General features: G+C 40.6%; 94 protein-coding genes (1 of these 94 cut by a window edge). 36 read left to right on the top strand and 58 right to left on the bottom strand.

The features are described from left to right. Window positions 1–430: 430 nt before the first annotated feature. From H9X96_RS17025 to H9X96_RS17005, 5 genes are all read right to left on the bottom strand, one after another. Window positions 431–1,291, bottom strand: coding sequence for a DUF6266 family protein (locus tag H9X96_RS17025; RefSeq protein WP_187667435.1), 861 nt, complete (start codon window positions 1,289–1,291; stop codon window positions 431–433). Between the two features lie 518 nt (window positions 1,292–1,809). Further along, window positions 1,810–2,535 carry a hypothetical protein gene (locus H9X96_RS17020; protein WP_187667434.1) on the bottom strand — a complete coding sequence of 242 codons (726 nt, stop codon included), beginning with the start codon at window positions 2,533–2,535 and terminating at the stop codon, window positions 1,810–1,812. A gap of 37 nt (window positions 2,536–2,572) precedes the next feature. Continuing rightward, window positions 2,573–2,950 (bottom strand): GntR family transcriptional regulator, encoded by a 378-nt coding sequence (locus H9X96_RS17015; RefSeq protein WP_187667433.1) that lies wholly within the window; start codon window positions 2,948–2,950, stop codon window positions 2,573–2,575. Window position 2,951: 1 nt separating this feature from the next. After that, window positions 2,952–3,731, bottom strand: a complete 780-nt coding sequence (locus H9X96_RS17010; protein WP_187667432.1) for a hypothetical protein — start codon at window positions 3,729–3,731, stop codon at window positions 2,952–2,954. A 10-nt stretch (window positions 3,732–3,741) separates the two neighbouring features. Continuing rightward, a complete protein-coding gene (locus H9X96_RS17005; RefSeq protein WP_187667431.1) occupies window positions 3,742–4,572 on the bottom strand; it encodes an ATP-binding cassette domain-containing protein in 831 nt (276 codons plus the stop codon). 163 nt (window positions 4,573–4,735) lie between these two features. On the opposite strand from H9X96_RS17005, the gene H9X96_RS17000 reads away from it, so the two are divergent. Further along, the gene (locus tag H9X96_RS17000; RefSeq protein ID WP_187667430.1) at window positions 4,736–5,098 is read left to right on the top strand and encodes a DUF5655 domain-containing protein; all 363 of its coding nucleotides are present in this window, start codon (window positions 4,736–4,738) and stop codon (window positions 5,096–5,098) included. Between the two features lie 4 nt (window positions 5,099–5,102). On the opposite strand, the gene H9X96_RS16995 is transcribed toward H9X96_RS17000, so the two are convergent. Beyond that, window positions 5,103–7,514, bottom strand: coding sequence for a glycoside hydrolase family 3 N-terminal domain-containing protein (locus H9X96_RS16995; RefSeq protein WP_222943923.1), 2,412 nt, complete (start codon window positions 7,512–7,514; stop codon window positions 5,103–5,105). A gap of 327 nt (window positions 7,515–7,841) precedes the next feature. Between H9X96_RS16995 and H9X96_RS16990 the strand changes: the two genes are divergently transcribed. The 9 genes from H9X96_RS16990 to H9X96_RS16950 all read left to right on the top strand — a co-directional run bounded on the left by H9X96_RS16990 (window position 7,842) and on the right by H9X96_RS16950 (window position 17,828). After that, a complete protein-coding gene (locus tag H9X96_RS16990; protein ID WP_187667429.1) occupies window positions 7,842–8,771 on the top strand; it encodes an outer membrane protein assembly factor BamD in 930 nt (309 codons plus the stop codon). Beyond that, entirely contained in the window at window positions 8,771–9,097 is a 327-nt protein-coding gene (locus tag H9X96_RS16985) for a DNA-directed RNA polymerase subunit omega (RefSeq protein ID WP_062550173.1), read from the top strand. Before H9X96_RS16990 ends, H9X96_RS16985 begins: the two co-directional genes overlap by 1 nt. A gap of 43 nt (window positions 9,098–9,140) precedes the next feature. Next, entirely contained in the window at window positions 9,141–10,337 is a 1,197-nt protein-coding gene (gene coaBC / locus H9X96_RS16980; RefSeq protein ID WP_187667428.1) for a bifunctional phosphopantothenoylcysteine decarboxylase/phosphopantothenate--cysteine ligase CoaBC, read from the top strand. After that, complete coding sequence (locus H9X96_RS16975; protein WP_187667427.1) at window positions 10,337–11,251, top strand: DUF4835 family protein; 915 nt, start codon at window positions 10,337–10,339, stop codon at window positions 11,249–11,251. Before coaBC ends, H9X96_RS16975 begins: the two co-directional genes overlap by 1 nt. 159 nt (window positions 11,252–11,410) lie before the next feature. Then, on the top strand, window positions 11,411–11,794 hold the full coding sequence (locus H9X96_RS16970) for a BlaI/MecI/CopY family transcriptional regulator (protein WP_187667426.1): 384 nt from the start codon (window positions 11,411–11,413) through the stop codon (window positions 11,792–11,794). Window positions 11,795–11,798: 4 nt separating this feature from the next. Further along, entirely contained in the window at window positions 11,799–13,628 is a 1,830-nt protein-coding gene (locus tag H9X96_RS16965; protein ID WP_187667425.1) for a M56 family metallopeptidase, read from the top strand. Between the two features lie 113 nt (window positions 13,629–13,741). Next, entirely contained in the window at window positions 13,742–15,397 is a 1,656-nt protein-coding gene (recN, locus tag H9X96_RS16960) for a DNA repair protein RecN (RefSeq protein ID WP_187667424.1), read from the top strand. Between the two features lie 59 nt (window positions 15,398–15,456). Then, window positions 15,457–16,716, top strand: a complete 1,260-nt coding sequence (locus tag H9X96_RS16955) for a carboxypeptidase-like regulatory domain-containing protein (RefSeq protein ID WP_187667423.1) — start codon at window positions 15,457–15,459, stop codon at window positions 16,714–16,716. 38 nt (window positions 16,717–16,754) lie between these two features. Then, window positions 16,755–17,828, top strand: a complete 1,074-nt coding sequence (locus tag H9X96_RS16950) for a PA0069 family radical SAM protein (protein WP_187667422.1) — start codon at window positions 16,755–16,757, stop codon at window positions 17,826–17,828. A 13-nt stretch (window positions 17,829–17,841) separates the two neighbouring features. Here H9X96_RS16950 and H9X96_RS16945 read toward each other — a convergent pair whose 3' ends face one another. Genes H9X96_RS16945 through H9X96_RS16930 form a run of 4 tightly spaced genes read right to left on the bottom strand, consistent with a single transcriptional unit; the run spans window position 17,842 to window position 22,164 of the window. Further along, the gene (locus H9X96_RS16945; RefSeq protein WP_187667421.1) at window positions 17,842–18,777 is read right to left on the bottom strand and encodes a hydroxypyruvate isomerase family protein; all 936 of its coding nucleotides are present in this window, start codon (window positions 18,775–18,777) and stop codon (window positions 17,842–17,844) included. A gap of 29 nt (window positions 18,778–18,806) precedes the next feature. After that, window positions 18,807–19,820 carry an FAD:protein FMN transferase gene (locus tag H9X96_RS16940; protein ID WP_370576752.1) on the bottom strand — a complete coding sequence of 338 codons (1,014 nt, stop codon included), beginning with the start codon at window positions 19,818–19,820 and terminating at the stop codon, window positions 18,807–18,809. Between the two features lie 13 nt (window positions 19,821–19,833). Then, a complete protein-coding gene (locus tag H9X96_RS16935; protein ID WP_187667420.1) occupies window positions 19,834–21,153 on the bottom strand; it encodes a Gfo/Idh/MocA family protein in 1,320 nt (439 codons plus the stop codon). A gap of 45 nt (window positions 21,154–21,198) precedes the next feature. Beyond that, window positions 21,199–22,164 (bottom strand): SUMF1/EgtB/PvdO family nonheme iron enzyme, encoded by a 966-nt coding sequence (locus H9X96_RS16930; protein ID WP_187667419.1) that lies wholly within the window; start codon window positions 22,162–22,164, stop codon window positions 21,199–21,201. 234 nt (window positions 22,165–22,398) lie between these two features. Between H9X96_RS16930 and H9X96_RS16925 the strand changes: the two genes are divergently transcribed. After that, window positions 22,399–23,316: a sugar phosphate isomerase/epimerase gene (locus H9X96_RS16925; RefSeq protein WP_187667418.1), complete on the top strand. Its 918-nt coding sequence runs from the start codon at window positions 22,399–22,401 to the stop codon at window positions 23,314–23,316. Window positions 23,317–23,399: 83 nt separating this feature from the next. Here H9X96_RS16925 and ettA read toward each other — a convergent pair whose 3' ends face one another. After that, the gene (gene ettA / locus H9X96_RS16920) at window positions 23,400–25,079 is read right to left on the bottom strand and encodes an energy-dependent translational throttle protein EttA (RefSeq protein ID WP_187667417.1); all 1,680 of its coding nucleotides are present in this window, start codon (window positions 25,077–25,079) and stop codon (window positions 23,400–23,402) included. A 542-nt stretch (window positions 25,080–25,621) separates the two neighbouring features. Here ettA and H9X96_RS16915 point away from each other — a divergent pair. Continuing rightward, complete coding sequence (locus H9X96_RS16915) at window positions 25,622–28,162, top strand: ATP-dependent Clp protease ATP-binding subunit (protein WP_187667416.1); 2,541 nt, start codon at window positions 25,622–25,624, stop codon at window positions 28,160–28,162. A 125-nt stretch (window positions 28,163–28,287) separates the two neighbouring features. Here H9X96_RS16915 and H9X96_RS16910 read toward each other — a convergent pair whose 3' ends face one another. The 6 genes from H9X96_RS16910 to H9X96_RS16885 form a co-directional block, all read right to left on the bottom strand. Beyond that, entirely contained in the window at window positions 28,288–29,106 is an 819-nt protein-coding gene (locus tag H9X96_RS16910; protein ID WP_187667415.1) for an alpha/beta hydrolase family protein, read from the bottom strand. Window positions 29,107–29,114: 8 nt separating this feature from the next. Then, window positions 29,115–29,981 carry an ROK family protein gene (locus H9X96_RS16905; protein ID WP_187667414.1) on the bottom strand — a complete coding sequence of 289 codons (867 nt, stop codon included), beginning with the start codon at window positions 29,979–29,981 and terminating at the stop codon, window positions 29,115–29,117. A gap of 58 nt (window positions 29,982–30,039) precedes the next feature. Beyond that, window positions 30,040–30,576 carry an OmpA family protein gene (locus H9X96_RS16900; protein ID WP_370576751.1) on the bottom strand — a complete coding sequence of 179 codons (537 nt, stop codon included), beginning with the start codon at window positions 30,574–30,576 and terminating at the stop codon, window positions 30,040–30,042. Between the two features lie 294 nt (window positions 30,577–30,870). Beyond that, entirely contained in the window at window positions 30,871–31,119 is a 249-nt protein-coding gene (locus H9X96_RS16895) for a DUF1456 family protein (protein WP_187667413.1), read from the bottom strand. 49 nt (window positions 31,120–31,168) lie between these two features. Further along, a complete protein-coding gene (locus tag H9X96_RS16890; protein ID WP_187667444.1) occupies window positions 31,169–32,476 on the bottom strand; it encodes a DEAD/DEAH box helicase in 1,308 nt (435 codons plus the stop codon). A gap of 65 nt (window positions 32,477–32,541) precedes the next feature. Continuing rightward, window positions 32,542–32,760 carry a hypothetical protein gene (locus H9X96_RS16885; protein ID WP_187667412.1) on the bottom strand — a complete coding sequence of 73 codons (219 nt, stop codon included), beginning with the start codon at window positions 32,758–32,760 and terminating at the stop codon, window positions 32,542–32,544. A gap of 323 nt (window positions 32,761–33,083) precedes the next feature. Here H9X96_RS16885 and H9X96_RS16880 point away from each other — a divergent pair, with 323 nt between their 5' ends. After that, a complete protein-coding gene (locus H9X96_RS16880) occupies window positions 33,084–33,557 on the top strand; it encodes a ribonuclease H-like YkuK family protein (RefSeq protein ID WP_062550196.1) in 474 nt (157 codons plus the stop codon). Here H9X96_RS16880 and H9X96_RS16875 read toward each other — a convergent pair whose 3' ends face one another. From H9X96_RS16875 to H9X96_RS16865, 3 genes are all read right to left on the bottom strand, one after another. After that, entirely contained in the window at window positions 33,558–34,238 is a 681-nt protein-coding gene (locus tag H9X96_RS16875; protein WP_255431147.1) for a DUF4468 domain-containing protein, read from the bottom strand. A 103-nt stretch (window positions 34,239–34,341) separates the two neighbouring features. Further along, on the bottom strand, window positions 34,342–35,361 hold the full coding sequence (locus H9X96_RS16870) for an outer membrane beta-barrel protein (RefSeq protein WP_187667411.1): 1,020 nt from the start codon (window positions 35,359–35,361) through the stop codon (window positions 34,342–34,344). 107 nt (window positions 35,362–35,468) lie between these two features. Then, on the bottom strand, window positions 35,469–36,845 hold the full coding sequence (locus H9X96_RS16865) for an ammonium transporter (protein ID WP_187667410.1): 1,377 nt from the start codon (window positions 36,843–36,845) through the stop codon (window positions 35,469–35,471). 329 nt (window positions 36,846–37,174) lie between these two features. Here H9X96_RS16865 and H9X96_RS16860 point away from each other — a divergent pair, with 329 nt between their 5' ends. Next, on the top strand, window positions 37,175–37,657 hold the full coding sequence (locus H9X96_RS16860) for an SRPBCC family protein (protein WP_187667409.1): 483 nt from the start codon (window positions 37,175–37,177) through the stop codon (window positions 37,655–37,657). Here the strand turns inward: H9X96_RS16860 and H9X96_RS16855 are convergent. Together H9X96_RS16855 and H9X96_RS16850 are read right to left on the bottom strand one after the other, a co-directional pair. Next, window positions 37,636–38,592: a TIGR01212 family radical SAM protein gene (locus H9X96_RS16855; protein WP_187667408.1), complete on the bottom strand. Its 957-nt coding sequence runs from the start codon at window positions 38,590–38,592 to the stop codon at window positions 37,636–37,638. The two genes, H9X96_RS16860 and H9X96_RS16855, sit on opposite strands and share 22 nt — an antisense overlap. Window positions 38,593–38,680: 88 nt before the next feature. Further along, complete coding sequence (locus H9X96_RS16850) at window positions 38,681–39,253, bottom strand: hypothetical protein (protein ID WP_187667407.1); 573 nt, start codon at window positions 39,251–39,253, stop codon at window positions 38,681–38,683. 296 nt (window positions 39,254–39,549) lie between these two features. Here H9X96_RS16850 and H9X96_RS16845 point away from each other — a divergent pair, with 296 nt between their 5' ends. Beyond that, the gene (locus H9X96_RS16845) at window positions 39,550–41,106 is read left to right on the top strand and encodes a YdiU family protein (protein ID WP_187667406.1); all 1,557 of its coding nucleotides are present in this window, start codon (window positions 39,550–39,552) and stop codon (window positions 41,104–41,106) included. A 67-nt stretch (window positions 41,107–41,173) separates the two neighbouring features. Here the strand turns inward: H9X96_RS16845 and H9X96_RS16840 are convergent, their stop codons facing one another. Further along, window positions 41,174–42,517, bottom strand: a complete 1,344-nt coding sequence (locus H9X96_RS16840) for a deoxyguanosinetriphosphate triphosphohydrolase (RefSeq protein WP_187667405.1) — start codon at window positions 42,515–42,517, stop codon at window positions 41,174–41,176. 104 nt (window positions 42,518–42,621) lie between these two features. Here H9X96_RS16840 and H9X96_RS16835 point away from each other — a divergent pair, with 104 nt between their 5' ends. Next, a complete protein-coding gene (locus H9X96_RS16835; protein WP_187667404.1) occupies window positions 42,622–43,140 on the top strand; it encodes an OmpA family protein in 519 nt (172 codons plus the stop codon). Window positions 43,141–43,175: 35 nt separating this feature from the next. After that, window positions 43,176–43,487, top strand: coding sequence for a hypothetical protein (locus tag H9X96_RS16830; RefSeq protein WP_187667403.1), 312 nt, complete (start codon window positions 43,176–43,178; stop codon window positions 43,485–43,487). A 136-nt stretch (window positions 43,488–43,623) separates the two neighbouring features. Here H9X96_RS16830 and H9X96_RS16825 read toward each other — a convergent pair whose 3' ends face one another. The 5 genes from H9X96_RS16825 to H9X96_RS16805 all read right to left on the bottom strand — a co-directional run bounded on the left by H9X96_RS16825 (window position 43,624) and on the right by H9X96_RS16805 (window position 52,624). After that, on the bottom strand, window positions 43,624–45,081 hold the full coding sequence (locus H9X96_RS16825) for an aminoacyl-histidine dipeptidase (protein ID WP_187667402.1): 1,458 nt from the start codon (window positions 45,079–45,081) through the stop codon (window positions 43,624–43,626). A 151-nt stretch (window positions 45,082–45,232) separates the two neighbouring features. Continuing rightward, the gene (locus H9X96_RS16820) at window positions 45,233–47,116 is read right to left on the bottom strand and encodes a RagB/SusD family nutrient uptake outer membrane protein (protein ID WP_187667401.1); all 1,884 of its coding nucleotides are present in this window, start codon (window positions 47,114–47,116) and stop codon (window positions 45,233–45,235) included. 33 nt (window positions 47,117–47,149) lie between these two features. After that, window positions 47,150–50,593 (bottom strand): TonB-dependent receptor, encoded by a 3,444-nt coding sequence (locus H9X96_RS16815; protein ID WP_255431146.1) that lies wholly within the window; start codon window positions 50,591–50,593, stop codon window positions 47,150–47,152. A gap of 170 nt (window positions 50,594–50,763) precedes the next feature. Continuing rightward, window positions 50,764–51,915: a FecR family protein gene (locus tag H9X96_RS16810; RefSeq protein WP_187667400.1), complete on the bottom strand. Its 1,152-nt coding sequence runs from the start codon at window positions 51,913–51,915 to the stop codon at window positions 50,764–50,766. Between the two features lie 142 nt (window positions 51,916–52,057). Then, entirely contained in the window at window positions 52,058–52,624 is a 567-nt protein-coding gene (locus H9X96_RS16805) for an RNA polymerase sigma-70 factor (RefSeq protein ID WP_187667399.1), read from the bottom strand. Between the two features lie 149 nt (window positions 52,625–52,773). On the opposite strand from H9X96_RS16805, the gene H9X96_RS16800 reads away from it, so the two are divergent. Together H9X96_RS16800 and H9X96_RS16795 are read left to right on the top strand one after the other, a co-directional pair. Then, complete coding sequence (locus tag H9X96_RS16800; protein ID WP_187667398.1) at window positions 52,774–53,406, top strand: hypothetical protein; 633 nt, start codon at window positions 52,774–52,776, stop codon at window positions 53,404–53,406. 368 nt (window positions 53,407–53,774) lie between these two features. Then, a complete protein-coding gene (locus H9X96_RS16795) occupies window positions 53,775–54,410 on the top strand; it encodes a hypothetical protein (RefSeq protein WP_187667397.1) in 636 nt (211 codons plus the stop codon). 65 nt (window positions 54,411–54,475) lie between these two features. Here the strand turns inward: H9X96_RS16795 and H9X96_RS16790 are convergent, their stop codons facing one another. Both H9X96_RS16790 and H9X96_RS16785 read right to left on the bottom strand, forming a co-directional pair. Beyond that, window positions 54,476–55,789 carry a gluconate:H+ symporter gene (locus H9X96_RS16790; RefSeq protein WP_187667396.1) on the bottom strand — a complete coding sequence of 438 codons (1,314 nt, stop codon included), beginning with the start codon at window positions 55,787–55,789 and terminating at the stop codon, window positions 54,476–54,478. A gap of 12 nt (window positions 55,790–55,801) precedes the next feature. Next, entirely contained in the window at window positions 55,802–58,186 is a 2,385-nt protein-coding gene (locus H9X96_RS16785; RefSeq protein ID WP_187667395.1) for a family 20 glycosylhydrolase, read from the bottom strand. A gap of 143 nt (window positions 58,187–58,329) precedes the next feature. Between H9X96_RS16785 and H9X96_RS16780 the strand changes: the two genes are divergently transcribed. Next, window positions 58,330–60,924: a family 20 glycosylhydrolase gene (locus H9X96_RS16780; protein WP_187667394.1), complete on the top strand. Its 2,595-nt coding sequence runs from the start codon at window positions 58,330–58,332 to the stop codon at window positions 60,922–60,924. Window positions 60,925–60,983: 59 nt separating this feature from the next. Beyond that, window positions 60,984–61,760 (top strand): DeoR/GlpR family DNA-binding transcription regulator, encoded by a 777-nt coding sequence (locus tag H9X96_RS16775; RefSeq protein ID WP_187667393.1) that lies wholly within the window; start codon window positions 60,984–60,986, stop codon window positions 61,758–61,760. On the opposite strand, the gene H9X96_RS16770 is transcribed toward H9X96_RS16775, so the two are convergent. The 4 genes from H9X96_RS16770 to H9X96_RS16755 form a co-directional block, all read right to left on the bottom strand. Further along, window positions 61,761–62,867: a D-TA family PLP-dependent enzyme gene (locus H9X96_RS16770; protein WP_187667392.1), complete on the bottom strand. Its 1,107-nt coding sequence runs from the start codon at window positions 62,865–62,867 to the stop codon at window positions 61,761–61,763. Window positions 62,868–62,891: 24 nt separating this feature from the next. Next, a complete protein-coding gene (locus tag H9X96_RS16765) occupies window positions 62,892–63,914 on the bottom strand; it encodes a sugar kinase (RefSeq protein ID WP_187667391.1) in 1,023 nt (340 codons plus the stop codon). A gap of 16 nt (window positions 63,915–63,930) precedes the next feature. Beyond that, window positions 63,931–64,398: a RidA family protein gene (locus H9X96_RS16760; RefSeq protein ID WP_187667390.1), complete on the bottom strand. Its 468-nt coding sequence runs from the start codon at window positions 64,396–64,398 to the stop codon at window positions 63,931–63,933. A 173-nt stretch (window positions 64,399–64,571) separates the two neighbouring features. After that, the gene (locus H9X96_RS16755) at window positions 64,572–65,393 is read right to left on the bottom strand and encodes a universal stress protein (protein WP_187667389.1); all 822 of its coding nucleotides are present in this window, start codon (window positions 65,391–65,393) and stop codon (window positions 64,572–64,574) included. 202 nt (window positions 65,394–65,595) lie between these two features. On the opposite strand from H9X96_RS16755, the gene H9X96_RS16750 reads away from it, so the two are divergent. The 3 genes from H9X96_RS16750 (at window position 65,596) to H9X96_RS16740 (ending at window position 67,794) form a co-directional block, all read left to right on the top strand. Continuing rightward, on the top strand, window positions 65,596–66,222 hold the full coding sequence (locus H9X96_RS16750) for a chloramphenicol acetyltransferase (protein ID WP_187667388.1): 627 nt from the start codon (window positions 65,596–65,598) through the stop codon (window positions 66,220–66,222). Window positions 66,223–66,227: 5 nt separating this feature from the next. Further along, entirely contained in the window at window positions 66,228–66,797 is a 570-nt protein-coding gene (locus tag H9X96_RS16745) for a Crp/Fnr family transcriptional regulator (RefSeq protein WP_187667387.1), read from the top strand. 103 nt (window positions 66,798–66,900) lie between these two features. Further along, the gene (locus tag H9X96_RS16740) at window positions 66,901–67,794 is read left to right on the top strand and encodes a DMT family transporter (protein ID WP_187667386.1); all 894 of its coding nucleotides are present in this window, start codon (window positions 66,901–66,903) and stop codon (window positions 67,792–67,794) included. Window positions 67,795–67,816: 22 nt separating this feature from the next. On the opposite strand, the gene H9X96_RS16735 is transcribed toward H9X96_RS16740, so the two are convergent. Next, a complete protein-coding gene (locus H9X96_RS16735; RefSeq protein ID WP_187667385.1) occupies window positions 67,817–68,578 on the bottom strand; it encodes a DUF1269 domain-containing protein in 762 nt (253 codons plus the stop codon). 161 nt (window positions 68,579–68,739) lie between these two features. Between H9X96_RS16735 and H9X96_RS16730 the strand changes: the two genes are divergently transcribed. Continuing rightward, window positions 68,740–68,898 carry a hypothetical protein gene (locus tag H9X96_RS16730; RefSeq protein ID WP_187667384.1) on the top strand — a complete coding sequence of 53 codons (159 nt, stop codon included), beginning with the start codon at window positions 68,740–68,742 and terminating at the stop codon, window positions 68,896–68,898. Between the two features lie 133 nt (window positions 68,899–69,031). Further along, window positions 69,032–69,229 (top strand): DUF5808 domain-containing protein, encoded by a 198-nt coding sequence (locus H9X96_RS16725; RefSeq protein WP_187667383.1) that lies wholly within the window; start codon window positions 69,032–69,034, stop codon window positions 69,227–69,229. 47 nt (window positions 69,230–69,276) lie between these two features. On the opposite strand, the gene H9X96_RS16720 is transcribed toward H9X96_RS16725, so the two are convergent. Continuing rightward, on the bottom strand, window positions 69,277–69,855 hold the full coding sequence (locus tag H9X96_RS16720; protein WP_187667382.1) for an XRE family transcriptional regulator: 579 nt from the start codon (window positions 69,853–69,855) through the stop codon (window positions 69,277–69,279). A gap of 58 nt (window positions 69,856–69,913) precedes the next feature. After that, window positions 69,914–71,377, bottom strand: a complete 1,464-nt coding sequence (locus H9X96_RS16715; protein ID WP_187667381.1) for an APC family permease — start codon at window positions 71,375–71,377, stop codon at window positions 69,914–69,916. Window positions 71,378–71,771: 394 nt separating this feature from the next. Between H9X96_RS16715 and H9X96_RS16710 the strand changes: the two genes are divergently transcribed. The 3 genes from H9X96_RS16710 to H9X96_RS16700 all read left to right on the top strand — a co-directional run bounded on the left by H9X96_RS16710 (window position 71,772) and on the right by H9X96_RS16700 (window position 76,612). Continuing rightward, a complete protein-coding gene (locus H9X96_RS16710) occupies window positions 71,772–74,072 on the top strand; it encodes a sodium-translocating pyrophosphatase (protein WP_187667380.1) in 2,301 nt (766 codons plus the stop codon). Window positions 74,073–74,206: 134 nt separating this feature from the next. Then, window positions 74,207–75,907, top strand: a complete 1,701-nt coding sequence (locus tag H9X96_RS16705) for an amino acid permease (protein WP_187667379.1) — start codon at window positions 74,207–74,209, stop codon at window positions 75,905–75,907. A gap of 138 nt (window positions 75,908–76,045) precedes the next feature. Beyond that, a complete protein-coding gene (locus H9X96_RS16700) occupies window positions 76,046–76,612 on the top strand; it encodes a MarC family protein (protein WP_062550232.1) in 567 nt (188 codons plus the stop codon). Window positions 76,613–76,709: 97 nt separating this feature from the next. Here the strand turns inward: H9X96_RS16700 and H9X96_RS16695 are convergent, their stop codons facing one another. From H9X96_RS16695 to H9X96_RS16675, 5 genes are all read right to left on the bottom strand, one after another. After that, window positions 76,710–77,891, bottom strand: coding sequence for an RsmB/NOP family class I SAM-dependent RNA methyltransferase (locus H9X96_RS16695; RefSeq protein WP_187667378.1), 1,182 nt, complete (start codon window positions 77,889–77,891; stop codon window positions 76,710–76,712). Then, on the bottom strand, window positions 77,888–79,117 hold the full coding sequence (locus H9X96_RS16690; RefSeq protein WP_187667377.1) for an ABC transporter substrate-binding protein: 1,230 nt from the start codon (window positions 79,115–79,117) through the stop codon (window positions 77,888–77,890). The genes H9X96_RS16695 and H9X96_RS16690 overlap by 4 nt, the downstream gene beginning before the upstream one ends. Further along, window positions 79,074–80,606, bottom strand: a complete 1,533-nt coding sequence (gene guaA, locus H9X96_RS16685; protein WP_187667376.1) for a glutamine-hydrolyzing GMP synthase — start codon at window positions 80,604–80,606, stop codon at window positions 79,074–79,076. Before guaA ends, H9X96_RS16690 begins: the two co-directional genes overlap by 44 nt. Window positions 80,607–80,649: 43 nt before the next feature. After that, window positions 80,650–81,114 (bottom strand): dCMP deaminase family protein, encoded by a 465-nt coding sequence (locus H9X96_RS16680; RefSeq protein ID WP_062550236.1) that lies wholly within the window; start codon window positions 81,112–81,114, stop codon window positions 80,650–80,652. A 61-nt stretch (window positions 81,115–81,175) separates the two neighbouring features. After that, entirely contained in the window at window positions 81,176–82,783 is a 1,608-nt protein-coding gene (locus tag H9X96_RS16675) for an MFS transporter (protein ID WP_187667375.1), read from the bottom strand. A gap of 198 nt (window positions 82,784–82,981) precedes the next feature. Between H9X96_RS16675 and H9X96_RS16670 the strand changes: the two genes are divergently transcribed. Beyond that, window positions 82,982–83,608 (top strand): LysE family translocator, encoded by a 627-nt coding sequence (locus H9X96_RS16670; protein ID WP_187667374.1) that lies wholly within the window; start codon window positions 82,982–82,984, stop codon window positions 83,606–83,608. 57 nt (window positions 83,609–83,665) lie between these two features. Here H9X96_RS16670 and H9X96_RS16665 read toward each other — a convergent pair whose 3' ends face one another. The 15 genes from H9X96_RS16665 to ubiE all read right to left on the bottom strand — a co-directional run bounded on the left by H9X96_RS16665 (window position 83,666) and on the right by ubiE (window position 98,254). Further along, window positions 83,666–85,567: a class II glutamine amidotransferase gene (locus H9X96_RS16665; protein ID WP_187667373.1), complete on the bottom strand. Its 1,902-nt coding sequence runs from the start codon at window positions 85,565–85,567 to the stop codon at window positions 83,666–83,668. A gap of 230 nt (window positions 85,568–85,797) precedes the next feature. After that, a complete protein-coding gene (locus H9X96_RS16660; RefSeq protein ID WP_187667372.1) occupies window positions 85,798–86,337 on the bottom strand; it encodes a GIN domain-containing protein in 540 nt (179 codons plus the stop codon). 288 nt (window positions 86,338–86,625) lie between these two features. Beyond that, window positions 86,626–87,456 carry a glutamate racemase gene (gene murI, locus H9X96_RS16655; RefSeq protein WP_187667371.1) on the bottom strand — a complete coding sequence of 277 codons (831 nt, stop codon included), beginning with the start codon at window positions 87,454–87,456 and terminating at the stop codon, window positions 86,626–86,628. 63 nt (window positions 87,457–87,519) lie between these two features. Continuing rightward, window positions 87,520–88,074, bottom strand: coding sequence for an OmpH family outer membrane protein (locus H9X96_RS16650; RefSeq protein ID WP_187667370.1), 555 nt, complete (start codon window positions 88,072–88,074; stop codon window positions 87,520–87,522). A gap of 54 nt (window positions 88,075–88,128) precedes the next feature. Next, the gene (locus H9X96_RS16645) at window positions 88,129–88,659 is read right to left on the bottom strand and encodes an OmpH family outer membrane protein (RefSeq protein ID WP_062550243.1); all 531 of its coding nucleotides are present in this window, start codon (window positions 88,657–88,659) and stop codon (window positions 88,129–88,131) included. A gap of 26 nt (window positions 88,660–88,685) precedes the next feature. Further along, complete coding sequence (bamA, locus tag H9X96_RS16640; protein ID WP_370576750.1) at window positions 88,686–91,235, bottom strand: outer membrane protein assembly factor BamA; 2,550 nt, start codon at window positions 91,233–91,235, stop codon at window positions 88,686–88,688. Between the two features lie 63 nt (window positions 91,236–91,298). Continuing rightward, on the bottom strand, window positions 91,299–92,039 hold the full coding sequence (locus H9X96_RS16635; RefSeq protein WP_187667369.1) for an isoprenyl transferase: 741 nt from the start codon (window positions 92,037–92,039) through the stop codon (window positions 91,299–91,301). A gap of 18 nt (window positions 92,040–92,057) precedes the next feature. After that, window positions 92,058–92,879 (bottom strand): DUF6089 family protein, encoded by an 822-nt coding sequence (locus H9X96_RS16630; protein ID WP_187667368.1) that lies wholly within the window; start codon window positions 92,877–92,879, stop codon window positions 92,058–92,060. Window position 92,880: 1 nt separating this feature from the next. Continuing rightward, window positions 92,881–93,762 carry an NAD kinase gene (locus tag H9X96_RS16625; RefSeq protein ID WP_187667367.1) on the bottom strand — a complete coding sequence of 294 codons (882 nt, stop codon included), beginning with the start codon at window positions 93,760–93,762 and terminating at the stop codon, window positions 92,881–92,883. Window positions 93,763–93,771: 9 nt separating this feature from the next. Next, window positions 93,772–94,434: a CBS domain-containing protein gene (locus H9X96_RS16620; RefSeq protein ID WP_187667366.1), complete on the bottom strand. Its 663-nt coding sequence runs from the start codon at window positions 94,432–94,434 to the stop codon at window positions 93,772–93,774. Window positions 94,435–94,438: 4 nt separating this feature from the next. Beyond that, entirely contained in the window at window positions 94,439–95,203 is a 765-nt protein-coding gene (locus H9X96_RS16615) for an alpha/beta fold hydrolase (protein WP_187667365.1), read from the bottom strand. Window positions 95,204–95,315: 112 nt separating this feature from the next. Further along, on the bottom strand, window positions 95,316–95,762 hold the full coding sequence (locus tag H9X96_RS16610) for a GatB/YqeY domain-containing protein (RefSeq protein WP_187667364.1): 447 nt from the start codon (window positions 95,760–95,762) through the stop codon (window positions 95,316–95,318). An 18-nt stretch (window positions 95,763–95,780) separates the two neighbouring features. Then, on the bottom strand, window positions 95,781–96,536 hold the full coding sequence (locus H9X96_RS16605; protein ID WP_187667363.1) for an SDR family NAD(P)-dependent oxidoreductase: 756 nt from the start codon (window positions 96,534–96,536) through the stop codon (window positions 95,781–95,783). A gap of 166 nt (window positions 96,537–96,702) precedes the next feature. Continuing rightward, the gene (locus H9X96_RS16600) at window positions 96,703–97,461 is read right to left on the bottom strand and encodes an outer membrane beta-barrel protein (protein WP_187667362.1); all 759 of its coding nucleotides are present in this window, start codon (window positions 97,459–97,461) and stop codon (window positions 96,703–96,705) included. A gap of 61 nt (window positions 97,462–97,522) precedes the next feature. Then, window positions 97,523–98,254 carry a bifunctional demethylmenaquinone methyltransferase/2-methoxy-6-polyprenyl-1,4-benzoquinol methylase UbiE gene (ubiE, locus tag H9X96_RS16595; protein ID WP_187667361.1) on the bottom strand — a complete coding sequence of 244 codons (732 nt, stop codon included), beginning with the start codon at window positions 98,252–98,254 and terminating at the stop codon, window positions 97,523–97,525. Window positions 98,255–98,306: 52 nt separating this feature from the next. Between ubiE and yihA the strand changes: the two genes are divergently transcribed. The 4 genes from yihA (at window position 98,307) to H9X96_RS16575 (ending at window position 103,697) form a co-directional block, all read left to right on the top strand. Next, window positions 98,307–98,933: a ribosome biogenesis GTP-binding protein YihA/YsxC gene (gene yihA, locus H9X96_RS16590; RefSeq protein WP_187667360.1), complete on the top strand. Its 627-nt coding sequence runs from the start codon at window positions 98,307–98,309 to the stop codon at window positions 98,931–98,933. Between the two features lie 15 nt (window positions 98,934–98,948). Continuing rightward, a complete protein-coding gene (locus tag H9X96_RS16585; protein WP_187667359.1) occupies window positions 98,949–99,818 on the top strand; it encodes a UbiA-like polyprenyltransferase in 870 nt (289 codons plus the stop codon). A 151-nt stretch (window positions 99,819–99,969) separates the two neighbouring features. Then, window positions 99,970–101,685: a M3 family oligoendopeptidase gene (locus H9X96_RS16580; protein WP_187667358.1), complete on the top strand. Its 1,716-nt coding sequence runs from the start codon at window positions 99,970–99,972 to the stop codon at window positions 101,683–101,685. A 56-nt stretch (window positions 101,686–101,741) separates the two neighbouring features. Continuing rightward, entirely contained in the window at window positions 101,742–103,697 is a 1,956-nt protein-coding gene (locus tag H9X96_RS16575; protein ID WP_187667357.1) for an amino acid permease, read from the top strand. A gap of 648 nt (window positions 103,698–104,345) precedes the next feature. Here H9X96_RS16575 and H9X96_RS16570 read toward each other — a convergent pair. Next, window positions 104,346–106,298 carry a KUP/HAK/KT family potassium transporter gene (locus H9X96_RS16570; RefSeq protein WP_187667356.1) on the bottom strand — a complete coding sequence of 651 codons (1,953 nt, stop codon included), beginning with the start codon at window positions 106,296–106,298 and terminating at the stop codon, window positions 104,346–104,348. A gap of 196 nt (window positions 106,299–106,494) precedes the next feature. On the opposite strand from H9X96_RS16570, the gene H9X96_RS16565 reads away from it, so the two are divergent. After that, the gene (locus H9X96_RS16565) at window positions 106,495–107,010 is read left to right on the top strand and encodes a T9SS type A sorting domain-containing protein (RefSeq protein ID WP_255431145.1); all 516 of its coding nucleotides are present in this window, start codon (window positions 106,495–106,497) and stop codon (window positions 107,008–107,010) included. An 89-nt stretch (window positions 107,011–107,099) separates the two neighbouring features. Then, on the top strand, window positions 107,100–107,682 hold the 5' portion of the coding sequence (locus tag H9X96_RS16560; RefSeq protein ID WP_187667355.1) for a fumarylacetoacetate hydrolase family protein. It continues 29 nt past the right edge of the window; the window shows 583 of its 612 coding nt (coding positions 1–583); the start codon lies at window positions 107,100–107,102; its stop codon lies beyond the right edge, outside the window.

Genomic DNA, 107,682 nt, shown 5'->3' with positions numbered 1-107,682 from the left:
CATCCTTCTACTGCAATCTTTCAAATTCTTCTCACGATATCCTTCACACTAACCCTTCCTCCGAAGCGGGATGCAAAAGTAAGAAAATTTAACGCCCCCACAAACAATATCATCCTTATAATTGTATCACATTCCTAACTACATGATTCACAGTACGAAAATCGTTTAAAAAAAACAAATACACATCCACATCTTCCTAAACTAAAGGAAAAAGCAATCCACAACCATATTCTACGACCACTGTGCTTGATAGGATACAGCTAATCTTAGCTCATCCAGGTAAATTCATTTATAACCCTTCTCCATTATCACGCGAAGACATGCAGTTCCTAGGTTCTGTTTGAGCATACATACGATATAGATACAATGCATACTATATATACTATACAATATCTAACTATACGCATGCTATATATACTATAGGCAGTTCCTAAACAGGCTTCGTTTGTCGGGATCTGGAGGTAGATTCGTACCTATTCATGAGTACCAGGTATTCCTTTTCCAAGCTATTGAAAGCTTTCTTCGCTAGCCGGTCTTCGGGCTTTAGCTTCATTTGCACATTGTATTGCTCCTTTATCTGCTCAAATCGCAGATATGCTCCCAAATCTTCTCCCGGTTTTTCTTGATGTTTCGGATGATCCCAGGTACCATTCATATTGCCCAGATATAAGGTATCCGACACTGAAGTATGATTTGCAGCACTTAAAAACAGGAATACTTCCATAGGTGACTCAAACTCCTCCTCGTTTAAAGGCAGGAAAGCAGTCCCAGTCCCTCTTTTAGAAAAATTCAACTCTATAATTTGGCTCTTCCTTTTTGGAAAATAAACTGCCAGCTGTAGACAATCGTCGTATTGCTCCCCTATTTCGAATTGGCTCAAAGCGTTCAAAGGATCCCAACTGATTTGTAAACCTCCTTCTACCTTTTTCATACGTACATTTTCAGGGTTCGTTAAGCTGCCCTTACTGAGCTGTACTTTAGTATAATCAATGCTGATGTTCGGATACTCCCCCTTCAATGCACTTTTTTTATTGCAGGAAACGGCAAGATTGTGTTGATTTCTGATCGTTCCACGCGCTTCCAGCTCAAAACCATTGTTCAGGTATTCTTTAAAGCGTCCCAGAAAACGCGTGACTACCGCCATAGACTCATGGTTAGCCTTCTGTTTTAGACTAGGTTTACCTGGTTTACCGATGCCTCTCTGAACATGTTGACCTCTCAACATATAATACACCACTCTACCGAGCTTGCCACTTGGCCAGCCATGTATGCCATTTTTTGAAATTGCCATAATTTTAAAATTTAAGTTTTTACTCCACGCAAATTGGACATAATAATCCCAGAAAACAACAAACTAAAACTATTTCTCTCCACACCTAAAACACAGGCATACAATCAGTTTAAAGGCCATTTTTCGCTAAAAAATAGCAGCAGACAGCGCGCTAAAAACCCACAGACAGTTTAGCAGGAAAAAAAGCGTAAAATCAAATATGAAGTATTACACCTTGCAGCGCAGCAGAATCGAACAAACTTGAACATAGTCAGCTAAAACAAATTATTCTGGTATTCATTTGGAACAGTAGCTATATCAAAAAGAGTGAGAAACTTTTGAAAGGGCTCATATAGGGTATGAGGCCGGTATAGGCCCTACCAACCCCGGCTCAAAACCAGCTCAATACCCTATCACATTCGACCACATCCACCACTCTTCCAACCCTCTGTTATGCTGTTAAATTCATTATCCAATAAAAAAGGTCCATGCTAACCGCATGAACCCTTAAATAGGAATCCTTAAATTTAATATTCTGTTTACTGATTTTTGATCACCTGTAATGCAGCACCATTTAAAGTCACAGTTGCATTATCCGACAAGTTATATCTCGTTTTTACAATCTTAGGATTGTTCAATGACAGCCGACTTGCTCCTGGAACTTCGAAATCTGCAAATTCAATTTCGTTAGCTGTATTCAAATCTAATACTGCAGCATCTCCTTCTGCTCCTACCACTGCTTTTAAATTTTTCAAGATCACTTTATCCATTGAAACTGCCGTTCCGGATCCCAGCTGCAACTCAAGATTAGTTGCTTTAATACCTCTCAAAGCAACTTCTCCTCCATATCTTCTTCCATCTGTTACCTCAGTTTTATCTAGAAAAAAGGCCTTCGTATCTAACTTATTTAAGCTATTCAACACCAATACAATGTCATCAGCACCAGTACTTCTGCTGGTTTTTCTGGCTTCATCTGTCAAGCCAATGGTCAAAGTAGTACCATCCTGTTTTAAAACCAGGCGGTCTTTAATTCTATTCCTAACCCAAATTCCTTCTTTCTGTCCCGGTTCTACCACAATTGCCATCAGATTGGCAGCGGTTACATTTAGCGTTTCAATATTCTTAAATTCTGTAAACTCGCTATTATGAAAGCGATTTTTATATTCTCCAGCTTGATAAGCGGCCTTTAAAGAGAAATTATAAGTCGTCAACATTCCTAATGTGACGATAATTGCGGCAACGATCAACATGTTACTTGTTTTCATGTATGTCTAATTTTATGGTTGATGGTCTCAGTTCTATTTAATGCTGTTGGTAATGTTCTGCTTTAAACTGCTCGAACCTCTCTTCAATCTCCCTCATACTGATGTCCAGCAAATAGATATTTTTGAAGAATTCTGGAAGTGCATTCCCAAGAAAACGTTCTTTACTATATTCCTTTATTTTCATTTCTGCATCAGCAGCAATAAAGAAACCGATCCCTCGTTTGTTGACAATTACCTCTTTATTCTGCAAAAACTCATAGGCTCTTAACACTGTATTTGGGTTTACCTGTAGTTCTACTGCCAAATCCCTGACAGATGGAATTTTCTGATCCAAAAGCCATTTACCTAGCACGATGTGTTCTCCGACATAAGCTGCAATCTGCAGGTATATCGCTTCATTCTCCCTAAATTCCATTTTACACCTGTTTTTCTTTCAATTTAAAATAAGTACCTATCCATAAGATCAGGACAAATGTATAAGCCATTCCCTGAATAATCGGTCTAACAGATAATTGTGCCTGGATGTTAAAATAGCTTTCTCCTTCTTTAATGCGCACTTCGCCTAAAGGTACAACCTTATCTAAATCCACTCCTAAAATTGTAGTTGCTAAAGGATGGTTGATCAGAATAAGCAGCAAACAGATGAGCGAAACCAAGCTTGCTGTTTTTATAAAGTGTAATTTTTCAAAAGATACCGCACCAAGAAAAGCCATACTATGAATCATGGAGAAAGTAACCAGGGCCATGCCATAAGGAGTATCGGGATTTTGTAAGTCCAGCAAGGCTATTTTCCCAGTCATTCCAGAATTCTGCAGGTTCAAAACCACAAGATCTACCGCATAGAAACTCAGTAAAAAAATCAATTGGTAAATTACAAAAGAGTACAGCCAGGCCACCAAATACTTCTCGAAATGCGATGCTGGTAAGGTCATCATCGCAATTGACTTCCTACTATTGCCCAGGTCCGAGAAAACCATACTCGTAAAGATCGATCCAGCGCCTATAATGAAAAAGAACAAAATGGCATACTGACTTTTAATGCCCAGGTTACCACCACTTAAATAAGAAGTGAAACCCAGTACGGTGGCCAATAAGGCCAATAGTACCGTTACAGATAAAAGATAAGTTTTAAAATATTCCTGACTATGCTTAATGAAAAGCTGTGAAAATCTCCGGAGACTAAATATATTGTTCATGAGGCGTATTTTAGTTTAAATGGTTTGTAACTGATTTATGATCACTAATGATTGCACTAAAAAGGAGTTCCATATCCACTTTACTGAAAGTTTCTTTCGCATTGATGCTCATGGTATTCAAACCTATTCTGTGTGCTTCTTCATAGATAATCGTCTCCTTGTCTACTGGCGCTATACTGCTAAAATGAATTTTTTCAGCAATTTCATCGAGACTTCTGTTCAATACAATCTCTTGTTCATGAACGATCAATAGGCTATCAATCAGGCTATCCAAATCTCTGATCTGATGGGTAGAAATGATGATACAGCGTTCCTCTGATAATGCTGCTGCGATGATCTTCCTGAATTTCGCTTTAGAAGGAATGTCTAAACCATTGGTTGGCTCATCCATAATTAGCAGCGTGGTATTTGTTGCCAGACCAAAAGCAATCATTATTTTTTTCTGTTGGCCAAAAGAAAGCTTGTTCAATACACTGGTATGCGGCACATCAAATTCGGACAGCATCCGGTAATAGTAGGCTTCATCAAATTTAGGGTAGAAATGGCCTGTACTTTGGGCAAATTGAATTGCTGTGGTTCCTGGCAGATAAATTTCTTCAGGAATGAAAAACAGTTCCTGCAGAAAACCTGGTAAACGATCTGCCGCGCGATAGCCTTTAAGTTTACAGAGTCCTTCCTGTGGGAATACCAAACCAGCAAGGTTTTTAAGCAATGTGGATTTGCCTGCTCCGTTTTTTCCAAGGAGCCCGTAGATATGGCCCATTTGAAGTTTTAGATTGAGATTTTTAAATAACAGTTTCTTTTTGCTGTATCCAAAAGTCAGGTTAGAGATTTCTATCATAGCGTCAAAGTTTAGTGTACTAGCCAACTAGTACACTGTAAATCTAGAGAATAATCTGAGTTATCCAAACTATTTAGGTGAAAATATTTTTACGGCGATTAAAAGAGCCTGTTTAGGTATATTTAACTGACTTTCAAATAAAAGGGCACAAATTATAAAACCTATGGTCTACGAAGACAGTGGGATCTCCTCATTTTTACAAAATAAATCAGCACATAGTATTGCGCTATTCGAAGGCTTGCTGCGCTCATTTCAGGAGATTGGTGATGTAAATTTACATGCTGCCAAAACGATGATTTCCATTTCTAACCGGATAAATTTTGCCTATGTCATTCAAATAGGTAAAGATTTTATAGATGTGGTGCTCCCGTTTAAGCAAGCCTATGAGGATAATTATTGCTTCCGAAAAATCAAAAAGGTACCCGAAGGTGATGATTACAATCATCACCTTCGGGTATATCTATTGGAAGATCTAAATGAAGAGGTTCGGACTTACCTAAAAATGGCTTATGAAAAAGGGAGATAAGCCCCTAAGGGAGGATATCAAATTCTTCTTTTAATTTAATGTCTTCGGAGGAATGGCCGATCATCACACGGAATTTACCGGGTTCTACCCTCCAGTTCATGTCCTTATCAAGAATAGACAGGTCATCTGGGTTGAGCATAAAGCGGACGGTTTTTTGTTCTCCCGGCAGCAGTCCTACTCTTTCAAAACCACGCAAATCGGATTCGTAAGCCGTTACACTGCTCACCATATCTTTCAGGTAGAGCTGTACGACATCATCACCTTTGCGGTTTCCAGTGTTTTTTACATCTACCGTCACTTCAATGACTGATCCTGCTTGCTGCGTGCTTTGCTTCACTTTAAGATTGCTGTATTCGAAAGTGGTATAGCTTAAGCCATAACCAAAGGGATATAAAGCCCCATTTACGCTGGTTTTACCATATCCATTGTTTCCACTGCTCGGTTGTCCGGCTTGAGATGCAGGTTTAAAAGGAAAGTTGTATTCCAGCTGTCCAATGGATTTAGGAAAAGTAATGGGTAATTTGCCACCCGGATTATAGTCGCCGAACAAAGTTTCCGCAATGACATTTCCACTTTGCGGACCAGGAAACCAAGCTTCCAATATGGCAGGCAGGTATTTATTTTCCCAGTTAATCGTTAAAGGCTGTCCATTGATCATCACCATGACTACGGGTTTACCAGTGGCATGCAGGGCCATTAACAACTGTAATTGCCGACCTGGAAGATTTAAACCAGTACGGCTCAAACTTTCCCCCACGCGCTTTTCATCTTCTCCTACTACGGCAATAATTACATCAGACAACTTCGCTTCTGCCACAGCGGCATCTATTCCGGCTTGTTCTTCCGCAGTCAATGGTGTTGGAATGATCTCACTTTCTGGCCATGTTGGATCAATAATCTCGCAGCCTTTCACATAATTCACCTTTGCTGCTGTACCTACGTATTTTTTCAGTCCATCAAGTACTGAGGTAATTGGGTTATTAGAGGGGCCATATCTACTGGTCGTATAATTCTGTTCTGCGGCTAAAGGCCCAGTCACCATTATTTTCTTTACCTTATTTAAGGTTAAAGGCAATAGATTTCCTTCATTTTTCAGCAACACCAATGATTCTCTACTCAGCTGTGCAGAAAAGGCTTCATCTTTGTCAGTATGCACCAATTTGTCTGACCCTTTGGTGTCTTGCACATAAGGCTGGTCAAAAAGCCCCAGTCTGAACTTAACACGCAATACATTTCCTACGCGCTCATCGATCGTTTTCATGGATACGCGACCTTCTTTGATCAATGCTCTTAAAGGCATGATGTACTCCTCAGGCATGGTAAAGTTGGTACGGACATCGAGTCCTGCTTCTACCGCTTGTTTTACAGCACCTTTATAATCATCTACTACATGGTGTTTGGAATAGATGTATTCTACCGCTTCGCTATCGGAAACGATGTACCCTTTAAAACCATATTTTTCTCTTAGCAATTCTGTCAGAAAATAGTGACTTCCGGTGATTGGGACCCCATCATAATCGTTATAGCTGCTCATCACGCCCATTGGTGCTGCTTCCTGTACCACTCTTCTAAAAGGATACAGGTGAATCTGGTGCAATTCACGAAGTGCCACATGGGGATCAGTACGTGCGTGCCCATCTCTGCCACCTTTAGGAATACTGTAGACAGCAAAATGCTTTAAAGTAGCAGCAACGCCATTTTCCTGAATTCCTAACACCATTTGTTTACCGAGTTCGGCGATATGGTAGGGATTTTCGCCATAGCATTCTACTACTCTACCCCATCGCTGATCTCTAGCTGGATCCAGAATCGGTGCATACACATTGGTATACCCTAGTGCTTTTGCTTCTCTTCCAACTATTGAACCGGCTTGTCGCACCATGGCTTTATTCCAGGTACTACCAATATTGATCGGTGCAGGTAAAGGGGTTGCTCGATCATGACACAATCCATGGATGGCTTCATTGGTAAAATCTACTGGAATCCCCATCCTGGTTTCTTCTATAAACCATTTCTGAAGCGTATTGATTGCATCCGCATGTCTGCTGAATGGGTATGAATATTTCGTTTCGGCCTTTTTATTATAGGCGAGACTATTTAAAGCTTCATCGATATTGGCGATCCCGTCTTTCCACACCTTTGTTTTCCATTCTGCTGTTGGCATTTCATCTTTTAACACCCTTCCATAGCCATAAAGTGTGGCCATCTGACAAGTTTTCTCTTCCACATTCATTTGAGAAAGCAGGTCGGCCACTCGCCTTTCTATATCTTGTCTGGGATCTTCGAAGATGTCTTTCTTCCCATTTTTATTAAAGTCTATCCAGTTTTTCTTGTAAATGTTTTGATGTTGGGCATAAGAGACACTCTGTAGGGACAAGAGTGCTGCGGCAACGATCAGCGTCTTTTTCATCATCATTGGTTTTGGCTATAATGGTTGTAAATGCGCCTAAATTAGCAGAATTAATCGGTTTGTTACTGGCTAAACAATCAACAATATTGGCAGGGAAGCAGGGGCTTGTCAGCTACAATTACTACATTGCTTTCTGGATCCATATAAAATATTAAGCATTAAAAATAACCAGAAATACATATATTTAGTACGCCTTATGGCCATGGCTGATGCTTTTAGGAAATCTCATTTGTTAAATTATGTTAAGGGTTTGACAGGATGAAACGCTTTACATAGCTTAGCGTCCTATTATTTTTAATTGACGTTATCGTATTATTAACTTATCTTTGCAGAATGTTTAAAATTAAACACGTATTACTATTAAGTTTCACCATTATAGCCCTGACTATTGCGGGTTGCAAAAGCCAGTTTGAAAAGATCAGATTGAGCAATGATGTAGCCAAAAAATATCAGGAGGCCATGAAGCTCTACAACAAGAAGAATTATTCGAAAGCGATTATTCTTTTTGAAGACCTTTCACAGAAATACAGGGGCAGAGCGGAAGCAGAAGACTTGAACTACTACTACGCCTTAACCCTTTACAAACTAAGAGATTACACCACTGCAAGGTATCAGTTTAAATCATTTGCGGATACTTATCCGACCAGTAAATATGCAGAAGAATGCAGATACCTGGGCGCTTACTGTTACTACCTGGAGTCACCAAAATCTTCTTTAGATCAGGCGAATACTAAAGCTGCGATTGACGCTTTACAGCTGTTCATCAACTTTTATCCAAGAAGTGAGCGTGTAGCTGATGCGACAAAATACATTGCAATTTTACGTGGAAAGTTAGAGACGAAAGCTTATGACAATGCCAGATTATATTATGATTTAGGCGGCTATGACATCAGCAATTATAAATCAGCGGTAATTGCATTGAAAAATGCACAGATCGACTTTCCTGATATTAAGTATGCAGAGGAAATGGATTTATTGATTGTAAAGTCTCAATATAACTACGCAAAAAACAGTATTGAAATCCGTCAGGAAGACCGCTATAATGAAGCCATTACTTATGCGAATGAGTTTATCGAATCGCATCCAGAGAGTAAATTAGTTGATGCTGCTAAGTCTTTAAAAGAAGACAGTGAAGCTGGCATTGAGCATGCAAAACGCGTAATTGCTGAATTCCAAAAGAATCAGGAAAAATATAAAGCCATGTTGGCGAAAGAAGCTAAGGCGGATAGTACCAATAATACAATTAAAACCCCCATCAAATAATGAACACGAATAAACCTGCTGTACCGAATACTACGGTTACTAGAAATGTTAATGATTTAGATCAGAAAACTGAGAATATCTATGAGTCTTTAGTAATTATTTCTAAAAGGGCTAATCAGATTTCTAACAACATTAAAGAAGAGTTACACGGTAAATTGGCTGAGTTTGCTTCTTCAAATGACAACCTGGAAGAGATCTTTGAAAACAGGGAACAAATCGAAATCAGTAAGCATTATGAGCGTATGCCTAAGCCTAGCTTAATTGCTATTGATGAGTTTCTTAATGACAAAATTTACTACAGAAACCCTGCTAAAGAGCAGCAATAAGATCAGGCATAGGTATTCCACTGCATTCATGCATTAAAAAACTATGCTAGAAAATAAAAACATTATTCTTGGCGTTTGCGGCAGCATTGCAGCATATAAATCAGCGATACTGGTCCGGTTACTGGTAAAGGCTGGCGCAAACGTTAAAGTTATCCTTACGGCCGATGCGGCGAATTTCATTACTCCGCTCACCCTGGCTACCCTTTCAAAAAATCCTGTATATACGCAATACTTCGATGCCGAAACTGGTGTTTGGAGTAACCATGTTGAGTTAGGCCTATGGGCTGATTTCATGGTGGTTGCCCCTGCAAGTGCGAATACTTTGGCCAAAATGGCTACAGGAATCTGCGACAACCTTTTATCTGCGGTTTATTTATCTGCGAAATGCCCCGTATTTGTTGCTCCGGCAATGGATCTGGACATGTGGAAGCATGAAAGTACACAGCAGAATATCGAAAAGCTGGTTTCTTATGGAAATCAGGTAATTCCTCCTGGTGATGGTGAACTGGCAAGCGGCTTATATGGCGCTGGTCGGATGGCTGAACCAGAAGAGATTCTTGCCTTTCTAAATGAGGCAGCAAAAAAAGGACTTCCTTTATTGGGTAAAAAGGTGCTGGTTACTGCTGGCCCTACTTATGAAGCGATTGATCCGGTTCGTTTTATTGGCAACCACTCTTCCGGAAAAATGGGTTTTGCCATTGCGGATGTGTTTGCATCTTTAGGTGCGGAGGTGACACTGATCACCGGCCCTACTGCCGAAAAAACCAAGAGTACCCTAAAAAGGATCGATGTTGTAAGTGCTGCAGATATGCTAGCTGCTTGCGAAAATGCTTTTTCTCAAACGGATATTATGGTGATGAGTGCTGCAGTAGCAGATTACACTCCGGTTACTGCCGCAGACCAGAAGATTAAAAAGAACAGTGCGGAGTTTAGCCTGGAGCTTAAAAAGACAACAGATATCCTGGCTACCCTCGGACAAGTCAAATCTGCTGATCAAATTTTGGTGGGCTTTGCATTAGAGACGGAGAACGAAGAGGCTTATGCCAAAGCGAAACTCAGCAAGAAAAACCTGGACCTGATTGTCCTCAATTCGCTGAACGACAAGGGTGCTGGATTTAAAGTGCATACCAATAAAATCACTATATTTAATAAAGCAGGTGAAAAAATCGTTTTTGAAACCAAATCGAAGACGGAAGTGGCAAAGGATATTTGCAATGAAATATTAAAACTGGTGCATTAATGAAAAAACGCTCTCTCCTATTCTTTATTGTTTTTCTTTTTAGTCAGGTTGCAGTTCATGCTCAGGAGCTGAATGTACGGGTGACCGTGACTGCTCCTACTGTTCCGAATGTGAATAAGCGGAACGTAGAGATCCTCCAAAATACTATCAGAGACTTTTTAAACAATAATAAGTGGACGAATGAGACTTATCTGCCAAATGAGCGGATAGAAACTAATTTCGTGATTACAGTAACGGCTTGGGATGGCGGTTCCGGCTATAAAGCAGAAGCGCAAATCCAATCGAGCAGACCGGTTTATGGCAGCGCTTACAACAGCACCATTCTCAACATCAGTGACAAAGATTTTGATTTCAATTACAATGAAGGGTCGGCACTTGATTACTCAGACCTGAACTTCATTTCCAACTTAAGTTCTTTACTTGGCTTCTATGCACATACCATTATTGGGCTGGATAAAGATAGTTTTGGTTACCTAGGGGGAACACCGTATTTTATAAAAGCACAAAACACCTTAAATCTGGCACAGGCATCCGGCAACAATGGATGGAAGGCCTCTGATGGTTTAAGAAACCGTTACTGGCTAAACCAGAACCTACTCGACAACAGTTTTGAAGAGCTGAGGGGTTTTATCTTTAACTACCATTTTAATGGCCTGGACAGGCTGCAGCAAGACCAGGACAAGGGGATAAAAAAGATCATTACCTATCTTTCCAGCCTCACAAAAATGGACCGTCAAAAATTAGGATCTATCTTTCCAAACGTCTATTTTTCTACTAAAGCAGAAGAACTGGTCAACGTTCTTTCTCTGGGCAATCCTCAGGAAAGAATCGCTGCTTATCAATTGCTCTCAGAAATTGATCCTGCAAACCTCAACAAATACGAAGGCTTAAAACCTGCTAAACAAGGTATGTAATGCCTCCAGTAAAGGAGGTGGCTATGCGTACAAAAAAAATACCTAACAATCTATATAACAAGAATTTAGGGTAATTTATCATTTTTTTATAAAGATTTATTTTGTTTCTACGAATAGATTCGTACATTTGATTACGAAACAATTCGTACATCAAAAGATATGAGTCAATCTACCCCCCTTAAACCCACCGAAAGCGAATTAGAGATCTTACAGATATTGTGGGAAAAAGGCCAGTGTACCGTTAGAGAAGTACATGAGATATTGGAGAAAAATAAAGAAGCAGGATACACCACTACTTTAAAGCTCATGCAGATCATGGCTGAAAAAGGTCTGGTGATCCGGAATACTTCTTCAAAAACACATATCTACCGGGCATTGGTCAATCAGGAGAAGACACAGCAGCATCTGGTGAGTAAAATGATCGACAATGTTTTTAATGGCTCGGCAGCACGTTTGGTGATGCAGGCCTTAGGAAACCATTCTGCGAGTAAAGATGAAATTGATTCAATTAAAAAATACCTGGACAACCTAAGCGACAAATAACATTATGGAAGCAATTGTAAACCACCTGATCAAAGCAACCGGCTGGAGCATTTTTCACTCCCTATGGCAAGGAGCCATCATTTATGGCCTGTTGTTCCTCATCGTCATCTCCTTTCCAAAGCTGAGCTCCGCAAGGAAACACAACCTTGCTTATACTGCGCTATGCCTGATCTTTGTTTGCTTTTGCATTACCTTTTTTTCCATATTCAAATTACCGCAGGCCAATGGGACTCAGCAGGGTGCAGAACTTCAAATCAGTGCTACTTATTATGAATACCTGAATAACATCCCGCAAAATATCAGCAGTAAGGCAGAACAGGTTTTCCCTTATCTGGTGAGCATTTATGGCGTTGGACTGCTATTTCAGCTATTTGTTCTTTTGGCTGGTTATCAAAAAATGCGGCAGTTAAAAAACTCGGTTCATTTGGCTGTTCCAGCGGCATGGGGCCCCGTATTCGAAGAAATGCGCGGGAAGTTAAACCTGAAACAGTCGATTGGATTTTACCTTTCCGAACACGTGAATGTACCCTTGGTATTGGGTTATTTTAAACCAATTGTTTTGTTTCCAATTTCTCTGGCCACACAATTGGACCTGAATCAGGTGGAAGCCATTTTAATTCATGAGCTTTCTCATATCCGCAGAAATGATTACCTCTTAAATCTTATTAAAACCGGTGTAGAAACCATTTTATTCTTTAATCCTTTCATCTGGCTTAGCGGCAGGTTTATCAATATCGAGAGAGAACATGCCTGTGATGACCTGGTGGTACAGCTTACCGGGACGCCAGTAACTTATGCCCATGCCTTACTAAAGCTGGAAATTCTAAAAGACAAGTCTGCCCCTGCCCTTTCTATGGCGGCGACAGGAAAAAATCAACATTTATATCAACGTATAAAAAGAATTACAGACATGAAAACGAATTATATGAATGCAAAACAGCAGTTCTTTGCCATCACACTGACCATTGTTACCGTAATTTCTTTAGCATGGGTGAAGCCTTCTAAAGCGGAAGCGGTAAGTACGACCACCAGTACTTCTACCCATGAAATGGAAATCGCAGGTGTGGGATTGAAATTCAAAACACAGGAAATTAAAGCTTTAAAAGCTACTCAGGAGAAAAAAAGCTGGCCATCTGACACGACCAAAAAGAAAAAAACGCAGCGTGTGGTGATTAAGCAGAACAGCGATGGCCAGCAAACTTATTATTATCCTGACAGTTCAGGGAACACCATTTATATCTCAGATAGTGCCACCAGGGCAAGTCTAGCCTTCTTATCCTCTCCAGAGTGGAAGAAACAACAGGCAGAAATTATGCTCAATGCAGAAGAAATCAAAAAGCGCTTTAGTACTGTAGCTTGGAAGAAACAGCAGCTTAATATTCAAAAAAATGCAGAGAATTTCAGAAAACAGTTTGATTCTCCTGCTTGGAAAAAACAGCAGCAAGCCCTTATTGCCAATGCAGAGGCGATGAAAAAGAAATTTGATTCACCTCAATGGAAGCAACAACAGGAAGACATGCTGAAAACATCGGAAGAACTGAGAAAGCACTTTGATTCCCCAGAATGGAAGCAGCAGCAAGAAGATATCGCTAAAAATGCGCAGGAGATGGCTAAAAAATTCGACACGCCAGAATGGAAAAAACAGCAGGAAGAAATCGGTAAGCAAGCCGAAAAAGCTGCTGCATATTATAATTCCCCTGAATTTAAGAAAAAAGTAGCCGCAGAAAGAGCCTTCCAAAGTTCTGCAGAATACAAAGAGCTCCGCAAAAAATATGAAAAAGAAGTGGAAGCTTTAAAGAAGAAAAAAGAAGCTGAATCGAACAAAACCTGGTAATTCGGCATACCTAGGCCAAACCATAGATTTAAAGGCAGAAGATTTTCTTCTGCCTTTATTATATGAAAGAAACCACTGTCATTGCTTAAGATTTCTTATTTTAGCGTCGTAATATGCTACAGAAACTTTCGATCCGTAACTACGCTTTAATAGACAGTGTTGAGTTAAAACTCGACAAAGGTTTAAACATCATCACTGGGGAAACTGGTGCTGGTAAATCCATTATGCTGGGCGCACTGTCCCTCATTTTAGGCCAGCGTGCAGAAACCAAGTATTTCTTTAATCAGGAGAAAAAATGTATCATAGAAGGTCAATTTCTGCTGACTGACGATACCTTGCACTCTTTATTTGAAGAGAACGACATTGATTTTTATGCCGAAACTATTTTAAGGAGAGAGATTTCTACCGATGGTAAATCCAGGGCTTTCATCAATGATACGCCAGTTACGCTGGGGGTGATGAAACAAGTTGGGGAGAAATTGATAGACATTCACTCGCAGCACGCGACTTTAGAAATCAATGATCCGGGTTTTCAATTGTCGGTGGTAGATACTTTAGCAGATCATCAATCGCTATTGGCACAATATCGCAAAGGGTACAAGCAATATAAAAAGCATTTACAGCATCTTGCCGCCTTACAAACCGCAGCTGATGAAGCGAAAAGCAGACAGGATTATGAGCAGTTTCTGTTCAACGAACTTGAAAATGCCAACCTGAAAGCTGATGAGCAAAGTTTGATGGAAATAGAGTTACAAACGCTCAATAATGCGGAGAGTATCAAAAGAAGTTTGGTTAATGCCTATAGCTTACTTTCTGACCAGGAAGTATCGGCGTTGCCGGTTTTAAAAGAAGTCATTGTTCAGATTCAGGCGATAGAACGTTTTAACCCTGATTATGCCCTGCTGAATGAACGCCTTCGTTCCGCATTGATTGAATTGAAAGACATTGCTGCAGAAACTCTAAATCTCGAAGAAAGTACCGTTTTTAATCCTTCGAGAATCGAAGAGATCAATAATAGGCTTGATGTGATTTATACTTTAGAACAGAAACATAAGGTCAATAGTATTGAAGAGCTGATGGGTATTCATCAGAAGCTTTCCGATAATTTGAATAATTTATTGAGCAGCGATGAAGAGATTGATCGCTTAAACCAGGAGATTGCCCAATTGAAAGAAGAATTGGAGCAAATGGCAGCGACTTTATCCGCTGATCGTGGTCAATCTATAATTGCGACTGAGAATCAGGTAGCCGCGGTATTGAAATTGGTAGGGATGCCAAATGCAAAAATCAAAATTGTAAAGACACCATTAGAGGAGTTGAATAAAGATGGGAAAGACAATGTGGTGCTGTTGTTTTCTGCAAATAGCGGTCAGCCGCCAGCTCCGGTAGGAAAAGTGGCTTCGGGTGGAGAGCTTTCGAGATTGATGTTGGCCTTGAAATCGATCATGGCTAAACATACCGCATTACCTACTTTGATTTTCGATGAAATTGATACGGGTATCTCAGGTGAAACCGCTTTACGCGTAGGTGATGTGATTGGGGATCTGGAGAAAAATATGCAGGTGATGTGTATTACCCATTTACCGCAAATCGCAGCTAAAGGCGAGGCACATTATTTTGTTTACAAGAATGAGAAAGGCGTGCGCCCTACTACAGGAATCCGCAGACTGGCACCGGAAGAGCGCATTCATGTCATCGCAGAGATGCTGAGCGGCAAAGATCCGGGTCTTCCTGCCATCGCCAATGCAAAGGAACTTCTGGGGTATTAAATTCCGGGAAATTATTTGATTTTTCTTTCTAGTTTATAACGCTTTAACTACATTAGTCTATGACGAAATGGTTACGCTTTTGTAGTTTATTCCTATTGATAGGGCTGAATAGTTACGGCCAAAACAGTTTTAACATCTCTGGAATTATCCGGGATAAAGAAGGGAAACCTATTCCCGGTGCCGGCGTTTATCTGAGTAGTTATAAAATGGCTACAGTTACGAATAATGAGGGAGAATTTGTACTCCCAGGTTTGAATGCTGGAAACTACGATGTGTTAATTGAGATGATGGGCTACCTTCCGCTCAGTAAAAATGTAGTCATCTCCAATAAGTCTGCGAAAATTGCGGTGATCTTGTTGGAAAACACGATTCAACTCCGGGAGGTCGTGATTAAAGCGGATCCGAACCGGGATCGCTACATCAAGATATTCCTGCAGCAATTTATAGGAATGACCCCAAACTCCGCACAATGCAAGTTATTAAATCCTCAGGTACTTCAAACAGATTATAATAAAGCAGAAAACGTACTGACAGTTACTGCCAATGAGTTTCTGATTATTGAAAACAAATCGTTGGGTTACCGCATTAAATACCTGCTGAATAACTTTGAGCGCGACTTTAAACGCAATATTGTTTATTATTCCGGCTTTCCTACTTATGAAGATCTACCTGGATCAAAAAATCAAAGGAAAAACTGGGCCAATAAAAGAGAGGTTGCCTATTTAGGTTCTTCTCAGCATTTTTTCCGTTCCTTATATCGGAATAGCACTGCTGCAGATGGTTTTATCCTTCATAAACTGGCCAGGGTACCTAATAAAAACCGTTATCCTGATAGCCTGATTGAAGCAAAGCTGAGACAGCTTTTCAAACCTGGAAACCCAATCAGCAGATTAGACCTTGTTTTTGCTAAACCCGGGAACTCTCCATTAAATGATTCTATTGCTTACTGGCGTAAACAGCAAGCTGTACCAAAGAAAATAGAAATACTAAACCGGGCAGAAATCCTGACGGACACCTTGGTAAAAACAATAAATAACGATTTGAAAACGATTAATTTCAGTGATGAGCTTTATGTCATCTATACCAATGAAAGGGAAACCAAGGAGTATACTGAAACTTCGAACCATGCGATCAGTCGTCCATTAGACGTCCCAAACTATCAAATATCTACTATTCTTTTACTTCAGCCACCTATTAAATTTTATATGGACGGCGGCATGTACAATGCACAATCCTCACTTTTCAGTGGTTTCTGGGCTTATGAAAAGATGGCAGATACCGTACCCAGAAATTACATCTCTACTACAGAATCCAAATAGCAATTGGTAATTACTAATTTTATTAGTAATTTTAACTAATGAAATTAGAGGAAGAAGCGGCTGAAAGCTATTTTAAGGGAAGAGGTGCGCAACTGAACCCTCACAACAGGTTTGCAAAGGATAGTTATGTCAAAGATCATCAGGAAGGAATAGACGATTGGGAGGAAACAGACCATAAGACTACTTTTATCTTTGGTCAGAGTAAGTCTATTGTGAACAAAGTGGAGAGCCCTGATGTTGGGATGGCTTATTCATTGAATCCTTATCAAGGATGTGAGCATGGCTGTACTTATTGCTATGCGCGCAATGCACATGAATATTGGGGATTTAGTGCTGGACTCGATTTCGAGCGCAAGATTGTGGTGAAGAAAGATGCGCCGATGCTGTTTAAAAAGTTTTTGGAGCGCAAAGGCTGGGATGCTGCTGTGATTTCTCTTTCTGGCAATACAGTTTGTTATCAACCGGCAGAACGACAATTTAAAATTACCAGACAGTTATTGGAAATCGCATTGGAATACCGGCAGCCGATCGGGATGATTACGAAAAACTCCCTCATTCTTCGAGATATGGATATTTTATCGGAGATGGCAAAGTTAAACCTCTGCATGGTTTATGTATCTATCAACAGCTTAAATGAGCAGTTACGACAAAAGATGGAGCCCAGAACGACTACGGCTAAGCAAAGGTTAAAAGTAGTGGAAGAGCTGAGTAAAGCGGGCATTCCTATGGGTGTTATGGTTGCCCCACTCGTTCCAGGATTGAGCGATCATGAGATTCCAACGATATTAAAAACGATTGCGAATGCTGGTGCGCGTTCGGCAGGTTATACGGTGGTTAGACTGAATGGAGCTATTGGCGGTATTTTTGAGGACTGGCTTCGTAAAAATTACCCGGATAGATTTGAAAAAGTATGGCACCTGATCCAATCTTGTCACAGCGGTAATGTGAACGATAGCAGATTTGGGGAAAGAATGCGGGGAGATGGCCATATTGCCAAGCTGATCAATGACAATTTTAAGCTTCATTGTCGACTGAATCATTTAAACGAAGTGCATTTTAAACTGGATTCCGGTTTATTTAAAGTTCCCGGAGCCCAGTTTAGTTTATTTTAACCTAGATTTTATTTTAAGCAAGGAAATTATCAACTTCACGGTAAGCCTGGATCACGCGCAGTTCTCCTTCTTTACCAGGTCTGGAGTTGCCATGTTCCATGCCCATGACTCCTTTATAACCTTTTGCATGAATGTGTTTAAATAAATTTTTGTAATTGATCTCACCGGTAGTTGGTTCTTTCCTACCTGGATTGTCTCCAATCTGGATGTAAGCAATTTCATCCCAGCAGCGATCCATATTCACGATCAGGTTACCTTCTGTTTTCTGCATGTGGTAAATGTCGTAAAGGATTTTGCAGGAAGGGCTGTTAACGGCTTTACACACGTTAAAAGTTTCGTGTGTTTGCTGCAGGAACAATTCCGGGGTGTCACTTAAGGTTTCCAGTACCATAATTAATCCATGTGGTTCAAAGATCTCTGCTCCTGCCCTCATCGCATCTACTACATTGGCCATTTGATTTCCATAAGGCAGTCTGCGTTCATAAAAACCGGGAACTACTGTCAGCCATTTGGCATTACAGCGTTTTGCTGCTTCCACAGAACGCTTACAGGTATCTATAAATTTATCTTTAAATTCCTTTTTTCCGGTAGTCAGGGAAGTTTTCCAATTGTCGCCGCCATCCACTACAAACACACCCATGGTCATTCCCAATTTGGCCAATAGCTCACCAATTTTGGTTTGGTCCTCTAAAGATCTTCCAAGGTAACCGTTATCTTCTATGGACCTGAATCCCTGATCGTGCATAAAACGAATCTGGTCCAGAAAACTCTTACCTGCATTATTGGCAAACATTCCTTCATGCGGTGCATAATCCAGGTTAAACGTTTTCCCTGCTGCTCCATTAGAAGAACCTGGTGCAGCAGTGCCTGCCACTGCGTTTACAGCTGATCCGGTCAGTAATGCACCTGTAGCTATAGCCGTGTTTCTTAAAAATTCTATTCTGTTCATGATTAGTATTTTAATAAGGTATTGAATAGTTATTTAATTAAAATCATTTTTCTGAAGCCATTGGTCAGGGTATCGGCTACACTGCCATCTTTACGATGGTAAATCAGGTAGGCTTCCATTCCTTTCTGACTGGCTACAAAAGCCAGGGCTTCTTCTACGCTCATGGCCATGACGGCATTGTCATATCCATCTGCAGTAATTGCATCTTTCGCGAAAATAGTGGCACTGATCAAATGATTGTCCAAGGGATAACCTGTTTTAGGATTGATCAGGTGGGCAATTTTTCCTTTCCCCCGCTGCAGGTATTTTCTGTAATTACCGGAAGTGGTGATTGCTCCAGTGCTGAAACTGAGTACATGTCTGATTTCCGGCTCATCGATACTAGATGCTGCTGGTCCTTCAATCCCTATTCTCATCACAGATCCATCAGGTTTTGGTCCTTCCACCCTCAGTTCCCCACCAATTTCGACGATGAAAGAGCGGATTCCCTTTTTTAAAAGGTAGTCTGCTACCACATCCACACTGTATCCCTGAGCGATGCCGTTCAGGTCTATGGTAATGGACCGCTTTTTCTTTTTCAAGTAATTTCCTTTTAGGCTCAGGTTATCCATGCCTACATTTTGCAATAGCAGCTTGATCTGGGCAGAATCCGGAAAAATAGTCACTGGTTTTGGGCCAAAGCCCCAGGCTTGCACCAATGGTGCGACAGTCACATCAAATTTTCCATTTGTTTTCTGGTAAACTTCAAATGATTTACGCATTACCTCAGCAAAATGATCATCTATGCGCATGCCCATCTTACTCCTGTTGAATTGGCTAATCTGGGAATATGGCTTATAGAGCGACATAGAAGAGTCGATCTTGATTAAAATGCTGTCAATTGAAGCTTTTGAGACGATGCTGTCAGTCGCGAAATATTTAACGGAATAATCTGTTCCCTGAGCATAGCCATGAATACTATACTGCTGCTGATCTGCTTTCTTGGTAAAAAGCGAAATCAGCAGCGGTAATAATAGTAAAGCCGATTTATGGATTCCTGCCACCAGCAGTTCCGACTTAAATTATTTTAGATTTCCCCGGAGTTGGGATTGGGTATAGCCCATTTGCATCCGGCATTAGTTTTGGATTTGCAGTCCAGCTCAATTCATCAGGCATCAAACTATTGTTCGCCTGTAAAGCTTCATCCCATTTAATGGTTTGTCCTGAATAGGTTGCATATCTACCGATGATGGCTGTGAAACAGCTTTTCGCACCACGTTCTGCATCGGCAAACTTATAGTCCCCTTTTGCGATTGCTGCAAATAACTCATCATGTTCTGTCTGGTAAGGGTTTGCATTTCCTTTTGTTGGGTGGCTAAATAATTCTTTTCCTTTCAGGTCCCAAATTACGCCATTGTTTCCTGCCGATAAATAAGTACGGCCTTTTGTTCCCTGGAATGTTTCATCCACACGGTTGGCAATACCCTCAAAATGGCGGCATTGACTATAGATTACTGCACCATCGGCATAGGTTAATTCTACCGCATGGTTGTCATAGATCTCTCCATAATCTTTGCCTGTTCTCCATGCACGGCTGCCCGTTCCCTGAACGGAAACCGGATACGCGTTTTTCACCCAGTTGGCAATATCTATATTGTGTACGTGCTGTTCTACGATATGGTCTCCGCATAACCAGTTGAAGTAATACCAGTTTCTCATTTGGTATTCCATTTCTGTTTGCTGTGGCTGACGTTTTTTTACCCAAACACCACCGCTATTCCAATATACCTGTCCACTCATTACTTCCCCTATTGCACCATCCTGAATACGTTTTAAGGTTTCTCTATAATTCGCCTGGTACCTGCGTTGCAGTCCTACGACTACATTTAATTTCTTCTTTTTTGCTAATTCTGCTGCTGCAAGGACTTTACGAACACCTGGCGCATCTACTGCTACTGGTTTTTCCATAAATACATGTTTTCCTTGTTTCACTGCTTCCTCAAAATGGGTAGGTCTGAATCCTGGAGGCGTAACTAATAATACCACGTCTGCCAGAGCGATTGCTTTCTGGTAACCATCGAAACCAACAAACCTGCGTTCTGCCGGTACATCAACTTTCTCTTTAAATTTCTCAGAGAGTACTTTATAACTATTGTCCATGCGATCCTGAAAAGCATCAGCCATGGCCACTAATTTAATATTTTGTTTTGTGCTTAATGCCTGAAAAGCGGCACCAGTTCCGCGATCACCACAGCCAATTAATGCAATTTTAATGGTATCATCGGTAGAGGAATGACCACCTGCAAAGGCGAATTGGTTGAGCATAACGCCCCCTGCCACCAAGGCGGATGTTTTTAAAAAGTCACGGCGCTTGTCGCGTAAATCTTCGTTGTTCATAATTTGGTTTGGTTTTTATTTGGTTGTTAGTATGTGAGTTCTTTTTTAAAAATCAGAGATCACCGGCTTATTGTAATAGGCTTCGATTTCAGCTTTTGAGGGTGGTGTAACAGGTCTAACCAGACGCATTCCTATAAAAGGTGCTTCAGGAAACCACCAGTTACTTTTTGGAATCTGCGGATCCAATTGTTTCCATACCGGATCTGAGGCCAGTCTGGCAGCGGAACGTAATTCTTTTGCACCATCATCATAGGATCCACCACGAATCACATGTGCATAAAGCTGATCTGGTACTGCTACCGGATTTTTACTATTTGCTCCTTTTACGCTGGCATAGAAATCCGGGCGATACTGGTCGTAAGTCCATTCTCCGACATTACCATACATATCGTACAGCCCCCATTGGTTGGGTTTCTTTTTTCCTACTTCATGGGTTTTGCCGCCGCTATTTTCTTTATACCAGGCATATTCTCCGATTTTGGAAGGTTCATTGCCGAAAGCGTAGTCGGTTGTACTTCCTGCTCTGCTGGCATATTCCCATTCTGCTTCTGTTGGCAGGCGATAAAATACTCCTGTTCTAGCGTAAAGCCATTTACAATACTGGATGGCATTGTAATTTGTCATGGCTAACGCAGGGTGGTTTTCTTTTCCCATTCCAAAAGTCATGTCCAGATAAGGTTTAGTTGGACGGGTTACGGCATCTACATTTGCCGGAACGGCAGCAGTGCTGTGGGTAGTTTCATAATCCTTATATAAGAAAGGTTCATAAATATCCCAGGTTACTTCATAAGTACTCATCCAGAAAGGGTCGATGGTTACTGTATGCTGGGGCATTTCATCAGCTTTTCCTTTTTTGCTGCCCATCAGGAATTCTCCTCCCGGGATGGCCCGCATTTCAAAGTTTAATTTTGTGCCATCAATCTGCTGTTGATAAGGTTGATGTTTCTCCTGAGCGGAGGCAGAAAAAGCAGCTACCAATAGCGGAACTGCTAATAATTTGTTCAGTTTCATTTATACGATTTTGATACAATTGATATTTTAACCTAACCTATTCCTTCCCTAAAATAGAAGCATTTACTTAGAAAAAAAAATCTGAGCCCGCTTTAATTAAGAAAATGTGTGAAATACACACTAAGTTCCGAACAATTACTGCTCAAGAGGGTGTTTATACGTCTTTTTTAGAAAGTGTTTTTTTTACAATAAGAAATTAATACCTTGTAAGATGAACCCCTAAACCAAACAAAAATGAAAACAAACGATCGTAGAAAATTTCTTAAGGATCTAGGCTTATTGTCTGCAGCTGCGGGTCTGACTTCCGTTATCCCTTTGGATACTTTCGCTTTTGAAAAGAAAGAGTTTTTCCAGATATCATTGGCAGAGTGGTCCTTTCATAGGGCGCTATTTGCAGGAAAGCTGACCAATATGGATTTCCCCTTAAAAGCTAAAAAAGAGTTCGGGATTAATATCGTGGAATATGTGAGTCCTTTCTTCAATAAAAAAGAGACAGATAAAGCCTATTTAAAGGAACTTAAAGACCGTACAGACAGTGAAGGCATTCAAAACCACCTGATCATGATTGATGGTGAAGGTAATTTGGGTGATTCAGACGATAAGGCGAGATTAACAGCAGTTGAAAACCATTATAAATGGATTGATGCCGCGAAATATCTAGGTTGTAAAACCATTCGTGTAAATGCAGCAGGTAAAGGCACAGCCGATGAGGTGAAGACTGCGGCAATTGATGGTTTAGGAAAGTTAAGTGAGTATGGAAAGAAACAGAAGATCAATGTGATTGTAGAGAATCATGGCGGTTATTCATCTGATGGAAAATGGTTATCTGCGGTCATGAAGGGCGTGAACAACTCCTACTGTGGTACCCTGCCTGACCTTGGCAATTTCAGGATCAGCGCAGATAAGGAGTACGACAAATACCTGGGCGTGCAGGAGCTGATGCCTTATGCGAAAGGGGTAAGTGCAAAAACACATGACTTCCTTCCTAATGGAGAAGAGAAAGATATCGATTATACCAGGATGTTTGAAATCATCAAAGCCGCCAAATGGTCTGGAATTGTTGGAATAGAATATGAAGGCAGTGTACTGTCGGAAGATGAAGGAGTTAGAAAAACTAAAGAGCTATTAGAAAAAGTAAGACTTAAGTTCTAAACAACAGGCCTGATTGCTCCTATTTGATCTTAAAAAAAGCGGCTGTTTCCTTTTGAGCAGCCGCTTTTGGTAAACCAGATAATTTACACTAGTTTTTTATATTTAAGACGGTGTGGTGTTACATCACCTAGTCTTTTCTTACGGTTTTCTTCGTAATCGCTATAGTTACCTTCGAAGAAGTAAACCTGAGAATCACCTTCAAAAGCAAGAATGTGTGTACAGATACGGTCTAAGAACCAACGATCGTGACTAATCACAACTGCACAACCGCCAAAATTCTCTAATGCTTCTTCCAATGCTCTCAAGGTATTTACGTCAATATCATTGGTTGGCTCATCCAGTAACAATACGTTGGCACCTTTTTTCAACGTGATGGCCAAGTGAACCCTGTTACGCTCTCCACCGGAAAGTACGCCTACTTTTTTCTGCTGATCGCCACCATTAAAGTTGAATTTAGACACATAAGCTCTACCGCTTACGGCTTTATTACCCAACTGAATGTTATCTAAACCATCAGTGATGTTTTCATATACGGTTTTATCCGGATCCAAGTCGTTGTGCATTTGATCCACATAACCTAAGGCTACGGTTTCCCCTACACGGAAAGTTCCGGTATCTGGTGTTTCCTGCTGTGTGATCAACCGGAACAATGTGGTTTTACCTGCACCATTGGGTCCGATAATTCCAACAATACCTGCTGGAGGAAGAGAGAAGCTTAAGTTTTCGAACAACAGCTTATCGCCATAGGCTTTAGTAATGTTATTCGCTTCAATCACTACGTTACCCAATCTTGGTCCCGCAGGGATAAACAGCTCCAATTTGTCTTCTCTTTCTTTAGAATCTTCAGAAGCTAATTTATCATAGTTTGATAAACGCGCTTTAGATTTGGCATGTCTGGCTTTTGGTGCCATACGTACCCATTCCAATTCACGTTCCAGTGTTTTCTGACGTTTGCTTTCTGTTTTCTCTTCCTGAGCCAGGCGTTTTGCTTTCTGCTCTAACCAAGAAGAATAATTTCCTTTCCAAGGAATACCTTCACCTCTATCCAGTTCCAGGATCCATCCTGCCACATTATCCAGGAAGTACCTATCGTGGGTTACTGCAATTACGGTTCCTTTGTAGTCTTTTAAGAATTGCTCTAACCAATCGATACTTTCCGCATCCAAGTGATTCGTAGGCTCATCCAATAGCAATACATCAGGTTCTTGAAGTAACAAACGGCACATTGCTACACGACGGCGTTCACCTCCAGACAATACCCCGATTTTAGCATCTGGATCTGGGCAGCGCAATGCATCCATTGCACGTTCCAATTTATTGTCTAATTCCCAAGCATTACAAGCATCTATTTTATCTTGTAACTCTCCTTGTTTGGTCATCAGTTTATCCATTGCATCAGCATCTTCATAAACCTCAGGTAATCCAAACTGTTCGTTGATCGATTCGTATTCTTTCAGGATGGCAGTTATTTCTGCTACTCCTTCTTCTACTACTTCTCTAACGGTTTTATTTTCATCCAGGATGGGTTCCTGCGCCAGGTAACCAACGGTATATCCGGCAGAGAAAACAACTTCTCCCTGGAATGATTTGTCCAAACCGGCGATAATTTTCAAAAGAGAGGACTTACCAGATCCGTTCAAACCGATGACACCAATTTTGGCACCGTAAAAGAAGGAAAGGTAAATGTTCTTTAGAACTTGCTTTTGGGGTGGATAAATCTTATTTACCCCCGCCATTGAAAATATTATTTTTTCGTCTGACATAGTTACTTATTATATTTCATGCCTATAAAAGGCGGTTACTTTAATGATTGAATATGGTAATGAAAAACCTCAGCTAGGTGCTGTTTAGCTGGGCTCAATGCCTGCAAAGATAAGGATGTATCGCCCATTAAAAAATTTGTTTAGCAGATATACATTCGATTCCTATCCGCGCAACGGAGATATTAATACATCTAGATATCTATACACCTCGTTTAATTGAGTAATTCACTGAGGCAAAGTACAATAGCTTAGCTTCATTTGAGGAAGACCTGAGACAAAATTAAGTTTACAAACATTTGATTCTTAAAACACGGCCATGATATAAATCCAAAATTTCGTATATTTATGCTGACATATTTGCTTGTGGATTAGGGAAAGTAACCAATTAAGTCAGTAATTGGTAAGATTCATGAAATATCGGCAGTTCCAACATCCGTTTCCTTCCCAATGGCGTAATTGTTGATAAAATAAAAGAATCGGGGGCTGCCTGATTATAAAACAAATTTTATAGTTTAGAGCATTCCCGATTTAGAAAGGTATATATGGAAGCTAAATTTTCTCCACAAGTAAAAGACGTGATATCTTTTAGCAGGGAAGAAGCCCTGAGATTAGGTCACGATTACATAGGCGCAGAACATCTTTTGTTGGGCCTTATTCGCGAAGGCGATGGTATGGCCATAAAGATATTAAAATCGCTGGGTGTAGACACTTCGAAGCTGCGTCGCTCAATAGAGGACTCGGTAAGAGGTACGTCCAGTGTGACGGTCAATCTGGGAAATATCCCATTGACTAAGCAAGCCGAAAAAGTTTTAAAGATCACGTATCTGGAGGCTAAAATCTTCAAGAGCGATCTGATTGGAACAGAACATCTGTTGTTGTCCATCTTACGTGACGATGATAATATTGCTTCTCAAATCTTATTGCAGTACAGCATCAATTACGAAATTTTCAAACAGGAAGTTGAAGTGAATAAAAATGGCTTCAGAGATGAGACTCAAAATAGCGCATCAACTGGTGGTGATGATGATTATCGTGAGGAGGAAAGCTTCAGCAGTCCTAAAAAGGTTTCTGACATTAAATCTAAGACTCCGGTATTAGATAATTTCGGAAGAGATTTAACAAAAGCAGCGGAGGAAAACCGTCTGGACCCTATCGTAGGTCGTGAAAAGGAAATTGAGCGTGTATCACAAATCTTATCGCGTCGTAAAAAGAACAATCCAATTTTAATTGGTGAGCCGGGAGTAGGTAAATCTGCGATAGCAGAAGGTCTTGCTTTACGTATTGTTCAGCGTAAAGTGTCTAGAGTATTGTTCAACAAACGCGTGGTGACTTTGGATCTTGCCTCTTTGGTGGCGGGAACTAAATACCGTGGTCAGTTTGAAGAGCGTATGAAAGCGGTGATGAATGAACTGGAAAAATCTACAGATGTGATCCTGTTTATTGACGAGATCCATACGATTGTTGGTGCCGGTGGTGCTTCAGGTTCATTAGATGCTTCTAATATGTTCAAACCTGCTTTGGCAAGGGGCGAAATTCAATGTATTGGTGCGACTACTTTAGATGAGTATCGTCAGTATATTGAGAAAGATGGTGCTTTAGACCGTCGTTTCCAAAAGGTAATGATTGAACCTGCAACACCAGATGAGACCATTGAGATCCTGAATCGTATTAAAGAAAAATATGAGGATCACCATGGGGTAACTTATACGGATGAAGCGATAAATGCTTGTGTGGCCTTGACCTCAAGGTACATCACAGACAGGTTCTTACCTGATAAAGCGATTGATGCTTTAGATGAAGCTGGATCAAGGGTACATTTAACGAACATTCACGTTCCTGAAAACATCATTGAGATTGAAAACAAGATTGAAGAAATCAAGCTTGAAAAGAATAAAGTTGTAAAAAGCCAGAAATACGAAGAGGCTGCTAAATTAAGAGATACTGAAAAGAATCTTTTAGAGGAGCTGGATCGTGCGAAAGCAGAATGGGAAGCGGATACTAAAACCAAGCGTTATACCGTAACAGAAGATAACGTCGCAGAGGTAGTTTCTATGATGACAGGTATTCCGTTACAGCGTGTTGGACAGACAGACAGTGCTAAGCTGTTGAATATGTACGATACTGTGGCTACGAAAATTATCGGTCAGGATGAAGCGATTAAAAAGTTAACCAAGGCAATTCAACGTACCAGAGCAGGATTGAAAGATCCGAAGAAACCAATTGGTTCCTTCATCTTCTTAGGCCCTACCGGTGTTGGTAAGACTGAATTGGCAAAAGAACTTGCGCGTTTCATGTTCGACAGTGATGATTCGCTGATTCAAATCGACATGAGTGAGTACATGGAGAAATTTGCGGTATCCCGTTTAGTGGGTGCGCCTCCGGGATATGTAGGTTATGAAGAAGGTGGACAGCTGACTGAAAAAGTACGTCGTAAACCTTATGCAGTGATTCTATTGGATGAGATTGAAAAGGCGCATCCGGATGTATTTAATATCTTATTACAGGTATTGGATGAGGGTCAGCTGACTGACAGTCTTGGTCGCAAAGTAGATTTTAGAAATACGATCATCATTATGACTTCAAATATTGGCGCACGTCAGTTGAAAGATTTCGGACAAGGTGTTGGTTTCTCTACTACGGCCAAAACAAACCAGGTAGATGCGCATTCAAGAGGTGTAATTGAAAACGCGTTAAAACGTGCTTTCGCTCCTGAATTCCTGAATCGTGTGGATGATGTGGTTGTTTTCAATACTTTAGGTAAAGCTGAAATCTTCAAGATCATCGATATTGAGTTGAAATCATTGTTCGGTCGTGTTCATAACTTGGGTTATGAGGTGAAATTAACCGAAAGAGCGAAAGACTTCATCGCTGATAAAGGTTTCGACATCAACTTTGGTGCAAGACCATTAAAACGTGCCATTCAGAAATATCTGGAAGATCCTATTGCGGAAGAAATCTTAAAAGGTGAAATCAATGACGGCGATACGCTTGAAATTGACTACAACAAAGAAGATGATCTGATTGTGGTAGAAAATAAAAGCCCAGGTAAGAAAAAGAAAAAAGAAGAAGGCAGTATTGAATAATACTTTGTTTAGGCAATTATAAATGATGAGCCCCCTGCTGTTAAAAGTAGGGGGCTTATTTTTTTATAGGTTTTTACATGATGATGAGCCGATTAATTTGGTGAATCGGCTCCTAGTCTGCATTGCTATGCTTTGCTAAAGAAATTACGGAAGTACATCAACTGATAAACTATGGCATTTTTCCAATAGTCGAAGTTGTGTGCACCGGGTCTGACGATATAATCGTGCGGAATGTTATGGTAAGTTAAATCTTTATGCAGTTTATTATTAACACCCAGGAAGAAATCATCCTGTCCACAGTCGATGATTAAAGCCAGTTGATTTGGAACCAGCATGTGGGTCATATTTACAATGCTATTCTGTTTCCAGCGTTCCCGGTATTCGGCATAGCTGCCCAATCTTTTGGCAATGTCCCATTTAAGGGGAAAAGGGCTTAGGTCTACACCTCCACTCATGCTTCCCGCAGCACCAAATACATCCTGATGTTTAAACGCAAGGTATAATGCACCATGACCACCCATACTCAAACCGGTAATGGCGCGAGCTTTCCGATCCTTTATGGTTTTATACTTGGCATCGATCTGTCCGGGTAACTCCAGACTCACATAAGTCTCATATCTCCATTTAGGATCTATCGGGCTATCAAAATACCAGCTTGCATAATTTCCGTCGGGACAAACCAGGATCATTTGAAACTCGTCTGCATACTTTTTAATCGCTGGTACATAATTTACCCAGGCATTATAGGTATCATCATAACCATGTAACAAGTAAACACTGGGGTAACTCTTTTGCTGATCGTAACCCTCTGGCAGAACAACTACGGCTTTAATGTTCTTTTTCATTGCAGTGCTATAGGTCTGCAGCGTATCTACCTTTGCAGCTTTCGCAGCAATCGGACTGAGCAGGGATAATAACCCTGCAATAAAAAAGTATTTTTTCATCTATTTGATTAAACTAATGCATTGGCTGCACCAACCAGTGCCGCATCCTCCCACATTTCACTTTGTCTGATTGCTACAGTTTTATCTTTGATTTTGGCTTTTAGCAGGTCGATAAAATGATCCCAAGTCTTTGCGATATTACCCCCGATTACGACCACTTGTGGTTGTTCATGTGCGATAAAATCATTCAGAAAGATACTGAGATTGTCCGAAAATTCTTCAAATATTTCATTTTTCAGCGCTTGATCAGCTACTTCCAGCAGGACTTCTACGTTTTTAACTTCTTCCCCGGTGAGTGCTTTATATTTTTTCAGAAACCAGCGTGTAGAAATATACTCTTCAGCGATGCTATCTTTAAATGGACGGAAAGCCCAGTTCATGTCACGGGTGATCCCGCTGCCATTACTGGTAGAACCCAATCCAGTACCTAAAGTGATCCCGATTGCTCTTTCCTTATCTGCCGCTGCTCCTGAGGCTAGTTCACCTCTTAAAAAAGCTTCTGCATCATTGATGAACACGATATCAGCGGCTGGAATATCCAGGCGCTGCGCCAGGATTTCTTTTACATTCACTCCGTATAGTGCATCATATTTTTCCTGGTTCTGCATCATGGAGATCCCTTTTTCATAATCAAAAGGTCCTGGCATAGCAATACCAATTTTAGTGCTTTCCCCGTTATCGCGGACAATCAATGAAGAAAGGACATTCAGCCAGGATTGAATGATCACTTCTAAAGTATCCATAGCCGCAACTCTTTCCCTTTTCAGGGTATTTTCAATTACCTTAAAAGTTGTGGCATCAACATGGGCAGCAGTAATGTGCGAACCTCCTATATCCACACCTATATAAGGCAGTTTTATTGAATTTGAATTCATTGTACTCGTTCTCTATTTTTTAAAATCTCAGCAAATTAAATAATTACTTTTAGATTATCTAATTGTTATTAAATAGTTTTAGCAGTAATTCAAAACGAGATAATTGATTTTGCTGGCTGCTCATTTTCAATTCGAAGAATTGGCGACTGCATTTCAGTCCATTGCCACATTTATTCATTAACATTGTCTCTGCGTATCCTTTAGCGGTGATTCTGGAATGGTCTATTCCACGGTCAATAAGGTATTGTGCCGCAGCATTTGCCCTTCTTTGCGATAACCATTGGTTGTATTGGTCTGCTCCCCTACTGTCGGTATGGGACCCAAGTTCAATCGAAATTCCTAGATTCTCTTTTAGGATAGCCAGCAGTTTATCGAGCTCTTTTGCTGCATCTGGTCTGATGGTCGACTTGTCAAAATCATAATAGATGTTTTTCAGCACATAGGTTTTACCGTTTTCGAATTTATCCTTATCCAGGAAGGCTTGTATGGTTAAAGTATCAGATTTAGTCAATCCTTTAGTGCTTACACTTTTTTCCAGGGTAACCACATAAGTAATGGCTTCACCAGATTTCAGCTGTGCCGGTGTTTTAGTCACAATGGTTTCTGCCGGTGAGGTTACTACTGGTGGAATGCCCCTACTTCTTTATAGGCGTTATACCCTAATTATCAGTAACAATACACAAAATTTTATCATTTTTCTCATTTGGACACAATCTCTAATTATAGATTAAACAAAAATTATCTAAATTATACAATAAGCTGTTATATACAAAAGTTTACAGATTCTTAGTTAGACCCATAATTAACCATGATAACAGAATTTTTTGGATAAAAAAAGCCGCGTAGAAAATGGTAATTTCCTACGCGGCTTAATCAAAAAAATAAATTTTTAGTTTGCTGGTTTTTCAGTCGGTTCAGTTAGTCTTGGACCTCTTTTGTAAATCACCAGGCCATTTAAAAAGTTTCTCAGAATCTGGTCACCGCATGGCTTAAAATTTGGATGGTCATCGCTCCTAAAAAAGGAACCAAGCTCGCTTTTAGTGATTTTAAAGTTCACTAATTCCATTATTTTGATGATATCATCATTTGTTAGCTCGAGTGCTACGCGTAATTTCTTAAAAATATCGTTATTGCTCATTATTTGAACTTTATGTATTAAATTTAGATCAGTAATTAAATATTACGATTTACATCGCTACTTCGATCTTCACCTTTTTGTTTTTAATTTTTTCGTTAGCTAAAGCCGAGAGTACCCTACCTACCATGTTTCGTTTTACGGCTACGTAAGAAGCCGTATCTTTCACTTCGATCAGGCCAACATCCTCTTTTTCAAGACCGCCTTTTTTCAATAATAAACCAACGATGTCAATTTTATTGACTTTATCTTTTTTACCTGCTGCAATGTATAAAGTTTGCCACTGACTGTCTTTAGGCAGTGCAAAGTTACCTTTTAGGTTTTCCGTCTCTATATCTGCTTTCAGGAAAGGGTACTTTTCATCATCAGCAATCACCAGGTAAGCGGTTCCTTTTGCATTCATACGTGCAGTACGTCCATTACGGTGCAGGAAGGCATCTTCTGTGTAGGGCAACTGGTAATGAATGATATATTCTACCTCGGGAATATCCAATCCACGTGAAGCTAAATCCGTTGTGATTAAAATTTTGATACTTCCATTTCTAAATTTCAGCAAGGCACGCTCACGCTCATCCTGCTCCATGCCACCATGGAAAATATCGTGTGCCAAATCTTTGTCGATCAGCAAATCACTGATTCTGTCTACTGTTTCCCTGTGGTTACAGAAAATCAAAGTGGTTTTATTTCCGATCTTACAGATCAATTGGAACAACGTGTCCAATTTATCCGCTGCGGTAGTCAGTACCTTTTTCAGCTTCAAATCTGGTGCTACCTTTACATCTTTCAGAAAATCTATTTCCACCGGTTTTGTTACTCCTGTAAAATCAGGAATCTGGTCCATTGCCGTAGCTGAGGTCAGAATTCTTTGTTTTAAAGAAAGTAATTTTGCGATGATATACGCCATATCTTGTTGGAAACCAAATTCCAGCGCCTTATCGAACTCGTCCAACACTAGGGTATGGATTGGAGATTCATCGAAATTCTCATGACGCAAATGATATGCTATTCTTCCTGGTGTACCAATCAGTACCGCCGGTGGTTGTTCTAAATTATTTCGTTCTGTTTTAACAGGGTGCCCCCCATAACAGCAGTTCACTTTAAACCCAGTTCCCATCTGCTTGAATACTTGCTCAATTTGTAAAGCAAGTTCACGAGAAGGTACGAGTACTAAAGCCTGCACTCCTTTTACATCTGCATTGAGGTTGTTCAATAGAGGAAACAAAAAGCCTAATGTTTTACCAGAACCTGTAGGTGCCAATAGAACCACGTCACTTCCTTTTCCGGTCGCCGCAAGTGATGCCTGCTGCATCTCATTCAAAGAAGTAATTTTTAATTTCTCCAGTATCTTTTCTACCATAATGGCACAAAGATAAGGGAATTAAGCCTTAACCCTTAGTGTTAATGCTGGGAAATATAAAATTCAGATTAAAACTTCAGGTATTTTCTTCTCAGGTGCTTCATGGAGCTGTTCATCTTCCGATCCAGGATCATCAACATTTTCCCGCGCCTATAGATCCAGGAGGTCATTTTATGATTTGCTTTCTTTAAAGGTTCATAAACCTGCTCCTCAATTTTCTCGCGATAATCATAAGGAGCCATGCTTTGCTGTAGTAAATAAAACTCATTAATCAATTCTGCTTTCATAATGCTTATATTTAGATAAATAACCTGTTCTTCTTTAAGAAACGATCCTTAGTGAAGAAATATTATAACAAAAATGAAAAGAAAGGGTTTTCATTTTTTGTCTTAAGGCAGCTGATTTTAACTTCTTGCTCTTCTCTTATAAAGCGCCCGCAGCAAGCTGTAAGACATCTTTCCACCCTTATTTTACGTAAAAATAGGACACAACCTGTTGAAAACTAAGTGCTTGTTGACAATTAAACCACATAAAATTAATGGTTATTTAATTTAATCCACTTATTTTTAAGAAACCTGAATACGGGTTGTTCAATTAACACCAATAACGTATGACCTGGAAGAAATTTAGCGGCGAAGTGATTCACACGTCGATTTTAGAAGAAGTAGAACAAGCCATCATTAGGGAGACCGAGAAAGGGTTCCACCTCAAGGTCTGTATCGGTACAGACTCACAGGTAAAAGGGCCACTCACTGATTTTGCGACTGTCATTGTCCTGTTGAGGGAAAACCATGGAGGCTTCATGTACATCCATCAGGAAAAAACGCCACAGAAGATGAGCATCAAAGAGAGAATGCTGGTAGAGGTGCAGAAATCCATTGAAACTGCCTATTCTGTTTGCGATTTACTGGACTTGTATGATGTGGATCTGGAGGTTCACGCAGACATTAACACCAATCCAATGTTTAAATCGAATAAGGCTTTAAATGAGGCGATGGGTTACATCCTGAGTATGGGTTTTATTTTCAAGGCCAAGCCTGAAGCTTTTGCTAGTTCCACCTGCGCGGATAAAATGGTGCACTAACTACCATTTTTGATTTTTTGTACTTTGTACCGGAATCGCTTTTGCGGCAGGTTGAATTATTGCTGTACCTGCCAACATTCCCTGCTTCAAATTAGCAGCAAACACCTGCGCTTCTTTTGCCGTTGCTTTAAGGTACGAAGCCCATTCTACTGCGTTTAATTTCCCGGGCTTTTGTTCTAATGGTATTCCTATTGCAGTGGTAGGAACAAAATTGCCGTAACGATCCCGCTGATAAGGAATAAAACTGAAATCAGTTAGCCAAAAACGATACTTACCTTCTTTAAAATCGAGGTATAGCTGGTAACGAACTTCTCCCGAAGGACGAGTCAATAGGAAGGCTGATTTATTGATGATCAATTTTCCTTTGCCGGTATACAGGGAATCTTTTTCTACGAGGCTGATTTTAGGGCTTGAATCACTTTTAAAATATCTTTTCGCGGCTTTAATGAGTTCCTCTTTTGTTTTCCCTTTTCGGCTCACTACTTCATAGTAGATGTACTTTCCCCTATCATCCAATGGGAGCTCTTCTTCTGTTTTCATTGGAGCGCTCAACTTTTCTTTCCTATTATTTTCCAGGCCGGAGATCTCTTTCTGTTCCGATTTTTGCTTTTCTTTGAGTTCCTGCGCAAAAACGCCAGCCATTCCGATAAAAGAGAACAATCCTATTACAGCTAATTTCATAAGCACATTTTTAAAGAAGGTAATTTAGTTAAAAAGGAAGAAGGCTGTTAAAACAGGATACAAAATCTGATTTAAACAACCTCCTATATTGAATTAACGAAGACTAAAAAGCATATACCACTGCAAGGGAAAATTGAGAGGCATTTTTAGAGGGATTGAGGTTTTTGTTCACAAACATTGGCGTAGAGCCGTCATCAAAGCGAACTTCAGGAATAAAGGTCAGTCCACCGGATTTCACATTTGCAGATAAGGTAAGCGCAGTAATGTGTTCATCGCTATCCTCCCCCGTTCCTTTCCAATTAAAGTACTCTCCCCTCAGACCTAAAGAAAATGCAGTACTAAACGCATTCTGCGCATACAATGCAGCTCCGGTGTAACCTCCTCCATCATGGGTGACCGTGTAATCAGCGGCATTCAAACCCAATTTCACTTTTTCCGTCACCTGATAAGCCGTGGTTAAATCCAGGATGGTTCCAGTTCCTACTGCTCCCGCAGATTTCCCCGACAACACATTCAGGTAAGCCGTCCAACCTTCTACCGGACTTACCGTCAATTGCCCACCTACATGCGACACGCCATTCAGGTCTTTGTATACATTCCAGTCGTTGAACAAGCCCAACATCAAACTCACTTTACTTGAAAAAGCATAACTTCCTTTAACCCCTGCATTCTGAAAGGGCCCACTGGTGAACAGGTACGAAGTCGAATAATTGTAGTTACCTGTCGGAGAGATCACTTCATAGCCAATAAATGTTCCCATATATCCGGCAGTTACCGTAAACTTATCCGTAAAAGCATAAGCGGCATATAAATTCTGAATATGAAAAGAATTATCGTCAGTTCCGTCTCCATTAATTAAAGATTGATATTGTCCTCGTGGTCCAAAAGACAATTCACCAACAAATGAAGCTTTTCCTGTAGTTTTCTTTAGCGCCAGATCTATCATCCCTAAAGAGATAGAATTTTGGTCGCTGCCAAAGCTGGTTCCGATATTAGGTTGTTTCGAAAAATCATACTTATAGTACGTATCGACAGATCCGGAAATCTGCAAAGGCGCTTCCTGAGCATAAGAAAAGGAAGCGAAGGACAGTGATGCAGTGGTAAAAATTGATTTTAGTTTCATGGTTTGGTTGGTTTGAGGTATAGAATCAATAATGAGTTAAAGCATTTGTACTGGGGGCAATATTACATAGGCAACAGTGTTTTAATGATGATTTGTATAGGGGTTAGCTAATCCGCATTGTCGATTTCTACTCCTGTAGCGGCCACAATTAAGGTACCCTGGAAATACTTTTCGTCATGCTGACTAGCATCAAGGCCTGCTTCTTCTTCCTCAGAAGTCACACGGATTGGCTGAACCACATTGATCAGCTTGAAGATTAGGAAAGACACAACGAAACTGAATACAGCGACAATGAGTACACCTTTCAGCTGGGTAAAGAAAAACGTCGGATTTCCATACAGCAAACCATCTACACCACCTGCATTTACCGTTTTTGTGGCAAATATGCCGGTCAGCAGCATTCCAACAATGCCACCTACTCCATGACAAGGGAATACGTCTAATGTATCATCTAAACTGGTTTTTGATTTCCAGACTACCGCAAGGTTAGAAACTACCGCAGCAGCTGCACCGATAAAAATACTGGACGGAATACTCACAAATCCAGCACCAGGTGTGATGGCCACTAAACCCACCACTGCACCGATACAGAAACCAAGTACAGAAGGTTTTTTACCTCTGGCTACATCGAAAAACATCCACGATAGTCCTGCTGCACCAGCGGCGATATTGGTAGTTGCAAATGCAGAGACTGCCAAACTATTTGCGCCTAATGCAGAACCCGCATTGAAGCCAAACCAGCCGAACCATAACAAACCAGTACCGATCAGCACATAAGGAATATTTGCTGGTGGCACTTCCTGGTGATCCTGGTGGCTTCTTCTTCTTTTTAAGACTAAAGCTCCTGCTAAAGCAGCCATACCAGCAGAGATATGTACTACGGTACCGCCAGCAAAATCGAGCACACCCATTTTAAACAGGATGCCTTCCGGATGCCATGTCCAATGTGCCAATGGTGAATACACGAAAAGTGCAAACAGCACAATAAATAAGATATAGGAAGTGAAACGAATACGCTCGGCAACAGCCCCTACCACCAGACCTGGAGTAATGATCGCAAACATCAATTGAAAAAGTGCAAATAAGGTTAATGGTATGGTTGGTGCCAGGCTCCATGATGGTCCGGAGTTTACGCCCTGAAAGAACAAATAGGTTAATGGATTTCCGATTAATCCGTTGATGCTTTCACCAAAAGCAAGACTAAAGCTAACAGTTACCCATAAAACGCTGATCACTCCTGCGGCAACCACACTCTTGATCATCGTAGAAAGAACGTTTTTACGATGAACCATACCTCCATAAAAGAAAGCAAGGCCTGGAGTCATCAAAAAAACCAGGGCAGTAGCCACTAAAATGAATGCAATATCTGAAGAATTGTATTTTCCCTCATCAAAGTTCGGATGCAGGGGTACAAAAAGGGCTAAAATTGCAATTATTGCTAAAACTGCAAAAGGTCCCACCTGTTTTAATAAAATTTTGGCCATAATACTCGGTTTTTAAGATTTAAATTTGATTTTTCAGCTTATTTTTTCATAAAACTAAGGAATAAATAGAATTAACAGAAATAAAAAGACAACAAAACCACTAAAACATTATATAAATTCTTAAAATACCGATAAAAAGCAAACAAAAGCCTCAAAAATTGATCACAATAAATAGAAAAATCACAAAAAGACCATATGACACCTAATTTAAATTGAAATATTTAAAAAAAACAGCATTAAAAACCGAAAAACACATAAAAACGATTTGATTTAAAGATTTTTAAGGCACAAAAACCAGAAATAGAGAAAAAACGTATCTTAGCTATACGATGAAAGCATACCATTTAAAATTTAGTCAGCAGTTACCGATTAGTCTTGCGGAGGCCTGGGATTTTTTCTCTTCTCCAATGAATTTAGCGAAGATCACTCCTCCAGAAATGGCCTTTGAGGTTACTTCCGGATCACAATTAAGAGAGAAGATGTACCCGGGAATGATCATTACTTATAAAGTATCACCGTTATTAGGTATTAAACTGAACTGGATGACGGAAATCACCCAGGTAAAAGACCAGGAATACTTTATAGATGAGCAGCGTTTTGGCCCATACCAGTTCTGGCACCACCAGCATCACTTCCGTGCGATCGATGGCGGCGTGGAAATGGCCGACATTTTAACTTACGGTATGCCCATGGGCATTTTAGGACAAATGGCCAATAGTTTATTCGTCGCTGCACAATTACAGCAAGTTTTTGAGTTTAGAAAGAAAAAGGTGATCGAACTGTTTGGCGATTATTCCACTACTGGAACATAAGCTGATCCTTGCACTACTCCTCTGCGTTCAATTTCTTTATCGATATAAGTCTGAATAGCAGATTTGTTTAATCCCCAGTTTGGTGCGATCAATAAATCCCAATCAGAAATTCCAAATAAGCGTTGAATGACCACATCCGGACGTAGCAATGGAATTGCCTTACAAAGGAAATCTGTATATTCCTCTAAACTGAAAAGCTTGAAGGGTTCTTTTTTATATTTCGCACCCATGATAGACCCTTCTACTACGTGAAGGTGGTGGAATTTAACGAATTTGATTTTAGGAAATTTATTGATTTCATGGATGTAACCCAGCATCATTTCTTCTGTTTCCCATGGAAAACCAAAGATCGTATGCACACATAGGTCGAGCTTAGAGTTGTCCAGCAATTTAACTGCTGCTACAAATTCCGCATGACTGCAGCCACGGTTGATCTGGTTCAGGGTTTCGTCATATATAGACTCCATTCCCATTTCTAAATCTACATCGAAACGATCGGCATAACTTTCTAAAAGTGCTACTTTTTCAGCATCGATACAATCTGGGCGGGTTCCTACAGAAAAACCGACTACATCTTCCGTATTGATGGAAAGTGCTTCATCATACATCATTTTTAAATAATGTACTGGCGCATAGGTATTGGTATTCGGCTGAAAATAGACAATAAACTTATCTGCTTTATAAAAGCCTTTACCTCTTTCTATCCCTTGTTCCAGTTGCTCACGGATAGTTGGCAATTTTCTAGAAAGCTCTGGTGTAAATGAATCTACGTTACAATAGGTACAACCGCCATAGCCTTTGCTGCCATCACGATTCGGACAGGTGAAACCACCATCAACGATTACTTTGAATACACGCTGCCCCTTATACTTCTCTTTCAAGTGCGTTCCGTAATTATTATATCCCTTTATTCCTAAGTCCAGTAGAGTTCCCAATTGCTTTAAATTTTCACAAAAGTACGGCTTTTATTTTTAATACCTTTTCTTAGCTAAGGAGTAATTTTTTGATGGATCAGTCGATCTTCTATTTATCAACCCTCATCGCTTCAATCTCATTCATATACTTAGAGAAAACCTGCAAGTAACTCAACTCAGCATGCGCGGGCCGGGAGATGAAAATTTTAAAATCCTCCAGGTCATTGATGGTAAAGCCCATCCTGACGAATAACTCCTGATCGGCTGGCCAATCCTGCAGGTTCACCTTCTTCTCCCCTATTTTCCGATACAATGCTAAACCATAGGAAAAATCCTTGTATTCAGCTGTTTTCCTGAAATTCTGAAAGAAGTCTACCATCGTACGATATGTAGCGGGTTTTCCAGCCCTCACTTCCTGCAGCATTAACATCCCCAGCATATTGCCTTTTAGAAAAGCACTGTCTACCGGGTTAAAATTGCCACAGCGTTTTAATATTTCAATATCCCGCTGCAAAGCCTGGTCTTTCCCGCCAGATTTATGTCGTACAAAATATGGCTCCTGATCTAATGCCTTTTCGCAATCTATGATCTCCTGGGCATGTACTGAAATACTGATAGTGGAGAGCAGCAGCAATAGCAATACATATTTATATACATCTACAAAATGATTCAATATTGTCATCAAGATTTCTTTTTTGCCAAAGGTATAAAACACAAGGAGTTTAGCCCTCTTTCTCAACAAAGAAAACAGGGCAGCCAGCACCTCTCTTTAAACTATCAGTCTTAGGGAGTATTTAAAAGGAATTGTCAAGGATAAGATATAGATACCTATATATCTATAATTATTAACATCTATATATTTAGATATATAAGTATCTGTGTCGAGGCAAAAAAATTACTTAGTTCAGATGTAAGTACTGAGCGGTAATTCCTGAATTAACCTGATATTTGCAATCAACGTAAAATTCAGAATTACCTATGCAGCACCTGAGCACCCATAAATTTGTCAATGATTTTACTGAAGCTTTTGACGGCGATCAAAGCGGCGATCCGCAGCCCCGTCAAACTCCAGGAGTATTATATAGCAGGGTTTTACCCAGTCCGGTTAAACAGCCAAAGCTATTGGCATGGACCGGAGATCTTGCTGCCGAGCTAGGTATCGAGGAGCCAGATGAGAACGACCTGAACATTCTTGGCGGCAACGCGATTAATGCCAGTATGAAACCTTATGCGGCTTGCTATGCAGGGCATCAGTTTGGAAATTGGGCAGGGCAATTGGGAGACGGCAGAGCGATCACCCTAGGTGAATGGCCATTAGCAAACGGTAAATCCTGGGAATTGCAATTAAAAGGGGCCGGTCTTACCCCCTATTCTCGCCGTGCGGATGGCAGAGCAGTATTGAGGTCATCAGTTAGAGAATACCTGATGAGCGAAGCGATGCATCATCTAGGTGTTCCAACTACCAGAGCTTTGAGTTTGGTGGCAACAGGTGATCTGGTGATGAGAGATATGTTTTATGATGGCCGTCCCGCTCCAGAGCCAGGCGCAATTGTGATGCGGGCTGCACCTAGCTTTTTACGCTTCGGGAACTTTGAAATGTTATCCGCCAGAAAAGAATATGAAAACTTACAAAAACTAGTTGACTGGACTATTGCCAAATTCTACCCAGAACTTACGGGTGCTGATCAAACCTTAAATTGGTTCAAAAAGGTAATGGAAAGTACTGCCTTTATGGTGGTAGAATGGCTTAGAGTGGGATTTGTACATGGGGTAATGAATACGGATAATATGTCTATTCTTGGCATGACCATAGATTACGGACCTTACTCTTTCCTGGATGCTTACGACTTGAATTTCAGTCCGAACACTACGGATCATCCGGGGCTCCGTTATGCTTATGGCAAACAGCATTCTATTGCTTACTGGAACCTGAGTTGTCTGGCCAATGCGATTTCTCCTTTATTTGAAGATCCAAAAGAACTGATCAGTGCGGTGGAAAGTTTCGGCCCGATTTTCTACGAGCAATTTTATTCGATGAAAGCCAACAAGATGGGGTTCGATGAGTTGTCTGATGGCGATATTGCTTTGATTGATGATTTCGAAAATCTACTGGCCAACCTGCAGCCAGATATGACTATTTTCTATCAATTGTTAGGCGATCTCCCTGAAGGCTTAACAGCGACTGCTGACATTGCTGCTCATTTTGACGCTGCTTTATACCATGACCTATCTGAGATCGAACAGGGATTATTGGTTAAAAATATCTTTGCTTATCAGGGACGTCTGGCAAAAAACAACCTATCCAGAGCAGATGCTCAATCAAAAATGCGCGCCAGCAATCCAAGGTTTATCCTACGAAACTATTTATTATATCAGGCGATCTATGAGCTTGAAAAAGGAGATGATGGACTTTTCAAAAAACTACAAGCGGCATTAAGTGATCCTTATTCAAAAGCTCATGATGAGTTTTTTGCATTAAGACCACAATGGGCAAATGAACAGCCTGGCAGTGCCACTTTATCCTGCAGTTCTTAGCTTTGAAGCTGCAAAAAGATGGATTCTCATAACCATAACAGGTATGGGAATCCATCCTAAATAGGGATTAGCTCATTGAAGGAAATGAGATTCCTTTGATCTTTCTAAACAACTCTACCGCGTAAATATCCGTCATACCAGAGATAAAATCCAATACCGATTGAATTTTAGTATAAGTGTCAGTTTCCTGAGTTAGGAACTGTTTTGGAATCAGTTCCACCAGTTTTTTATGGTACTTCGACTCATTTTGCAAATAGGCAGGAATAAACTCTTCCAATAAACCACCCATTACTTTGTAGCCAGCCACCTCTATCTGAACTACTGAGGCATAATTGTAAATCTTTTTATAGGAAATTCTTTCAATTTCTTTCATTACGGAAAGAAAGGGCTGTTCTATTGCATCCATTAAGCTCTGGTTGAAATCACCACTCAGTATGGCTTCCTGCTGTTCGTAAAACACGTTTGAGCATAAGCCGATGAGCGTGCTAATCGATTTTGCTCGCATCAGCGTAATTTTAGCATCATCATCTTCTATAGTAGCTAAACGCTCAGGCAATTTAGGATCATTGCATAAAGGGATCAGCAAGGTTTCCACTTCCGCATAGGAAAGGATTTTAAGGCGATGGGCATCTTCCAGATCGATGATGTTGTAGCAAATATCATCGGCGGCCTCCACCAGGTACACCAATGGATGTCGTTTGTACACCATCGGTTCCTCCTGCACTTTGATCAGCTCCATTTCTACCGCAATCTTTTCAAAACCACTTTGCTCCGATTGAAAGAAACCATATTTTTTGGTGTAGATATTCTCTTTGTTGTGTCCGGCAAGGGAAGCGCAAGGATATTTGGCAATTGCGGCAAGGGTTGCATAGGTAAGCGCAAATCCTCCGGTCCCTTTTCCTGCAAATTGATGGGTCAGGATCCTCAGGGCATTGGCATTTCCTTCAAAATTAATCAGGTCTTTCCATTCGGCTTTACTGACTTGATCCTGATAAGCTTTTCCATCACCATTGGTGAAATAATGAGAGATGGCCGCTTCTCCGGAATGACCGAAAGCGGGGTTCCCCAAATCATGAGCCAGACAGGCAGAGGCGATAATGTTACCAATTTCGCAGAGCAGCGGACAGGTTTCGTCCACATTTGGATCCTGAGTTTTGAACTTATTATAGAATATAGTCCCTAAAGAGCGGCCCACACTGGCTACTTCTAAACTATGCGTTAGTCTGTTGTGCACAAATACGCTTCCCGGAAGTGGGAATACCTGGGTCTTGTTTTGCAATCTGCGAAAAGGAGAAGAGAAGATGATCCGGTCATAATCTCTTTGAAATTCTGACCTGGCTTCTTTTTGATTTCCTGCAAATCTATCTTCATTTCCCCAGCGTTTTGCCGACAATAATTTTTCCCAATTCATATAATGGATTAAATTGTTAATTCCTGGTTATCTTAAACTTGATACAAAGGTAAAGGAATAATCGCCTGATTAATGGCTATATTTACGGTTAATTTCGTTTCTTAATGACACATAAAACAAACCTAATTTTAGCATTATTGCTTACCGTTACCCTTTCTTGTAAGACAAAAAAGACGATTGTAACTACCGCGGCTCCAGTAGCAGAAAGTACAGACAAAGCGCTGGATAAAATGAAAAAAGACCTTCCTGAAGATCAGATTGAACGCACAGATGAGGGCTTAAAATTCACGTTCAGCTCTGAGGTTTTATTTCCTACCAACTCTTCTTATTTAAGTGAAGCTGCAAAAAAGAGAATTTTGGCAGTTGCCAATGTCATCAAAGATGAGCAGGCAAATAACATTATGGTTGCAGGACATTCCGATAAAACGGGGACGGCTACTTATAACCAATGGTTATCAGAAAAGCGTGCCGTATCGGTAAAAAACTTCCTGGTGAGTCAGGGAATTTCGGCAAACCGGATTAAAACTGCAGGTCTTGGTGACACCAAACCTATTGGCGACAATAAAACTAAAGAAGGAAGATTGCAAAACCGAAGGGTAGAAATCGTCCTGTTAAAATCATAAGGTCCATTCAGATCATTTCTTATTTGCAGCGGGGGATGAATTACCGGTATGGTGCGCATTGTCATACTAAAGGCGGGGATGCTTACAATACAGGGCTTTTTCTGGATTATGCGGAAAAGGACCCGGGTCATCTGGGCTTTAAAAAAGCACCCGTATCGGCAGGAGGTGGTACCGGTGGATTGGATTACGACATTATTCCAGGAAATGCGGATCAATCGATTCTATATTATCGGATGAACAGTACTGAACCAGGAACAGCCATGCCGGAACTCGCAAGAACCTTAACTCATAGAGAAGGGGTACAATTGATCAGAGAGTGGATTAACAGTTTACCAAAAAGTAAATAAAAGACAAAAGCCCTGACATCCATCGGGGCTTTTGTATCAACTAAACCTAAACTTATAAATACTAACCAAATATTTATAGCGCAAAACTAAGGTTGCATTGTAAAGTTCAGGTTAAGAATATATGATCTATAAAGATTTATTTCTTTTCTGGAATTTCTTGAAGAACTTGTAATAAATAACCCCAGAACTTCTGTACAGAAGAAATTTTTACACATTCATCCGGTGAGTGTGCACCATGGATAGTTGGTCCGAAAGAAATCATATCCATACCTGGCAGATGGGCTCCTAAAATACCACATTCTAATCCCGCATGACAAGCATTTACATTTGGTTCCGCATTAAATGTAGCCTGATATAATTTGGTCATTAACCTTAAGATATCTGAGTCTGCATTTGGTTTCCATCCTGGATAATCTCCACTGCGGGAAACGTCACAGCCCATATTTTCTAATGCTGCGCCAACTGCGAAAGCTACATCATCTTTTGTGCTTTCCACACTGCTGCGCTGCAGTGACTGTGTGATAAACTCACCACCTTTAATGATCACTCTTGCCAGGTTTGAAGAAGTTTCTACCAGGTCTTTAATATCCGGGCTCATTCTGAACACCCCATTTGGCAAGGAATAAATTGCATTCACAATTTTCACGAAATCCACTTTAGCCATTCCATGTGCTGGAAGCTCAGTTTCTTCGATGCTGATGTTCATTGCCGTTTCTATGCTTTTATATTCTTCTTTTAATACAGCCGAAAAATCAGCAAAATTCGTCAGGAAAGCATCTTTTTGTGCTGCAGCAATGGCCACTACTGCTTTAGATTCACGAGGGATCGCGTTTCTTAAACTACCACCGTCTACGGTACACAATTGCGGGTCTGAAGATTTCAGCATCGCATTTAAAATTCGATTCATCAGTTTATTGGCATTTCCTCTACCTTTATGGATGTCCATACCGGAATGGCCGCCCAACAATCCTTTAACCGTAATCTGGTACGCCAGGTGATCTGTAGCGATCGGATGTTGCTTGTAAATGTAAATACTATTGGTATCTATCCCACCGGCACAGCCTATGGTCAATTCATCATCTTCTTCTGTATCCAGGTTCAACAAAATTGTTCCCGTAAAATTTGAAGGGTCTAATTCTTTAGCACCGGTCATCCCAGTTTCCTCATCGATGGTGAACATCGCTTCAATAGCCGGGTGTACAATGGTTGAGGAGGCAAGAATCGCCATAATGGTGGCTACACCAATCCCGTTATCTGCGCCCAGAGTTGTACCGTTTGCCCGTACCCAATCTCCATCCACAAACATTTCAATTCCCTGTGTAGCGAAATCAAAGTTGCGGTCGCCATTTTTCTGATGAACCATATCCAAGTGTGACTGCATGATTACCGTTTGCCTGTTCTCCATACCTGGAGTAGCCGGTTTCTTGATCACCACATTACCTGTCTTGTCCTGAACGGTCTCCAGCCCTAAGCTGTGGCCATATTGAACCATGAATTCAATCACACGTTCTTCTTTTTTTGAAGCGCGGGGCACTGCATTCAAAGCAGCAAAATTACTCCAAAGTTCCTGAGGTTCTAAATTTTTGACTTCCATTAAATCTCTTTGTTATTTGAAGCAAAGCTAGAAAAACTGGGGCGATATTTCTGCAAAGGGGCGCAATGAAAAGCAAAGGCATAAAAAAAGGCCGCACCGGCGTGTGAAACAACCGGCGCAGCCTTCAGATATTAAACAAGGTTTGTTTACATTAATAGCCTGGATTTTGTACCAGGAAGGTGTTTTTATTTACTTCATCCCTGCTGAAAGGTCTGAAATAGATCTTATCTAGCCATACACGGTTTTCCTGAGCTGTTTCGGTAGTCGGCGTATAGGTATAATCGTAGATGGTAGGATCGTAACGGTACATGTTCACCATGGTTTTACCTGGTTTAAATTTACCGGAAACCTTGATATAGGTGGTTTTTCTACCCAGGGTTGTCTTTCCAATCATCCAGCGGCGTGCATCATGGTAACGCTGCTCTTCATATACCATCTCAATTCTACGCTCATGACGATAAACTTCTTTTAGTCCTTCTTTATCGGTTGCCGTAACTGCAGGCATTCCGGCTCTGAAACGGATTTTATTCAACCAGCTGGTGGCTTCTCCCAATTGATCTAGTTCGATACTTGCTTCAATATAGTTCATCACTGCTTCTGTGTACCTAAAGAATGGCCAAGGCACAAACTGAGGATTAGACGCTTCAACAATATTAGGATCCGGATCGGTGAATTTCTGTGTATAATAACCAGTCCAGCTGCCATTCCAGCTTTCAATGGGGCCTGAACGCGTATCTAAGCCTTTGTAAGTGGTCAGTTTTCCATCTATAATTAAATCATATTCACCGGTTTGAATTTGATTGGCAGGATCTACCCCTCCAACTACCTTATCTCTTGGTTTCCAGCCTGCGCCATCATACAATATAGTCGCATAAAAGCGTGGATCGCGATTTTCGTAAGGGTTCTGTTTTTGCGCTGGATTTGACCAGCTGAACTTCGTCCCATCAGTCATTTCATAATCATCCACTAACAGCCCTATTGGCGTATTTCCTGCCCAGTTTCGATAGCCATTCGGCCCATTTGCCCTGCCAAAACGCATGTCAGAACGGTCGATAAAATACCTGCCCAGGATAAGTTCTGAAGCCGCAGCAGCATCCATTCCTGGAGCTTTACTGCCTCCGCCCATGGCCAGACTTTTATAATTCAGGCGACCTGCTGCAGCCGATACCGGAGCTGAAAGGTCTAATTTATAACCTGAGCCTAAATCCATCACTGCTTTTGCCGCATCCTTTGCCGCTTGCCATCGCTGCGTCTGATTGTTGTCGTCATAAGCCAATAATGGCAAGGCCTCTGCAAAACCTTGTGCATTGGCAATCTCTAAAGTTGATATTTTTGATTTGGCATGTAAATCACTGGCTGCATACAGTAATACTCTTGATTTTAAAGCCAGCGCAGCAATCATGCTTCCTCTTCCTTTATCCATAGTTTTACCGACAAACAATCGCTGTGCATCTTCACAATCCTTTACAATAAAATCGGTACATTCGTTATAAGTTGATCTTTTAATTCTAAAATCATCATTAAGGCCATACACCTTAGTGATCAATGGAACTCCGCCATAATACCTCAGTAGCTGATGATAAAAATAAGCACGCAAAAAATGTGCTTCTCCTAACAGTTGATCTTTTAGATTCTGGTCTGTTAAACCGTTATCTGAGCCAGACAACCTTTCAATCGTCATGTTACAGGCACGTATGCGGTTGTACATTTTGGCATAAGCCCAGGTATCGTCTACCCAACCCAATGTAGAGGGATTGATGGTACTAGCATTCACCAGGTCAATACCACGGTTTGGATGCGTAAATAAAGATTCATCAGACACTGAGCTGAGCATTTGCTCAGAAAATCCACCTACACTCAGGCCATTATAAATATCGGTTACGAAAGCCTGAGCCAGGGCTCCGTCCTGCCATACGAGTTCAGCGCGGATCTTATCTGGTGGTTCGACTGTCAGCATATCTTTCTTGCAGCCTGAAGCCAGGACTGCCATTACTGCAATTGTAAGTATATATGTATTTCTGATTATTGATTTCATCGTTCTATGTTTTTGTCTTCTGGGAAGGTTCCATTAAAAAGTAACTTTAACACCTGCGTTGATTACCCTTGCCTGAGGATAGTATTGAGAGCTGGAGTTGGTAGATTCCGGATCCCAAATTTTAATCTTATCCACTGTAAACAAGTTTAGTCCACTTACATAAAAGCGGAGTGCTTTTAAGCCGAGAGACTGGCTGTTTTTATCCGACAAAGAGTAACCTAGTTCCACATTTTTCAGGCGGACATAATTGTTGCTTCTGAACCAATAGGTATTTCTGGCCGCATTGTTCATATCGGTATAATAAGTTTTACCGCGATTAGACAAACGCGGATTTTCTGAACTCGGATTGTCTATTGTCCAGCGATTTTGATAAGACCACTCCAGGAAGTTTCCTATATCTCCAGACTCGGTTAAGCCAATAATCTGAACCCCGCCTGTGGCGCCTTGTACCAATACAGAAAGGTCGAAGTTTTTATACTGCAGGTTGAAATTCAGTCCACCGGTAAAGGTTGGTGTACTGGTTTTGTCCATTCTCACCTGGTCGTCTCCATTGATTTTTCCATCGCCATTGGTATCTACAAACTTCATATCTCCAGGCAATAGCGTTGGCGTAATGGCACTATAGTCGATTTTATTATTGTTGATTTCGTTCTGATCTCTGAATACCCCATCATAGCTGTAGGCTAGTTCTGTCTTTGTTGGCCTGCCGGTAGAACGCTGCCATTCCGGCGCGCCGGGAGTTTCATCCCAGAATACAATTTTATTCTTCGCATATCCACCGTTTACACTTACACCGTATCCCAGCTCACCTACCTGGTCATTATAGCTCAGCTTAAATTCAAAACCTCTATTGTCTACTTTCCCTAGATTTACCGGAGGTAATTTGTCAAGGATTCCTGAGCTTTCAGGTACTGAGTTGCTTTTGCTGATCAGGATCTTTGTTCTTTTATTATAGAAATAATCAAATTCAAAAGCCAATCTATTGTTCAGGAAGGAAGCATCTAAACCAACGTTCAGGTTATTGGCCACTTCCCAGGTAAAGTCTGGATTGGGTACACTCGCTTCGTATATTGTAGGGGTAAATTTATCATTGATGACATAATTAGAAAAACCCATCGTACTCAGGTATTGGTACTCTGCCAATGCATCGTTGTTATAAGCTTCTGCACCCATCTGCCCCCATGAACCTCTAATTTTCAAGTTATTCACGAAGCTGACATTTTCTTTGAAGAAACGCTCTTCAGACATGCGCCATCCTACCGATACACCAGGGAAGAATCCGAAACGCTTATCTGGAGGGAAGATATAAGAACCATCTACTCTCCAAAGGAATTCAGCCAAGTATTTCTCTTTATAGTTATAACCTACACGGCCGAAATAACTCAAACGCGCTCTTTTGAACAAGTTATTGGGTGCCTCTGTTGGGTTGCCCACCGTCTGCTCCTGATCTCCGCCAGCCAGCAATTCCTCTAGTGCCGTAGAAATAAAATACCTTCTAGAGGCATTAAATCCATCATTATTCACCTTTTCGCTGGTTACACCTGCCATTAAAGCAAAGGAATGTTCGCCTATTTTTTTGTCATAGTTCAACATGGAAGTCAGGTTCACTGCGAGTTGTCCACCCGCTGCTTCCGATAAGCTAGGATCTTTACGTTCAGAACTTACCGTCCCCACCAATACAGGAGTTACTCCATCTGCTTCGAAGGAGCGTTTATCCCATGAATATAGTGTCCATGGCTTTTGCCATCTTTTAGCACGCCCTGCAAACTTATCAATAGAGGCCATTCCAGTATATTTCAAACCTTCTACACCAGGAATTCTGATCTCTACTTTACCGGTAGATTGAAAATAATCTCTGGTATCTTTTAAATATCCTGTTTGATCCGTGGTGGTCACATAAGGGTTATAACCAAACTCAATTGCCGGTCCTGGAAGTCCATTTGGCCAGACTTCCATCTCATTTGGCCTTCCGCGCATCAGCATTCTGAAAATATCTCCAGCACCTACCGTTGAGGAATTTCTCAGCTCTTCTCTGGCGGTAATCCCCAATGAGGTGGTGATGTATTTATTCAAATTCGCCTCGAGGTTTACCCGCATGTCGTATTGTTTGTAGCCAGTCGCGGATTTTTTATAATAAGCATCTTGATCCAGGTAGCCCATAGAAATCAAATATTTGATATTTTCTGCTCCTCCGGTCAATTGCACATTGTGTCTTTGCTGAGGCGACCATTTTTTAAGAGTGGTTTTAAACCAGTCTGTATTTGGGTAGCGCAGCGGATCAGATCCATCGCGAAAAGCCTGCATTTCTTCCGGACGATAAACGCCGGTAAATAGGGCGCCATCATCTGTTCTTACATATTGTCCTGTATTTTTTATACCTTGCCATGCCGCATTCCACTGATTTACTGGGATATCAGAGAACACTTTCAGCTCGTTCAAGATCTCAGCGTACTGTACTGAATTGGCCATTTTTGGTGTGCGTGTAGGTTGCTGTAAGCCATAAGAATAGTCGTACGAGAACTGAGGTTTACCTGATTTACCTTGTTTGGTAGTCACTAAGATTACCCCGTTTGCTGCTCTGGAACCATAAATGGCGGCCGAAGCATCCTTTAAAACGGAAACACTTTCGATATCATTCGGGTTGATCCGCTCTAAACCTCCAGACCTGTTTGGTACCCCATCAATTACGATCAGGGCTTCATTATTTCCTAAGGAGTTGATTCCGCGGATTCGGATCGTAGAACCATCACGTCCAGGTTCACCGCCGGCTTGAACTGCCGTTACTCCTGGTAATCTTCCCGCCAGGGAATTCGAAAGGTTTGCCGTTGGCGATTTTGCCAGTTCTCCACCTTTCACAGCACTAATTGCACCAGAAACGACTGCTTTCTTCTGCGTACCATAACCTACCACTACAATTTCAGAGAGATCTTGTGCCTTTTCAGACATTTTCACATTGATCAATGTTTGGTTGTTTACGGCGACTTCCTGGGTTACATAGCCCATATAGGTAAACACAAGGGTTCCATTATCGGGAACTTTAATGCTGTACTTACCGTTAGCGTCGCTCATGGTTCCGATCGTACCGCCTTTAAGCTTCACACTGACCCCCGGAACACCGCCTCCTGTGGCATCTGTAACCGTACCTTTCACGACCACCTCTACCATGGCCGAACTTTCTGTGCGGATCACCACCAATTGATTTTCCAAAGTTTGAAACTTCAATCCTGTGCCCTCTAAGAAGATTTTAAGCGCATCAAGCACGAGAATTTCATGCTCTACCAGGCTAATATTTCTATTTAAAGGCAGGTCGGCTTCGCTGAATAACAGTCGGAAATTCCCTTTCTTTTGGAGGATACTCAAAGCATCCTTTAACTTCACTTTTTTCAGGTCAAGATCAACCTTGGTATATTGTGAATAAGTTGATGCCGATACTTGCAGACACAAGAGAAACGACAAAACAAAGCTCCAGTTTAACATCAATAGAATTTTTTTTCGGGAAAATCGGGCACATAGAACTTTATTGCACAGTTCTTTTTTTTTCATAGATTTGTGAATTTCAAAGTTAAAAATCTGATAATGGTAGTTTTAACTACCGCTTGAAGGTTGGGAAAGGGGGAAAATGTTGGCGCATTTACTCCCTTTTTTTGTTAGTAAATAATTACGTCATCTGCTTTTAGTTTAAAGTGAAATGGTTTGATTAATTGCATGGCGGTTAAGGCCTCTTTAATATTTTCATTTTTCAGCACACCGGTAAAGCGGTAATCACTGGGAATGGTTTGTCCGAGTTCGATCTGTACATTAAACCAGCGTTCTAAACGCGGTTTTAAATCTTCCAGCGATTCATTCTGAAACACCAGTACATTGTCTTTCCAGGAAGTTTCTTCTATATATTCAGATCCGGCAATACGAAGGGGTACGATATGCTCTACCATCAGATCAAGAGCAGCAGCCTGTTCTTGATTTCCTTGCTTATTTACATTGTTTTTTTTCTGCATACCGGTAGCAAACTTTTCAGAAGGTTTCAGGATGATCTTCTCTGCAGGCTTATCATTCATAGACAATTCTATAGAACCTCTTAATAAGGTCGCTTCTGTTCCCTTGTCTTTTTCATAAGCTTTTACATTGAACGCGGTACCTAATACTTTGACCGAGAGCTCCTGGGTATGTACGATGAAAGGTTTATTATGCTGATGAGCAACATCGAAAAATGCCTCTCCAACTAAATGTACAATTCGTTTGGAACCCTCTGCCAGATGGCTATCGTAGGACAGACTGCTTTCCGCATTTAGCCATACCAGCGTTCCGTCAGGCAGTTGAATCTTTTTACGGAGCCCTTTTCCACAGGAAACCTGCGTATCAAATTCTTTGGTGTTGTTTTTTAAGTAAAAGAAGGAAGCCATGGAGATGATGAAAATCCCACATGCCACGCCAAGAAGGCGTGTATATCTCTGAAACCAGGAATTTAGTTTAGTTGGTGTATCCCCGACAGCGGTTTGATTGCTGTGTTCGGTAGTAGGGTCGGCCTTGGCCAAGGCACTGTTCAGCGGCACTATTTTCGGCGTATTAAATGCCAGTTCTTCTCTGAATTTGAGTTCATGTACCTGGTAAAAAGCATTTAGCTCTTCTTCGCTCATGCCCTGCCCCAGCTGCTCTTGAGTCCAGATTTCAGAAACCACTTCGTCAAAGTAAAGCGCATCGGGAAAGGAAGCCAGGAGTTCATTCCACTCTTCCAATTCACGCGGCGTAGCCTCATTGGCCTTTTTACGGGCCAACAGTTCTATGATTCTGTTATTATCCATAAGGATGGTTCGTTCTGAAGTTTATATTGGTTGTAGGTATAGGACAATATTTTTCAGAAAACTCCCTAGTCGATCAGCAAAGAAAATAAAAATAAATGAAAAAGGGCTTCCTTGGCTGATTACAGCAGATTTAACTACCTAGTCATAACAGGTTGACTTCCATATGTAAAACCAGGGCCAGCTTTTTTAAGGCGGTCACCAAATGTGCATCTACAGTTTTTACTGAAATATTTAAGAGACTAGCCGTTTCTTTATAGCTGAGACCATCCTCTTTGATGAGTTTAAATACCATTTTACACTTATCTGGTAAGGATTGTGTGGCTTGTTCCAATCTTTTCTTTAGTTCTCCATTGATCAGCAGTTGTTCCGGATTTAGGGAATCGAGTGCGACTTCTATTTCAATATCATCAATAGAAACCAGCTCATGCCGGGAGTGCTTATTCAGCACATTTAAAGATAGGTTACGTGCAATGACGAGCGCATATACCTTCACATTCTCCAACTTTGGTAAGTTTTTTCTATTTTTCCAGAGGGTAATCATGACGTCACTAGCTACTTCTTCCGATAGTTCTTTAGATTTCAACAAACAATAGCTGAAACGGTATAAAACAGGAAACAAATATTTAAAAAATTGCTTGTATGCACTTTCGCTATCATACAAAGCAATGTGACTAATCAGGTTATTTAAGTCGGATGAATGCTTGGACATTGTGGTTCGGTTTGATTATTTCAAATGTAACAATTTAACAATACCATCCAAATCTTTCTATATTTACATAGAATAGAACTTTCTGAGTTTAAAACTGTTACTACTGGCGATCTATAGTGTTATTTGTACATTAACAACGCAATTACTAGATGTATAAACAAGCGATTTTATTTTATAAAACAAGCTGGCCAGGATTGATACTGGTGATCATTTTCTGTTTATGCTTATTATTTGGCTTCTTCAAAGCCGCGACTCCAAATCTTTTTTATGAAAAACAAAGCGGAACAATTGACACCGCAAAGATTGGCATGGGGTATTATCAAAATAACCATACCCTTTATTTAAAAATAAAGGAAATGCCAGCTGCTTTAAAACAAGAATATCCGATTTGGTGGTATGTACCCCACCCTAAAGCCAGCGACTTAAAATCCGGTACGCTGGTCAGTTTTTACCGAAAGAAAGGAACAGACCGATTTTATGGAATAAGTACAGCTCAAAGGACGATTCAACCCGCTTGGTTTGATATTTTAACCCGATATTTCAATACCCGAGCAACTTTGTTTCTGATGCTGGGTTCACTGATATTGGTGTCAGCATATCATTTCCAGGAGCTGATTAAAAACCGGTATTTATGGTTTCCCTATGCACTGGGCATCATCGTGCTCTTGATTTTCTGGGGCTATTTAAATGTGATCATTTTCTTGATTGTGTCTGCCATCGTATTGAAATACATCCTAAAAAAAAGAAAGGACAAATTGAGCCCTGAGCCGATGCCTTTGTAAGTTTCAGGAGCCTACTCTGCGTCCTTAGCTATAGGACTTTTCCTGATGATGCTCAGTTTTATCTTATTATTTCGGGCTTTACTCTATCGATTAGGGCTTCAGATGAATCGCTATCTGCCCTGGATATTCTGTTTGTTCTTTATCTTTTTCTGGTGCATCATGTTTCAGTGGATCTGGATATTGATCCCTATCCCGCTTTTTATGGCTTATCTGATTTTCTATTCTAACTATTATCGCTAGTCCCCAAACCATAGAAAACCAGGAGATAAAAAGTAGAAATCACAACTCAACTAATTGATTTGGAAGTATTTTCCAATTAATGTAATTTTGTATCCTACTAAGCGGGAACTAAAACAAGCAATACTTACATGAGGACGAGGAAAGAGAAAATGCCTGTATTGATACAGGTGATGTATGGTACTGTAATTGCGTTGAGCTTTTTTAGACTGGCTTTGGAAATCCCTAGGGATTTAAGGTTAGTCAATTCTGCTGCGGAATTAGTCAATTTCCTCCAAGGGCCAGCATTTTTCAGATTTTTATTTTTGGTTTTAACCCTCTTTCTGCTACTACAGGAATGGGTAATGCAAGAGCAGGTGAGACAATCGAGAACACAAAGCCCATGGCAGTATTTCCCTCAACTTCTAGCTTTATTCTGTGTTTCACAATTGTTTGTCGCCCTAGAAGGTCTGCACTTGAAGTACTGGTATGCTGCATCACTGGGTTACACCCTCTGCAATGTCGCCTACTTTTCCTTGTGCAATAGAGAAAAAAACCGAGCCATTAATGCCGTTCATTATGTTAGGTATCTATTGCAGATCTTTTTGCTGGAAATATTTTTCTTTGTTATTCCTAATGATTTCATCTGGCCATTTTATCTCATTGCTTTACTCCTGACCGCTTACTTACTGGTCTTTTTCGCATGGCTGAGTAAAGTTCTGATCCTGTACTTTCAGTTACAGGAAAAAAAGAATTTACAAGCAGTGCCTGAGCATTATCCTATGTAATTATCAGGAAAAGCGAAGTTACCGCTACTGCCAGACCATTCTATTGGATTAATCGATCAGCTTTTTTAAATGATTTGGTTTAAGATCAGTACACCAAACAAGCCAATCACCGCTACCAGCGTTTCCATCACCGACCAGGAGCGGACCGTTTCTTTAATACTGAGGTTAAAATACTCCTTAAACATCCAGAATCCGGGATCATTTACATGGGAAAACATTAAACTTCCTGCGCCAATAGAAAGTACCATTAGTTCTGGATTCACAGTCGAATTGACCATTAATGGTGCAATAATCCCTGCAGCTGTTAAGCCTGCTACTGTCGCAGAGCCCAGGCATACCCGAATAACTGCTGCGATCAGCCAACCTAAAAATAAAGGTTCAATCGACCATGCGGCTAATACATTACCAATTTCTACACTTACCCCACTATCTGAAAGGATTTGCTTTAATGCTCCAGAGCCTGCAATAATCAGTAAAATCATGGCAATGTCTTTAACTGCCTCACCATAAATTGACATCACCTGTTTCATGCTTTTACCCATTTTAATTCCTAGTGTGAAAGTAGTTACGCAAAGGGTAAGCAGCATCACAATCGAAGGTTCTGCTAAGAATCCAGCAAAGCTCGTCACTGCAGTATAATCTTTAAACAGCAAGACACCTACTGTAGTCAGGGCCATTACGATGACAGGTAATAAAGCGGAAATGAAACTGTTTCTGGCAGTAGGCAGCTGCTCTTCCGGTAAATCATCCGATTGAAACGTTTTCAAAGGAACGGCCACAATGTCCTTTAATGTCCTGGAGTATATTGGCCCGGCAATCACAATGGCAGGAATGGCCAATAGAATCCCGTAAAACATCGTCATGCCCATATTAGCATGAAACTGCAGCACCAATGCCGCCGGAGAAGGGTGAGGCGGCAAAAAGCCATGTGTGACCGATAACGCGGCCAGCATTGGCAGCCCCAGATACACGGCAGGCAACTTATACTTGTACACCACCGAAAAGATTAAAGGCACCATCAATACAAAACCGACATTATAAAACAATGGAATTCCGATAATAAACCCAGTAGTCATCAAGCCCCATTGAATGTATTTAGGCCCAAAGATCTTCATCATGACCGAAGCAATTTTTTGCGCTGCACCACTTGCGGCCACCAATTTACCCAGCATGGCACCAAATACGATCACCATCACCAATGATCCCAAAATATCTCCTACTCCTTTTTGTAAAGATTTCGTGATCCCTGATAGGGGAATTCCTAATAAGATCCCAGCTAGAATGGAAACTAATAAAAAAGCTATGAAAGCATTTATTTTGCCCCAGGTGGTCAATAAAACAAGTAAGAGTATAGCGCCTACAACAATAAATAAGGTCATGAATTGGGGGTTTTATTTGATTATAATTTCATCTGCCATCAGCCAGGCCTTTTCTCCTTCTCCATAAGATCCTTTCGGAATAGTTCCTACATTTTCTCCAACTACCCGTACATATCGTACCTGTTCAGCAGGGAAACGGATCTGAATTTTATTGATCCCATCTTTTTCAAAATTATCTTTGGTATATATTTCTTTAAAATTTGTTCCATCTGCTGACACTAAGAAACGTAATCGTGTTGGTGCCCACATCCGCTGCCAATGGTAATTTAGGATATTGATTCCAATACTGGATACCGATGTCAATTTAGCCAAGTCTACCACTGCATCCAGATCTTTCCCGCTAAAGCCTAACCACTGACCGTCATTGAACCGATGATGCCCTTCCATTCCATTTAATAAGAGGTTTGCTGGAAAAGCATATTTTCCTGCTGGCGGATTTACTAAGGTAATTTTCTTTTGCGAACCCAAGTGATATTGAAACTGCTGGTTAAACACCCTGCCTGTTGACTGTTTTCCTACAAATAGCTGCGCGTTCAGCTCCATTGAGCTGTCTAATAAAATTGGCTGCTGGTACAATTTACTGCTGGCCACAGGTTTTGAACCATCAGTGGTGTATCTGATCAATGCCTTAGGTAAAGTGGTTTTTAGCGCAAGCGTTGCGGTCTGCCCTACTTCATTCTTCGATTCTGTCGTCAGCTCCTCAAAATAAGGGAAATAATTCACCTTATTCTTTTTTAGCAATACTTCCTGATGGCGCAATTTCTTTAAAAACCAGGAGTAGTTTTTTCTTCCTCTCTCGGACCAGGCGATTTCCGACACGGCCAATGCACGCGGAAAAACCATATATTCCAGGTGTTTTTCATCACGCATATATTCTGTCCAGACCCCTGCCTGAATTCCTTTAATGTATCCTGCTTCTTCCGAGCTCAGTGCATCAGGAACAGGTTCATAAGCGTAAACTTTTGATAATGGTGTATAATTTCCTGCCGCTATGGGCTCGTTCTTATTTAAACTCTGGTAATAATCCAGATATAGCAAATTTTCTGGAGTCATAATCACCTCATACCCCGCTTTTGCCGCTGCAATACCATTCTGCTCTCCCCTCCAATTCATGATCGTGGTACTTTTAGAGATCCCACCTTCCAACACCTCATCCCAGCCTATGGCTATTTTATTTTTACCTGTCAGATAACGTTCTATACGCTTCATAAAATAACCCTGCATTTCATGTTCATCTTTAAGGCCTTCGGCTTTGATGCGCTTTTGACATTTCGGGCAATGCTCCCATTTTAATTTAGGGCATTCATCGCCACCAATGTGGATATAGGTATAAGGAAAAAGGCTGATTACTTCATCCAGCACATCCTCCATAAATGTGTAAACCTGTTCATTACCGGCACAAAAAACATCATCAAATACGCCCCAGAACTGCGCGGTCTGATAAGGTCCGCCAGTACACCCTAATTCTGGATAAGCGGTCAGCGCTGCCAATGCATGCCCAGGCATTTCGATCTCTGGCAATACGTTTACATATTTGGAACCTGCATAAGCCACCACTTCTTTAATCTGTTCCTGTGTATAATATCCGCCGTATTTCTTCCCATCAAAAATATGTGGGCTTTCTTTTTTATGGCCGATAATCGTTCCTGATCGCCATGCAGCAATAGATTGCAGCTTAGGATACTTCTTTATTTCTATGCGCCAGCCCTGATCTTCTGTCAGGTGCCAATGCAACACATTGAATTTATAAAGAGAGAGTAGATCGATAAACCTTTTCAGAAAATCAACGCTGTATAAATGCCTGCCTACATCCAGGTGCATTCCTCTATAATTAAATCGGGGATAATCCTTAATCATTCCCTGAGGCAGGGACAATATATTTTTTTCGGAACGCGACAAGAGCTGGATCAACGATTGAATGCCATAAAATACACCAGCAGGATCATGTCCAACTATGGCAATTTTATGGTCCTGAATGGTCAATTGGTAACCACTTTTTTCTTTTACTTTTACGGAATCCAGTGCAAGTATCACCTGCCGAACGGTAGTCCGCCTTTTCCCAAAACCGATGGTATCCGCTATTATATTTTCAGTCTGCGGACGTAAAAGCAGGGCGTAACCAGTATAAGAACGGATAGCTTCATTGAGCAAGGCTGCATTGGCAGCTAAAGACTCCTGGTAATAAATAGCGGTTTCTAGATGGATAAATGTTTTCAGACCCGTGCTTTTTGCATAAACTGGTTCTGGAATCACCCGAAATAAGGAATCCTGAGCATGTAATGCTTTACCTGAGAATAGTAATGCCACCGTCAAGATCAGTTTAAAGCTGAGCTTCAAATATCGACCCTTGTTGTTCCGTTTGTTTCCGAAAATCATACTTGCACATTTGGTTTGCATATTTTTTGCAATAAAATACACATTTCAAACATAAGAATTAAATAATTAAGTTTCTGCTCCTCAATTAATTTATTCACAAGAAGTTCTTTGGCTTGCAGGTTAATGATGGAAATACTATATTAGGCTAATTAATCAGTATAAAAATGAGAAGACTACTGTTACTGTTCCCTATGGTTTTATGGGCGCTCTTTGCTCCTGCTCAAGCGCAAAAAGACGCAACAGATGCAAAAAACATTGCAATTAATTGGCAAATAATAGAAAATAGCCATGCTGGTGCAGGTCAATTCCTTTCTGGATTGAACATCCAAAATAACAGTGCAATTCCTTTAACGAACAAAGACTGGAAGCTATACTTCAATTTTGCAAGAAGAATTCTTACCAAAACGGTAAGCGCTGAAGTTGATATTGTGCATGTCAATGGAGATCTGTATTACATCCGTCCGACCGATAGATTCGTCCCTATTAGTAACGGAGCTTCCGTAAATATTGAGTTTGCGTCCGGCGATTGGGCAGTAAATTTCACCGATGCCCCGGAAGGTTTTTACCTGATCTATGATCATGATCCTAAAAAGCCTATTCCTATAAAAAATGTAAAGGCTATTCCTTCTAACAGTCCGGCACAATTTGCAAGAAATAAACAGGATCGTGTGCCTGCTATCACTCCCGAACTTATCTACGAAGAGAATAAAAATATTGCTAACCTACCGGAAAAAGACCTTCAAAAGGTATTCCCGACTCCGGTAACCTATGAAAAAAAGAACGGCAGTTTTACCCTGGATCTAGGGGTAAAAATAACGGCAGATCCATCGTTTAACAATGAAAAAAACTTCCTAAAGGAAAAACTAAATGTGCTGTTGTCTGCAGGAAAGGTAGCAAATGGCAAAACCATTCTGTTAAAAATGGATAAATCAATTGCAAAAGAAGGTTATGTACTCCAGATCAACCAAAACAATCTAGTGATCAGTGCTGCTGATCCAACAGGTATATTCTATGGCATTCAATCCTTACTCAGCACTTTCCCTCCACAAAAAAGAGGCGTAAAAGCAGCCAGTATTACCATTCAGAATGCAGTGGTCCAAGATCAGCCACGTTTCCCATTCAGGGGATTGATGATCGATGTAGCGAGAAACTTCCAGACTAAGGAAGAAATCATCAAACTTTTAGACCTGATGGGGATGTATAAACTGAACGTTTTACACTTTCATTTAAATGACGATGAAGGTTGGAGACTGGAAATTCAAGGCTTGCCTGAACTGATCGAAATTGGTTCAAGAAGAGGACATCCTATGGACACTAATGCCAATCATTTGATTCCATCATTTGGTTCTGGCCCATTTTTGAACAATCCACACGGGACTGGCCATTACAGTACTGCTGATTTCATCGCGATTCTAAAACACGCCAATGCCAGACACATCCGTGTGATTCCAGAAATTGAAGCTCCAGGACACGCCAGAGCAGCTGTCCGCGCTATGGAAACCCGTTACCACAGACTAATAAAAGCTGGCAAACCGGAAGCCGCAGCGGAATATCTTTTGCAAGACCTCAACGATCGTTCTACTTACCGTTCCGTACAAAATTGGAACGACAATGTGATTGATCCGGCTCTTCCTTCCGCCTATAATTTTATGGAAAAAGTGACTGACGAGATCATGGCCATGTATAAAGCAGCAAATGCACCGCTGGAGACCATACATTTTGGTGGTGATGAAGTTCCTGATGGCGCATGGGAAGCTTCTCCAACCAGTTTGGCGTTTGTAAAAGCCCATCCAGAATTAAAAGATGTGAACGGTTTATGGGCGTATTTTTACTCCCGCCTGCACGACATGCTGCAGAAAAAGAATTTGTATTTATCCGGCTGGGAAGAAGTGGGGATGCAGCCTGTAGTTGCCAATGGAAAGAAATCTTATGTGATCAATCCGGGACTGGCCGATAAAAACATTCATTTAAATGTATGGAACAACATCATTGGATGGGGTGCGGAAGACCTTGCTTACCGTCTGGCGAATGTGGGTTATAAAGTCATATTGGGTGGTGTGAGTAATTTCTATTTCGACATGGCTTATCAAAAATCATTCGATGAACCTGGTTATTACTGGGGAGAATATGCCGATATCGACAAGGCTTTCAATTTCATTCCCTTCAATTCTTTTCTAAATTCCAATAAAGACAAATTCGGCAATACCTTAAAAGAAGGTTTTTACGATTCGAAAGAACGTTTAACTGCTAAAGGAAAGTCGAACATCGTTGGTTTACAGGGTTTATTATGGAGTGAAACGATCAAAGGATCGAAAGATTTGGAATATATGATCCTGCCAAAATTGCTGGGCTTAGCTGAAAGAGCCTGGGCTGCCGATCCGGAATGGGCAAATGAGCCGGATTCTATCAAAAGAAAACAATTGTACAACCGCGCCTGGTCGCAATTTGTAAATGTAGTTGGCAAAAAAGAACTGCCAAGAATTGATGCGGCATTTGAATCGATGAATTACAGGCTCCCTCCTGCCGGTGCCCAAGTTAAAGACGGCGAAGTATATTTGAACATTCAGTTCCCTGGTTTAACCATCAGGTATACGACAGACAACTCCGAACCCACCATAAAAAGCCCGGTTTATACCAAACCAATTCCAGCAAAAGGCTCCATCAGGTTCCGTACGTTTGATAGTAAAGGAAGGGCTGGAAAAACAAGCTCCATCCGTCCGGAGGAGAATTGGACAGCAAGCCCTAAACAGCTACCATAAGTACAAAAATTGCCTATTTTTTATAATTAAGCCGTATTATTGTAATTATATCATTAGTAATGACTAACGACCAACAACCAGCTCCATTAACAAAAGCACAGCGCAAGCAGCTCATTGTTAAAGAAATTAATATCCATACCCGCGCCACATTTGAACATTTGGCATTGATCGTCAATGTTTCTGAAGATACCATCAGAAGAGACATTAATGAGCTGGAAAAAGAAAACCTGGTGATCAAGGTAAAGGGTGGAGCAATGGCCAGTGCGTACCATCATACTTCTGAGCAAAAGGCGTATTCGCAGGACGATAAAATTACGATTGCTCAAAAGTTATTGCCATTACTAAAAAAAGACATGCTGTTGCTGCTTGGCGGCGGTACCACCATCAGGGAATTCATTAAACTTATTCCGGGAAACCTGAGAATCACCATTGTGACCGCCAGTGTTTTATCGGCAGTAGAATTACTGGACAAGCCTAATGTCAGGACGATTATGCTTGGTGGGCAGATTTCTACCTATAGCCAAATGTGCTTCAGCGGAGATGTATTCAACCAGCTCTCTCACCTTAAAACCGACCTCTGCATCCTAGGTACAAATGCACTGGATATTGAAGGTGGCTTTTCTGACTCTGACTGGGATACGGTTCAGGTGAAAAAGGCCATGCTCGCTTCTTCTGATAAGGTAGCGATCGTGTCCATTTCAGAGAAACTTAATTCTACGATGAAGATCAAAATTGCCAACTTATCAGAAGTGGATTATATTGTGACGGAGCTTCCAGCAGATGCCCGCTTACTTGATCCTTATAAACGGGCAAATCCAAACCTTAATTTCTTATAATTAGATAGAGATCTTTTTATCCCTGGCTTTGATTCTCCAGCTTTTTTCAATCTGGTGATCGTTGACTACCTGCGCCTCTTCATATAGTGCACAGGAAGGGCAAACATGATATGGGAGGCCATAAATCCGGTCTCCAACTTTATAAACTTTTGGTCCGATATGTTTCACAGTCAGGTGTTCTTCGGAATGTCCAGCTGGCGTCAGGTCTGGGTTCCATGAAAAAGCTACCCGCTTCTCTATCGGGTTTTCGGAAGAGACCGACTTATAGCCTAAATCGACACATAAAAGCCCGGGTGCCGGTAATGAAATCACACTGCAGATCAATACCGCAGCAGGTTTAAACGTCAATTCCGGCAATAATCTGGTGTAATTTTCATCCCAAAACACAAAGGTTCCCGGACTGCACTCCAACCTATCTATCCCAGCATAATAAGAGAATGTATTGGAGCCTCCGGCTACGATCTTAAGCTCCTTAACCCCCTGCTTGATCAGTTCATCCGCATCTGCAAGCACTTTCTCCATCGCTGGTTTGGCACGCGCGACACGGACTGCCGGATCGGGATCATGGATATGGCCATCGTATATATGTAAGCCCATAAACTTCAAACCACTGATTTCATTTAAATCATTTACAAAAGCAACCACATCTTCTGAAGCCGGAAAGCCCGTCCTATTCATTCCGGTATTTAGATCAAGATAGACTTTTACTTCCTGGCCCATTGCTGTAGCTGCAATCACCCTCGCCGTATCCAGGTTATCAACCAAACATGAGAACGAACATTCAGGAAAAGTAGCGATCAGCGACATCAGCCTATGAATCTTAAAGCCTACAGGCTGATACGCAATCATCACATCTGTCATTCCATTTAAAGCCGCAAGTTCTGCCTCTGCAATGGTTGCGCACTTAATTTTATGAATGCCGTAGCCGGCGAAAATCTGGAGTACTTCGCCCATTTTATGGGTCTTAATGTGCGGCCGAAACCTGGATACATCGCCAGAAAGCAAGTCAATTGCCATTTCAATATTCTGTTTGATGCGGTCTTCATACACCACAAATAAAGGGGTATCATATTGATCCAAATTAGAGATCTCCTGCCAGTTTTCCATGGTTCCGTATTTATTTACAAGGTTTTACCTATTGATTTTAGTGGAAATTCCACTTTGTATAAATGATTCAATTTCGGCCTTATTGATCAATGCCCAATCTCCATGCACGCTTTGTTTCATGACGCCGCAGGCTGTTGCCCAGTTGATCATTTTTTCAGGACTAAAACCTAAAGAGAGACCATAAAGTAGCCCCGCAGTAAAGGCATCTCCCGTTCCAATCTGATCGGTAACCAGGGGAAGCGTATGAATCGTAGAATAATAGAACTTCCCTTCATGGGCTAAACCCGAAAAATAAACATGGTTTAAGCCCTCTACCACTCTAAAGCTCATGGCAAAAGTTTGAAGCAAAGGCATTTTATCTTTAAGCAGGGAAAAGCAATGTTCAAATTTATCGGTTATCGATAGGTTTGCCTCCGCTTTAATACCAAAATAAATGGCCACGCTGTCCAGATCTGCTACTGCCACCCTGCAGTAAGCGAGTAATTCCGGCATCACTTCTTTGGCCTCCTGTCCGTAATTCCATAGTTTTCTGCGATAGTTGAAATCTGCAGAAATGGTGATCCCTTTATGATGCGCCAAGGTAATTGCCTCTTTACAAACTTCCGTAGCGCTGGAAGACAACGCTGCTGCGATCCCCGACCAATGAAACAATGTGGTATCCTCCAGCTGTTTTTCCCAGTCGATCATACCCGATTTTAGCTGAGAAAAAGAAGAACCGGAACGGTCATAAATGACTTGAGTTGGGCGGATATGATTGCCATTCTCCACATAATAAGTACCAATACGCTCCCCTCCTTTAATTATTCCACGGGTATTTACGCCATATTTTCGCAGCTCAGCGATCGCCATCTCTCCCAAATCATTATCAGGCAGCCTGCTCAGCATCCTGCTTTCTAGGCCTAACCTAGCCAATAGCACTGCAACATTTGCTTCTGCACCGGCAACATGGATATTTAAAGCGGCAGACTGGATAAATCTCAGTCCCATCTGGGTATTGAAACGCAATAAGATTTCGCCAAAACAGGTAATGCATGGAATCACATTCATGGGGGACTAAATTAGCTTAAACCAATTCAAATAAGCCTTCTACTTCTACAGGAATACGCCCTGGAAGAGAACCCATTCCTACTGCACTTCTTACCCCGATTCCATTTTCAGGGCCCCAAACTGATTCGAACAGTTCACTGCAGCCATTGATGACGTAAGGATGACTTTCGAAATCGGAGGTACAGCCCACCATTCCTAATACTTTAATCACACGTTTTATCGAATTAAGGCTTCCAAAATTGGCTACAATAGTAGAAAGCATGGTGAGGCCTACCTGACGGGCAGCCAGTTTTCCCTGATCTTTGTCCATATCATCGCCAATACGGCCAATAATCAGACTACCGTCCGTTTGAACCGGACCATGGCCAGAGAGGTACAAATATTTACCATCAATTAGGTAAGGCTTATAGATTCCCAGTGGTTTTGGGGCAGGTGGTAAGGTTAAACCTAAGTTCAGAAAACGGTCTTGTGCAGCTATATTCATGAGAAATTGATTAGGATATACTAATTTATCAAATATATCAATCCCATGCCAATTTGCGTAAATTTTGCACAAATAAGTATTGAAAATCTTAAAAAGCTATAATAAAGTCTACACACCCGTTATGATGCAAATATTTTGCATCATAACGGGTGTGTAGATTCAGTTTTTTACGATTAAACTGGAATGGAGAACAAAGGTATTTCCAGTCCCGAAGCCATCACTCTGGTTTTACTTCTATGCACCAGTGAAGCCCAGAAACCATATTTATTAGGGATCATGATCAGCAAATCCGCATCAAATGCTTTAATTTCCTTTTCAATCTCCCTGATAACCGCATTAGACTTTACATTTTTATAGTAATAGCTCACTCCGGCCAGGCCATTTCCAATGGCATCCTGCTCAGGCAATGCAGCAAATTCGGATTGCAGTTCTTCAATTGCACCATTGACATGGAATACTTCTACTTCTGCATTCAGGCTGATCGCCAGTTCCTGAATCCGTTTCAAGATTTTCTCTGGCACCCCGCGAAGCACATCACAAGCAAATAAGATTCTTTTCAGTCCTTCAAATTTAGCACCCATAGGAACTGCAATTACTGGGAATTTCAATTGTTTAATGGCTGCAGTGGTGGTATTTCCAATCAGGTCTTGTTCCAAGGTTTTAGAGCCCATCCCAAGAATCAGCAGATCAGCTTCATACTTTTTGATTAAATCACTAAGTTCATCACCTACAAAAGAGAATCTGGTTTCAAAACCAACGGTGATTCCATAGGTTTTTGCAATATCCAACGCACGTTCCTGTAAACGGTTGTTGTTATCATCAATTAATTTCTGGACACTGGATGCCGGTAAAATAGTGTTTGAGGCATGATGAGGAAGGGCATAAGAATTGAATAAAATCAGTCTTGCCTGACCATGTTTTGCGGCAGCAGCGGCATAAGCTACTGCATTCTCTGCGACATCGGAAAAATCTGTTGCGACAATGATTGTGATCATAAGAATAAATAAATAGGTTATCCGTAAATTAACTAATAGTTTCTGCGACAGGCCATACCTGGAGCATTTTAGAAATTAATTTGACAATAAACAAACCGTCCAGTTAATTTACGATGACAAACCAGATGTTTTGGCTAAAAGCCCGATATTTGAGCCGCTATAACGAATATAGTTTTGAGCATCCCAATTTACTAAAATACGAATGACACAAATATTAAATTTAAATACTTGGGCAAGAAAAGACCACTTCCATTTTTTTAATCAATTTGAAGAACCATTTTTTGGCGTAACCATAAATATAGACTGTACCATTGCCTACACAACAGCTAAAGCAAAAGGCATTTCCTTTTTCCTACATTACCTGCACAAAGCATTACAGGCGGCAAATCAGATTCCTTGTTTCCGATACCGCATTGTGGAAGACCAGGTCTGGATATTCGATCAGGTCGATGTTTCTGCAACCATAGGCAGAGCAGATGGCACTTTTGGGTTTTCTTATATGGAATATCATGAAGATTTTTCCGAGTTCAAAATCATCGCTGAAAAAGAAATTGAAACGGTAAGTAACAGTACCTCACTTTTCCCTGCTGGCTCTGGAGATTGTGTGATTCATTTCTCCGCATTGCCATGGATTGATTTTAAATCCATGTCGCATGCCAGAAGTTTTACTTTTGCAGACAGCAGTCCGAAGATTTCCATTGGAAAAATGACTGAATCTGAAGGCAAAAGAACCATACCAGTTTCCATTCATGTACACCATGCGTTAATGGACGGTTTTCATGTCGGGCAGTTTATTGAGCGCTTTCAGGAACTGCTAAACGAAGCCTAAAACCGATGGAAGAATTCTGGAAATACATCCACCACTATGCGCAAATTTCAATTGCTGCTCAGGAAGCATGGCAGCAATTGCTAAAGGAACAGAAACTAGCCAAGCAAGAACATTTACTGCTGGAAGGGACCATTCCTAAAAGAATCTATTTTGTAAAAAAAGGACTGCTTTCCTATTTTTACACCGATAAAGACGGTACTACGGTGATCAAGAAATTCTTTCCGGAACAAACTCTGGTAGCCTCTACCAGCGCCATGCTATTAAAGCAGCCAGGTAAATTTACCATCCAGGCCTTAGAAGAAACCGAAATTATCAGCTATCCTTTTGAACAGTTTTCCAGGCTAACCGAACAATTTTCAGACATCGCCAGATTTTACATTCATTACCTGGAACAGCACTGGGTCATTGAAAAAGAAATCGGAGAAATCAGTTTGAAACATGAGACTGCCGGACAACGCTATGCAGAATTCAAACAAAACCACCCGCACTTATTACAGCGTTTAAAACTGCATCATATTGCTTCCTATCTTGGGATCAGCCCTACTCAACTTAGCAGAATCAGAGCGGAATTGTAAAAACCTCAACCTATGTACAGATTTTCTCTCTAAAAAAGCACTTTCTTTGCAGCAATAATTAGCTATCCTATGAACGTATCGCGTTCATCAAAATCCTATACTGATGAAAAACAATTTAATAAAAGGAAGTATTCTGGTGGCATTGGGCTCAGCAAGCTATGGCATGTTGGCCACATTTGTCAAAATGGCCTATAAAGAAGGTTATTCTACTGCAGAAGTTACACTTTCTCAATTTGCAATAGGCGTGATCAGTTTATTGCTCATCAGTATGTTTAGCAAAAGACCAGCAGCAGACAGTGCTCCGACATCCAACTGGAAAAGCTTGTTAAAATTAATGGTTGCAGGTACAGCAATGGGCCTCACGAGTACTTTCTATTATCTATCCGTTCAATATATTCCGGTGAGCGTGGGGATTGTATTGCTGATGCAAACGGTATGGATGGGCGTAGTTCTGGAAATGATCTTACATAAAAAGCGCCCTGGAAACCGGAAAATCATTTCGGTATCGATCATTATCGCTGGAACGATATTGGCTACTAATCTACTGCAATCCTCAGTTACACTCGATTGGCGTGGTATTGGCTTTGGAATGTTAGCCGCATTATCTTATACCATTACCGTATATGCTTCCAATGGAATCGCCCTGCATTTACCGGTGGTCAGAAGAAGTTTATATCTGGTCCTCGGCGGACTGATCATTATCATGCTCATTTTCCACTCTTCCCTGAACATGAATTTCTCTTTTGATATCTTTTGGAAATGGGGGATTGTCCTTTCACTTTTTGGAACTATTCTTCCACCTTTACTTTTTACCATGGGGATGCCGCTTACCGGAGTTGGACTGGGGACTATTATCGCCGCCGTGGAAATACCTGTTTCGGTAGCCATGGCGCATTTTATCTTAAAAGAACCGGTTAATCTAACGCAGCTGGGAGGAATTCTACTCATCCTTGCTGCAGTGGTACTGATGAATATAGAAAAACCAAAGGGAGCTTAGCGCTCCCTTTTAATTTATAATACTATCTATCTTTTTTGATTTCGTCAAGTCGCGTTTTCTGCTCCTTGATTCTATTTTCCAGACGTGCCTGTTTGTCTGCATCTTCCAAATGGTCGGCCGGAGATTGGCTGATCCATTCCTCATATTGTTTTTCCTGATGTGCAGTATGCGTTTTCAATTTATCTTCCAATGCTGCACGTTTAGCCTTTAAATTCGTTAGGGTAGTTTCCCAGTCGGCTTTTTCCGTTTCAACAACTTCTTTCAGTTTATTTTCTGCGGCTTCGATATCGGAGTTTAATTTATCCAATTCTGTTTTCGCCGGTACAAAAACTTTTTCATCCAGGTTAAAGCGTTTCAATTCAATGCTCAATGGACCAAGCAAGGCATCTACTGGTGTTTCCCAATTCTCCCATACGTGAGCGATTAAAACAGATTTGCCGTCCGGGATATTTGCAGAAATCTGATCCAGATAATCGGATACGCCTTCTGCTTTTAAAGTTTCACCGGCAGAACCCGCAATCATTCCACCTGCCAGGCCAACAATAAACCCTAATGGGCCTGCCAATAACCCAATTAAACCACCAATTACGCCCCCAGTTAAGGTACCATTACCTAAAGATTCATTTTTGGCCGATCGGATGTTTACTTTTCCATCTTCATCACGTGTTAATATATAGGTTTCACCAACTGAGATATCGTTGGTCAGGTTAAGTTCCTGCAATGCTTTTAACCCTTTGAATGCCTCAACTTCAGTGTTGAATAAGGCCTGAATCATTTTTTCCATGGAAATGTTTTTTTGTTCTTAATTACGTGATATAACTACAAATCACTAGATATTTTGTTTTAATCGCCAATCTGTAATTGTGATTATTATGGAAGGGCACATTTAAACTAAAATATTCTCCAATTGTTTATCTGTTATATCTGAAACTAAAAGAAATCACCATGAAAAATTTACAAGACAACGGTAAAGGCAATTTAAAAAGTAAAACTCAGGAAAAAGAAATGGCTGATGCTGGTAGAAAAGCCAAAGGAGCAGAACCGGCGAATCAAACTTCAGCAAAAGAGGCGAAAAAGGTGCCGATTAAGAAAAGCAAAGGTTAGTTTACCCAGAAAACAGATGAAAAAACAGGAAAAAAAAGCCGCAAAAAAAACTGCAATTATTTTTTAACAGTGTTTTATAAATTGACTGAAAATCATATATTTATACAAACCAAACTTAAAAAACAAGCTCAAAATGGACTTAGACCCTGTAGACAACATTGTTAATTACAAGATGGGATTCATCTATTGGAACCCAAGAGATTCAAGACTTTTCGTGCCTAAGCGCGAAAGATCGATGGGATACACCTTAAACTTTGCGCATAAAATGAATATCCTCATTTTACTGACTATTAGTGTGATGTTCGTCTATACCCTTCTTTACCTTCCATAGTGACCAGCCAAGGAAGGTAAAGAAGCTATGTTAGGTGTCTATTGCGATTACTTTACTTCTTCAAAGAAGTATAGGATCAGCATAATTGCTTTATCTGTACCTATATTTTTTGGCGTATGTGCCAATCGACCGTCGAAAAGTAAAGAATCTCCTGCGGACAACACGATTTCCTGGTCTTCAAAATGATATTTCACATTTCCTGCCAGGATATATTTGTATTCGAAAGCTTCTGTGACCACCATTGGCCTGGAGGCACTGGGTTCCAATTCCAACAGTACAATATCTACCGTAGCATTCTTTATAGCTTTGGTCAGGATCCGCTTGTATAAAAAGCCTAGTGCCTGTTCCTTTTCAAACGACTCATACTCAGATTTTCTTTTGACTACTACCGGTGCTTTATTGGCACTATCGGAGATGTCTTTAAAAAATTGGTTTAAATCCACATCTAATGACTTAATAATATCTATCAAGACTATTAAAGAAGGAACGGTACGGTTATTTTCAATTTGAGAGATTAAACCTTTACTCACTCCTGCACGATCTGCCAGTTCCTGAACGGTAATGCCTCTTTCTTTTCTTATTTCTTTTATCCGATAACTGATCTTCAGGATTACATCCTCTTCCATAGTACATTTTATTGTCCAAAAATAATCAAATTATCACCGCAGCAATACTAGCTATCTTCTAATTTACAGGATCAACTATTATATCCTTTTGTTTTGTGAGGTAATATACAGGAATTCCAGCCAGCATGATGACTACTCCCCATCCGCAGGTACTCATTTTGGTCATCAGTAAAGACACACAAAAAACTGCAGCAAAGATGATGTATAACATCGGCAGTACCGGATAACCGAAAGCACGGTATGGGCGTTCCGCATTGGGCATCTTTCTTCTTAAAATAAAAATCCCCAGAATGGTCAGAATGTAGAAGATCATCACGATGATCATGACAAAATCCAGCAGTGCACCATATTTACCGGTCAGGCATAAAGCGGATGCCCAGAAACATTGGAACCATAAAGCCCAGGCAGGCACGCTTGCTTTGTTTAAAGTAGCCGCCTTTTTAAAGAAGAGGCCATCCTTCGCCATTGTATAATAAACCCTTGCTCCTGCCATAATCAGCCCGTTGTTACAGGCGAAAGTAGAAATCATGATCATCAATGCGATGATAATGGTTCCGGCATTTCCAAAAATATGCTGGGCGGCAACGACTGCTACACGGTCGGATTTTGCGGTGGCAATGTCATTCATAGGAATCACGGCCACATACATCAAATTGGCCAGTACATAAATCACGCTGACGATAAAAGTGCCCAGAAATAAACTGAGTCCGACGTTACGTTCTGGTTTTTTTATCTCACCGGCAATAAAGGTTACCCCATTCCAGGCATCACTGGAAAACAAAGATCCCACTAAAGAGGCTGAAATGGCTGCAAAAAGGACAGAGCCTCCAATCGTCATCCAGGAACCGGTTTCTACATTCATTGATTTTAGGCTCCAGGCATCTGCCCAGTTGGCATTCCATACTTCTGCTTTCGCTCCCAGTGTAAAACCAAAGACGATTAAGCCAAAAAGTGATAATATTTTAATGATGGTTAGAAAAGTTTGCAGCGTCTTACTGTCTTTTACCCCACGGCTATTCAGGTAAGTCAGAAAAACAATAGTCACTATAGAAACCAGCTGTGCAGCACTCAATGAAAAGTACTCTGGCACTCCAGCAGCTGTACTTCCTGTTTGCAGCTGCCAAAGAATATTAGTTTCACTAAAAGGTTCGTATAAATAGGCGGCGAATTTGGAAAAAGCAACCCCTACAGCGGCAATGGTTCCCGTTTGTATCACCGCAAAAAAGCTCCATCCATATAGAAAGGCAATCAGTTTATTATAGGCTTCTTTCAGGTAAACATACTGTCCGCCTGCTTTAGGGAACATCGCACTCAGCTCTCCGTAACTTACTGCAGCGATTACAGTGACCAATCCGGTAAGCAGCCAGATCACAATCAGCCAGCCTGCCGAGCCTACTTGTCTGGCAATATCCGCACTGACAATAAAAATACCAGAACCGATCATTGATCCTACGACCAGCATGGTCCCATCTAATAATCCAAGTTCTCTTTTGAAAGAGCCATCTTGACTTTCTTTTTCCATTTAGTTTGTTTTTTATGAGGGATTCTCTTCTACTGAATAGCTGGTTAGGCGCTTCAAAAAATTCCTCTTTTTTGGTTGTTGGTTTTCAAAATGCAAGCGCATCGTCATGGAAGTAATTGTGGTTCAATTTGATGCTTTCATTTTGTTTGGTTAGTTTGTGCTAATATATTTAAAAAAATCAAAACCACTGACCTGGAAAGGTCATTCCAAATATTAAATTATTTTTTCTAAAAAAAACCTGAGCAATCATTTCATTAAAAATTTGCTTTTTACAAGAACACTGTTAATTTTACGTAGCACTTATCTGAGCTGTGAACGCGCTACTCCATACTACCCTTAGGAGTCAATCTATACCCAGTAAATTAAAAATCAACCAAATAAACTTAAACTAAGTATGGAGTTCTTACAAAAAAATCTAATTTATTTTATCCCTTTACTGGGTTTAATTGGCATTATCGTCATGGCGATAAAAAGCGCCTGGGTCAACAAGCAAGATGCTGGTGATGCGAAAATGCAGGAACTTGCGGGTTATATCGCCGATGGCGCCATGGCCTTTTTGAAGGCAGAATGGAGAGTACTCAGCATCTTCGTTGTATTTACAGCGGCATTGCTTGCTTATTCGGGAAACATACATGAAGTAAATGGAGTAACCTTACATTCCAGCTGGATCATTGCCATTGCCTTTGTCATTGGAGCGGTATTTTCTGCTACTGCGGGGTATATCGGTATGAGAGCCGCTACTAAAGCCAATGTACGCACCACACAGGCTGCCAGAACTAGTTTATCGCAAGCCTTAAAAGTGTCTTTTACAGGTGGAACAGTAATGGGCTTAGGTGTTGCAGGATTGGCGATCCTCGGCTTAGGTGGATTATTTATCGTGTTCCTAAAGGTCTTTAACGTAATCGATGCCAACAGTACGGAGATGAAAACAGCGATAGAAGTACTCACAGGCTTCTCATTAGGTGCAGAGTCTATTGCTTTATTTGCCCGTGTTGGTGGTGGTATTTATACCAAAGCTGCCGATGTAGGCGCTGATTTAGTAGGTAAAGTAGAAGCAGGAATTCCAGAGGATGATGTCCGTAACCCTGCGACCATTGCAGATAACGTGGGCGACAATGTGGGTGATGTTGCCGGTATGGGAGCTGATTTATTTGGTTCTTATGTGGCTACTATCCTGGCGACCATGGTATTGGGACAAGAAATTATAGTAGAGAAATTAAATGGTGTAGCTATTGATCAGCTGAATGGCTTTTCACCGGTGTTGCTGCCCATGGTCATCTGCGGACTGGGCATCTTATTTTCTATCGTAGGCACCTGGTTTGTCCGCATTAAAGGCGAAGATTCCAATGTGCAGACCGCTTTAAACCTAGGCAACTGGAGTTCAATTGTCCTCACTGCAATTGCCTGTTATTTCATTGTGATGTGTATGCTGCCTCCTCAATTACACCTTCGCGGGGTAGATTTCACGAATCTGGACGTTTATTATGCCATTTTAGTAGGTCTTGTAGTGGGTACGCTCATGAGTATCATTACTGAATATTATACCGCCATGGGTAAAGGCCCTGTAAACTCAATTATCCAGCAATCAGGAACCGGTCATGCGACCAATATTATTGGCGGATTGTCTGTAGGAATGAAATCTACTGTTGCCCCTATTTTAGTGTTGGCTGGCGGAATTATTTTCTCTTATTCCTTTGCCGGTTTATATGGTGTAGCCATTGCTGCTGCCGGTATGATGGCTACCACTGCCATGCAGCTTGCCATTGATGCTTTTGGCCCTATTGCAGACAATGCAGGGGGTATTGCAGAGATGAGCCAGCTTCCACCAGAAGTGCGGGAACGTACAGACAACCTGGATGCCGTAGGAAACACGACAGCAGCAACAGGCAAGGGTTTTGCCATTGCTTCTGCTGCGTTGACTTCACTGGCCTTATTTGCCGCCTTTGTGGGCGTTGCAGGCATAGATGCAATCGATATTTATAAGGCGCCTGTATTGGCCGGACTATTTGTCGGCGCGATGATTCCTTTCATTTTTTCTGCACTGTGTATCGCAGCAGTAGGTAAAGCTGCGATGGATATGGTGCAGGAAGTCCGCCGTCAATTCCGGGAAATCCCTGGAATCATGGAATATAAAGCCAAACCTGAATATGAAAAATGTGTGGCCATTTCTACCAAAGCATCGATCCGTGAAATGATGCTACCTGGTGCGATTGCCTTATTGACACCAATCATTGTAGGTTTCGGATTTAAAAATGTATTTCCTGCGGTAAGCTCTGCTGAAATATTGGGTGGTTTACTTGCTGGAGTAACTGTTTCGGGTGTTTTAATGGGAATTTTCCAGAGCAATGCAGGCGGCGCCTGGGACAATGCCAAGAAGTCCTTCGAAAAAGGAGTAAAAATTAATGGCGAGCTATTTTACAAGGGATCTGACCCCCATAAAGCCTCTGTAACTGGTGATACGGTGGGTGATCCTTTCAAAGACACCTCCGGTCCTTCCATGAATATTTTAATCAAATTAATGTCGATTGTATCCTTAGTAATTGCCCCTTACATTGCTGTAAGCGTGGTTCCAGAAATGAAATTCGGTCAGGAGATCAGAAAAGAAGTTCGGGTGATGAAAACCATAGATGCCAATGGAATTGAGAAAATTGATACCTTAAAGAACCTGCTGGACACGATCAGTGTCAAACGATAATATTATGATTGTTACTAATAAAAGGGATTTTGAATAAAAATCCCTTTTATTTTTAAACATCTTTATTTAGGTTTGACAATCAGATTACAAATCAAAAACACCACTATAAACAACCTTTTACTAAACTTTAAACTATGAATTTTAGAAAGTCGATTGACTTACTTACAAAAGAAGCTTCCGAAACCGGAGAAGGGGCACTGAAGAGGACCCTAGGCCCGGTAAATCTGGTTGCTTTGGGTATTGGGGCGATTATCGGTGCTGGATTATTCTCCATTACCGGTTCAGCAGCAGCCAATAACGCCGGCCCGGCGATTACCATTTCCTTCGTTATTGCAGCAATAGGTTGCGGATTTGCAGGTTTATGTTATGCAGAATTTGCTTCCATGATCCCTGTTGCAGGAAGTGCATATACCTATTCTTATGCCACCATGGGCGAATTAGTAGCCTGGATCATTGGCTGGGATTTGGTATTGGAATATGCGGTCGGTGCGGCTACAGTTTCTATCAGCTGGAGTCGATACCTGGTCAAGTTTCTCGAATATTACGACCTTCACCTGCCCGCCCAGGTAGTGATGTCGCCATTTGATACGGCTACCCTTGCCGATGGCACCATCGTAAATGGCATGTTTAACCTACCTGCCGTATTCATCATCGTATTGATGTCCCTGGTATTGATTAGAGGAACTAAAGAATCAGCCATCATCAATGGTGTGATTGTAGCAGTTAAAGTAGTGATTGTATTCATCTTTATCTTCTTAGGATGGAAATACATTAATGCAGACAACTATTCTCCATATTTTATCCCTGCAGACAAACCGGGTCATGCCAGTTTCTTTGAAAACGGATGGGGTGGTGTCATTAGAGCAGCGGGTATTGTATTCTTCGCTTACATTGGTTTTGATGCGGTGTCTACTGCAGCTCAGGAAGCTAAAAACCCGAAGAAAGATATGCCAATCGGTATTTTAGTTTCTCTATTCATCTGTACCGTCCTTTATATCTTATTTGCGCACGTGATGACAGGTGTTGCCAACTACGACCTATTCAAAGGTCAGGATGGTATTGCTCCTGTTGCTGTTGCAATTGACAACATGGGTATTAAAAATGCGGCTGGACTCGTTACTCCAGCTTATCCATGGTTAAATAAAGCAATTATCCTGGCGATTCTTGGCGGTTACGCTTCTGTGATCCTGGTGATGTTATTGGGTCAGTCTAGAGTATTCTTCTCAATGAGTAAAGATGGTTTATTACCAGGCGTATTTTCTAAAGTTCATCCTAAGTTCAGTACACCTGCAAAAAGCAACCTCCTTTTCATGGTATTTGTGAGTTTATTTGCAGCTTTTGTTCCGGCGAGAGTAGTAGGTGAAATGACCAGTATTGGTACCTTATTCGCCTTTATTCTGGTATGTATCGGTATTATTATCCTGAGAAAACGCATGCCTGATCTTCCAAGAGCATTTAAAGTACCAATGGTACCGCTTATCCCTATCTTAGGTGTAGTGGTTTGCTTAGGAATGATGGTATTCCTTCCATTAGATACCTGGGTTCGTTTACTAGTATGGATGATTATCGGTGTAAACGTGTATTTGTTCTATGGCATCAAAAATAGTTTATTATCTGACAACAATCCGGTTACCCTGGCCAGAAGTAATAAAGTAGTTTCTTATATCGGCTTAGCCTTAGCGGTATTGCTGATTATTGTGGCGATCATTCACCACCATACCACTAACGGCACAGATACTGGATTATATTACTTCTCTCTGATATTTGCCATAGTACATTTATTCATTTACGTATACCGTGCTGCCACGTCTAAAAACGTGAAAGCTAAAGTATAAGCCTTCTTTTACTAAAGAGGCGTCTCTTTTAAACAAAAATGGCCTGGGTTCTTTCCATAGAATTCAGGCCGTTTTGTTTACCTCTTGTCACCTTCTTATTACAAAATAATATACCTTTGCAGCATAAATACAGCTGCTATGGAATTTAATTTCAGTCAAATCCTCTCTTGTTCAATGATCATGTTCGCGATTATTGATATTCTGGGTGCCATCCCGGTGGTGATCGAACTTAGAAAGAAAGCCGGTCATATTCAATCTGAAAAAGCAACTATTGTGGCCACAGCATTGATGATCATCTTTCTTTTTGCGGGAGAAACCTTATTAAAAGTAATCGGCCTGGATGTAGAATCCTTTGCGATTGCAGGTTCGTTTGTGATCTTCGTAATTGCCATGGAAATGGTACTTGGACTTACGATCTTCAATGAAGATGTTCCGGAAACCGTGTCTATTGTTCCCCTGGCCTTCCCTTTAATTGCAGGGGCTGGAACGATGACTACGCTACTTTCCTTAAAGACAGAGTATGCCACGCAAAACATTATCGCCGGTATCCTGATCAACATGATGTTTGTCTATTTTGTACTGAAAAACACCAACCGTTTAGAACGTTTACTAGGTAAAGCCGGCTTAAATGTATTGAGGAAGGCTTTTGGAGTGATCTTACTCGCCATTGCGATCAAGCTATTCAGAAACAATACAGGCTTGTAACCAGCCTGTATCTATATAAAAATGGCCTCAGAATTTCGATCATTCTGAGGCCATTATATTTTAGCTCCGTATTAGCTTCCTGTTCTCAGGGCTAATTTTATGTTTTAATCAACTCTTCTGTTTTAATCAGGCGCGCTACAAACATCGTATCTGCAGCATCTCTATACCCTTTAACCACTTCCATCTTCTCCAGTTTCAGCGGCAATGTTTCTTCCAGAAAGCGGACTACTTCTTCATTTTCCTGCTTAAAAACTGAACAGGTAATGTAAATCAATGGTTTTCCCACTTTCAGGTATTTGACCACATTGCTGGCGATACCTTTCTGCAAGCGGTTATACATGGTGATTTTATGGGCATCAAAATAGTACAGCATTTCCGGTGTACGTCCCCAGGTACCGGATCCTGAACAAGGCGCATCGAGTACAATGCCATCAAATTCATAATCATGTAAGTCCTGGTCGTTGTTTTGCAGCAGATCTAATACTTTCTTTTGATACTTCTTAATTCCAGCCTCATGAAAACGATCATCGAGGTTGTTTAAGCTCGTTTCTCTCACATCACTCACCACAAGCTGCACGCTAGGCTCTAGGTCGTGCAGCAATAAGGATTTCCCCCCTGAGGCCGCGCAGCAATCCCACCAGCGATCATAAGCTTTAGGTTCAAATAACAAACCTGTCTTTTGAGAAGATAGATCCTGTACCTGATAAAACTTCTGGTTGGGGAATATATTTTCGAGTTTAGTCCCGTTTGGCAGGGCCAGCGTGGTTTCGCTCAGTTCTTTTACCGGTACTTCATGCGCCTGCAAATCGGCCATTAAAGCTTTCAGATGTCCTTTAGTTATCCTTAGAAATAAATCAGGCTGGGTGAAAAAAGATTCAAAGAAATCTTCCTGTTCCACCTCCGCACTTAAATTCTGGTGGAAAGAAAATACATCCGACAGGTTAAAAGCCGGAAATGCCGACTGAATCAATGCCAGCTTAGCTTTTAGTGGCAATTCTGTCTGACCAGCAAGTTCAGGCAGCTGGCTATCTACCACTAAACTATGGGTGTTATTACACAAGAAATCGGCAATTGCCAGGCGCAGTATCTGCGGTTCTTTCATCAGGGCTTTCCCCAACCTGAAAAAACTATAAATATAACGGCTGGACCATCTTCTGTCTGAAGAACCCATTTTCTTATTCTGTTTGAAATAGAGGTGTAAAAACCGATGTAAAGGCAGCAGCCCATCGTAGCTTTTAAAAATCTGCTCAAATGCCCGGATCTGGTGTTCTATTCTCATTCTACAACGTTTATAGCAAAATTCTTATAGCGTAAAAGCATTAAACTGGTATTGATATAACCCAGTTTCTCGTCATGAAGAAAGTTGAAAGAATTGTGCAGTCCTTCATACTTTTCTTTGGTCAGGTACTTCAAATAATTGGCACCATGCTCAGCAAATAATTTACCAAAATAAAAACCGATATCAAAGCCTTTAAAAGAATATTCTGAAGGCTCAAATTTGAAAGCCACTCTATACTTTTTAATGAACTGAACCGCTGCCGCGCTTCGGTAATTGACATGGTAGGAAGCAGTGATACTGGTATTTAAAGCCTGTAATTTATCGACATTATAATTCTGTTTGATCCAATCCGGGTGACCGAATAAATTCAGATCATAGCCTTTATTCTTAATTTTAACCAGCCTATCTAAGGTTGGAACCACAAATTTACGGTCGGACGAGGTAACGATGACCACGTATTGCTTGCCCTTTTGCATTTTCGTTTCCATACTAAATACAGAAGGGTATTCTTGTACCAAAAAGACTTTTTTATTGGCTTTAAAATACTCGCGTAATGGCCTTGCTAACACCTCATCACTACTGGTTTTCGGATTGATGAATACCACAATCGTATTTTCTGGCGCATAATTTTTAGCCACATAATTCACAATCTTCCCGGCATGAAGGTCAATATTATTGACTACAGAAATCAGGTTAGGATTATTAAATTCCTCAGGATGTGTAGCTGCCAATGGCGAGATCACCGGAATATTTCTGGCAATAGAATAAGGCATCAGGTGTTTAATGCCCTGAGGAAATACTGGCCCTACTACCAGGTTTGTATACGTTAAAGTTCCTTTATTAATGAGCGCATCGATCTGCGCATTAGAGTCACGGGTATCAAAGACATTCACTTTGAAATTTAATCCCAAACTTGCTGCTGAGTCTATTCCCATTTTGAAACCCTGGTAAAAGTCGATGGCCATTGCCGATTTATCGACCTCGGCTTTGGTGGCCGTTCTCAAGTTAATTTCATTTAGGCGGAAAGGGATCAGTAAGGAAATATTAGCCTGCGTAAACCGCGCTGCAGGTTTTTCTATTTCTTTCTCTTTACCCTGGCCGTCTGGGTTTTTATTTGCAGGCTTTCTTATTTTCGGCGAACAGGCTGAAAATAAGAAAGCCATACAAATGATCAGCCAATACTTATTCCCACTCAATTGTAGCGGGTGGTTTTGAACTGATATCATATACTACGCGGTTTATTCCTTTTACTTTGTTAATAATTTCATTAGAAATTTTGGCGAGTACGTTATATGGTAAATGACACCAATCGGCAGTCATACCATCTACAGATTCCACTGCACGAAGACAGATGGCATTTTCGTAGGTACGTTCATCACCCATTACCCCCACAGACTGTACTGGAAGGAAGATTGCTCCTGCCTGCCATACTTTATCATAGAGACCTGCTTCTTTTAAGTTATTGATATAGATCGCATCCGCTTCCTGAAGAATAGCTACCTTCTCTGGAGTCACCTCACCAAGAATTCTAATCGCTAATCCCGGACCAGGGAAAGGGTGACGGCCAATGATGAAATGCTCTAAACCTAATGATGTACCTACTCTTCTTACTTCATCTTTAAATAAAGTTTTCAAAGGCTCTACTACTTTCAGTTTCATAAAGTCAGGTAATCCGCCTACGTTATGGTGAGATTTAATCGTTGCTGATGGGCCGCCGTTAACAGAGATCGACTCGATTACGTCTGGATAAATCGTGCCCTGTGCCAACCATTTTACGTCTTCAACCAGGTGTGCTTCTGTATCGAATACTTCGATAAACACACGTCCAATTGCTTTACGTTTCAACTCAGGATCAGTCACACCAGCCAATTGGCTTAGGAAACGATCTTTAGCATCTACGCCTTTGATGTTTAAACCAAGGTGTTTGTATTGTTCCAATACACTGTCATATTCGTCTTTACGAAGTAAACCGTTGTCGACAAAAATACAGTGTAAATTAGTACCGATTGCTTTGTGTAATAATACAGCAGCAACACTAGAGTCTACCCCACCTGAAAGGCCAAGTACTACTTTATCGTCACCGATAGTTTCTTTTAAATCTGCAATGATTGTTTCTACGAAAGCTTCAGAAGTCCATTCCTGATGACATCCACAGATATCTACCAAAAAGTTTTCCAGCAATTGTTTTCCGTCCGTGCTGTGTGTCACTTCCGGGTGGAACTGAATCGCATACGTTTCGCTATCTTTAATCTGGTAAGCCGCAACTTTTACGCTGTCGGTACTTGCAATCAGTTCAAAGTTTTCAGGGATCTTTGTGATGGTATCTCCATGAGACATCCATACTTGAGAATCCAGGTTGATGTGCTTAAATAATTTATTTCCGCTAGCAACGAAATTCAGGTTAGCCCTGCCGTATTCACGAGTTGATGAAGCCTGAACTTCACCACCAAGCTGCTGCGCCATATATTGCGCACCATAACAAACACCCAATACTGGGAATTTAAGGTGGAATTTAGTCAGGTCAATCTGTGGAGCATCTGCTTGACGCACCGAGAATGGGCTACCTGAAAATATAATACCTTTTACGTCTGATGTGATTTCAGGAATATTGTTGAAGGGATGAATTTCGCAATACACATTTAGTTCGCGTACCCTGCGGGCAATTAGCTGCGTGTATTGGGAACCAAAATCGAGAATAATGATTTTTTCTAGCATGGCCAAAGTTAAGAAAACTTACCTGCTGGTACAAGACAGAATGTCAATTAACCTCGATTTGATACTTATTTACCTCTACACCGAATCTTCTCAGAAAATCTACACCTTCATCACTAGGTAATCCTTTATATTCCGCATAAGAATCCAGGTATAAAACCTTCCTGATTCCGGAGGATAAAATTAACCGCGCACAGGCGATGCAAGGGGAAAGCGTGGTGTATAAAGTGGCACCTTCAATTTTAGAGCCATTCTTAGAAGCATATAAAATTGCATTTTCTTCTGCATGCAGGGCGAGAGAGCAGCTGCCGCGGGAATCCCTATCACAGCCCGTTTCCGGCCACTCTTCATCACAGTTGTGTGTTTCTGGCGGCGGCCCGTTATAACCGATAGAAATGATTCTGGTGTCTTTTGTCAATACTGCACCTACGTGTGCCCTTACGCAATGGGAACGTGCAGCAAGATCCACTGCCAGATTCATATAAATATGATCGAAACTCTTTTTACTCATATAGGTGATCAATAAAAAAGCTTCCCATCGAATCAATGGGAAGCTTTCCTGTTAAATATAATTAGTGACCTCCTTCGGCCTCAATATTTTCTACATTAATGCCCTGACTTTTCAGTACAGCGCTTACTCTCCAGGCAAAGAAGATCAGGTAAGCAAACCCGATTGCCGGAACAATATAAGAACTGTGGATACCAATTGTATCGGCAAGTTCACCTTGAATTGGCGGAATAATCGCACCACCCAAAATCATCATGATTAAGAATGAAGAACCCTGACTGGTGTATTTGTTCAATCCTGTGATCGATAATGCGAAGATCGAAGGCCACATGATCGAGCAGCACAATCCACCACTTACGAAAGCGAAGATGGCGACATGACCAGTAGTTAATAAACCAATCACCATAGAGATCGCACCTAAAGTACCGAAGATGGCCAATGTTTTGGCCGGTTTCTCCTGTCCAAGGTAAAAAGCAACAATCATTACCGCGATACAGATGCCATATACATATAAGTTACCTACATCAGTTCCTGTAAAATGGTTGACGACTAAAATCACTCCAAAAGCAACGAAAGGAACGATAACCGTCAGGACATTTCTCATGGTTTTAGACATTTTAAAGGCTGAGATGGCCCCTGTCCAACGTCCGATCATCATACTTCCCCAGTATAATGAGATGTATTGTTTGATCTCAGATTCCGCTAAACCACCAAATTCCTTCAGGTTCAATAAAGCCCCTAAGTTACTTTGAATGGTTACTTCCGTACCTACATACATAAAGATTGCCAGCATACCCAATACCAATTGCGGGTATTGCATTGCGCCCCATTTCTCAGGATTGTCTTTTTTAACGGTATAAGCGAACAGCAAAGCACCAAGAATGATGGCCAGTGAAGAGTATACAAATACCGAAGCAGGAACACCAGTAGCATTCGCTAAAGGACCTGCAGCAGCTACCATTAGGAAACCAAGAATCATCACTACTAACGGACCATTAGGCTTAGGACTGGCTTCTACTTTCTCATTACTGGTAACTTCTGGCAATTTAGACAGTGCGAAGAAGACCGCCACTGCGATAAACAGACCAGCAAGAATCAGGTATAGGTTATTGATAGAGCTGATTTCTACTGCTTTCGGAACAGCATCATTTGCAGTACCGAATAAAACCACACTCACGATTACTGGTCCCATTAAACCACCAAGGTTATTGATACCACCGGCAAGGTTTAAACGGTGAGTACCACTTTCAGGCGCACCTAAAGCCACCACAAAAGGGTTAGCAGCGGTTTGCTGAAGGGAGAAACCCAGGGCAATCACGAAAAATGTGAATAAGATAAAGATAAAAGATCCGGAATGTACTGCGGGAATCATGATCAACGCACCTACTGCGGAGATCACTAAACCGGCGATAATCCCTTTCTTGTAACCGATTTTATTTAAAATATCTACTTTACTGGCTTGAGAGGCGAAATACAGCAACAGTGATCCAATGAAGTATCCACCGTAAAATGTGAAGTCAATAAGCTGAGACTCAAATTGAGTCAGATTAAAGTGCGCTTTACAGAATGGTATAAAAATACCATTTGAAGCAGCAACAAAGCCCCAGAAAAAGAACACAGTAATAATTGTGTACAAAGCGGTGCCGTAATTTTTTTTTGATTGTTGTTCCATATAACCGTATTAACTTATTTTGGTGCGCTAAACATAAATAAAAAAAACTGTTTGCTAAAGTGTAATGTTTACACAGTGGCAAATCATATTACTGATTTTACAGCAAGACTGGCAGCTTACGATGGGAGATCTATTAAAATAATAAGGGTGATTTTATTCTGAAAATCGCATATTAGCATAATTTTAGAAGTTAGGTGAATGTTTGAAGCAATATTACAGGGGGTGGGTGCAGGTATATTATTTTCGTTTTTAACGGGGCCTGTGTTCTTTTCCATGATTAAAACGAGCATTGAGAAGGGCTTCAAAGCTGGGTTTTCTCTTGCGGTAGGTGTGATTTTTAGTGACATTATCTTTATCACCCTGACCATTTTCAGTGCACAGTTTGTAGATTATAAATCGGAATACTTTCAATATATAGGCATCGTAGGAGGCCTCTTTTTGTTTGGGATTGGTTTGTATTACCTGTTCAATAAAGTAAAAGTAAGTTATGATGTGGGGGAGATTGCGAAGATCAAAAAACGCGGCTACATCCTTAAGGGCTTCTTAATGTGCCTCTTATCTCCTACTACATTAATGTTCTGGATTATGGTGGGCGGTATCATCTCCGTGCAGTTACACTTAACCATGGCTGAAAAAGTGGTGTTCTTTATCGTGGCCATGGCCACACAGCTGACTGTAGATGGTGTAAAGACATATTATGCCGCTAAGCTGCGGTACCGCATCAAAGAGAAGACCATACAGAATCTGAACAGGGTTGCGGGGGCGGTAATCATCATCTTTGCCATCCGCTTATTTATTGAAGTCTTCTTGAAACATTTTAAATAAAAAAATCCCCGTCTGGTTTAAGCCTGACGGGGATTCGTATTTTATTAAAGCGCTGTATTAATAAGCTCTTTGGTTGTTTCCTTCTTTCCAGTTTACGAAAGCTTTAATCACAACTTTGTTACCACCAGGTGTTGGGTAGTTTCCTGAGAAATACCAGTCGCCGGTGTGATTAGGACAAGCTACGTGTAAATTGTCTAAAGTCTGATAGATCACTTCTACTTCTGCATTGATGTTTTCAGGAGTGATGATTTTCGTGATTTGCGCAGAGATCTCTTCTTGTGTGAAAGGTCTGTAAATGTCTTTCACATGGTTTACAATCTCCTCTTTTGGCAGCAGCAATGAAGCTTTACATTTCTGATAAACTTCTTCGATGATGTGTTCCAAACCACGTTCTTTCAACAACTGAATGGCCGCTTCAAAAGCAACGAATTGCCCCATTTTAGACATGTCGATACCATAGCAATCCGGGTAACGGATCTGCGGAGCAGAAGAAACAATAATGATCTTCTTAGGATGTAACCTGTCGATGATCTTAATGATGCTTTGTTTCAGGGTAGTTCCACGAACGATGGAGTCATCAATGGCCACTAAAGTATCCGTACCGTTTTTGATCACCCCATAAGTAGTGTCATAAACATGGGCTACCATATCACCTCTATCGGCATCCTGAGTAATGAACGTTCTTAGCTTCACATCCTTAATTGCCAATTTCTCCACTCTTGGGTTCATTGATAGCAATTCATTCAGTTCTTCATCACTCAGCTGCTCTTTACGGTTCAGTAAAGTATCTTTTTGTACCCCTCTGATATAGCCATGTAAACCTTCTACCATTCCGTAGAAAGAAACTTCAGCTGTATTAGGGATAAAAGAGAATACGGTATTTTTAAGATCTGCACTTACTGCTTTCAGAATCTGATCACATAATAGTGCGCCTAAATGTTTTCTTTCTTTATAGATTTCCGCATCAGAACCTCTCGAGAAGTAAATGCGCTCAAATGAACACGCTCTTTTTTCCTGAGGTTCTCTAAAAATTTCCTCAGTTACTTTACCGTTTTTCTTAACAATCAAAGCATGTCCAGGCTGAATTTCTTTTACATCTTTAAATGGAATATTGAAAGCAGTTTGAATTGCTGGTCTTTCAGAAGCCGCAACTACGATCTCATCATCTGCATAATAAAATGCCGGACGAATTCCTGAAGGGTCACGAAGGATAAAAGCATCACCATTACCAACGATACCAGAGATGGCGTATCCACCATCCCAGTTCTTTGCAGAACGGCGAAGGATTTTAGCAATGTCTAAACTTTCAGAGATTTTGTGCGTGATTTCAACGTTATCTAATCCTTCTTTTTTATAAGCATCAAAAAGTTCCTGATTCTCATCATCCAGGAAATGACCGATTTTTTCAAGTACGGTTACTGTATCTGCTTTTTCTTTAGGATGTTGCCCAAGCTCATATAATTGCTCTAACAACTCTTCCACATTCGTCATGTTGAAGTTACCTGCAATCACCAGATTACGGGTCATCCAGTTGTTCTGACGTAGGAAAGGGTGACAGTTTTCAATACTATTCTGACCATGGGTACCATATCTAAGGTGACCTAGTAGAACTTCTCCAATAAAACTAACATTGGTTTTCAACCATTCTGCATCTTGCATCAGCTCAGGCGTTTCATTCTGAATGTCTACAAATTTACTTTGTACATATCCAAAAATATCCGCAACTGCATTTTGAGCCATAGACCGGTACCTGCTGATGTAGCGGTGACCTGGTTTAACATCGAGTTTAATGGTTGCAATACCTGCACCATCTTGTCCACGGTTATGTTGCTTTTCCATTAAAAGGTAAAGCTTATTAAGGCCGTAAAGGGTGGTACCGTATTTTTCCTGGTAGTATGAGAGAGGTTTTAAAAGGCGGATAAAGGCAATACCGCATTCGTGCTTGATCGAGTCGCTCATTGTGTGTGATTTGAGCCGCAAATTTACCGTTAATAATTCTCAGAACCTAGAAAGAAATACAATCTTTCATTAAGATTATAATCACTTAATTAAATACCGTTTAAAGCGTTTAGCAGGTAAAAGAATGATATAAAAACACACAAAGAAACCGCTCTAAAGGGAGCGGTTTCTGGCATATATCGGCAGATCTTTTAAATAGACCCGATTATTTTAATGCTGATCTGACAGTTTCAAAGTTTAGCGATGATGAAATCATTCAGGTTCAATTTAGAAACATCGTTTTTAACCAAGGCGTGTTCTTTAGAAGACCCGCTCAATTTCAGGTCTGAATAACCGCTGATATCGGTATAAAGGCTGCCAACTTTTGCATTCACATTTGCTTTAGCTTCATCTTTTAAGAAGATCTGAAGAACGGCTAAATCAAAGTCACCGCGGGTTTTAACCATTGCAGTGTTTGCTGCATCAATTCTCTGCAGGTCTTTTACATATACATAGATCGTACTATTGTCAGTAGAATTGAGGTATAAAGTATATCCTTTTTGAACTATGCTTGTTCCGTTTTCGGCTAACGCATCATAGCTGCTGATGTCTTCTCTGTTTCCTTGTACCAATACTACTTTGGCGTTACCAGTTACAACTACTTTATTGAATTTTACCGGAGCAGTGATGCCCATTGGTGCTTTCTCTTTTGCGAACGTTGTGAAGGCTGAAGAAGTTAAAACGATAGCTGTTAGAGAAGTTGCGATTAGCGTTTTGATGGCAGTTTTCATATCTTTTAATATTTTAAGTTTTTAAAGTTGTTTTGTAGATAAGACGTAGCCAAATGAGAAACGTTTCAGCGATTTATGGCGCTTTAGACCATAACAGTGCACCTCTCGACGAAATGCCCGAACTTCTCGACCAATCGACGAAATTATTTTCGTCGATCCGCTGACAAATCGACCCTAAGCAAAAGTATCAAGAATTGATTCAGGAAAAGCGGATAAAGAAAAAGGCGGTCAACGACCGCCTGAGTAAGTAACATCAGCATACCGGAGCGCTTAGCTCCGGGGAATGATTTAAATTTTCAGGTGCATCTGATTCGACTGCACCTCTTCTCCGAAGAAAATCGAAGCATGCTGATCAAAAGTCCCGCGATCTCCAGAAGTAAAAAACCTGCGGCCCCCTTTCTGACTAATCTGCTCAGCGATCTCCGGATGGTTCTGCAGATACAATTCCAGACTGTTCGCGACAATGTCTGCCTGCCCCAGCAGTTCAATACCTGCAGGCAAAATGGACTGAATTTTAGGAATCAGTAAAGGATAATGTGTGCAAGCCAAAAGAATGCAATCAATATCCGCATCTTTCTCCAGCAGCTGATCCAGGTACTTCTGGACAAAGTAGTCTGCTCCTGGATGTATATGTTCGTTGTTCTCGATCAGCGGCACCCACATCGGGCAAGCCAGCTGTGCCACTTTAATATCTGGAAAAAACTTATTGATCTCCATTGGGTAAGAAAGGGAGTTGACCGTACCACGGGTTCCCATCACACCTACCTTCCTGCGATGGGTATACTGCCCTACCACCTCCGCGGTTGGCCTGATCACTCCAAGCACGCGGTGATTTGGATACTTAACCGGCAGCACCTTTTGCTGAATGCTGCGCAGTGCTTTCGCTGAAGCCGTATTACAAGCAAGGATGACCAGTGGGCATCCCTGCGCAAAGAGCCATTCTACGCATTCTAAAGTATACTGATAAACCGTTTCAAAAGAATGGTCTCCATAAGGAGCGCGGGCATTGTCACCCAGATATATATAATTGTATTGCGGCAGCTGTTTGGCAATGGATTTAAAGACGGTTAAACCACCATATCCAGAATCAAAAACGCCTATCGATTGGTCAATATTCATGGTAAAAAAAAGCGGGATGGAGTTTGATCACCCCATCCCGCAATTTATATATTTTAATTCTAATTATTTCTTTGGTGCTGGAGTTGCAGTGATGCCCAATTTAGCTTTAACAGCAGCAGTGATATCATCACCACCATCCCAGTAAACTAATGCCTGGTTGGCAGTATCGAATACGTAAGCAAAACCTTTTTCTTTAGAAACAGCTTTGATTGCTGCATCAGCTTTCACCTGAATAGGGTTAAACAATTCTGCATTTTTAGCTTCCATTTCTTGCTGTGCTTTAGCTCTTGCATCTTCGATACGTTTTTGAAGATCTTGCAATTCAGCACCCATTGCTTGTAATTCTTTACCAACAGTTTCTTTATTGGCTTCGCTCAATGTTTTTTGTTTAGCTTCAGCAGCTGAAAGTTTACCTTGATATTCAGTAATCATTTTCTCTACGTCAGCTTGTTTAGTTTTACCAAACGCCTCTAATTTAGTTCTGGCATCTTTAACCTCTGGCATAGCTTCAATGATCAATGCCGAGTTCAGATGCGCTAATTTTTGTTGTGCATTTGCTACGTTAGCAGTAAACAATAACCCCGCTGCGATAAAAAATGCGTTAATTGACTTTCTCATTTCTATTTGTCTTAATAAATTGTTTTTACTTGTTTATCTATTTGTGTTGTTAACTTACTTAAGGATCGTACCTGGTTTAAAACCCAGCAATCTGATCACATCATTGCTGACATCGTAGTTGCTGCTGGCATAAATCATCATGGTTGCTTCACTACTTTTATCAAAGATGAAATCCAGTTGTTTGCCTTTTGCCACTTCTGTAATCGTCTTAGTTACCTTGTCCTGAATAGGACCTAACAACTTCGTGCGTTTTTGAAAAAGTTCTCCATCCGGGCCGAAGATTCTACGCTGAAAATCTTTCGCTTCTTTTTCTTTTTCAATAATGTCATTCTCTCTTCTCTTACGCATATCCGCAGTAAGTAATACCTGATCTGCCTGGTAAGCTTTGTACATTTTATCGATCTCCACAAAGTTTTGATCCACTTGTCCTTGCCATTGCTGTGAAGCTACGTTCAGCTCATTCAGTGAAGACTTATACTCTGGAAGGTGCTTCAAGATGTATTCTGTATCTACATAAGCAAACTTTTGTGCAAAAGCTCCCATGCAGGTAAAGCTTAAGAAGCATATTAAAAGGTATTTTTTCATAGCCTATTTTTTATTATTCCAACTCGTTAATTAAATCCACCCATCTGTTGAGCAATACTAAAGGTAAAGGATTGCTTTCCTCCGTTTTCAATTCCAGGAATTTTATCGAAAGGAATACCGTAATCAATACCCAACAATCCAAATATCGGTAAAAATATCTTCGCACCAAAACCTGCGGAGCGTCTAATATTAAAAGGATTGAAATCACCAAACTTGTTCCAGGTATTACCACCCTCAGCAAAAGCTACAAGGAAAGCCGTGGCAGATGAACTTGCAATTACAGGATATCTGATCTCCATTACATATTTAGCGAAGATCGGGCTACCCGACTGCTGCGCGATTTGTACGTTTGCACCATTAGGAATTACCGCAGAGTTCGCATAACCACGCATCGCGATCAGCTCAGATCCTTGCAGGAAGTCGAAACCTTGCATACCGTCACCACCCAGTTTGAAACGCTCGAAGGCTGGATCTCCAACTTCTTTATTGTATGATCCTAAGAAACCAAACTGTGCCTGTGCTTTCACTACGAATTTACCGGCCAGTTTATGGAACCATTGAGATTCAAATTTCCATTTGTGGTACTCTGTGAATTTATAAAATTCTTTATCAGAAGCAGTTTTATAGTTTAACTTGTTCAGCAACGAGTATGGAGGTGTTGCCTGAATTGTAAATTTGAAATATGATCCACCTTGCGGGAAGATAGGATGATCACGTGAATCCCTGCTCAATTCTTGTGCTAAACTGATGTTATAAGCAGTACCGGTACTGAATTTATAACCACCATAATTGTTTAGAATATATTGCTGGAAACTCAAGGCATGGCTCAACTGAAAATAATTGTCTGGCCATTTTAACATCCTACCTAAACTTACAGTAATACCGTTCAATCTGATTCTCTGCTGCTGTCCTAGTGGATCATCTACTTTACGTCCATTAGACTGTAAGGAAGTAAATGCACTTACTCCAAAACTCACTGGTTTTTTACCACCTAACCATGGTTCAGAGAAAGAGAAACTGTAAGACTGGTAGTATTTACCATTCGTTTGTCCACGTAAACTTAGTTTCTGACCATCACCTTTTGGTAAAGGTTTGTAAGCACTTGGATTGAAAAGATTTCTTAAAGAGAAGTTATTGAAGGTAAGTCCTAAAGTACCAATGATGTTACCACCACCAAAACCACCAGACAACTCAATTTGATCAGAAGGTTTTTCTTCCACTGTATATTCAATATCTACGGTTCCATCGGCCGGATTTGGCTTAGGTGTAGGTACTGTTTTAGATTCATCAAAGTTACCTAGCTGGCCGATGTCACGAACCGTACGAATCAATAGATCTTTAGAGAACTTATCACCTGGTTTGGTACGTACAGTACGCAGTACTACTCTATCGTTAGTGATCGTATTTCCTTTCACTGTAATCCGGTTGTTGGTATATTGAGGACCTTCATAGATACGGATTTCCATATCAATGGTATCACCCTTAATTTTTGTCTGAATAGGATCAACGTTGAAAGTTAAGTATCCATCATTCAGGTATAAACTAGAAACATCATCACTATTTGGACTGCCTCTTAGTTTACGTTCTAATTTTTCTTCACTGAATACCTCTCCTTTTTCAATTCCTAAAATACGCTCCAGGTCTTTTCCTGAATACTTCGCATTACCTACCCAGGAGATGTCTCCGAAAAAGTATTTAGGACCTTCAAAAACGTCGATCTTAATCCCGATAGATTTATCGTTATAACGGTAAATACTGTCTTTTAGAATTACCGCATCACGGTAACCTCTGTCCTGGATTTTAGCAATCAGGGTTTTCTTATCCTCGTCGTATTTTTCTTTATTGAATTTACCCGAACCGAAAACTTTATAGAAAGCCTGTTGTTTTGTTTTCTTTAAGAACTTACGCAGTTTCGCATCCGAAAACACTTCATTTCCTGTAAAGTTGATCTCATGAACTTTTACCTTACGGCCTTTGTCTACGATCACTTCCAAAATCACATGGTTCTCCTGATTTGGATCTGGTTTAGTCTTATAGTTTACTGTAGTAAAGAAATAACCTTTCTCCAACAAGTACTTTTTAATGGTACTGGTGGTTGAATTGTATAAGTTCTCGTTGATAATAGATTTCGTAGACTTCGCGTTCAGTTTCTCCAGAATGTCTGTTTTCTGAGATTTACTCACGCCTTGAATATCAAAAGAGGAAAGGCGCGGACGCTCTACCACTTCAATATCAAAGTAAACCGAATCACCTTCGATCTTAGCGATGTCTAATTTTACATCATCAAATAATCCCTGGTCCCAAAGGATTTTAATTGCGTTTGCTGTTGCTTCACCAGGAAGTACAATGCGTTCCCCTTTAATTAATTTAGAAAGGGTAATGATCACGTCTTTATCTAGAAATTTCGTTCCAGTCAGGGTTACATCTGCGATGGTGTATTCCTTGGGATTAAAATAATCCAGATCCAGGCCATTAACTTTTAATGTAGGAGTTGCAGGATTGGACTGAGGACGGATCTGTGCCATTGTTGGTAAACCAATCAATAACAATAGTATGAGTTGATATATTCTTTTCATTTACAATCTAAAAATCGATGCTAAGTTAATTTAAACACATGTTAAAAAGTGTTAAAAGTAAAATTAGTTCAGTTGTTCGCTAATTTTACCGAAGCGGCGTTCGCGTTTTTGGTAGTCTACAATTGCTTCAAAAAGGTCTTCCCTTCTGAAGTCGGGCCAAAGCTTATCGGTAAAATACAGTTCAGTATAAGCCATCTGCCAAAGCAGAAAATTACTCACCCTATGTTCTCCACTGGTTCTGATCATCAGTTCAGGATCAGGAATATCAGTGGTAGTAAGCTGAGTAGAAAACAGTTCTTCATTGATGGCATCGACTTCAATCTCCTGATCTTTAACTTTTTGAGCTATTTTTTTAGCAGCTTCCAGGATTTCCCATTTCGCACTGTAGCTCAAAGCAAGGGTTAGGGTACAACGGGTATTTTTCGCAGTATTGTCCATCGCACTTTTTAGGTCATCGATACACTTTTGAGGAAGTGAGGCAATGTCACCGATGGCATTTAACCGGATGTTATTTTTGTTGAGTGTAGCAGTTTCCTGATTAATGGTAGAGATCAATAATTCCATTAAAGCATTCACTTCTTCAATAGGTCTATTCCAGTTTTCCGTAGAAAATGCATATACAGTCAGATGTTTAATGCCTATATCGGCACAGCCTTCCACAATATCTTTCACAGAGAGTACTCCACTTTCATGGCCGAAATGCCTGAATTTACCTTGATTTTTTGCCCATCTCCCGTTTCCATCCATGATGATAGCGATGTGTTCAGGTAAGCGTGTAACGTCAATTTGTTCTTTAAATCCCATTTATGATTGCAAATATGCTTAAAATGTATAACATTTTTGGGACACAAAGGTATAAGATATGCCAATACCTACAAACATATAAGTATCTCTTTTTCTTAAGTCTCCTCTTTGGGTCCCGTAAAGATTAGTAACTGGTAATGAAGGATCTGCAAGCTGCCTGCGAATCGGGCCTACTTCGGGAGTATCCCCATCTGCAAAGTCAGCCGATGGATACCTGCCACTAACATCATCCAGGTAATCCGTATAAGCCGTCCGGTAGCCGATCTGGGAGAATAAACCCCAATTCTCTTTTAACCTGACTTTAAAGCCAACACCGTAAGGCACTGTCAATGCCACATTACGGTAGGCGTCTTTTTGCCCTTCTGTACGGTAAAAACGAAGCTCATATTCTTTTTCTCCTGGATTTGAAGAAAGATTATACTTCCCTATCGGATTGAACCAAACCCCTCCTATTCCAGCAAATATATAAGGTGTAAAATTTTTAGTCCCCCCGCCTGCAAAATATTCAAAGAAATTGAAATCTACCTGCAGACTGAGTTCATTTAAAGTGCTTTTAAAATTAAGCCTTCTTTGCTGGAATTGCACATTATCAGAATGCAGGTCGTTTTCTTTGATTTTGCCATAGGTGTAATGCAGGCCTAATGTCCAGTAAGGATCAAAATTCACCTTCACATTTGCACCTGCAGACAAGCCACTTATTTTCAGCGGTTTTGACTGATTCAGATCGCCCATATATCCTGCCCCTCCAGCGATCAGGCCAAATTCCAAGTTCTGGGCAAAGGCAGGAGATCCGATGAAAATCAAGGCAAAAAAACAGAAAATCTGAGTTCTGTACTGCATTTTAATAATTTCGGGTATCGATTCCCCAAAGTAGCTTATTTCTCAATGTCTTCAAATAACTTTCCTCATTTAATCTGATCAGATTGACATGAAAAGCTGCTTTAGTCAAGGTGAGTTTCACCGACCTGTCTACGGTGGCAGTTCTGGAATCACAGGAAACCAGGAACTTCGCACTCCTAGCCTCTACTTCAAAAGTAAGCTTTACATCATCAGGGATGATCACAGGCCTTACATTCAGGTTATGCGGAGCAATTGGAGTAATGACAAAATTTTGTGAACTTGGGTAAATGATCGGTCCGCCGCAGCTCAAAGAATAAGCGGTAGAACCTGTAGGTGTGGCAATGATCAAACCATCTGCCCAGTAAGAATTGACAAATTCGTCATTCATATAGGCATGAATAATCATCATCGCCGACTTATCTCTTCTATGGATCGTAATGTCATTTAGGGCGAAATTCTCCTCTCCAAAAAGGTCTAATTTAGAATCCAGATTGATCAGCGTTCTTTTATCCAGCGCATATGCTTTCTGGCGTAAAGCTTCCATCGCAACGCGGATTTCATCTTTGTTGATACTGGCTAAAAAGCCTAACCTGCCGAAGTTGATTCCGATGACTGGAATTCCAGAATCCCGGATTAGAGATAGGGTATCCAGTAATGTACCATCTCCTCCAAGACTGATCAGGACATCTGTCTGATCAACCAGTTCGCTATGGTGACTAAAAGCCACAATACCATCTGGCAGCTTTATTTTATCTTTGATAAAGTCTAGATACTCTTTGTAAACAAGAATGGGTTTCTTAAATTCCCCCAGCACATTGAATACTTCCTGTACGTATGGTAGAACACTATTATTGAACTCTCTACCGTATATTGCAGTTCTCATTTATGGGGTTTATACGTTTAAATAATTCATGAATGAATTATATCTGTCTTCGGTACCATTGTCTGAAATGGTGCTATTAAAAACAGCTTTTACCTGGTAATTATACCGCTCAAAAGAGGCTATAATTCCCGACAACTCAGTTTTATTGATCTTTAATGTCACCTCTAATCTGGTAGAATCGGGAAAAGATTGCACATAAGAAGAAAGGATCTGCGCATTGTCTGCTTCCACAATTTGTGCCATATGGGAAAGGGAGTTATTGCGGTTGCTGATTTCCAGCACAATAATCCCCCCCGGCTCTTTAACTGCATAAATATCAGCGGTATAATCCAACAGATTATTTATGGAAATGAGCCCCAAATAGTTCTTTTTATAGTCCAGCACCGGAATTACTGATAAATGCAGTTGATGAAAAAGCCTAATGATGTCATAGATATGCGCATCTTCATATACAAAAGGGTTTAAAATGGACAAAGACAAACTTCCGATTGCCTGAGTATGGTCCCTAATTTCTATCAGCTCTTCCTCTGCCAGCAATCCCAAAAACTGTGTTTCATTGACAATGGGCAAGTGGTACAACTTGAACTCAGTCATCCGATCCAAAGCTTTCTGAATCGAATCAGAAGTCTTTAGCGGAGGAATTGAATTAGATATGAGTTCAGCTGCAAACATTATTTTATTTTAATAATACTCTATTCAAAAACTTCTCCAAATATTCATTGAAGACTTCCGGACGCTCCATCATCGGTGCATGTCCGCATTTGTCTACCCAGTTTAACTCTGAATTTGGCAATAGTTCATGAAACTCTTCCGCCACTTCGGGAGGGGTGATTTTATCCTGCTTTCCCCAAATTAAGGAAACTGGAATCGTAATTCTTGACAGTTCTTTCGACATATTATGGCGGATGGCAGATTTTGCCAGGGCCAGAATTCTGATTACCCTAGAACGATCGTTCACACTTTTATAAACCTCATCTACCAATTCGTCCGTTGCCGTTGCAGGATCATAAAAGGTAAACTGTACTTTTTCTTTAATATAATCGCGGTTTTCTCTTTTTGGGAAAGAACCACCAAATGCATTTTCATATAAGCCCGAACTTCCGGTCAATACCAGTGCCTTGACGTTTTCCTGGTGCGCAGCAGTAAAGACTAATCCAATATGCCCACCCAATGAATTTCCAATTAAAACAACCTGATTTAGCTTCTTATATTTTAAAAATTTGTGAATATATTTTGATAAACTTTTTACACCTAAAGTAAGTATAGGCAGTTCATAAATTGGCAGAATGGGTACGATAACGTGGTAATTTTCCTTGAAATGATCTATTGCCGGTTCCCAATTGCTCAATTCTCCCATTAAACCATGAAGTAATACCAGGGGTTCTCCTTTTCCAGCCTCAATATATTTAAACCCGTCTTCGTCTATTACTTCGTATTTCATATTTTGTGTTAATAAGGTAATGCTACTAAGTTAGTGCAGTATATTTAAATTAAATGTAATTTAAGACATTAATTTTCGAAAAAAGTTTAAACACATAAAATTCAAGCATAATCTATGCCAATTGGTTTTTAACGATTTCAGCGATCAATTTACCGTCTGCTTTACCCGCTAATTCTTTGTTTGCCAAGCCGATAACTTTACCCATTTCTTTCACCGAAGTTGCACCTGCATCTTTAATGATTTGAGCGATAATGCTTTCTATTTCTGCCTGCTCTAATTGCTTAGGTAAGAACTTGCTGATCACTTCAATCTCTTCTTCTTCAATAATGCTCAAATCTTCACGACCTTGTGTTTTGTAGATATCAGAAGATTCTTTGCGTTGTTTTACTAATTTTTGAAGGATCTTCGCTTCTGCTTCTGCTGTCAATTCCTCTGCCGATCCTTTTTCTGTTCTTGCTAGTAATAATGCTGCTTTAATTGCTCTTAAACCTCGTAATGCAGCCTGATCTTTAGCCAGCATCGCTTTTTTAATTTCCTGATCTATAGTAGTTGATATCATATCTTTTGAATTGAAATTTTAATCTCTTTTAATAATGGTACCCGATGCCTGTGCAGTTGGCATAATCAGCATGTCGTTGATATTGACATGCGCCGGTCTGCTCACCGCAAACCAAATCGCATCCGCAATATCATTGGCCACTAAAGGCTCCAGCCCATCGTATACTTTTTTAGCGCGGCCTTCATCACCTTTAAAACGAACTTTGGAGAACTCCGTTTCTACCATTCCAGGATTGATGGCAGTTACTTTAATCCCATGGGGCAGCAAATCAATGCGCATCCCTTTATTCAGAGCATCTACTGCATGTTTTGTGGCACAATATACGTTTCCATTTGGATATACCTCTTGTCCGGCAATTGAACCAATATTGATAATGTGTCCCGATTTTCGGGCAATCATCCAGTTAGACACTATTTTAGTAACATAAAGCAAGCCTTTTACATTCGTATCGATCATGGTGTCCCAATCAGAAATGTTACCTTTATCGATCGGATCAAGCCCCTGACTTAGGCCTGCATTATTAACCAGCACATCTACCTGTTTCCATGCCGCTGGCAAAGTTTCCAATACATAAGAAAGGTCGTCATGAATTCTGACATCTGCTACCAAAGTTTTGCTCTCAATTGCATATTTCTCTTCCAAACGTCTGGCCGCTTCTTTTAACAATTCTTCTCTTCGGGCAACAAGGATCAAATGATAACCTTGTGCAGCGAATAACTCCGCACAAGCAGCGCCGATTCCTGAAGTTGCTCCTGTAATTAATGCAATTTTCATTGTAATATTGTTTTTTTAATGCTAATTATCAAAAATGTTTCTCGTTTTTATATCGGTTAGTGCTGTTCAATTCGGATGTTCTTTTTGGTAGGCTTTGTTTCTTATTGCCGATATTATGCGATTAACCAGCTAGTAGTATGAACAAAACTAAAAAAAATATGACAAATCACTCAAAAAACAAACTGAAGGTTACATGACGCAGCATCAACTTATCGATTGGATTGGAAAACGCGTGTAATGCTTCCCTCTTCATGACATTATCAAGAGAATAAGATAGCTTTAGTTCCGGAGACATTTTGAAGTATTCAAAATACAAGTCCATTCCTAAACCTGCTTCATAGGAAAGATAGTTTCTTTTATTATTCAGGAACATTTCCATCGGATCTGTCACCTTGGTATTGTCGCTCTTTTTCTTGGAGGAGATGTCTGCAGAATATTTAATGCCACCAATCATGTAAGCCCGGAAATTATTCCTTCTGTTCGACTTAATTTTCAGTCCTAAAGGAAATTCCACTAGGGTAGATTGTACCTTCTTTTCTACCTCTAGAAATTCCTGGCCGAGCGTGATTGGAACATTTTCAAAGCGATAAGTCAATATCCGGTCGTTAAATACCAGTACAGGGGTTAAACGAAGGTCTACATTTTCCAATAGTTTTTGATTGACTACAAAACCGATTCCGAATCCAGGAGAAGACTTTGCCGCGATAGCACTCAATCCCCTTGGCACATGACTCGGCAAGTCAGTGATATAGCCTGGGCTTTCCTTCCAATCCGCCTTCTTTAACACCTTATACTCCGAAGTGAGGTATTGAAAAGTAAATCCAAAGTGAAGATCCGTATCATCTATTCCTCCGCCCCAATTCTGCGCTTTTCCTGTAGAAACGCCCAGCAACAAAAGTGAAAAAAGGAATAGTTTTATTTTCATCTGGATTCTTTAATTGGAATATCGTGATTTTCTTCCGCAGAACGTAGCTTCCTTTACAGAATTATTTTATCCCGGTATAAATTGCACATACGCCAAATGTCAGCCTGTTGTCTTTCGCTTCTTTGAAACCAACTTTAGTCATCATTTGATTAAAAGCATCACCATCCGGGAATGCCGCTACAGATTCCGGTAAATACGTATACGCTTTGTTATCCTTTGAAAAGATCTTTCCAAGCGTTGGCGTAATGTGGTTGAAGTAGAAGTTATAGCCCTGTTTAATCGGGAACTTCCTTGGTTTTGAAAATTCAAGAATCACAATTTTACCCCCTGGTTTCAATACCCGGTACATATCTGCTAACCCTTTTTCTAAATTTTCATAATTTCTTACCCCAAATGCGACGGTAACCGCATCAAAATGATTGTCGTCGAAATGTAAACCTTCAGAATCGCCCATTTGTACAGAAAAAATACTGCCCAAATTGCGCTCTTTTATCTTTTTTCTGGCTACTTCCAGCATTCCATCAGAAATATCTACCCCAATTACTTTCTCTGGTTTCAAAATTTTTATAGCCTCAAAAGCAAAATCTCCGGTACCTGTTGCGACATCAAGAATCAAGCGCGGTTGTAATTCCTTTAGCTCAGCAATCGCCTTTTTACGCCATAGAATGTCAATTCCGAGCGACATGAAGTGATTTAAAAAATCATAAGTTTGAGATATGTTATCAAACATAGAGGCTACTTGTTCCTTTTTAGTAGCGGTTGCAGACTGGTATGGTGTAATCTTTTCGTTCATGGTATGCTGCAAAGATAAGTATTGTTGAAAACTAATTTTCTACCTTTGTCAAATGATTATAAAATCAGCAACATTTATTTGTAGTAATACAAAGGTTTCAGCTTTGCCTGTGGCCAATATGCCCGAATACGCATTTATCGGACGTTCCAACGTAGGAAAGTCTTCATTGATCAATATGCTGGTGAATCAGCATGGTTTAGCAAAAACATCTCAAAAGCCGGGTAAAACCCAGCTGATTAACCATTTCCTCATCAATGATAAATGGTATATTGTAGATTTACCAGGGTATGGTTATGCCAAAGTTTCGAAGAACAGCAGAGAAAGTTGGGAGAAATTTATCCGTTATTACATCACCAGAAGAGAAAGTCTGCAATGCGTTTTCGTACTTATAGACAGTAGATTGGAGCCACAAAAAATCGACCTTGAGTTTTGCTGCTGGATGGGAGAAATCCAGATTCCTTTCGTTTTGGCTTTCACTAAGGCAGATAAACAATCGGCAACGAAAACCGACAAGAACATTGCGGCCTTTAAGAAAGCATTAGGTGGATGGTTCGAAGAAATCCCTCCATGTTTTGTGACTTCTGCGGAGAAACAACAAGGCAGAGAAGAAATCCTGGACTTCATTGAACAGACAAATCTTGACTTCGCCATGCCAATTTTAACCCCTCAGGAAGACTAAACAGGCATTGCGGATATGAAAAAATATTTTTCACTGGTCCTGTTTGCCCACTCCGTTTTTGCATTACCCTTTGCAATGATTGGATTCTTTTTAGGCGTAACAACGACCACCAGTCCTTTTAAATGGACTTTATTGGTAATGGTATTGCTGTGTATGGTCTTTGCCCGCAATGCGGCAATGGCCTTTAACAGGTACCTGGACAGAAATATCGATGCCAAAAACCCACGCACGCAAATGCGTGATATTCCGGCAGGAAGGGTTTCCGCGAATGAAGCGTTGATTTTTGTGATCGTCAACTGTATCTTATTTATGGTGACGACCATTTTTATCAATCCGCTCTGCTTTTACCTATCCCCGGTAGCCCTGTTTGTAGTGTTATTTTATAGCTATACCAAAAGATTTACTGCGCTTTGTCACATGGTACTCGGTTTAGGGCTTGCCCTTGCACCTATTGGTGCTTACATCGCCGTTACCGGACAGTTTGCCATTATTCCAGTACTTTATTCTTTCGCCGTGCTCTTCTGGGTAAGTGGTTTCGACATCATTTATGCCTTGCAGGACGAAGGTTTTGATCGCGATGAAAAACTGCATTCTATTCCCGCAGCATTGGGAATTAAAAATGCCTTGAAACTTTCAGAAATACTTCATGTATTTTCAGCATTGTGTGTCATTGTACCTATTATTTTGGCGCCGGATAATTTTAGCTGGTTCTATTACCTGGGTGTTGCCTTTTTCTGCTCGATGCTAATCTATCAGCACCTGCTGGTTAAGCCAAATGACATCAGCAAAGTAGACAGGGCCTTTATGACCACCAACGGTTTTGCTTCTGTAATTTTTGCTGCTTGCTTCCTGTTAGATACCTTAATGAGGATGCTGTTCTATTAACAAGCGCATAGTGTAGTCAGCATCTTTTAGAAAAGCCTTTTTCGAGCCCTGTTCGAAAAAGGCTTTTTACGTTAAGCCGTATTTTAATTGTCAGATTCATCAGCCTCTGCCCCGCGTTCATTATATTTGCCTTAGTAATTTAAAAAAAGCTATGATCAATCTTAATATACCGGTAAAGCAAAGGGCTTATATCCCGCAACAATTGGAAATGAAATGGGACAATTTATCCCCTATTTTACAAGATTTGCTGGAGCGTCCAATTGCTGATGTTCAAGAACTTGAAAAATGGCTTAAAGACAAAAGTGAGCTGGAAGCAGCCTTAGAGGAAGATTTTGCCTGGAGATATATCCGCATGAGCTGTGATACAGCAAATGAAAAGCTAGTCGAAGATTTTCAATATTTCGCTACGGAAATTGAACCAAAGATCTCCCCTATTGCCAATCAATTAAATCAAAAATTTAACGACAGTCCATTTATCGATGAACTGGATCAGGAGAAATATTTCGTCTACATCAGAGCGATTAGAAAAGCAATTGAAATCTATCGCGAAGAGAATGTGGAATTGCTGACTAAGCTTCAAGTGGCTCAGCAACGTTACCAAGGCATTACTGGTGCAATGAGCGTCGAAATGAATGGCCAGGAATACACTTTGGAACAAGCTTCAAACTTCATTAAAGATACCGACAGGGCGGTCAGACAGCAAGCCTGGGAAACTATTCAGCAACGCCGTTTGGTAGACAAAGACGATCTTAACATCCTTTTTGACGAGTTGTTGGTGATGCGTCATCAGGTAGCCTTAAATGCAGGTTTTGAAAACTACAGGGATTATATGTTCCAGGCCCTGGGGAGATTTGATTATACCCCTCAGGATTGTTATCATTTCCATGAAGCCATAGAAAAGCAAGTGGTGCCTATCCTGAAAGAACAAGCGCAGAAACGTGCAGATGCTTTGGGATTAACTACGCTAAAACCTTGGGATATGGAAGTGAGTCCGACTGGCAAGCCTGCTTTAAAACCTTTCAAAAATGGAGAAGAACTGATTGATAAAAGCATCGAATGTTTCAATGCTATTGATCCCAAGTTAGGTCAGATGCTGGCTACGATGAAGGCGAATAACCTATTTGATGTAGAAAGCAGAAAAGGAAAAGCACCTGGAGGATACAACTATCCATTAGCAGAAACTGGTGCCCCATTTATTTTCATGAATTCTGCAGGTTCACTAAGAGATCTGACAACAATGGTTCATGAGGGCGGCCATGCGATCCATACATTTATGACTGCAAACCTGGAGCTGAACGACTTTAAACATTGTCCTTCTGAAGTAGCAGAATTAGCTTCCATGAGTATGGAGTTGATTTCTATGGATTATTGGGATGTTTATTTCGACAAGGAAGAAGATTTAATACGTGCTAAAAAAGAACAGTTGGCGGATGTGCTGAAAACCCTTCCATGGGTAGCGGTAATCGATCAGTTCCAACACTGGATCTATACCAATCCCGGTCATAATGCTGCCGATAGAGAGGAGACTTTCAAACAAATTTATGCGCGTTTCGGTGCAGGTTTTGCAGATTGGGAAGGCCAGGAGACTGAATTTGGCAACCTATGGCAAAAGCAATTACACTTATTTGAAGTTCCTTTTTACTATATAGAATATGCGATTGCGCAATTAGGTGCCATTGCGATCTGGAAAAATTACAAGGAAAATCCGCAAAAAGCATTGGAGCAATACCTTGCCGCATTGTCCTTGGGTTATACCAAACCGATCAATGAAATTTATGAAACAGCAGGCATTAAATTCGACTTTAGTCTGAGTTATATTGAGGAACTGGCTTCCTTCGTAAAGGACGAATTACAAAAATTAGGTTAATTCTTTAGAAGTAATTTATAAGTTTGAATAATACAAACTAAACTAACCACCATTCAATGTTTGAAAAACTCTTCAGAAAGAAGTCCATATCCAAGATATTAGAAGATGCCGAAAAGGGCCATGGAGAGCATGGGGATTCCCTGCAAAAGACCCTGGGAGTAAGAGACCTTACTGCTTTTGGAATTGCAGCCATCATTGGCGCAGGTATATTCAGTACCATTGGAAAAGCGAGTGCAGATGGCGGTCCAGCAGTGATATTTCTGTTCATTTTCACCGCTATTGCCTGTAGTTTTGCCGCCTTCGCTTATGCAGAATTTGCGTCAATGGTACCTGTTTCAGGTAGCGCTTATACCTATTCTTATGTCGCCTTTGGCGAATTAGTAGCCTGGATCATTGGCTGGTCGCTGATCATGGAATACTCTATTGGGAACATCACCGTGGCCATTTCCTGGTCCGACTATTTTACGGGGCTCCTCTCCTCTATCAATATACCCGCCTTGGGCATCAAAGGCATACATGTGCCTGACTGGGCCACTATGGACTACCTTTCTGCTTATAACGGTCATAAGCATGCAGAAGCATTGGTCAATGCCGGAAAAAACTTCGCCAACCTGGATGAAGCTACCAAACTGGCCAATAATGCCTGGATTACTGCACCAAAAATCGGCAATTTCCACATCGTAGCGGACATTCCCGCATTGGGCATCATCATCCTGATTACCTGGCTGATTTACAGAGGAATGAAGGAATCCAGAAATGCAAGTAATGCGATGGTAGTGGTTAAGCTGGCTGTGATTTTATTGGTATTGTCTGTAGGTATTTTCTATGTAGACACGGCAAACTGGGATCCTTTCGCTCCAAATGGGGTATCAGGAGTACTTAAAGGGGTATCAGCAGTATTCTTTGCCTATATTGGTTTTGATGCCATTTCTACTACCGCGGAAGAATGTAAAAACCCGCAGCGGGATCTTCCACGAGGAATGATGTGGGCGATTATCATTTGCACCATTTTATATGTAGCCATTGCTTTGGTACTGACCGGAATCGTTAATTATAGCCTTTTAGCTGTTGGTGATCCATTGGCTTTCGTATTTGACCATATCAACCTGAAACTAATGAGCGGAATTATCGCTGTGAGTGCAGTGTTTGCCATGGCCAGTGTGTTACTGGTATTCCAAATGGGACAGCCTAGAATCTGGATGAGCATGAGCCGTGATGGTTTATTGCCGAAATCATTTTCGAAGATTCACCCGGTTTATAAAACACCATCCTTTGCAACTATTGTGGTGGGCTTTGTGGTCGCTATTCCTTCCTTATTCATGAATCTGACAATCGTTACTGATCTTTGCTCTATAGGTACGTTATTTGCATTTGTACTGGTTTGTGCGGGTGTATTGGTGCTTCAAAATAAGCCAAACATCCAGCGAGGCAAATTTAAAACGCCTTATGTAAACTCCAAGTACATTATCCCTTTTGCATTAATTGCTGCTTTAATTTTCGGTTTTACCAATTATAAGCAAGAAATGAATTCCTTTATTTTCAATACTCCAAAGATTGTTGAACCGGTTCATTTCATTACTTCTCTAAATGGTAAAGAACTGGAATCAGTGAAAGAGGAGATTAATAATGGTCCTTTAAAAGTTGCCCCAGGACAAACATTAGATGCTGCAGGTTACTTGGCTGAACTTTCTGAAACACAATACAAACAGTTTGTGGACCAGTCTGCAGTAAGCTTAGAGAAGAAATACGAAGAAGGATGGTCCTTGTTTAAGCACAAAATCCCAATGTGGATCTTCTTTATGATTTGTCTGGTGATCACTTATTTCTGTATCACAAAAAACTTGTCATTGATTCCTGTATTGGGATTAATGAGCTGTTTATACATGATGTGTGAGCTTGGGATCTCCAACTGGATTGGTTTCGGCATCTGGCTCGCTATCGGACTGGTTGTCTATTTCCTTTATGGTTACAGACACAGTAAATTAGGTAAAGAAAGCATGGCAATCTCTTAATTCGTCCGATCAATTTATAGAAAAAGGTGCCTTTTTAGGCACCTTTTTTTGTACTATATTTTATGCCTTCCAATAGATATTAACTAATAATTAAGCCACATAAACGCTAATTCCAACAAATCAATTTCCTCGCAGCATTGTTCCCTTTACTTTGCTGTTTTTTTGCCTGAGCAATAGTTGAGCAAAAGAAAAGCAAAACAGATAGTGAAGTTATCCCCTATAAAATTGGACTGCTTTAGGGAGATATCTAAAAAAATCAGGTCAAAATTTTGAACAAAAAAAAAAGATATATTGGGAATGCAGGACTCATTCCCAGCACCTCAACCAGAAATTGACATGAAATAAATATTTCCATATTCATGCATTTTTTTTCGAAATTAAACAACACAAAAAACTATAATTTACAACGTAATAGTTACTTGTTGTCGCATAATGCTATCTTTTTAAAAAATAATTGCCTACCTTAGGTATGGTATTTATACCAATTAAATTGCCCTCCTATAATTATCCCTATAGTTGTTCGGTCGGAAGACCAACACTAAAAGGCTCCTCCCCGGAGCCTTTTTTATTTAACACGGACCTAATTTTATATAAAAAAGGCTGTTCATAAATGAATATAAACAGCCTTCAAACAAAGATATAAGTGTGTTACACCGGCAATCTTGTCAATTCTATATCGTCTGGTGTGACAAAGATCAAAGGAACTTTCTCTACATCCACATAACTGGAATCCAGCCCGAAACTTCGTTCCTCAGAAAGACTGAAGCGTTTCAGGATGAAGTAATAATCCATCACACTGCGCTCATAGAAGCTCAGTTTAGAGAATTTCGACAAGTGTTTTTCTAACAACACAAACCTGAAATCTCCTGCAATTTTATGTTTATTTAAAGAGGTATACTGACTGGTAATGTCTACTTCACCATTTTTCACGAGGTCTTCGATTACTTTTCTATAGAGTAGATTTACACTTTGCTCTACTCTGAAACCCAGTTTAAAGTCAATACGGATCAGTTTCCCTGGGATCAGGAATTCCACCTTATATTCTCTTGTATACGGCTCATCCACTACATCTACGTGCACCAACCAATAGATATCGGCACGTTTAGGTTCTTTCTGAATGATCGAGTAAATGATTTTAGACTCAATTTCTGTTTTGAAGTTCGCACTGGTTAAATACACCAGTTGAGAAGAATATTTAGGTACAGATTCATCTACACTCAGCTCAGAAATGATCTGGAAGTAATCTTCAATCTCTACATATTTAACGAATCTATTTTTGATTTTTCTAGCTACATACCAGCTCCACATCACGGTAAATAGGGCAGAACCGATCAATACGGTCATCCAGCCACCATGGAAGAATTTGGCAAGGTTGCCTACCAGGAAGGTGGATTCTAATACGCCATAAATCACTAAGAAGATCACAATCACGTAGACTGGTACCTTTTTACGTTTCATATAGGCCGCTACAAGGATCGTAGTAGATAAGAATGTTAAGTTGATCGCCAGACCATAGGCTCCCTCCATTGCACCGGATTTCTTAAAGATCAGCACGATGGCCACACAACCCAGCCACAATAACCAGTTGATGGAAGGTACATAGATTTGTCCCTTTTGATTACTTGGATAATTGATCCTCACTTTTGGCCAAAGGTTTAACCTTACTGCCTCAGAAATCAAGGTAAAGGAACCAGTAATCATCGCCTGACTGGCAATCACCGCTGCTAAAGTAGCTAGCGCTACCATAAATAACAGGTATGCAGGAGGAACAATTTCAAAGAAAGGGTTTAATTCTACTTCATAATGTGGTCTGTGTAATACCCACACCCCTTGTCCGAGGTAGTTTAAAATCAGCATGATTTTCACGAATACCCAGCTCACTCTGATGTTGTTTTTGCCACAGTGTCCCATATCTGAATACAGGGCTTCCGCTCCTGTAGTACAAAGGAAAACACCACCTAGAATAAGTAAGGCAGCGGGATTATGGATCAACAGTATTACGGCATAATAAGGATTCAAAGCCTTTAGGATACTGAAATCCTGTACGACAAATAGCAAACCTAAGATCCCTAAGGCACTGAACCATAAAAACATGACTGGTCCAAACAATTTCCCAACGAGGTTGGTTCCAAATTGCTGGATGATAAAAAGTCCGGTAATAATGGCAATAACGATTGGGATAACTGGTACATCCGGAAATTTCAGCTGTAATCCCTCAATAGCGGTAGTTACCGTAATACTGGGGGTAATAATTCCATCGGCGAGCATGGCACATCCTCCGATAACGGCGGGTATGACCAGCCATTTGGCATTCTTCCTGACCAGAGAATAGAGTGAAAAAATCCCTCCCTCTCCTTTGTTATCGGCCTTAAGGGTAATGACAACGTATTTAATCGTCGTTTGCAAGGTCAACGTCCAGATGATACAGGAAATCGCACCAAGTACCAACTCTGGGGTCACCGCTTGCCCTGCTCCTTTAACTGCTGTGAAAATCGCTTTTAGGGTATAGAGTGGTGAGGTTCCAATATCTCCATATACAATACCTAAACTTATGAGTAACCCTCCGGCACTGAGCGCATTTAAATTTTTCTGATTCGACACCTTGTTATAATTATGCGGTAAAATTACAGTAAATAAACAAATTTACAATCCCATAAAATTTTAGTAGACTAATTATGGTTGAAAATACAAACAAGACAGAACGCCATAAGTTGTTAAATATTGTTAAATATTAAATTAGCGAACAAAATGATTGATTATTTTGTTTTTTTATTTATATTTTTGGAACTATCCAAGCATGAATATAAAACTACAAATTAAGCTGCTCTTGAAGATTTCTTGCATTATATGCCTGAGTGTTTTCTGCGGTCTAAATGTTTTAGCACAGCGACAGGACAGCACCATCTCCAATGTAAGGGCAAAGAAAATTTACAAGACTCCGCAAATCAAAGCCAATGTCCCTACGTATAAGCCTAAATCTGCGTTCGGTTACATTCCTTATAATGAGGTATTGTCGAGTGCAAAAGGAAATGCGACTATAAAAGTAGATAAAATTCTGACGGTCTTAAAAGTATATCCAAATCCGGTAACAGATCAGATCAACCTGATTTTGAAATTGGACAGGGAGTCTAACTTTTCCGTTAAAATCATGGATTTGCTAGGCAATGAAGTGGTAACCCTTGCAAATGAACGCATTAATCCAGGTGAGCAAACAAAAAGCTATACCATTCCCAACCGGTTAAATAGTGGAATCTATTTCCTGAAGATCATTTCTGGCTCTGAAACCATAGTAAAACGTATTTCCGTTTTATAATTCCCCCTATTCTTTAGTATTTTTGGGGAGGAAGAAACTTTCAGGACCGAATCTTGTTAGTTCCATAATTATTAATCCCAAATCTGAAGATGAAGATCATTGCCATTGGCCGCAACTACGCTGCGCATGCCAAAGAATTAAACAACCCTATTCCGGGGACACCGGTTATATTTCTAAAACCGGATACAGCTGCCTTAAGAGAAAACAAGCCTTTTTACATTCCTGAGTTTTCTTCCGACATACATTATGAACTGGAAGTGGTTTTGAAAATCTGCAGAGAAGGAAAACATATTGCGGAAAAATTTGCAGGTAATTATTTTGAAGAAGTGGGTCTGGGAATTGACTTTACTGCAAGAGACATTCAGACCCGTCATAAAGAAAAAGGTTTACCATGGGAATTAGCGAAAGCATTTGACCACAGTGCGGCGGTGAGCGCTTTTGTGCCAAAAGCACAGCTGAGCGATTTGCATCAGCTTCCATTTGAACTTCAGATCAATGGAGCAGTCCGACAGCAAGGAAACACAAAAGACATGATCTTCTCTTTCGAATACCTGATTTCTTTTATATCTCAATATTTCACCTTAAAAAAAGGAGACCTGATTTTTACAGGCACACCAGAAGGCGTTGGACAAGTACATGAGGGTGATAAATTGGAAGCCTGGATGGATGGCC

This window comes from Pedobacter sp. N36a, assembly GCF_014472395.1.
In the GTDB taxonomy this organism is placed as follows: domain Bacteria; phylum Bacteroidota; class Bacteroidia; order Sphingobacteriales; family Sphingobacteriaceae; genus Pedobacter.
This window is presented reverse-complemented; position numbering and strand designations above follow the sequence as displayed.

Bases quoted from the DNA above. Each gene is read 5' to 3' on its own strand.
- H9X96_RS17025 (WP_187667435.1), bottom strand. From the start codon at position 1,291: ATGGCAATTTCAAAAAATGGCATACATGGCTGGCCAAGTGGCAAGCTC.
- H9X96_RS17020 (WP_187667434.1), bottom strand. From the start codon at position 2,535: ATGAAAACAAGTAACATGTTGATCGTTGCCGCAATTATCGTCACATTA.
- H9X96_RS17015 (WP_187667433.1), bottom strand. From the start codon at position 2,950: ATGGAATTTAGGGAGAATGAAGCGATATACCTGCAGATTGCAGCTTAT.
- H9X96_RS17010 (WP_187667432.1), bottom strand. From the start codon at position 3,731: ATGAACAATATATTTAGTCTCCGGAGATTTTCACAGCTTTTCATTAAG.
- H9X96_RS17005 (WP_187667431.1), bottom strand. From the start codon at position 4,572: ATGATAGAAATCTCTAACCTGACTTTTGGATACAGCAAAAAGAAACTG.
- H9X96_RS17000 (WP_187667430.1), top strand. From the start codon at position 4,736: ATGGTCTACGAAGACAGTGGGATCTCCTCATTTTTACAAAATAAATCA.
- H9X96_RS16995 (WP_222943923.1), bottom strand. From the start codon at position 7,514: ATGATGATGAAAAAGACGCTGATCGTTGCCGCAGCACTCTTGTCCCTA.
- H9X96_RS16990 (WP_187667429.1), top strand. From the start codon at position 7,842: ATGTTTAAAATTAAACACGTATTACTATTAAGTTTCACCATTATAGCC.
- H9X96_RS16985 (WP_062550173.1), top strand. From the start codon at position 8,771: ATGAACACGAATAAACCTGCTGTACCGAATACTACGGTTACTAGAAAT.
- coaBC (WP_187667428.1), top strand. From the start codon at position 9,141: ATGCTAGAAAATAAAAACATTATTCTTGGCGTTTGCGGCAGCATTGCA.
- H9X96_RS16975 (WP_187667427.1), top strand. From the start codon at position 10,337: ATGAAAAAACGCTCTCTCCTATTCTTTATTGTTTTTCTTTTTAGTCAG.
- H9X96_RS16970 (WP_187667426.1), top strand. From the start codon at position 11,411: ATGAGTCAATCTACCCCCCTTAAACCCACCGAAAGCGAATTAGAGATC.
- H9X96_RS16965 (WP_187667425.1), top strand. From the start codon at position 11,799: ATGGAAGCAATTGTAAACCACCTGATCAAAGCAACCGGCTGGAGCATT.
- recN (WP_187667424.1), top strand. From the start codon at position 13,742: ATGCTACAGAAACTTTCGATCCGTAACTACGCTTTAATAGACAGTGTT.
- H9X96_RS16955 (WP_187667423.1), top strand. From the start codon at position 15,457: ATGACGAAATGGTTACGCTTTTGTAGTTTATTCCTATTGATAGGGCTG.
- H9X96_RS16950 (WP_187667422.1), top strand. From the start codon at position 16,755: ATGAAATTAGAGGAAGAAGCGGCTGAAAGCTATTTTAAGGGAAGAGGT.
- H9X96_RS16945 (WP_187667421.1), bottom strand. From the start codon at position 18,777: ATGAACAGAATAGAATTTTTAAGAAACACGGCTATAGCTACAGGTGCA.
- H9X96_RS16935 (WP_187667420.1), bottom strand. From the start codon at position 21,153: ATGAACAACGAAGATTTACGCGACAAGCGCCGTGACTTTTTAAAAACA.
- H9X96_RS16930 (WP_187667419.1), bottom strand. From the start codon at position 22,164: ATGAAACTGAACAAATTATTAGCAGTTCCGCTATTGGTAGCTGCTTTT.
- H9X96_RS16925 (WP_187667418.1), top strand. From the start codon at position 22,399: ATGAAAACAAACGATCGTAGAAAATTTCTTAAGGATCTAGGCTTATTG.
- ettA (WP_187667417.1), bottom strand. From the start codon at position 25,079: ATGTCAGACGAAAAAATAATATTTTCAATGGCGGGGGTAAATAAGATT.
- H9X96_RS16915 (WP_187667416.1), top strand. From the start codon at position 25,622: ATGGAAGCTAAATTTTCTCCACAAGTAAAAGACGTGATATCTTTTAGC.
- H9X96_RS16910 (WP_187667415.1), bottom strand. From the start codon at position 29,106: ATGAAAAAATACTTTTTTATTGCAGGGTTATTATCCCTGCTCAGTCCG.
- H9X96_RS16905 (WP_187667414.1), bottom strand. From the start codon at position 29,981: ATGAATTCAAATTCAATAAAACTGCCTTATATAGGTGTGGATATAGGA.
- H9X96_RS16895 (WP_187667413.1), bottom strand. From the start codon at position 31,119: ATGAGCAATAACGATATTTTTAAGAAATTACGCGTAGCACTCGAGCTA.
- H9X96_RS16885 (WP_187667412.1), bottom strand. From the start codon at position 32,760: ATGAAAGCAGAATTGATTAATGAGTTTTATTTACTACAGCAAAGCATG.
- H9X96_RS16880 (WP_062550196.1), top strand. From the start codon at position 33,084: ATGACCTGGAAGAAATTTAGCGGCGAAGTGATTCACACGTCGATTTTA.
- H9X96_RS16875 (WP_255431147.1), bottom strand. From the start codon at position 34,238: ATGAAATTAGCTGTAATAGGATTGTTCTCTTTTATCGGAATGGCTGGC.
- H9X96_RS16870 (WP_187667411.1), bottom strand. From the start codon at position 35,361: ATGAAACTAAAATCAATTTTTACCACTGCATCACTGTCCTTCGCTTCC.
- H9X96_RS16865 (WP_187667410.1), bottom strand. From the start codon at position 36,845: ATGGCCAAAATTTTATTAAAACAGGTGGGACCTTTTGCAGTTTTAGCA.
- H9X96_RS16860 (WP_187667409.1), top strand. From the start codon at position 37,175: ATGAAAGCATACCATTTAAAATTTAGTCAGCAGTTACCGATTAGTCTT.
- H9X96_RS16850 (WP_187667407.1), bottom strand. From the start codon at position 39,253: ATGACAATATTGAATCATTTTGTAGATGTATATAAATATGTATTGCTA.
- H9X96_RS16845 (WP_187667406.1), top strand. From the start codon at position 39,550: ATGCAGCACCTGAGCACCCATAAATTTGTCAATGATTTTACTGAAGCT.
- H9X96_RS16840 (WP_187667405.1), bottom strand. From the start codon at position 42,517: ATGAATTGGGAAAAATTATTGTCGGCAAAACGCTGGGGAAATGAAGAT.
- H9X96_RS16835 (WP_187667404.1), top strand. From the start codon at position 42,622: ATGACACATAAAACAAACCTAATTTTAGCATTATTGCTTACCGTTACC.
- H9X96_RS16830 (WP_187667403.1), top strand. From the start codon at position 43,176: ATGAATTACCGGTATGGTGCGCATTGTCATACTAAAGGCGGGGATGCT.
- H9X96_RS16825 (WP_187667402.1), bottom strand. From the start codon at position 45,081: ATGGAAGTCAAAAATTTAGAACCTCAGGAACTTTGGAGTAATTTTGCT.
- H9X96_RS16820 (WP_187667401.1), bottom strand. From the start codon at position 47,116: ATGAAATCAATAATCAGAAATACATATATACTTACAATTGCAGTAATG.
- H9X96_RS16815 (WP_255431146.1), bottom strand. From the start codon at position 50,593: ATGTTAAACTGGAGCTTTGTTTTGTCGTTTCTCTTGTGTCTGCAAGTA.
- H9X96_RS16810 (WP_187667400.1), bottom strand. From the start codon at position 51,915: ATGGATAATAACAGAATCATAGAACTGTTGGCCCGTAAAAAGGCCAAT.
- H9X96_RS16805 (WP_187667399.1), bottom strand. From the start codon at position 52,624: ATGTCCAAGCATTCATCCGACTTAAATAACCTGATTAGTCACATTGCT.
- H9X96_RS16800 (WP_187667398.1), top strand. From the start codon at position 52,774: ATGTATAAACAAGCGATTTTATTTTATAAAACAAGCTGGCCAGGATTG.
- H9X96_RS16795 (WP_187667397.1), top strand. From the start codon at position 53,775: ATGAGGACGAGGAAAGAGAAAATGCCTGTATTGATACAGGTGATGTAT.
- H9X96_RS16790 (WP_187667396.1), bottom strand. From the start codon at position 55,789: ATGACCTTATTTATTGTTGTAGGCGCTATACTCTTACTTGTTTTATTG.
- H9X96_RS16785 (WP_187667395.1), bottom strand. From the start codon at position 58,186: ATGCAAACCAAATGTGCAAGTATGATTTTCGGAAACAAACGGAACAAC.
- H9X96_RS16780 (WP_187667394.1), top strand. From the start codon at position 58,330: ATGAGAAGACTACTGTTACTGTTCCCTATGGTTTTATGGGCGCTCTTT.
- H9X96_RS16775 (WP_187667393.1), top strand. From the start codon at position 60,984: ATGACTAACGACCAACAACCAGCTCCATTAACAAAAGCACAGCGCAAG.
- H9X96_RS16770 (WP_187667392.1), bottom strand. From the start codon at position 62,867: ATGGAAAACTGGCAGGAGATCTCTAATTTGGATCAATATGATACCCCT.
- H9X96_RS16765 (WP_187667391.1), bottom strand. From the start codon at position 63,914: ATGAATGTGATTCCATGCATTACCTGTTTTGGCGAAATCTTATTGCGT.
- H9X96_RS16760 (WP_187667390.1), bottom strand. From the start codon at position 64,398: ATGAATATAGCTGCACAAGACCGTTTTCTGAACTTAGGTTTAACCTTA.
- H9X96_RS16755 (WP_187667389.1), bottom strand. From the start codon at position 65,393: ATGATCACAATCATTGTCGCAACAGATTTTTCCGATGTCGCAGAGAAT.
- H9X96_RS16750 (WP_187667388.1), top strand. From the start codon at position 65,596: ATGACACAAATATTAAATTTAAATACTTGGGCAAGAAAAGACCACTTC.
- H9X96_RS16745 (WP_187667387.1), top strand. From the start codon at position 66,228: ATGGAAGAATTCTGGAAATACATCCACCACTATGCGCAAATTTCAATT.
- H9X96_RS16740 (WP_187667386.1), top strand. From the start codon at position 66,901: ATGAAAAACAATTTAATAAAAGGAAGTATTCTGGTGGCATTGGGCTCA.
- H9X96_RS16735 (WP_187667385.1), bottom strand. From the start codon at position 68,578: ATGGAAAAAATGATTCAGGCCTTATTCAACACTGAAGTTGAGGCATTC.
- H9X96_RS16730 (WP_187667384.1), top strand. From the start codon at position 68,740: ATGAAAAATTTACAAGACAACGGTAAAGGCAATTTAAAAAGTAAAACT.
- H9X96_RS16725 (WP_187667383.1), top strand. From the start codon at position 69,032: ATGGACTTAGACCCTGTAGACAACATTGTTAATTACAAGATGGGATTC.
- H9X96_RS16720 (WP_187667382.1), bottom strand. From the start codon at position 69,855: ATGGAAGAGGATGTAATCCTGAAGATCAGTTATCGGATAAAAGAAATA.
- H9X96_RS16715 (WP_187667381.1), bottom strand. From the start codon at position 71,377: ATGGAAAAAGAAAGTCAAGATGGCTCTTTCAAAAGAGAACTTGGATTA.
- H9X96_RS16710 (WP_187667380.1), top strand. From the start codon at position 71,772: ATGGAGTTCTTACAAAAAAATCTAATTTATTTTATCCCTTTACTGGGT.
- H9X96_RS16705 (WP_187667379.1), top strand. From the start codon at position 74,207: ATGAATTTTAGAAAGTCGATTGACTTACTTACAAAAGAAGCTTCCGAA.
- H9X96_RS16700 (WP_062550232.1), top strand. From the start codon at position 76,046: ATGGAATTTAATTTCAGTCAAATCCTCTCTTGTTCAATGATCATGTTC.
- H9X96_RS16695 (WP_187667378.1), bottom strand. From the start codon at position 77,891: ATGAGAATAGAACACCAGATCCGGGCATTTGAGCAGATTTTTAAAAGC.
- H9X96_RS16690 (WP_187667377.1), bottom strand. From the start codon at position 79,117: ATGATATCAGTTCAAAACCACCCGCTACAATTGAGTGGGAATAAGTAT.
- guaA (WP_187667376.1), bottom strand. From the start codon at position 80,606: ATGCTAGAAAAAATCATTATTCTCGATTTTGGTTCCCAATACACGCAG.
- H9X96_RS16680 (WP_062550236.1), bottom strand. From the start codon at position 81,114: ATGAGTAAAAAGAGTTTCGATCATATTTATATGAATCTGGCAGTGGAT.
- H9X96_RS16675 (WP_187667375.1), bottom strand. From the start codon at position 82,783: ATGGAACAACAATCAAAAAAAAATTACGGCACCGCTTTGTACACAATT.
- H9X96_RS16670 (WP_187667374.1), top strand. From the start codon at position 82,982: ATGTTTGAAGCAATATTACAGGGGGTGGGTGCAGGTATATTATTTTCG.
- H9X96_RS16665 (WP_187667373.1), bottom strand. From the start codon at position 85,567: ATGAGCGACTCGATCAAGCACGAATGCGGTATTGCCTTTATCCGCCTT.
- H9X96_RS16660 (WP_187667372.1), bottom strand. From the start codon at position 86,337: ATGAAAACTGCCATCAAAACGCTAATCGCAACTTCTCTAACAGCTATC.
- murI (WP_187667371.1), bottom strand. From the start codon at position 87,456: ATGAATATTGACCAATCGATAGGCGTTTTTGATTCTGGATATGGTGGT.
- H9X96_RS16650 (WP_187667370.1), bottom strand. From the start codon at position 88,074: ATGAGAAAGTCAATTAACGCATTTTTTATCGCAGCGGGGTTATTGTTT.
- H9X96_RS16645 (WP_062550243.1), bottom strand. From the start codon at position 88,659: ATGAAAAAATACCTTTTAATATGCTTCTTAAGCTTTACCTGCATGGGA.
- bamA (WP_370576750.1), bottom strand. From the start codon at position 91,235: ATGAAAAGAATATATCAACTCATACTATTGTTATTGATTGGTTTACCA.
- H9X96_RS16635 (WP_187667369.1), bottom strand. From the start codon at position 92,039: ATGGGATTTAAAGAACAAATTGACGTTACACGCTTACCTGAACACATC.
- H9X96_RS16630 (WP_187667368.1), bottom strand. From the start codon at position 92,879: ATGCAGTACAGAACTCAGATTTTCTGTTTTTTTGCCTTGATTTTCATC.
- H9X96_RS16625 (WP_187667367.1), bottom strand. From the start codon at position 93,762: ATGAGAACTGCAATATACGGTAGAGAGTTCAATAATAGTGTTCTACCA.
- H9X96_RS16620 (WP_187667366.1), bottom strand. From the start codon at position 94,434: ATGTTTGCAGCTGAACTCATATCTAATTCAATTCCTCCGCTAAAGACT.
- H9X96_RS16615 (WP_187667365.1), bottom strand. From the start codon at position 95,203: ATGAAATACGAAGTAATAGACGAAGACGGGTTTAAATATATTGAGGCT.
- H9X96_RS16610 (WP_187667364.1), bottom strand. From the start codon at position 95,762: ATGATATCAACTACTATAGATCAGGAAATTAAAAAAGCGATGCTGGCT.
- H9X96_RS16605 (WP_187667363.1), bottom strand. From the start codon at position 96,536: ATGAAAATTGCATTAATTACAGGAGCAACTTCAGGAATCGGCGCTGCT.
- H9X96_RS16600 (WP_187667362.1), bottom strand. From the start codon at position 97,461: ATGAAAATAAAACTATTCCTTTTTTCACTTTTGTTGCTGGGCGTTTCT.
- ubiE (WP_187667361.1), bottom strand. From the start codon at position 98,254: ATGAACGAAAAGATTACACCATACCAGTCTGCAACCGCTACTAAAAAG.
- yihA (WP_187667360.1), top strand. From the start codon at position 98,307: ATGATTATAAAATCAGCAACATTTATTTGTAGTAATACAAAGGTTTCA.
- H9X96_RS16585 (WP_187667359.1), top strand. From the start codon at position 98,949: ATGAAAAAATATTTTTCACTGGTCCTGTTTGCCCACTCCGTTTTTGCA.
- H9X96_RS16580 (WP_187667358.1), top strand. From the start codon at position 99,970: ATGATCAATCTTAATATACCGGTAAAGCAAAGGGCTTATATCCCGCAA.
- H9X96_RS16575 (WP_187667357.1), top strand. From the start codon at position 101,742: ATGTTTGAAAAACTCTTCAGAAAGAAGTCCATATCCAAGATATTAGAA.
- H9X96_RS16565 (WP_255431145.1), top strand. From the start codon at position 106,495: ATGAATATAAAACTACAAATTAAGCTGCTCTTGAAGATTTCTTGCATT.